This window comes from Methylobacterium sp. 285MFTsu5.1 (assembly GCF_000383455.1).
Lineage (GTDB): Bacteria > Pseudomonadota > Alphaproteobacteria > Rhizobiales > Beijerinckiaceae > Methylobacterium.
Window position 1 is genome coordinate 1 of the sequence record NZ_KB911275.1, and the last position, 111183, is coordinate 111183.

General features: G+C 68.7%; 110 protein-coding genes, 2 tRNA genes, 1 other RNA gene, 5 pseudogenes and 1 riboswitch (1 of these 119 only partly in view). Of the genes and pseudogenes, 55 read left to right on the forward strand and 63 right to left on the reverse strand.

What is annotated here, in order from left to right; all coding sequences use genetic code 11:
• The coding region (locus tag H288_RS0111595; protein ID WP_020092753.1) for an IS5/IS1182 family transposase at positions 1 to 355 on the forward strand (355 nt) is incomplete at its 5' end.
• Between the two features lie 456 nt (positions 356 to 811).
• Here H288_RS0111595 and H288_RS0111600 read toward each other — a convergent pair.
• The 7 genes and pseudogenes from H288_RS0111600 to H288_RS0111635 form a co-directional block, all read right to left on the reverse strand.
• Positions 812 to 1093 (reverse strand): transposase, encoded by a 282-nt coding sequence (locus H288_RS0111600; RefSeq protein WP_081636468.1) that lies wholly within the window; start codon positions 1091 to 1093, stop codon positions 812 to 814.
• 740 nt (positions 1094 to 1833) lie between these two features.
• Positions 1834 to 3069 carry a cytochrome P450 gene (locus H288_RS33905; RefSeq protein WP_106735909.1) on the reverse strand — a complete coding sequence of 412 codons (1236 nt, stop codon included), beginning with the start codon at positions 3067 to 3069 and terminating at the stop codon, positions 1834 to 1836.
• Between the two features lie 516 nt (positions 3070 to 3585).
• The gene (locus H288_RS33910; protein WP_081636469.1) at positions 3586 to 4200 is read right to left on the reverse strand and encodes an NAD(P)H-dependent oxidoreductase; all 615 of its coding nucleotides are present in this window, start codon (positions 4198 to 4200) and stop codon (positions 3586 to 3588) included.
• Between the two features lie 198 nt (positions 4201 to 4398).
• Positions 4399 to 4815 (reverse strand): cupin domain-containing protein, encoded by a 417-nt coding sequence (locus H288_RS33915; RefSeq protein WP_081636470.1) that lies wholly within the window; start codon positions 4813 to 4815, stop codon positions 4399 to 4401.
• 362 nt (positions 4816 to 5177) lie between these two features.
• Positions 5178 to 5975, reverse strand: a pseudogene (locus H288_RS35920) (transposase); the annotation flags it as partial.
• Between the two features lie 108 nt (positions 5976 to 6083).
• Complete coding sequence (locus tag H288_RS0111630) at positions 6084 to 6683, reverse strand: NADPH-dependent F420 reductase (RefSeq protein ID WP_020092759.1); 600 nt, start codon at positions 6681 to 6683, stop codon at positions 6084 to 6086.
• 40 nt (positions 6684 to 6723) lie between these two features.
• Entirely contained in the window at positions 6724 to 7458 is a 735-nt protein-coding gene (locus H288_RS0111635; RefSeq protein WP_020092760.1) for an SDR family oxidoreductase, read from the reverse strand.
• Between the two features lie 263 nt (positions 7459 to 7721).
• Between H288_RS0111635 and H288_RS0111640 the strand changes: the two genes are divergently transcribed.
• Complete coding sequence (locus H288_RS0111640; protein WP_026604864.1) at positions 7722 to 8618, forward strand: LysR family transcriptional regulator; 897 nt, start codon at positions 7722 to 7724, stop codon at positions 8616 to 8618.
• 343 nt (positions 8619 to 8961) lie between these two features.
• On the opposite strand, the gene H288_RS35095 is transcribed toward H288_RS0111640, so the two are convergent.
• Genes H288_RS35095 through H288_RS0111670 form a run of 6 tightly spaced genes read right to left on the reverse strand, consistent with a single transcriptional unit; the run spans position 8962 to position 14022 of the window.
• Positions 8962 to 9123: a hypothetical protein gene (locus H288_RS35095; protein WP_020092762.1), complete on the reverse strand. Its 162-nt coding sequence runs from the start codon at positions 9121 to 9123 to the stop codon at positions 8962 to 8964.
• 60 nt (positions 9124 to 9183) lie between these two features.
• The gene (locus tag H288_RS0111650; protein WP_043712513.1) at positions 9184 to 9906 is read right to left on the reverse strand and encodes an ABC transporter ATP-binding protein; all 723 of its coding nucleotides are present in this window, start codon (positions 9904 to 9906) and stop codon (positions 9184 to 9186) included.
• Between the two features lie 11 nt (positions 9907 to 9917).
• Entirely contained in the window at positions 9918 to 10694 is a 777-nt protein-coding gene (locus H288_RS0111655) for an ABC transporter ATP-binding protein (protein ID WP_020092764.1), read from the reverse strand.
• Positions 10695 to 10697: 3 nt separating this feature from the next.
• A complete protein-coding gene (locus tag H288_RS0111660) occupies positions 10698 to 11888 on the reverse strand; it encodes a branched-chain amino acid ABC transporter permease (protein WP_081636471.1) in 1191 nt (396 codons plus the stop codon).
• A 2-nt stretch (positions 11889 to 11890) separates the two neighbouring features.
• Positions 11891 to 12808, reverse strand: a complete 918-nt coding sequence (locus H288_RS0111665) for a branched-chain amino acid ABC transporter permease (RefSeq protein WP_020092766.1) — start codon at positions 12806 to 12808, stop codon at positions 11891 to 11893.
• 53 nt (positions 12809 to 12861) lie between these two features.
• Positions 12862 to 14022 carry a branched-chain amino acid ABC transporter substrate-binding protein gene (locus H288_RS0111670; protein ID WP_026604866.1) on the reverse strand — a complete coding sequence of 387 codons (1161 nt, stop codon included), beginning with the start codon at positions 14020 to 14022 and terminating at the stop codon, positions 12862 to 12864.
• 294 nt (positions 14023 to 14316) lie between these two features.
• Between H288_RS0111670 and H288_RS0111675 the strand changes: the two genes are divergently transcribed.
• Positions 14317 to 15213 carry a LysR family transcriptional regulator gene (locus tag H288_RS0111675; protein WP_020092768.1) on the forward strand — a complete coding sequence of 299 codons (897 nt, stop codon included), beginning with the start codon at positions 14317 to 14319 and terminating at the stop codon, positions 15211 to 15213.
• A 329-nt stretch (positions 15214 to 15542) separates the two neighbouring features.
• Positions 15543 to 15986 carry a hypothetical protein gene (locus H288_RS0111680; RefSeq protein ID WP_020092769.1) on the forward strand — a complete coding sequence of 148 codons (444 nt, stop codon included), beginning with the start codon at positions 15543 to 15545 and terminating at the stop codon, positions 15984 to 15986.
• A gap of 42 nt (positions 15987 to 16028) precedes the next feature.
• On the opposite strand, the pseudogene H288_RS32275 reads toward H288_RS0111680, so the two are convergent.
• From H288_RS32275 to H288_RS0111700, 4 genes and pseudogenes are all read right to left on the reverse strand, one after another.
• Positions 16029 to 16922: pseudogene (locus H288_RS32275) on the reverse strand (IS256 family transposase); the annotation flags it as partial.
• Positions 16923 to 17208: 286 nt separating this feature from the next.
• Entirely contained in the window at positions 17209 to 20286 is a 3078-nt protein-coding gene (locus H288_RS0111690; protein WP_020092771.1) for an AAA family ATPase, read from the reverse strand.
• The gene (locus H288_RS0111695) at positions 20283 to 20996 is read right to left on the reverse strand and encodes an ABC-three component system middle component 1 (protein ID WP_020092772.1); all 714 of its coding nucleotides are present in this window, start codon (positions 20994 to 20996) and stop codon (positions 20283 to 20285) included. The genes H288_RS0111690 and H288_RS0111695 overlap by 4 nt, the downstream gene beginning before the upstream one ends.
• The gene (locus H288_RS0111700) at positions 20993 to 23494 is read right to left on the reverse strand and encodes an ABC-three component system protein (protein WP_020092773.1); all 2502 of its coding nucleotides are present in this window, start codon (positions 23492 to 23494) and stop codon (positions 20993 to 20995) included. The genes H288_RS0111695 and H288_RS0111700 overlap by 4 nt, the downstream gene beginning before the upstream one ends.
• 450 nt (positions 23495 to 23944) lie before the next feature.
• Here H288_RS0111700 and H288_RS33925 point away from each other — a divergent pair.
• Positions 23945 to 24914 (forward strand): IS630 family transposase gene (locus H288_RS33925; protein ID WP_106735910.1). Its coding sequence is split into 2 segments (ribosomal slippage): positions 23945 to 24282 and positions 24281 to 24914, totalling 972 coding nucleotides; the frame shifts between segments, so codons are not numbered across the junction.
• A 3-nt stretch (positions 24915 to 24917) separates the two neighbouring features.
• Here the strand turns inward: H288_RS33925 and H288_RS0111715 are convergent.
• The 3 genes and pseudogenes from H288_RS0111715 to H288_RS33930 all read right to left on the reverse strand — a co-directional run.
• Positions 24918 to 25265: pseudogene (locus H288_RS0111715) on the reverse strand (ABC transporter ATP-binding protein); the annotation flags it as partial.
• A 79-nt stretch (positions 25266 to 25344) separates the two neighbouring features.
• Positions 25345 to 26696 (reverse strand): IS3 family transposase gene (locus H288_RS0111720; protein WP_106735911.1). Its coding sequence is split into 2 segments (ribosomal slippage): positions 25345 to 26358 and positions 26361 to 26696, totalling 1350 coding nucleotides; the frame shifts between segments, so codons are not numbered across the junction.
• 361 nt (positions 26697 to 27057) lie between these two features.
• Positions 27058 to 27300 carry a helix-turn-helix transcriptional regulator gene (locus H288_RS33930; RefSeq protein ID WP_043712519.1) on the reverse strand — a complete coding sequence of 81 codons (243 nt, stop codon included), beginning with the start codon at positions 27298 to 27300 and terminating at the stop codon, positions 27058 to 27060.
• Positions 27301 to 27420: 120 nt separating this feature from the next.
• Between H288_RS33930 and H288_RS33935 the strand changes: the two genes are divergently transcribed.
• A complete protein-coding gene (locus tag H288_RS33935; protein WP_043712537.1) occupies positions 27421 to 27933 on the forward strand; it encodes a metallophosphoesterase in 513 nt (170 codons plus the stop codon).
• Positions 27934 to 28118: 185 nt separating this feature from the next.
• Positions 28119 to 28454: a DUF6634 family protein gene (locus tag H288_RS36395; RefSeq protein ID WP_081636472.1), complete on the forward strand. Its 336-nt coding sequence runs from the start codon at positions 28119 to 28121 to the stop codon at positions 28452 to 28454.
• 166 nt (positions 28455 to 28620) lie between these two features.
• Here H288_RS36395 and H288_RS33945 read toward each other — a convergent pair whose 3' ends face one another.
• Positions 28621 to 28893 carry a helix-turn-helix transcriptional regulator gene (locus H288_RS33945; RefSeq protein ID WP_043712522.1) on the reverse strand — a complete coding sequence of 91 codons (273 nt, stop codon included), beginning with the start codon at positions 28891 to 28893 and terminating at the stop codon, positions 28621 to 28623.
• Between the two features lie 195 nt (positions 28894 to 29088).
• On the opposite strand from H288_RS33945, the gene H288_RS35100 reads away from it, so the two are divergent.
• From H288_RS35100 to H288_RS33950, 3 genes are read left to right on the forward strand one after another with little or no spacing between them, the layout of a single operon-like run.
• A complete protein-coding gene (locus H288_RS35100; protein WP_158684208.1) occupies positions 29089 to 29622 on the forward strand; it encodes a hypothetical protein in 534 nt (177 codons plus the stop codon).
• A gap of 39 nt (positions 29623 to 29661) precedes the next feature.
• The gene (locus H288_RS0111740; protein WP_146074020.1) at positions 29662 to 30474 is read left to right on the forward strand and encodes a hypothetical protein; all 813 of its coding nucleotides are present in this window, start codon (positions 29662 to 29664) and stop codon (positions 30472 to 30474) included.
• A 50-nt stretch (positions 30475 to 30524) separates the two neighbouring features.
• Complete coding sequence (locus tag H288_RS33950; protein WP_158684209.1) at positions 30525 to 32573, forward strand: AAA family ATPase; 2049 nt, start codon at positions 30525 to 30527, stop codon at positions 32571 to 32573.
• Here the strand turns inward: H288_RS33950 and H288_RS35105 are convergent.
• Entirely contained in the window at positions 32553 to 32801 is a 249-nt protein-coding gene (locus H288_RS35105; RefSeq protein WP_158684210.1) for a hypothetical protein, read from the reverse strand. The two genes, H288_RS33950 and H288_RS35105, sit on opposite strands and share 21 nt — an antisense overlap.
• 408 nt (positions 32802 to 33209) lie before the next feature.
• Between H288_RS35105 and H288_RS33510 the strand changes: the two genes are divergently transcribed.
• From H288_RS33510 to H288_RS32300, 3 genes are all read left to right on the forward strand, one after another.
• Positions 33210 to 33959, forward strand: coding sequence for a GSU2403 family nucleotidyltransferase fold protein (locus H288_RS33510; RefSeq protein WP_051123741.1), 750 nt, complete (start codon positions 33210 to 33212; stop codon positions 33957 to 33959).
• 122 nt (positions 33960 to 34081) lie between these two features.
• Complete coding sequence (locus H288_RS0111755; RefSeq protein WP_020092782.1) at positions 34082 to 35455, forward strand: HEPN domain-containing protein; 1374 nt, start codon at positions 34082 to 34084, stop codon at positions 35453 to 35455.
• 430 nt (positions 35456 to 35885) lie between these two features.
• A complete protein-coding gene (locus tag H288_RS32300; protein WP_020092785.1) occupies positions 35886 to 36293 on the forward strand; it encodes a hypothetical protein in 408 nt (135 codons plus the stop codon).
• 525 nt (positions 36294 to 36818) lie between these two features.
• Here the strand turns inward: H288_RS32300 and H288_RS32305 are convergent.
• A pseudogene (locus tag H288_RS32305) lies at positions 36819 to 37463 on the reverse strand (magnesium chelatase domain-containing protein); the annotation flags it as partial.
• 143 nt (positions 37464 to 37606) lie between these two features.
• On the opposite strand from H288_RS32305, the gene H288_RS0111780 reads away from it, so the two are divergent.
• The 4 genes from H288_RS0111780 (at position 37607) to H288_RS0111790 (ending at position 40390) form a co-directional block, all read left to right on the forward strand.
• On the forward strand, positions 37607 to 37867 hold the full coding sequence (locus H288_RS0111780) for a PepSY domain-containing protein (RefSeq protein ID WP_020092787.1): 261 nt from the start codon (positions 37607 to 37609) through the stop codon (positions 37865 to 37867).
• Between the two features lie 75 nt (positions 37868 to 37942).
• An RNA gene (ffs, locus tag H288_RS33955) (signal recognition particle sRNA small type) lies at positions 37943 to 38041 on the forward strand.
• A 37-nt stretch (positions 38042 to 38078) separates the two neighbouring features.
• Positions 38079 to 40004 (forward strand): DNA polymerase III subunit gamma/tau, encoded by a 1926-nt coding sequence (locus tag H288_RS0111785; RefSeq protein WP_020092788.1) that lies wholly within the window; start codon positions 38079 to 38081, stop codon positions 40002 to 40004.
• A gap of 62 nt (positions 40005 to 40066) precedes the next feature.
• Positions 40067 to 40390, forward strand: coding sequence for a YbaB/EbfC family nucleoid-associated protein (locus tag H288_RS0111790; RefSeq protein ID WP_020092789.1), 324 nt, complete (start codon positions 40067 to 40069; stop codon positions 40388 to 40390).
• A 135-nt stretch (positions 40391 to 40525) separates the two neighbouring features.
• Here H288_RS0111790 and H288_RS0111795 read toward each other — a convergent pair whose 3' ends face one another.
• On the reverse strand, positions 40526 to 42145 hold the full coding sequence (locus tag H288_RS0111795; RefSeq protein WP_020092790.1) for a phosphoenolpyruvate carboxykinase: 1620 nt from the start codon (positions 42143 to 42145) through the stop codon (positions 40526 to 40528).
• A 415-nt stretch (positions 42146 to 42560) separates the two neighbouring features.
• On the opposite strand from H288_RS0111795, the gene recR reads away from it, so the two are divergent.
• The 4 genes from recR (at position 42561) to truA (ending at position 45705) form a co-directional block, all read left to right on the forward strand.
• Positions 42561 to 43166 carry a recombination mediator RecR gene (gene recR, locus H288_RS0111800; protein WP_020092791.1) on the forward strand — a complete coding sequence of 202 codons (606 nt, stop codon included), beginning with the start codon at positions 42561 to 42563 and terminating at the stop codon, positions 43164 to 43166.
• A 104-nt stretch (positions 43167 to 43270) separates the two neighbouring features.
• Positions 43271 to 43786, forward strand: a complete 516-nt coding sequence (gene def, locus H288_RS0111805; RefSeq protein ID WP_020092792.1) for a peptide deformylase — start codon at positions 43271 to 43273, stop codon at positions 43784 to 43786.
• A gap of 7 nt (positions 43787 to 43793) precedes the next feature.
• Positions 43794 to 44723, forward strand: coding sequence for a methionyl-tRNA formyltransferase (gene fmt / locus H288_RS0111810; RefSeq protein WP_020092793.1), 930 nt, complete (start codon positions 43794 to 43796; stop codon positions 44721 to 44723).
• Between the two features lie 220 nt (positions 44724 to 44943).
• A complete protein-coding gene (truA, locus tag H288_RS0111815) occupies positions 44944 to 45705 on the forward strand; it encodes a tRNA pseudouridine(38-40) synthase TruA (RefSeq protein WP_020092794.1) in 762 nt (253 codons plus the stop codon).
• Here truA and dapE read toward each other — a convergent pair.
• The 3 genes from dapE to H288_RS0111830 form a co-directional block, all read right to left on the reverse strand.
• Positions 45687 to 46865, reverse strand: coding sequence for a succinyl-diaminopimelate desuccinylase (gene dapE, locus H288_RS0111820; RefSeq protein WP_020092795.1), 1179 nt, complete (start codon positions 46863 to 46865; stop codon positions 45687 to 45689). The two genes, truA and dapE, sit on opposite strands and share 19 nt — an antisense overlap.
• Before the next feature lie 80 nt (positions 46866 to 46945).
• Positions 46946 to 49291 (reverse strand): amylo-alpha-1,6-glucosidase, encoded by a 2346-nt coding sequence (locus H288_RS0111825; RefSeq protein ID WP_020092796.1) that lies wholly within the window; start codon positions 49289 to 49291, stop codon positions 46946 to 46948.
• 148 nt (positions 49292 to 49439) lie between these two features.
• Complete coding sequence (locus tag H288_RS0111830; RefSeq protein ID WP_026604868.1) at positions 49440 to 50570, reverse strand: glycosyltransferase family 4 protein; 1131 nt, start codon at positions 50568 to 50570, stop codon at positions 49440 to 49442.
• Positions 50571 to 51035: 465 nt separating this feature from the next.
• Between H288_RS0111830 and rpmI the strand changes: the two genes are divergently transcribed.
• The 5 genes from rpmI (at position 51036) to H288_RS0111855 (ending at position 56292) form a co-directional block, all read left to right on the forward strand.
• Positions 51036 to 51239 (forward strand): 50S ribosomal protein L35, encoded by a 204-nt coding sequence (gene rpmI, locus H288_RS0111835; protein ID WP_007561407.1) that lies wholly within the window; start codon positions 51036 to 51038, stop codon positions 51237 to 51239.
• A gap of 51 nt (positions 51240 to 51290) precedes the next feature.
• A complete protein-coding gene (gene rplT / locus H288_RS0111840) occupies positions 51291 to 51668 on the forward strand; it encodes a 50S ribosomal protein L20 (RefSeq protein ID WP_012320099.1) in 378 nt (125 codons plus the stop codon).
• A 156-nt stretch (positions 51669 to 51824) separates the two neighbouring features.
• Positions 51825 to 52907, forward strand: coding sequence for a phenylalanine--tRNA ligase subunit alpha (gene pheS / locus H288_RS0111845; protein WP_020092798.1), 1083 nt, complete (start codon positions 51825 to 51827; stop codon positions 52905 to 52907).
• A 67-nt stretch (positions 52908 to 52974) separates the two neighbouring features.
• Positions 52975 to 55401 carry a phenylalanine--tRNA ligase subunit beta gene (gene pheT, locus H288_RS0111850; protein ID WP_020092799.1) on the forward strand — a complete coding sequence of 809 codons (2427 nt, stop codon included), beginning with the start codon at positions 52975 to 52977 and terminating at the stop codon, positions 55399 to 55401.
• Positions 55402 to 55410: 9 nt separating this feature from the next.
• A complete protein-coding gene (locus tag H288_RS0111855; RefSeq protein WP_020092800.1) occupies positions 55411 to 56292 on the forward strand; it encodes a DUF1186 domain-containing protein in 882 nt (293 codons plus the stop codon).
• On the opposite strand, the gene moeB is transcribed toward H288_RS0111855, so the two are convergent.
• The 3 genes from moeB to H288_RS0111870 all read right to left on the reverse strand — a co-directional run bounded on the left by moeB (position 56281) and on the right by H288_RS0111870 (position 59379).
• Positions 56281 to 57066, reverse strand: a complete 786-nt coding sequence (moeB, locus tag H288_RS0111860; protein ID WP_020092801.1) for a molybdopterin-synthase adenylyltransferase MoeB — start codon at positions 57064 to 57066, stop codon at positions 56281 to 56283. The genes H288_RS0111855 and moeB overlap by 12 nt on opposite strands.
• A gap of 304 nt (positions 57067 to 57370) precedes the next feature.
• Positions 57371 to 57892, reverse strand: coding sequence for a translation initiation factor IF-3 (gene infC, locus H288_RS0111865; protein ID WP_020092802.1), 522 nt, complete (start codon positions 57890 to 57892; stop codon positions 57371 to 57373).
• A 200-nt stretch (positions 57893 to 58092) separates the two neighbouring features.
• Positions 58093 to 59379, reverse strand: coding sequence for a glycosyltransferase family 4 protein (locus tag H288_RS0111870; protein WP_020092803.1), 1287 nt, complete (start codon positions 59377 to 59379; stop codon positions 58093 to 58095).
• Between the two features lie 107 nt (positions 59380 to 59486).
• Between H288_RS0111870 and H288_RS0111875 the strand changes: the two genes are divergently transcribed.
• Positions 59487 to 60254, forward strand: coding sequence for an alpha/beta hydrolase (locus H288_RS0111875; RefSeq protein ID WP_020092804.1), 768 nt, complete (start codon positions 59487 to 59489; stop codon positions 60252 to 60254).
• 41 nt (positions 60255 to 60295) lie between these two features.
• On the opposite strand, the gene H288_RS0111880 is transcribed toward H288_RS0111875, so the two are convergent.
• Positions 60296 to 60580, reverse strand: coding sequence for a DUF1150 domain-containing protein (locus H288_RS0111880; RefSeq protein ID WP_020092805.1), 285 nt, complete (start codon positions 60578 to 60580; stop codon positions 60296 to 60298).
• Positions 60581 to 60681: 101 nt separating this feature from the next.
• Positions 60682 to 61110 carry an Hsp20 family protein gene (locus H288_RS0111885; RefSeq protein ID WP_012320108.1) on the reverse strand — a complete coding sequence of 143 codons (429 nt, stop codon included), beginning with the start codon at positions 61108 to 61110 and terminating at the stop codon, positions 60682 to 60684.
• A gap of 414 nt (positions 61111 to 61524) precedes the next feature.
• Between H288_RS0111885 and H288_RS0111890 the strand changes: the two genes are divergently transcribed.
• The 7 genes from H288_RS0111890 (at position 61525) to H288_RS0111920 (ending at position 65792) form a co-directional block, all read left to right on the forward strand.
• Complete coding sequence (locus H288_RS0111890; RefSeq protein WP_020092807.1) at positions 61525 to 62004, forward strand: hypothetical protein; 480 nt, start codon at positions 61525 to 61527, stop codon at positions 62002 to 62004.
• Between the two features lie 74 nt (positions 62005 to 62078).
• Positions 62079 to 62549 carry a hypothetical protein gene (locus tag H288_RS0111895; RefSeq protein ID WP_020092808.1) on the forward strand — a complete coding sequence of 157 codons (471 nt, stop codon included), beginning with the start codon at positions 62079 to 62081 and terminating at the stop codon, positions 62547 to 62549.
• 132 nt (positions 62550 to 62681) lie between these two features.
• Positions 62682 to 63371, forward strand: a complete 690-nt coding sequence (locus H288_RS0111900) for a MotA/TolQ/ExbB proton channel family protein (protein WP_020092809.1) — start codon at positions 62682 to 62684, stop codon at positions 63369 to 63371.
• Between the two features lie 54 nt (positions 63372 to 63425).
• Positions 63426 to 63911, forward strand: a complete 486-nt coding sequence (locus H288_RS0111905; protein WP_020092810.1) for an ExbD/TolR family protein — start codon at positions 63426 to 63428, stop codon at positions 63909 to 63911.
• Between the two features lie 4 nt (positions 63912 to 63915).
• The gene (locus H288_RS0111910) at positions 63916 to 64908 is read left to right on the forward strand and encodes an energy transducer TonB (protein WP_020092811.1); all 993 of its coding nucleotides are present in this window, start codon (positions 63916 to 63918) and stop codon (positions 64906 to 64908) included.
• A gap of 299 nt (positions 64909 to 65207) precedes the next feature.
• Positions 65208 to 65525 (forward strand): hypothetical protein, encoded by a 318-nt coding sequence (locus H288_RS0111915; RefSeq protein WP_020665400.1) that lies wholly within the window; start codon positions 65208 to 65210, stop codon positions 65523 to 65525.
• A 6-nt stretch (positions 65526 to 65531) separates the two neighbouring features.
• Positions 65532 to 65792: a BrnA antitoxin family protein gene (locus H288_RS0111920; protein WP_020665401.1), complete on the forward strand. Its 261-nt coding sequence runs from the start codon at positions 65532 to 65534 to the stop codon at positions 65790 to 65792.
• Between the two features lie 42 nt (positions 65793 to 65834).
• Here H288_RS0111920 and H288_RS0111925 read toward each other — a convergent pair whose 3' ends face one another.
• Genes H288_RS0111925 through H288_RS0111935 form a run of 3 tightly spaced genes read right to left on the reverse strand, consistent with a single transcriptional unit; the run spans position 65835 to position 67590 of the window.
• A complete protein-coding gene (locus H288_RS0111925) occupies positions 65835 to 66317 on the reverse strand; it encodes a YaiI/YqxD family protein (RefSeq protein WP_020092812.1) in 483 nt (160 codons plus the stop codon).
• Positions 66314 to 66517, reverse strand: a complete 204-nt coding sequence (locus tag H288_RS0111930) for a hypothetical protein (protein WP_020092813.1) — start codon at positions 66515 to 66517, stop codon at positions 66314 to 66316. The genes H288_RS0111925 and H288_RS0111930 overlap by 4 nt, the downstream gene beginning before the upstream one ends.
• The gene (locus H288_RS0111935) at positions 66517 to 67590 is read right to left on the reverse strand and encodes an adenylate/guanylate cyclase domain-containing protein (RefSeq protein WP_020092814.1); all 1074 of its coding nucleotides are present in this window, start codon (positions 67588 to 67590) and stop codon (positions 66517 to 66519) included. The genes H288_RS0111930 and H288_RS0111935 overlap by 1 nt, the downstream gene beginning before the upstream one ends.
• A 297-nt stretch (positions 67591 to 67887) precedes the next feature.
• Here H288_RS0111935 and H288_RS0111940 point away from each other — a divergent pair, with 297 nt between their 5' ends.
• Positions 67888 to 68727 (forward strand): aldo/keto reductase, encoded by an 840-nt coding sequence (locus H288_RS0111940; RefSeq protein ID WP_020092815.1) that lies wholly within the window; start codon positions 67888 to 67890, stop codon positions 68725 to 68727.
• A gap of 13 nt (positions 68728 to 68740) precedes the next feature.
• On the opposite strand, the gene H288_RS0111945 is transcribed toward H288_RS0111940, so the two are convergent.
• The 3 genes from H288_RS0111945 to H288_RS0111955 all read right to left on the reverse strand — a co-directional run bounded on the left by H288_RS0111945 (position 68741) and on the right by H288_RS0111955 (position 73890).
• A complete protein-coding gene (locus H288_RS0111945; RefSeq protein WP_020092816.1) occupies positions 68741 to 70291 on the reverse strand; it encodes a diguanylate cyclase in 1551 nt (516 codons plus the stop codon).
• A 292-nt stretch (positions 70292 to 70583) separates the two neighbouring features.
• A complete protein-coding gene (locus H288_RS0111950) occupies positions 70584 to 72770 on the reverse strand; it encodes a transglycosylase domain-containing protein (protein WP_020092817.1) in 2187 nt (728 codons plus the stop codon).
• A gap of 253 nt (positions 72771 to 73023) precedes the next feature.
• Entirely contained in the window at positions 73024 to 73890 is an 867-nt protein-coding gene (locus H288_RS0111955) for a LysR family transcriptional regulator (RefSeq protein ID WP_042672295.1), read from the reverse strand.
• Between the two features lie 99 nt (positions 73891 to 73989).
• On the opposite strand from H288_RS0111955, the gene H288_RS0111960 reads away from it, so the two are divergent.
• Positions 73990 to 74208, forward strand: coding sequence for a hypothetical protein (locus tag H288_RS0111960; RefSeq protein WP_020092819.1), 219 nt, complete (start codon positions 73990 to 73992; stop codon positions 74206 to 74208).
• A gap of 4 nt (positions 74209 to 74212) precedes the next feature.
• Complete coding sequence (locus tag H288_RS0111965) at positions 74213 to 74929, forward strand: DUF1275 family protein (protein WP_020092820.1); 717 nt, start codon at positions 74213 to 74215, stop codon at positions 74927 to 74929.
• 37 nt (positions 74930 to 74966) lie between these two features.
• Here the strand turns inward: H288_RS0111965 and H288_RS0111970 are convergent, their stop codons facing one another.
• Positions 74967 to 75350: a hypothetical protein gene (locus H288_RS0111970; RefSeq protein WP_026604872.1), complete on the reverse strand. Its 384-nt coding sequence runs from the start codon at positions 75348 to 75350 to the stop codon at positions 74967 to 74969.
• Between the two features lie 184 nt (positions 75351 to 75534).
• On the opposite strand from H288_RS0111970, the gene H288_RS0111975 reads away from it, so the two are divergent.
• Both H288_RS0111975 and H288_RS0111980 read left to right on the forward strand, forming a co-directional pair.
• Positions 75535 to 76035: a hypothetical protein gene (locus H288_RS0111975; protein ID WP_020092822.1), complete on the forward strand. Its 501-nt coding sequence runs from the start codon at positions 75535 to 75537 to the stop codon at positions 76033 to 76035.
• Between the two features lie 100 nt (positions 76036 to 76135).
• Entirely contained in the window at positions 76136 to 76381 is a 246-nt protein-coding gene (locus H288_RS0111980; protein WP_020092823.1) for a hypothetical protein, read from the forward strand.
• A gap of 6 nt (positions 76382 to 76387) precedes the next feature.
• Here H288_RS0111980 and H288_RS0111985 read toward each other — a convergent pair whose 3' ends face one another.
• The 3 genes from H288_RS0111985 to H288_RS0111995 form a co-directional block, all read right to left on the reverse strand.
• The gene (locus H288_RS0111985; protein WP_020092824.1) at positions 76388 to 77458 is read right to left on the reverse strand and encodes an acyltransferase family protein; all 1071 of its coding nucleotides are present in this window, start codon (positions 77456 to 77458) and stop codon (positions 76388 to 76390) included.
• A gap of 116 nt (positions 77459 to 77574) precedes the next feature.
• A complete protein-coding gene (locus H288_RS0111990; protein ID WP_020092825.1) occupies positions 77575 to 77949 on the reverse strand; it encodes a restriction endonuclease in 375 nt (124 codons plus the stop codon).
• A 15-nt stretch (positions 77950 to 77964) separates the two neighbouring features.
• Positions 77965 to 78795 carry an alpha/beta hydrolase gene (locus H288_RS0111995; RefSeq protein WP_020092826.1) on the reverse strand — a complete coding sequence of 277 codons (831 nt, stop codon included), beginning with the start codon at positions 78793 to 78795 and terminating at the stop codon, positions 77965 to 77967.
• A 114-nt stretch (positions 78796 to 78909) separates the two neighbouring features.
• Positions 78910 to 79015, forward strand: a riboswitch (TPP riboswitch).
• A gap of 71 nt (positions 79016 to 79086) precedes the next feature.
• On the opposite strand from H288_RS0111995, the gene thiC reads away from it, so the two are divergent.
• Positions 79087 to 80973, forward strand: a complete 1887-nt coding sequence (thiC, locus tag H288_RS0112000; RefSeq protein ID WP_020092827.1) for a phosphomethylpyrimidine synthase ThiC — start codon at positions 79087 to 79089, stop codon at positions 80971 to 80973.
• 22 nt (positions 80974 to 80995) lie between these two features.
• On the opposite strand, the gene H288_RS33515 is transcribed toward thiC, so the two are convergent.
• The gene (locus tag H288_RS33515) at positions 80996 to 81514 is read right to left on the reverse strand and encodes a hypothetical protein (protein ID WP_158684211.1); all 519 of its coding nucleotides are present in this window, start codon (positions 81512 to 81514) and stop codon (positions 80996 to 80998) included.
• A 254-nt stretch (positions 81515 to 81768) separates the two neighbouring features.
• On the opposite strand from H288_RS33515, the gene H288_RS0112010 reads away from it, so the two are divergent.
• Positions 81769 to 82107 (forward strand): flagellar protein FlaG, encoded by a 339-nt coding sequence (locus H288_RS0112010; RefSeq protein ID WP_020092829.1) that lies wholly within the window; start codon positions 81769 to 81771, stop codon positions 82105 to 82107.
• A 10-nt stretch (positions 82108 to 82117) separates the two neighbouring features.
• On the opposite strand, the gene H288_RS0112015 is transcribed toward H288_RS0112010, so the two are convergent.
• Both H288_RS0112015 and H288_RS0112020 read right to left on the reverse strand, forming a co-directional pair.
• Positions 82118 to 82942: a class II glutamine amidotransferase gene (locus H288_RS0112015; protein ID WP_020092830.1), complete on the reverse strand. Its 825-nt coding sequence runs from the start codon at positions 82940 to 82942 to the stop codon at positions 82118 to 82120.
• Positions 82943 to 83060: 118 nt separating this feature from the next.
• Positions 83061 to 84830 (reverse strand): N-acetylglutaminylglutamine amidotransferase, encoded by a 1770-nt coding sequence (locus H288_RS0112020; RefSeq protein WP_020092831.1) that lies wholly within the window; start codon positions 84828 to 84830, stop codon positions 83061 to 83063.
• Between the two features lie 254 nt (positions 84831 to 85084).
• On the opposite strand from H288_RS0112020, the gene H288_RS0112025 reads away from it, so the two are divergent.
• Positions 85085 to 85159: transfer RNA gene (locus H288_RS0112025), tRNA-Gly, on the forward strand.
• A 183-nt stretch (positions 85160 to 85342) separates the two neighbouring features.
• On the opposite strand, the pseudogene H288_RS32315 reads toward H288_RS0112025, so the two are convergent.
• The 3 genes and pseudogenes from H288_RS32315 to H288_RS0112045 form a co-directional block, all read right to left on the reverse strand.
• Positions 85343 to 86507, reverse strand: a pseudogene (locus tag H288_RS32315) (IS3 family transposase).
• A 58-nt stretch (positions 86508 to 86565) separates the two neighbouring features.
• Positions 86566 to 86958, reverse strand: coding sequence for a hypothetical protein (locus H288_RS35110; protein ID WP_128083336.1), 393 nt, complete (start codon positions 86956 to 86958; stop codon positions 86566 to 86568).
• A gap of 138 nt (positions 86959 to 87096) precedes the next feature.
• Entirely contained in the window at positions 87097 to 87702 is a 606-nt protein-coding gene (locus H288_RS0112045; protein WP_020092834.1) for a DUF2239 family protein, read from the reverse strand.
• 118 nt (positions 87703 to 87820) lie between these two features.
• On the opposite strand from H288_RS0112045, the gene H288_RS0112050 reads away from it, so the two are divergent.
• On the forward strand, positions 87821 to 88156 hold the full coding sequence (locus H288_RS0112050) for a GIY-YIG nuclease family protein (RefSeq protein WP_026604874.1): 336 nt from the start codon (positions 87821 to 87823) through the stop codon (positions 88154 to 88156).
• A 23-nt stretch (positions 88157 to 88179) separates the two neighbouring features.
• On the forward strand, positions 88180 to 89082 hold the full coding sequence (locus H288_RS0112055) for an alpha/beta hydrolase (RefSeq protein ID WP_020092836.1): 903 nt from the start codon (positions 88180 to 88182) through the stop codon (positions 89080 to 89082).
• Between the two features lie 215 nt (positions 89083 to 89297).
• Here the strand turns inward: H288_RS0112055 and H288_RS0112060 are convergent, their stop codons facing one another.
• Positions 89298 to 89936: a TetR/AcrR family transcriptional regulator gene (locus tag H288_RS0112060; protein WP_020092837.1), complete on the reverse strand. Its 639-nt coding sequence runs from the start codon at positions 89934 to 89936 to the stop codon at positions 89298 to 89300.
• A 73-nt stretch (positions 89937 to 90009) separates the two neighbouring features.
• Here H288_RS0112060 and H288_RS32320 point away from each other — a divergent pair, with 73 nt between their 5' ends.
• The 3 genes from H288_RS32320 (at position 90010) to H288_RS32325 (ending at position 91859) form a co-directional block, all read left to right on the forward strand.
• The gene (locus H288_RS32320) at positions 90010 to 91170 is read left to right on the forward strand and encodes an FAD-dependent monooxygenase (protein WP_020092838.1); all 1161 of its coding nucleotides are present in this window, start codon (positions 90010 to 90012) and stop codon (positions 91168 to 91170) included.
• Between the two features lie 228 nt (positions 91171 to 91398).
• Positions 91399 to 91602: a hypothetical protein gene (locus tag H288_RS0112070; protein ID WP_158684212.1), complete on the forward strand. Its 204-nt coding sequence runs from the start codon at positions 91399 to 91401 to the stop codon at positions 91600 to 91602.
• Positions 91599 to 91859 (forward strand): hypothetical protein, encoded by a 261-nt coding sequence (locus H288_RS32325; RefSeq protein ID WP_020092840.1) that lies wholly within the window; start codon positions 91599 to 91601, stop codon positions 91857 to 91859. Before H288_RS0112070 ends, H288_RS32325 begins: the two co-directional genes overlap by 4 nt.
• Before the next feature lie 229 nt (positions 91860 to 92088).
• Here the strand turns inward: H288_RS32325 and H288_RS35925 are convergent, their stop codons facing one another.
• A complete protein-coding gene (locus H288_RS35925) occupies positions 92089 to 92274 on the reverse strand; it encodes a hypothetical protein (RefSeq protein WP_234082252.1) in 186 nt (61 codons plus the stop codon).
• 28 nt (positions 92275 to 92302) lie between these two features.
• Between H288_RS35925 and H288_RS35930 the strand changes: the two genes are divergently transcribed.
• Entirely contained in the window at positions 92303 to 93022 is a 720-nt protein-coding gene (locus H288_RS35930; protein ID WP_234082963.1) for a tyrosine-type recombinase/integrase, read from the forward strand.
• On the opposite strand, the gene H288_RS0112090 is transcribed toward H288_RS35930, so the two are convergent.
• Positions 92982 to 93057 (reverse strand) — tRNA-Glu (locus tag H288_RS0112090). The two genes, H288_RS35930 and H288_RS0112090, sit on opposite strands and share 41 nt — an antisense overlap.
• A 103-nt stretch (positions 93058 to 93160) precedes the next feature.
• On the opposite strand from H288_RS0112090, the gene H288_RS0112095 reads away from it, so the two are divergent.
• Positions 93161 to 94165, forward strand: coding sequence for an RluA family pseudouridine synthase (locus H288_RS0112095; protein ID WP_020092841.1), 1005 nt, complete (start codon positions 93161 to 93163; stop codon positions 94163 to 94165).
• Positions 94166 to 94402: 237 nt separating this feature from the next.
• Positions 94403 to 95296: an RNA polymerase sigma factor RpoH gene (gene rpoH / locus H288_RS0112100; RefSeq protein ID WP_020092842.1), complete on the forward strand. Its 894-nt coding sequence runs from the start codon at positions 94403 to 94405 to the stop codon at positions 95294 to 95296.
• A gap of 75 nt (positions 95297 to 95371) precedes the next feature.
• Here rpoH and H288_RS0112105 read toward each other — a convergent pair whose 3' ends face one another.
• The 9 genes from H288_RS0112105 to hemB form a co-directional block, all read right to left on the reverse strand.
• Positions 95372 to 96886, reverse strand: coding sequence for a hypothetical protein (locus H288_RS0112105; RefSeq protein ID WP_020092843.1), 1515 nt, complete (start codon positions 96884 to 96886; stop codon positions 95372 to 95374).
• A 280-nt stretch (positions 96887 to 97166) separates the two neighbouring features.
• A complete protein-coding gene (locus H288_RS0112110) occupies positions 97167 to 98459 on the reverse strand; it encodes an adenylosuccinate synthase (RefSeq protein ID WP_020092844.1) in 1293 nt (430 codons plus the stop codon).
• Positions 98460 to 98616: 157 nt separating this feature from the next.
• The gene (locus H288_RS0112115) at positions 98617 to 98919 is read right to left on the reverse strand and encodes a hypothetical protein (RefSeq protein ID WP_020092845.1); all 303 of its coding nucleotides are present in this window, start codon (positions 98917 to 98919) and stop codon (positions 98617 to 98619) included.
• A gap of 112 nt (positions 98920 to 99031) precedes the next feature.
• The gene (locus H288_RS0112120; RefSeq protein WP_020092846.1) at positions 99032 to 99889 is read right to left on the reverse strand and encodes a D-amino-acid transaminase; all 858 of its coding nucleotides are present in this window, start codon (positions 99887 to 99889) and stop codon (positions 99032 to 99034) included.
• Positions 99890 to 99968: 79 nt separating this feature from the next.
• Complete coding sequence (gene purB, locus H288_RS0112125; RefSeq protein WP_026604876.1) at positions 99969 to 101276, reverse strand: adenylosuccinate lyase; 1308 nt, start codon at positions 101274 to 101276, stop codon at positions 99969 to 99971.
• A 119-nt stretch (positions 101277 to 101395) separates the two neighbouring features.
• On the reverse strand, positions 101396 to 102142 hold the full coding sequence (locus H288_RS0112130; protein ID WP_020092848.1) for an arginyltransferase: 747 nt from the start codon (positions 102140 to 102142) through the stop codon (positions 101396 to 101398).
• A gap of 124 nt (positions 102143 to 102266) precedes the next feature.
• Positions 102267 to 102755 carry an RDD family protein gene (locus H288_RS0112135; RefSeq protein ID WP_020092849.1) on the reverse strand — a complete coding sequence of 163 codons (489 nt, stop codon included), beginning with the start codon at positions 102753 to 102755 and terminating at the stop codon, positions 102267 to 102269.
• A gap of 98 nt (positions 102756 to 102853) precedes the next feature.
• Positions 102854 to 103222, reverse strand: coding sequence for a hypothetical protein (locus H288_RS0112140; protein ID WP_020092850.1), 369 nt, complete (start codon positions 103220 to 103222; stop codon positions 102854 to 102856).
• Positions 103219 to 104277 (reverse strand): porphobilinogen synthase, encoded by a 1059-nt coding sequence (hemB, locus tag H288_RS0112145; protein WP_026604877.1) that lies wholly within the window; start codon positions 104275 to 104277, stop codon positions 103219 to 103221. Before hemB ends, H288_RS0112140 begins: the two co-directional genes overlap by 4 nt.
• Positions 104278 to 104536: 259 nt before the next feature.
• Between hemB and H288_RS36400 the strand changes: the two genes are divergently transcribed.
• Together H288_RS36400 and H288_RS0112155 are read left to right on the forward strand one after the other, a co-directional pair.
• Complete coding sequence (locus H288_RS36400; RefSeq protein ID WP_042672025.1) at positions 104537 to 104947, forward strand: DUF6163 family protein; 411 nt, start codon at positions 104537 to 104539, stop codon at positions 104945 to 104947.
• A 160-nt stretch (positions 104948 to 105107) separates the two neighbouring features.
• On the forward strand, positions 105108 to 105620 hold the full coding sequence (locus H288_RS0112155) for a winged helix DNA-binding protein (protein WP_020092854.1): 513 nt from the start codon (positions 105108 to 105110) through the stop codon (positions 105618 to 105620).
• Between the two features lie 9 nt (positions 105621 to 105629).
• Here H288_RS0112155 and H288_RS0112160 read toward each other — a convergent pair whose 3' ends face one another.
• Positions 105630 to 106232 carry an exopolysaccharide biosynthesis protein gene (locus tag H288_RS0112160; protein WP_267965786.1) on the reverse strand — a complete coding sequence of 201 codons (603 nt, stop codon included), beginning with the start codon at positions 106230 to 106232 and terminating at the stop codon, positions 105630 to 105632.
• Between the two features lie 293 nt (positions 106233 to 106525).
• Between H288_RS0112160 and bcsS the strand changes: the two genes are divergently transcribed.
• Positions 106526 to 107251: a cellulose biosynthesis protein BcsS gene (gene bcsS / locus H288_RS0112165; RefSeq protein ID WP_020092856.1), complete on the forward strand. Its 726-nt coding sequence runs from the start codon at positions 106526 to 106528 to the stop codon at positions 107249 to 107251.
• Here the strand turns inward: bcsS and H288_RS0112170 are convergent.
• Positions 107218 to 108816, reverse strand: a complete 1599-nt coding sequence (locus H288_RS0112170) for a cryptochrome/photolyase family protein (protein ID WP_020092857.1) — start codon at positions 108814 to 108816, stop codon at positions 107218 to 107220. The two genes, bcsS and H288_RS0112170, sit on opposite strands and share 34 nt — an antisense overlap.
• 199 nt (positions 108817 to 109015) lie before the next feature.
• On the opposite strand from H288_RS0112170, the gene H288_RS0112175 reads away from it, so the two are divergent.
• The gene (locus H288_RS0112175) at positions 109016 to 109879 is read left to right on the forward strand and encodes a formyltransferase family protein (RefSeq protein ID WP_020092858.1); all 864 of its coding nucleotides are present in this window, start codon (positions 109016 to 109018) and stop codon (positions 109877 to 109879) included.
• Between the two features lie 82 nt (positions 109880 to 109961).
• On the forward strand, positions 109962 to 110303 hold the full coding sequence (locus tag H288_RS0112180; protein WP_020092859.1) for a hypothetical protein: 342 nt from the start codon (positions 109962 to 109964) through the stop codon (positions 110301 to 110303).
• 16 nt (positions 110304 to 110319) lie between these two features.
• On the opposite strand, the gene H288_RS0112185 is transcribed toward H288_RS0112180, so the two are convergent.
• A protein-coding gene (locus H288_RS0112185) for a hypothetical protein (protein ID WP_020092860.1) crosses the window boundary here: on the reverse strand, positions 110320 to 111183 show its 3' portion. Its footprint extends 180 nt past the window's final position; 864 of the gene's 1044 nt are visible here — the last part of the coding sequence; the start codon falls outside the window, past its right edge; it ends in the stop codon at positions 110320 to 110322.

Below are 111183 nucleotides of genomic sequence, written 5' to 3' on the forward strand. Positions count from 1 at the left end.
GCTCGTCCTCGATCCGCAGCCTGCCGACGTACAGGACCGGGACGGAGCCGTTCCGGTGCTGCGCCTGTCGCGCCGAAGCTTCCCGTTCATTACCAAGGCCTTCGCCGACGCCGGCTATGCCGGCGACAAGCCAGCGAGCGCGACGATCATCGCCGTCGAGATCGTGCGCAAGCCGCCCCATCAAGTCGGCTTTGCCGTGCATCCACGCCGGTGGGTCGTTGAACGGTTCTTCGCCTGGATCAGCCGCAACCGACGCCTCTGGAAGGATCCAGAAGCGACCCTCGCCTCCGCCAGAGCCTTCCTCTACGCCGCAGCCGTCATGATCCTCGTCAGACGCCTCGCCCGATCAACCTGACTTCTCGGACGGACTCTCAAGGCGTCGCACTCAATGGCAGCCCCGACGCGGCGGCTCGAACACACTGGCCCAGACCGGCTGACGCCAAGATGCTGTCGCGAGCTATCCAGTCTTTGCCGCAGCCGGACTTTGGCCGGCTGCATCCGATCTGCATCAATGACCGGGTGCGTCCAGAAGGCGAAACGTGTAACCGCCGCGGGGCGGCCTGGGACAACATCGACCTAGCCTGTTTTTTGAAATAGTGGCTCCTCCTCAGGTATGGCTTTGCGCCGGGTGCAGGACATTTTGGTTCTTTGTCACACAGGGTTAATCTGAGGTCAGAACGTCCGGCCTCGAGCTCGGCCGCCAGGGTTGATAGCGGCGCGCCGAAGTGCGCGTCGTTGTACATCGGGATGCGCCCCTCGCGGCCGATGTGGACGAACTCACCCCATTCGGCCTCGCCGAAGGTGCCGTATTTCAGAATCGCTTTCGCCGCAGCACGTCGAAGCTGTAGCCTACGCCGTTGACGTTCATGCGCCGGATGAGGCCGTTCAGCGGCTCGATGTAGCCGCTGGTGAGCCGGTGCTCAAAGTACCGCAGGATGTGCGGGCGCCAGTGCATGAAGGCGTCGATGCTGGGCTTGAACGGCCGCTCGAACTCGGATGGCACCGAGGCCAACCATCGGTCCGTGGCAGCCTCAGCCGCTGCCCGGTCGGGCCTCGCAGATGTCGTAGAACCGCTCCTAGATGTGGTAGGCAGTTACGAGCGCCGGGTACTGGCCGAACAGCTTGCCGAGGATCGCGCGCGTCTCAGGCTAGCAGGCCTCTCAGCAGGCCACATTCTGGCCGGAAGGTCCGTCGGGGCTCCAGGGCAACCCCAAACGCCGCTGCCTGAACTGCGGTGCCGAGTAAACGAAGACGTCGACCTACTGGTGAGGCCGGAAGCTCAACGCTCGTTAAGCACTCTGTGTAGGTCGACGCTGACCAGAGCGAGTAGCGCAATGAGCCTGATCGCCGATCCTGTAGCTGGCCCCGCCGTCGCATGCCTCCTCGGGGGCATCTTTATGGGCTTTGGAGTAGGCCTCTGTGTCGGGGTCGCGGTGTTCCGTTGAGTGAGCCTGAGCATATCGCGACCGCTCTTCTGGCCTTCGGTCTCCTCACCGGGGTCGGAGGTTTCTGCATCGGACAGCTCTGGCCCCGGCCAATCAACCCCAAACGACGAAGCGGGCATCAAGCCCGCTTCTCCGCCATTAAACCCGAATGACGAAAGACCGACATTTCAACGCGTCGGAAGAAGCACACAGCTGAGTAGATAGTCGACAAGCTGCGTCAGCTCAATGTATTGGTCGTAGGGATGGCGATCTAATTCCATCTTCTCCGACTTGACTGAGCGCGGATAGCCTTCCGAAGCCAGCTATCCGGTACGCATTTATTGCGCAGCCGACGCATATCATGGCACTATATATCGGCGTTATGAGTGCCGGTATATCGGGGTCTTCCTCAATCTACATTGAGCCAAATGGCCTCGTAGCCGTTGAACGGCGGTCTCGCCTTGCGGCGCAGTTCGTACCCCAACGCCAATCGCAATTTCGGGAAACGCGAGAATAACATGGTAAGACCGGTCCGCGCCTCTAAGCGCCCCAGAGATGCGCCGGGACAGAAGTGCGCGCCGCCACCGAAACTGTAATGCTTCTGGCCTCTCCGCTTAATGTCAAGGCGGTGTGGGTCAGCGTGCAGGGCCGGGTCGTGGTTGGCTGCAAGCAGCATCGCCGTGATTGTCTGGCCCGCCTCGATTGGGCAGCCGCCGATCTGCCGTGCCTGGAGTGCCTGACGGTTCCAATGGGCGACCGGCGGATCATAGCGCAGGACTTCCTCCACCGCATCCGGCCATAGGTCCGGCTCCGCACGCAAACGGGTGAGCTGGAGGGGATAGCGTAGCAACGCGACCACGGCGTTTCCAATCAGGTCGGTTGTGGTGAGATTGCCGGCCACCAATAGCAAGCGACAATTGTTGATGATCTCTGTTTCAGTCAGTTTGTCGCCTTCCTCCTCAACCGCAACGAGCGCGCTGATAAGATCGTCGCGCGGGCACTCTCGTCGATCCGCAATCGCCCGCGCCAAGCACCCGTTCAGCCCTAAATATGCGGCATCGAGTCGGCGCTGTTCGTCAGCTGACCTATCACGAATGTAGACGAGTTCGTTTTCACTCGACCAGAATTTGAACTGACCGACTTCGGCGTCGTCGATGCCGAGCATAGCTGCCACGACGAGAATCGGTAGGGGCGCGGCGTAGATCGACACGAGGTCAAAGGGTGTGGTTGGGTCGATAGTGTCTAGAAGATTTGCTGCAAACTGCTCAACGCGGCTCTGGAGGCTTTGGACGGCGCGAGCAGTGAAGGCCTTTGCTACAAGCCCGCGCAGACGCGCGTGGTCAGGGTCGTCCAGGGATGCCATATTTGCCTTGTCACGCCCAGTCTCGGGACGCCAGCCATACGCAGTAGGTCGGGCCTTGGAAGGATCTGCAGACAAGCTGCGGTCTGCAAGAGTGGCGGCAACATCAGCGGCACGCGTGAGCACGACCCGATCGAAAACACGGTCCTGGTGGACAGGATCGCGGAGACGCAACTCATCCAGAACTTGATGCGGGCGCTCGCGAAAGATCGGATCACGTGCATCGAGGCGTGGAGTTTGAGCAAGCACTCTCGTTTCATCTGGTGAGGCGTCGGACTGAGGCATCGCATCGAACCTGGTAAATCTCAATTGATGAGTCGAGCGAATGCAGGCAGCGTCCGCAGATCGACTTTGGCAGGAGCCATCGAAATCTATTTCAGCGGGCTAGATACCCGATCGCTTTGCTGAAGTGAGCTGACTTGAACGTATAGCGACTGCAACTATAGGTCGCAATTATTCTATGAATCTGAAGTATGAATCTGACATAGGCTTGGTCGAAATACTAGTTAGGTGAGCTAGGCTAAAGGTAAAAGCCTGAAGTGAACGCGATTTTGACTCCGTTTTAGCAGCGCTTGTCGTTCGGCTGCGACCCCAAGCCATCCGACTTGGTCTTGCTTGACCGAATCGAGCGATTTGCCGCGCCGGCACCCTGCTTCGGCGAAGAAGCTAGCGATCGGCGAGAACGCCGTCGCTTCCATCGATTGAACGAGTGCCTAGGCAAGTCTGCACGGCCCTACTCCGAGCTTTGCGCGTGACGCCTAAGCTCGAAGTAGGGCGCGGCCGCTCAACGCAAGTTGAAGCTTAGGCAGCGAGTTGCCCAATCGCATCACGGGCCGATCTAAGCGCTTGACTCTTGTTATGATCGCCAGCCGCCACTCCTTCGGCTAGGACAAATTCCGGGGTGATACCTATAAAGCCGAACACGGTACGCAGGTAGCTTTCGGCATGCTCTGCCGAGGCGGCCGCCGTCCCCCGACCGTAAAACCCGCCACGGGCAAGAGCTAAGACGACACGCTTGCCCTGCATGAGCCCTTCTGGCCCATTGGCCCCATACCGGAAGGTTTTTCCGGGCACCAATATGCGGTCGATCCATGCTTTCAGCTGTGATGGAATCGTGAAGTTATACATCGGCACTCCGATGACCACGATGTCGGCAGCCATAAACTCGTCGAGCATCCGATCACTGACCTCGCGGATGGCTTGACCATTTGCATCAAGAGCACCGGCCATGGCCGAGATCGGGTGCGCAGTCGGAATGTTCGCGACTGTCAGGTGCGGCAGATCCTCAGCAGCGAGGTCGTGGTAGGTTAACTCAGCATGTCCGAGTTCGCCGAGCCGCTGGACAACTAGTGACGACAATTCGCGAGAGACAGAGTTCGTGCCGCGGATGCTTGTATCAAGGTGGAGTAATTTCATGACCGAATCAAGCTCCTAACTTCGACCACTAGGTAAGTGAGAGTTCCGCCGGGAAGACGAAAGTACACGGTCTAAGACCCGACTTTTCCACATGACTGACTAAAACCAGATCACTTAGACGTGTCGTGCATTGAGAGAAGCGGTGCCTTGCTCTTCGATCGATATGTACTGTCGTTTTTTCCCAATCTATTACGAGTCTCACTTTTTAAATACTGTCGGCTCGGAGGCGCCTTTAGGTTGTAGGTCTACGACAAGCAACTTCAGTGGTCCGGGCCCCACATTAGCCCCAGTGTGCCAGGAATCGACCGACTCCAAGACGGCCTCACCTTGATGAAAGGTGTGCGCGTCGCCTGTATCGACGTTTGTCACCTGAATTGTGCCGCTGAGCACATAGCCTACGCGCGGCGTCGGATGCTTGTGCACCGGGAGCTTTGCGCCGACGGGAATTTCATATATCGAGACGGCGACTTGACCTTCCCCCTGCGGAAACACTATAGGCTGGCCAAACGAGTTGCTGTCCGTTTTTAGGACAGGCACAACCTTGGTCTCGGCTGCCCCTTTTGCAATGGCGGGCGCAGTAAGGACTGTAAGGGCTATAGCCAATAATAGCTTCATTTCCGGGTACACTTTGTTGTAGATGCGTTAATTATCAAGCGTCGCTGCGTTTTTCTTGCGCAGATTCGCGTTACACGATTGTGTCGTCGGGCACCTATCAGGTTACAGGTGTAATCATGCTCTGGAGCGATCCCGGTGCCGCGGAGCAGCGTCCTTCGTCGGGCGGTTGAGAACGAAGAAATGGCACCTGTTCAGCCCGGCGACGCAAAGCTGGGCTCGCGCGACAATCTGGGAAATTGGACGTTGCTGCCGCACCTGTTTCCGCCCCAGCCCGGTTATTCTGGTGTGGACCCTGGCCGTGTGGAAACGCTTTTGCGGGAGGCGGGCAGCAGCGGCGCTGAGGACAAGAGGCGAGCGGAGTCTCAGGCCCGCATCGCGGCGAGCATGGCTCGGGCACCCACGATGTTGAGCGCCCGCGTCAGGTTGTAGGCCAGAATATGCAGCGCAATCTCGCCCGAGACGCGCGGCAGGGTCTTCACCAGGAAGTGCGTCGCTCCCATCCGGGATGTGAGCGTACTGACGTGACGGGATGCTCCACCGTCTCACGCCGCACGCGCATCGCTCCGGGGTCCGCATCGAGCCGACGCTGCACCTGATCGAGCACGGCCTCGTGCTCCCAGCGCGTGACCCGGCGCTCCTTGGCTAGCGTGCAGCGGACCTTGATGTCGCAACGCCCGCACGCCGTCGTCCAGTAGCGCCGCAGCGTCAGCCCGCCCTCCACGTTCGTGTAGCGGTGGGGCAGCCGCTCGCCGGCCGGGCAGCGATAGGCATCCGTTTCGGCCTCGTAGACGAAGTCCTGTTTGCCGAAGCGCCCCTCCGCCTTGGCACCCGAGGTCAGCGGCTTCGGCAGCGTCACTGTGATGCCCCCCGCTCGCAGGCCCGGATCTCCTTGCCCGAGAAGTAGCCCCGGTCCGCGAGCGCATCGAGCGTCTCTGCCCCCAGCACCGCCTTCGCCTGCTTTGCCATCCCGGAGAGCTGTGCCCGGTCAGAGCCGGCGTTGGTCACCTCGTGTGCGACGATCAGATGATGCTCGGTCTCCACCGCGATCTGCACGTTGTAGCCGACGATACCCGAACCACGCCCGCCGGTGGCCATCGAGCGCGCGTCGGGATCGGTCAGGACACTTGCTGGTCGGGAGAGGCCAGCATCTCGGCTTCGATGCCGTCCACTCCAACCTCCCGCCGCGGAGTAGACGCTCCACCTCATGCGAGCCGATTTCCTGCGTCGCGTTCCTGTCGGTGGAACGCCACCCAAAAGGCGGTTCGAATTCAACTTTCGAAGCTGACGAGGTCCTTGAAGATCAGCCGCCCCCAAGTCGGGCCGCGCGCCTGCACGAGGAGCCCGCCCTCGGAGAGGGGGCCAAGCTTGATCGGCGCGAAGCCGAGCCTTTCCGCGAGTTCGCCGACCTCTGTCGCGGCGTCCTCGTCGTCGCTCGCCAGGAACACGACCCTCCTGCCGCCATGTGCGCCGGGGTCCTGTCCGAGCACCCCAGCGCCCAGATGGTTGAACCCCTTGACCAGTCGCGCTCCAGTGAAGGCCTGCGCGACAACGCTGGAGGAAGGCCGCCCGCCTAGCTCCTCAGGGGGGACGCGGGTGTTAGTCACGTCGACGATGGTCTTCCCCTGCCAACCGGAGAGCGCCTTCGCGACGTTCGGGTGTGCCTCGAACCGTACGGCCAAGAAGATGAGGTCCGCCTTGACGGCTGCCGCCAGCGTCACGGGGACGACCCCGGAACCGATGGCGGCGGCATCGGATGCAAAGCTTTCTGGTTCGCGTGTAGTCGCGACGGTGACCTCGATGCCGTTGCGGGCGAATGCCTTGGCCAGGGCTTGGCCAATCTTGCCAAAGCCGATGATCGCGTAGCTCATGTCGTTCTCTTTCGGTTTGTAGAGCCAGCGAGGGCGTGCGTCAGAGCTGCGCCAGGCCGCCGTCGACGGCGACCTCGCTGGCGGTCATGAAGCTACTGTCCGCCGAGGCGAGGAAGGCGGCGGCTGCCCCGATCTCCGCTGGGTCGGCCATGCGCTGGAGCGGGGTCATCGACGCGAAGACCTTCTGGCCTTCCTCGCCGAGCGCCGCCTTGGCAAGTTCGGTCGCCGTCGCCCCGGGCGACAGGACGTTGACCCGGATGCCGGTGCCCTTCAGGTCCTCCGCCCAGGTCCGCGCGAGGTTGCGCACCGCCGCCTTGCTCGCGCTGTAGGCGGTCATTCCCGGCGCGCCCGTGGTGCCGGCGCTCGATCCGGTCAAGATGATCGATCCGCCTTTGCTCATCAGCGGCAGCGCCTTCTGGATCGTGAAGATCGTGCCCTTCACGTTGGTGTCGAAAGTCTCGTCGATGTGCGCGGCGGTGATCTCGCCGAGTCGAAGCTGGCTTCCCGCCCCGGCATTGGCGAAGACGATATCGAGGGTCCCGTGCTCGGCCCTAACCACCTCGTAGAGCCGGTCGAGGTCGGCCTCGTCGGAGACCGAGCCCTTAACCGCGCGGGCATTGGGCCCGAGGTCGGACAGCGCTGCATCAAGCGCATCCTGTCGGCGGCCGAAGATGAAGACGAAGGCGCCCTCCTCGATGAAGCGCTTCGCCGCGGCGCGGCCGATGCCCGTCGCGCCACCCGTGATGACCGCGACCTTACCCTCAAGCTTTCCCACGTTCAGGCTCCGTCCTTGGCTGTCTCGGGAAGCTCCCGATGCCTCGAACATGCGTCCGCCCGCGTCAGGCGTTGAGTACGGAAGTGCGCACAGCGGTGGTGCGTAATCGATCCGGCACAACGCCGGCGCTGATCGTCAGGGTTGGTATCCGGTCCCAGAGAAGCCCGCGATCTTCAACTCTGAGGTCGGGGACCGCCGTACGTTTGACCAACGGGCCGAATGCGGGCCTTGCGAACGGGCAGCCCGTGGTGCTGGATTGCACCATGTTCGACTGGGATGATATTCGCTATTTTCTCGCCGTCGCGCGCGCAGGCTCGGTGCGAGGCGCTGCGGCACACCTCGGTGTGAACCACGCGACCGTGCTGCGACGCGTCGCCCAGCTTGAGGAACGGCTCGGGGTGCAGCTGTTCGAAAAGCTGCCTGCGGGCTACCGCATCACGGGTGCGGGCGAGGAGGTTCTCGAACTCGCGGAGCGGGTGGAAGTGACCACCCACCAGTTGGAGGCACGGGTCTTCGGGCGCGATCAGGGCGTGCGCGGGCTCCTGCGAGTGACGCTGGCGCCGCCGCTCGCCACCCATCTACTCATGTCGGACTTCGCTGAGTTCGCGCGCCTGCATCCGGACATCGAGATGGACGTCTCGTCGTCGGGGGAGTTGGCGAACCTGACCAATCGGGAAGCCGACGTGGCGATCCGCGTGGTCTACGACCGCAAGACCCTTCCGCTCAACCTTCACGGCCTGAAGGGACCGGAGGTGTTCGGTGGCGTCTACGTGTCCCGAAACCGCCTCGCCGCATGGCGTGCGGGCGCGCCCGATCCTGTCCGGTGGATCGTCATCAGCGCGCACGGGGTACCGGACTGGGCCGACGCGGGCGGGATCCGAACCGCCGAGGTCCCGTTCCGGGTCTCGGGTGCCGAGGCGCAGGTAGCGGCGGTCCGGCAGGGGCTCGGGATGACGACACTGCCGTGCTTCGTTGGCGATGCTGACCCCCTCTTGGCCAGAGTACCGGGCATCGAACTGCACCTGTACGGAACGCTCTGGCTGCTCACGCAGGGGGAGGCTCGCAAGACCAAGCGCGTGCGGCTCTTCACGGAATTCGTGTCCCGCAAGCTCACCACGTACGCGCCGCTTCTCGCGGGATTGTCCATACCACACGATTGACGTGCGTCAGGTCGCCGGCGGCACCGGCGATGGTCGAGCGCCTGCAAGCGGAAGGTCCGAGCGTCCGATGAACGGGCGCAGTGACAACGTCCGCTCTCATAAACTGCCGCTCGAAAGCGGTCCGACCGCTTTCCACCGAGGATGTGTGAAAACGCCAAAGCGGTAGAAGGATCTTCCCAAGAACAACCTGGGAAGCGCCGAAATTGAGGCCTAAACCGCGTCAGAGCCGCCCTGCAGCGGGACCGTTTGACTGCAGCGTAGAGGATTGTTCTGCAATTTCGACATGCGCTTTCGTTTTCACACAGGCTCCACCCGTTGCGGACCCCGCCGGGGGTACCAAGCGTCAAATTTCCACCACTAGGTCGATCGTTCCCGTCACACGCGCGATCTGGCTCTGCTCAGCCACGACGATCTCGAGGTCGTGCAAGAGGCGCCGCACCATCGCATCCAGGCCCGCGTGATCGCGCGCGCCCTCTATCCGGCTCGCGGGTCGAGTCGTGGGCATGCTCGTTTCCCAAACGGGGCAGGCGGCGGGATCGCGCCCGGTCCGCGATCCCGCCGCCCGTCAGTGGACTCCGAAATAGGCCTTGTGCAGCTCCGCATCCTCGCGGAGCGCGCGCGTGTCGCCCGAGGCGACGACACGCCCTTGGGAGAGCACGTAGCCACGGTCGGCAACGTCGAGCGTCTGGCGCACGTTCTGCTCGACGAGCAGGATCGTCAGGCCGAGCGCCTTCAGACGACGGACGACGGCGAAGACCTCGGAAACGAAGAGCGGCGACAGGCCGAGCGACGGCTCGTCGAACACGACGAGCTCGGGATCGGTTATCAACCCGCGCGCGACGGACAGCATGGAGCGCTCGCCGCCCGACAGCGTTCCCGCCAGCTGCTCGCGCCGCTCCCCAAGGCGCGGGAACACGGCGAACATCGCCTCCATTCGTTGGGCGACCTTGCGCGGCTGCGGTTCGAGCAGGCCGCCGACTTGGAGGTTCTCCGCGACCGTCATCCGGGGCAGCACCCGGTTGCCCTCCGGCACGACACCGATGCCAAGCGCCACGATCCTGTGCGGCGGCATGCCCCCGAGGCTCGTCTCACCAAAGCGGATCGTCCCGGACCGCACCCGGTTCAGGCCGAGGACGGTCCGGATGAGCGTGCTCTTGCCGGCACCGTTGGCGCCGAGGATGCACGTGACCTCGCCGGGCCGCGCGTCGATCGAGACCTGCTTGAGCACGTCTGCCCGGTCGTAGCCCGAGGTGACCTTAGAGACTGTGAGTTGCCGCGAGGCGGCCACGCGTGACGCGCTCACTGTCCGCTCCCGAGATAGGCGGTTTGAACGTCTCGGTCCTCGATCAGCGACTCGAAGGGCCCCTCGAAGATCTTTCGGCCGAAGTTCAGGACGATGCAGCGGTCCGAGACCCGGCGGATCACGTCCATCTCGTGCTCGACGAGGATGACTGCGAGGTCGGGCGACTCGCGCCGAAAGTCGAGGAGGTCGTCCATCAGCCTGCGCGTCTCCTCCGAGGTCATGCCCGCCGACGGTTCGTCGAGCAGGAGAAGGCGCGGGTTCGAGATCAGCGCGCGGCAGATCTCGATGCGCCGCCGGTCTATCATCGTGAAGCGGCCCGCCGGCTCGAACAGAGCCGCGGCGATGGCGGGGTTGAAGCGGTTGGCAAGGTACCGGACGCGCTCAACCAGCGCATCGACGCTCGCTCGCAGGCGGGGGCGGAACAGCTGCGCCGCAAGGCCGAGATCCTGGTGTCGCAGCGCCCCCAGGGCGACGTTGTCGAACACGCTCTGGTCAAGCATCAGCCTGCATCGCTGGAAGGTTCGCGCCACGCCGGCGCGGCCGATCGCCTGAGGCGACTTCGCGAAGATGTCCTCGTTCGCCAGCGAGGCCCTTCCAGCGGATGGGCGATAGAGGCCCGTGAGCACGTTGAAGAAGGTCGTCTTACCCGATCCGTTCGGGCCGACGAGGCCGATCGTCGTGCCACGCTCAACGGCCATGTCCAGGCCGTCCAGGGCGACGAGGCCGCCGAAGCGCATGGTCAAGCCGGAGCAGGCGAGCAGGGGGGCGGCCATGCCTCAACCCTCCGTCCGGCTGCCAAGGACGCGCAGAGGGCGCGGCAGGATCCCGCCCGGGCGGAACCGCAGAATAACGATCACGACGGCGGCGAAGATTAACAAGCGATATTCTTGGATCGGCTGCAGCTTCTCGGGGAGCGCGAGGAGCACGGCCGATGCCACCACGGTGCCCCAAAGATTGCCGAGGCCGCCGAGGACGACGATGGAGAGCAGCGTTAGCGACTCGCCGAAGCCGGCCCCGTTCGGGTTCACAAAGCCGTTCATCATCCCGTAGAGCGCGCCTGCAACGCCGATCATCGCGTTGCCGATCAAGAAGGCGGTCGCCTTCCAGCGCGAAGGCGACAGGCCGAAGGTTGAGGCGGCGATCGGGTCGGTGCGCACCGCGTCCATCGCGATCCCGACCCAGGACAGCTCCAGGGCGCGAGCGGCGGCGAGGGCGAGGGCGAAGAGCGCCCCCGCCGTGAGTGCGTAGGGCAGGTAGAAGGAGACCTCGTGACCGGCGACTGAGGCAACCGCACCGAAGTCGAGGCCGAACGGCGCGAAGCCCGGGATCTTCATCCCTTGGGGACCGCCGAAGGCATCGTTCACCTCTAGGAAGTTCCGCAACAGGAGGCCGAAGGCCATCGTGACTAGCGCCACGTAGTGGCCGCGCGTGCGCAGGACGGGCAGCAACATGACCAGCCCGAGGGCGGCCGTCACGAGCCCACCCCCGGCGAGCACCAGCACGTGCGGGAGCGCCGTCGACCCGGCGAGCACCGCGGCGGCGTAGGCACCGATGGTGAAGAACGCCGCCGCCGCGAAGTTCGCGATGCCGCCAAACGCCATCTGGACGTTGAGGCCGATGCAGGCCGTTGCGTGAAGCGCGACCGTGGCGAGCATCAACAGCGCGTAATGCTCCTCGCGGAACGTCCAGGCGAGGGTCAGGGCCGCGGCTGCGGCGCTGGCGTTTGCGAGGCCGCGCTCGCTCCGGCAAGCCGCGGCAATCGCCCGGCCGGGCCGGGTCCGGTCGAGGGCCGCGAGTGCGGCCAGGAAGCAGAGGAGAGCCGCCAGGACCTCCCACTCGCGCTCGGCTCCGAGGAGCCAAGCGAGGCCGGCGAAGGCCAGGGCGGGTGTCGCCACGGCGGCCACCCGCCTAGAAAGGGCACCGGCGGGCATCGGGCCCCCGACGATCTCGATGTCTGCAGGATTCATGGTCAGACCCGCTCGCTGGATCGCTCGGAGATGAGACCGGTCGGCAGGATGCCGATGATGGCGATCACCACCGCGAAGGCAGCGACGTCATTGTAGGCGCTGGCCGCCGGCACGGTGATAGTCACAAGTGTCTGCACGCCGGCGAAGAGGAAGCCGCCGAGGATCGGACCCAGAAGGCTGCCGAGGCCGCCGACGACGGCGGCGGCGAAGCCAATGACGCCGAGGACGAGGCCCATGCCGAAGTTGATCTCGCGGTAGTAGAGGCCGAGCATGCAGCCGGCGATGCCCGCGAGGGCGGATCCCAGCGCGAAGGTCCCGAGCACCGTGCGACGGAAGTCGATGCCTGACAGGCAGGCCACCTCGGGATCCTGCGCCACGGCGCGGATCGCGAGGCCTAGGCGCGTGCGCGTGACGAGGTGGCGGGTGGCGACGATCACGGCAACGCCGGCCAGCAGGATCGCTACGCTGTCGACACCGACGCTGAAGGAGCCTGCCGCGATCCGCCAGTCGGGCAGCAGGGCCGGGAACGGCTTGGGATTGCCGCCGTTTGGCACACCCAGGCGGATCGCCTCGCGCAGGATGGTCCCCGCCATCAGCGTAACGAGGAGGACGTTGACCGGCGGCGCATTTCGCAGCGGCAACACGAGCGTGCCGCCGATCAGGGCTCCGGCCGCCATGCTGGCCGCGATCGCCGCAAGCAGGCCCAGCGCGAGGGCGAGGCCGGGCACCGCCACCGCCGAGCCGACGACCGCGGCCGCGCCGAGGGCGGCGAACGCGCCGAGCGTGACGACGTCGCCGTGCGAGAATTTGATGACGTCGAGCACGCCGAAGAACAACGAGAACCCGACGGCGATCATCGCGTAGATCACGCCCAACATCAGCCCGTTGAACAGATGTTGTGCCAGGAATCCGAGGTCCATCTTGCGCTCCGAACGCTCGTTGGGGAGAAGCGCGCGGCGCACGCCGCGCCGCGTTAGCGGCCCGTCAGGGTCCGCCGGCCGGCCGCGTACTCGCTGTCCGGCCAGAACACCCACTTGCCGCCCTGCGCGACGTAGACGTTGGCGCTGACGACATTCTGGCGATGGTCGTCGAAGTTGATCTCGCCGACCAGGGACGGATGGGCCTTCGTGGTGTTCAGCTCGGCCGTGACCTTCGCCCGGTCCGGCCCGACCTTCTCGACAGCGTCCATGATCAGGTTCGCGGCGGAGTAGGCGAAGGGGCCGTAGGCATCCGGATCCTCGCGGAAGCCGGCCTTGGCGTAGGCATCGAGGAAGGCTTGGCCGTTCGCATATTTCGAGAGCGGCGCGCCATTGTGGAAGGAGATCGTCCCCTCCGCGGCGGGACCCGCGCCCTCTAGGAAGCCTGCGGTCATGATGCCAGAGACGCCGGACATGCGAGCCTCGACCCCGAGGCGCTCCATCTGCGAGCGGACCCGCACGCCGAGCGGCGTCAGCCCCCCGACGAAGACCATGTCCGGCCTCAGTTCCTTGATGCGCGTCAGCTCCGCCGTGAAGTCCTGCTGGTCGGGTCCGACCGGGAACGTCGCCACGATCTCTCCGCCCGCCGGCTTCAGGAACTCGGAAAAGTACTTGTTCTGGCCTTTCCCGTAATCCGTCGTGTCGTGGATCACCGCAAAGGTTTTGAACCCGCGCTCGGTCAGGAAGCTCGCCGCGAGCTTGCCCTCGTTGATCATCGTGCCGTTCACGCGGTGGATCTGCTTGTGGTCGTTGCCGTAGGTGATCTCCGGCAGGATGGCGCCCCAGACGACGACCGGGAGCTTGAAGCGGGCATAGGTGTCCACAGTCGCGATGCCGACGGCGGAGCAGTAATGCGTGACGCCGGCCATGATCGTGCGGTCCGTGGCGGCTTTGGTCGCGACCTGGACGCCGACGTTCGGCTTGCACTCGTCGTCGAACGTGGCGAGCTCGTAGGTGTACCTCGCCGCGGGATCCGCGTTTCGGAGCTGCACGGCGAGCAGTGCCGAGTTGCGTCCTCCCACGCCCGCGGCGGCGTTACCGCCCGTCAAGGGACCGATGAAGGCGATCCTCACCATATCCTTGGCTTCCGCCGCCAACTGTGCGGGACCGAGCGTCACCACTGCCGCGACGAGTACCTTCGCCAGTCCCCGAACCATGTCGATCTCCTCGGAAGCGTCGCGATGCTAGCCGGGTCCGGATTCGCGCGGGACTGGACAAACGCGCACGAGCCCTTGCAGAAGTTCTGCCTGCAGTCAGTACACCGCCTGCCATTTCTTGCGGCATTGAGCCGTGTTCGAAGGCAGAACTTCATTCCCTGGATCTGCTCCGGCAGCGACACTCATCCTCGCCGTCTTTGTTCAGCGTCCTGAATCTGGAAAGCTCGCGGACCTATGCGCCCGCGTCCCACTGCCGTAACCTTGGGCTGCCATGACACCGGAACCGAGCCGCCCGTGTTCGACTGGAACGACCTGACCTTCTTTCTTGAACTCGCCCGGCACGGCCGCCTGATGCCGGCCGCCAAGCGCCTCAAGGTCGATCACACCACGGTCAGCCGGCGCGTCTCCGAGTTGGAACGGGCGGTCGACGCGAAGCTCTTCGACCGCAGGCCCGATGGTTTCGTCCTGACGGAGCACGGACACAGGTTGCTCGCGATCGCGGAAGACATCGAATGCAAGGCGCTCTCCATCTCCGGTGTCCTCGGGTCGCCGGGCAGCACGCAGCCTGTCGGCCGCGTCCGGGTGGCCAGCATGGAGGGGATCGCCGCTTTCTACTTGAGCGGGCGTTTTCGCGAGCTTGCCCGGACGCACCCGGAGATCGTGATCGAGCTCGTCACCGAGCGGCACCTGATCAATCTCACCAAACGCGAGGCGGACATCTCGGTCAGCTTCGTCCCGCCGCAGGGCGCGCGCTTGAAGGTGCGTACGGTCGGGGCAATCCGCCTCGCCCTGTTCGCGGCCCCAGCCTACCTCGCGTCGCGGGGGATGCCCGCGAGCCGGGACGAGCTTCAGCAGCACGACTTCGTGGACTACGTGGAGGACTTGCTCGCCATCAGCTCGGTCCATTGGCTCCTGGACGTCCTCGAGCCGACGAGCGTCGTCTTCCGCTCGACCAGCCTGGCCGCGCAGCAGGGGGCGGTCGCCGCCGGCTTCGGCATCGGGCTGCTGCCGCTCTTCTGCTCGAAGCGCGACCCCACCCTGGTGCCGGTCCTGCCGGACGAGGTCGTGGTGATGCGCGACGTGTTCCTGACAGTCCACGAGGATATCGAGCACCTCGGCCGCGTCCGCGCCGTCACCCGCTTCCTCGCCGGGCTATTTGATCGAGAGGCCGCTTACCTCACATGGTTCTGATCCGTCTGTCATGACTCAACGCCCCAGGCCTCCATGAATCCGGCATAGGGCAGCGCGAAGAGCGCGATCCTATGCGCCCACCGCCACGCTGGCATGCCAGGCCGACATTTGTTAAAATTCACTGCCCGGCTATGCTCTGGGTCATCTCCCAAGATGACGACCTCAGCCCGGCCAGCCACGCGCTGCGCCGGGTCTTCTTGTTTGTGCCGTCGTCATTCGGTTCAACCGGCGTGCGCCTGGATCGTCCGCGCCCCGCATCCCCTCGGCGCGACGAGCGGAGTGCCGAGGGACGTAGCCCGGCGCCATAAGGATGACTTGGCGGAACGCCGATGCTACGCAGCATCCTGCCAGCCCAGTTCACCAGGAGCGTCTCCCGGCAGGGCGGCTTGCATGCGCCCGAGCTATTCTGGGCGGCTGAACGGTACTCAATCGCCCTCTCAGCGCACGACCGATTGGGATCTCTAGCTCTCAGCTTGTTTGTCTTCTCGGCGCTGCAGCCGACCAACGTCTGGCACTCCGGAATTCTGTTTCTCGTCTGGATTTTCGGGCTCTGGATCAGCTGGCCAACGCTGAACGCTTGCAGTCGCGGCCTGCGCGGGCTCGTCCTGGCGAGCGTCGCGGCCATTGTCCTGCTCCAGGACGCTCAGACCGCCGCGGCCTGGGTTAGAGAGGTTAGGGAACCCTATTCGTCAGGTCTGAAGGCAGCCGCGATCGTGCGTGCCGCGCGCGAGCGAGATCCAGCGGTGCGGACTGTGTCCCCTGGGGTGGTGTAGCTTCGGCGTGGCCACCACGATCACCGGCTTGGGCCGGATTGATCAGGCTGCCAGGGTCGGCAGGCTGACGAGGGGATCATCGCCGATCGGGGCGATGCTTTCCAGGGTGATGTAGCGGGCTCGCTGGACGGCCCACTCGTCGTTCTGTTCCAGCAGGATCGCGCCGACGAGGCGTGTGATGGCCGCCTCGTTGGGGAAGATGCCGACGACCTCGGTCCGGCGCTTGATCTCGCCGTTGAGGCGTTCCAGCGGGTTGGTGGAGTGCAGCTTGACCCGATGCTGGGTGGGGAAGCCCATGTAGGCCAGCACGTCCGGCTCAGCCTCGTCCATCAGGGCGGCGAGCTTGGGGACCTTCGGCCGGAGCTGATCAGCCACGCGCCGCCACTGCTGACGGGCCGCCTCGGCATCGTCCTGGGCGAACGCCGTGGCGATGAAGGCGGAGACGACACGCCGCCCGCTGCGTCCGGCATGGGCGAGCACGTTGCGCATGAAGTGGACGCGGCAACGCTGCCAGGTCGCGTTCATCACCTTGGCCACCGACGCCTTGATGCCCTCGTGGGCGTCCGAGAAGACCAGCTTGACCCCGCGCAGGCCGCGGCGCGCCAGCTTGCGGAGAAAGTCCGTCCAGAACGTCTCGGCCTCGGACGGGCCGACATCCATGCCGAGCACCTCGCGACGGCCGTCACCGTTGAGGCCCACCGCCACGATTACAGCGACAGAGACGATACGGCCGTCCTGGCGCACCTTCACGTAGGTCGCGTCGATCCAGAGATACGGCCACTCACCCTCGATCGGCCGGTCGAGGAACGCGCCCACGCGCTCGTCGATCTCCTGGCAGAGCCGGCTGACCTGACGAGCGAGATGCATCCGGCAATCGGGAACTGTTCCTTGCGGCACAGACCGAGGCGCTCGTCCGGTTCTGTGCGATGCTTGAATTGCTCATGCTGGCGCGCTCCCGTCTACGCTGGCCAAAGCGCATGCCGGGCAACTCGAAGATTGGGCGGCTGGAGCGGTTGCGTCCTACCACACCCGAAGAAGGCGCTGCCTTGCCGGCCAACCTTCCTCATAGGGTCCTAATATGAAGGTTGAGCGGCAGGAGCCTTGAGCCCAGGGAGCGGGCCATGACTTCGCCGAAGGCCTACTCCTACATCCGCCACCTCCCCAGGATGGCCTCGACCGTTGGTTCCAGGATTACGTCTTGCAGATGATGATATCACCCCGCTCACGATGCATTCGCCATTGCCTCTTGCATGGCGGCCTTGGCGGCCGGGTTATGGCGGGGCGCATCGAACCTGACGCCATCTCTCGACGGCGCGGTTAGGTTCACGACCGAGCAGGGCAACCCGGCGGCGTCGAACTTGCGGGAGACGAACTCGGCCTCCGCGCGGTCGTGACTGGACATGACGAGCTGATATCCTTTGAGCGCGACGAGGTTCCGCATCACGTCGGTGAAGGCAGCTGCGTGGATGATGTCGTTGTGCTGGAGCGGATCGTCGACCAGCAGGGCGCGCCACGACGACCACTGATAGGCCGTGCTCGCGGCGCACAGGATGCCGACCCCGTTCGCAGCCATCTGCCCCTCGCTCAGCACGAGCTGGGGCGGGAGCCCGCGCTGCGGACCCGCGTCCTCCAGGATGTTAGTCCGCCGAACCGCCATACTGAAACTCGTCCGGTTCACGGCGTGATTGGCGTTCATCTCGATTGACTCACCGGGGGTCGTGAGCAGCGCCCGGTTAAAGTCGTTTACCAAGCCATTCAACGGGCGCAGGAAGCGGGTCGAAAAGTCTGCCGCCTCCGCCTGGAGGTGATCCGCGTAACGGGCGACGGCGGCGCGCGCGGCGTTCGTCAGCTCCAACGCCTCGCCGGCCTGCGTCTGGCGTTCCAGTAGCGCGCGCTCATGTCGACCCGGGTCGACGAGAGCGTCAAATCCGCCGACTGAAAGCATGTCGTTCTCGATGCCATCGAGCTCGTTGGCCCGTCGCAACGATTCCTCATGGCCCGCGAGCTCGCCGACTTCGGCGGCCAACGACGCGAGCCTGCTCCCCTCCGCGTCCGCCAGGGCGAGGTGTTCCTCGATGGCGCGCTCCGTCGGTTCGCCCTCCATTCCCCCGGCGGCCCACAAGCGGGCAACCTCCGCTATGTCAGCCCTCGCCTCCGCCACGTCACGCGCGAGGCGCTCCGCCTCGGCGGCCGCGACGTCGAACCTCTGCCGTGCCGCCGCAGCTTGTGCGAGTGCGGCGTCGTGGGCCTGCCTGAGTTCCTCCGAAGTGGCGCGTCTCTCCGCGACCGCGGACCGCCAACGGTCGAGTTCAACCCCAAGCTCGGCTTCAGAGGGCTTCCCGAGCGCGTCAAGAGCCATCGCGGGCGCCTGCAGCGCGACCTCAATTGCTGCAAGCTCTCCCGCAAGTTCGCGCCGCCGCTCTCGCTCAGCCGACAGCTCCCGCTGCAGGTCCGCGAGGAACCCGCCCGCCTCCGACGCCCCGACCGGGTTCGCCTCGTCCAGCGCAGCGAGCTCGGTCTCAATCGCCATGCGGATGTCTATGATGGCCGCGACGGGGTCGATCCCATCGCCAAGGCCGATCCGGGCCGCGATCGTACCAACAAGCCATCCGACCGCCTCCTCAGCCGCGTCGGCCTGCGCTGCCGCCGCAGCCGCTTCCGCGACACGCCGATCGGCGTCGGCGAGAGCGTGTGTCATGCTCTCGACTTGCATCAGCGACGCTTCATGATCTGCGCGTCGCGCGGCGAGCGCCGCGTCTTCGCGCTTAGCAGCCTCATCCGCGAGCAGCTTCAACGCGCCTGGTGGAAAGCCGGTCGCGCAAACCGGGCACGCCGCGTCATGACCTGACACGTGCGCCGCGATGTCCGCCAGCGCCCGGGCCAAGCGCGAGGAGCGTTCAGCAAGCGCCGCGAGAACCGCCTCGTCCCGATCGAGATCGATTCGCGCTCGATCGAGCCGAGGGCGGATATTCTTCGCCTCACCCCTCGCCAGTTCGGCATCCCGGAGCGCAGCCCGTGCGGCTTCCCGGAGCACGACGGCGTCCTCGCGAAGCCGCGGGAGCTGTGCGGCCTCCTCCGATAAACTGTGAAGGGTGGCGAGGCGCGTTTGCAGCGCTGTGCGTCGGGCGTCGGCCTCGTTAGCAACACGAAGCGCCGACCGCGCCGCTTCGAGTTCCGACGCCAAGGCGGTCGAGCGCTCATCCACCGCCTCGGCCTCCCCGGTGAGCCCCTGGCGTTCGCCGAGAAGGCGCTCCATTTCGGACAGAGCCATTGCACCGCCCATGAATCGATCCACCGCGGCGACGGCTTCCGACAACGCGCTTTCGCCCTCCAGAAGCTCCCGCTCTGTCTGCCGCGCCAACGACGCACACGCTGAGACGAAGGCCCCGGCCTCGTCGAGGGCCACCGCGGCGGCGCTCGTCATGCGATCATCCCGATCCGCCCGGGCCTCGGACGCAGCATGCCGGCTCGCGAGCGAGCGCAATCCCTCAATCTCAACCCGCCGGTCCCTCAGGCGGGACCGCGCAGCCTCGATCCGCCGGCGGGCGGCGACCGCCGTAATGTCGCCAGCTGCCGACCCATCCCCATCAGATGCAGTCACGGACGCCCAGATCCGGGCAAGGCGTACGGCAATGGCTTCGCCCGAGACTCCGTCGATCGCTTCGAGGGATCGCTTGATGGCGTCTCTTCGACCTACATTCACACGCCAGGCCGCCAGGTCCGCCTCAGCGCGTTCGACCAGCAGGCGCTCGCGGGCCGCCCTGGCCTCAAAAGCCCTCGTCGTCGAGGTCCCTCGTAGCCTGGATCTTATGTGTTCGAGCCTGTCGATCCCGCTTGGGCCTTTCAGGGCCTCCCACTGGTCCGAACTCTCGCGGCTTGTGAATCTCTGCCGCGCGGCTTGCCCCAGGAAGTGCGTGAAAGCCAAGTAATCGCCGAGGTCCGCGATCTCCGCCCAAGCCGGATCCTTGAGCATGGCGACGACCCTGTCCTCCGAGGGGGCCTGAGATGCTGACCGGGTCACTGTATTGCCCGCGCCGAAGCTCAGGCTCACCGAATGGGACCCCGGACTGGCTCCACGCCGCGTAAGGTACGCTTCCTCCCCGAGCCGCCCCACGTACGGGTCGAGGCGCCGGACCTTCCCGGTCAGGCACCACTCGATACCGTCGAAGAACGTGCTCTTACCCAGACCGTTAGTCCCCACGAGGAGCGTCAGCCCCGGCGCCGCGGGGATTTCGAGGGTGAAGCGGCCGAATGTGCGGAAGTCCGTGAGCTCGACGCGGGATAGGTAGATGGACGTCATGCCCTGCCTCCTCTCGCCCAGGCCTCGACTAGACCGTCGACAAGGGTGCTGACGTCCGTGTCCGTCGAAGCGGCGAGCCGGTTCCAGTCCCCGATGGTGTCGCGCGGCACGCCCGAAAGGGAGACACCGCGACCGACGTTGTCGATCGGGGCCATGGAGAACGTCTCTGTCGTCAGCCAGGGACGAGCCAGGAAGGTACGCTTTGCGAACTCGACCAAGCTTTCGCGGTCGGCCCGATCGACCTCGGGGGACTCGGCTGGCCTCAGCCAGACGAGCTTGCGCGCGACCTTATCGTCCCGCTCGATCTTGAGGGCCAAGTCCCGCCAAGACTCGCTGCGCTCGCTTCCACGCGGGCCGGCCAGGAATAGATGCAGGTCGAGCCCCTGGTCGGGCGCGACGTGTGAGCGCGCCACGACGCATTGGTTGCGGTACTTACGGAGGCGTTCGGAAATCTCCTCTTCACGCGGGGCCTCGGGCAGGAGGCCGAGGAGGACCGTATATCCGTCGAACCTCAGGCCGAGGGCCGCCTCGGGCAGGTCGTCCAGCCGGAGCCGGGCCGCCGTGCTCTCGTCGCCCCCCCTGAAGGATGGCTCGACCAGCTCGGGGGCCTCGGCGTGCCCGACGCCGACCTCGCGCGCCCGCTCCCGGAGCCCCTCGGCAAACTGCGCCAGGATGGCGCCCGCCGGCGAACGTGGTTCCGCGGTGCTCATGCGCCGGCCCCCGCCCCGACCTCGATCGCCCGGCCGAGGCGCTCGAAATGTGATGCGTCCGCCTCACCGAGAAAGGTTGCCAGGGCAGCGCGGCCGGTCCGTGCCGCTGTCATGAACCCGTCGTCAAGCGTGAGGATGACCGCGGCCGCCTCCTCGGCGTCCCGCAACGACGGCACGCCGCGCTCGGTGACGTTGAACGGCCGGTCGGCGAGCATAGCCGCTCGGACTGAACCGTGCTCCATCGGCAGCAGCACGAAGTGTGTCCTCCACATGAACCGGGCGGCGGCGAGCGCGGTGGGTTCCCCTTCGATCATAGCGGCCGCGCACGCATGACCTTGGCGATTGCCCAAGCTCCGGCCGTGGGTCAGGTTTCCCGGTCGCCCGATGGAGGGAGCGATCGTTCCCCAACCGGTCGCGACGGCGAGCGCAGCGCCGGTGGCGCGGATCAGTGATTTGAGGGTCCGCGGGCCGACGATCGCGCGCGCTTCTCCGGCGAGGTCCTCGACGTCCTGCGCGCAGATCGCCATCTGGAGGAAGCGTGAGAGCAGGTCAGCATCGGCCGCGAACAGGTCCCGCCACGCCCCCCAGACCTCTCCCATGCCGCGCCGTAGATCCTCCGCGGCATTCATCCTGACGACGGAACCCGGGTCTGTCCCGCGAGCGACGAACGGCCGGAGGTGCTCGTCGATCCGATCAAGCACCCAACGGTCCATCGCCCGGTCGAGGAGTTGGGCCATCTCGCCGGCTTCGAGTTCGACCGCGTTGCGGATCGAAGCCTCGATGCGCGCGATCTCCACCCGCGGCGCGACGAATCCGTCAGCATGCCGCGACGAGACTGTCAGGGCGTCCAGCATGCGCCGCCAATGGGCGTGGTTAACCGACAGGACGCAACGCTCCGTGTGCATCGCAAGACGCGCAACGGCCTGCGACAGCGAGCCGAGGTCGGTCGGGACGAGGTCGGTCTGAACGTAGAGCGACCTCGCGTCGTCTGCCCATACCTGGACCGCCCCCTCGATCCCAACATCCCCGCTCCAGCGGATCGATGCGGCGCGCGCGGCGAGCCTGACGTGCAGGGGCGCAGCCGCCGCCAGCTCGGCCTGTCGGTACCGCGGTAGCGGAAGCCGAGCCGCTTGGGCCAGTCCCGCGAAGTGCGCATGGGTCCCGTCGGGGAGGGTCGGTGCGATCGCGTCGGTCGCGATGAGCTGGACCCAATCCCCATGCTGTGCATCGTACGAGGACAAAAGTGCCGCGAACGGCGCCCGGACCGCGGCCTTGTCGGGGCCGCGCCGCGCGATGAGCCTGTCGACTACGACGCGTTCGCCGTCGCAATCGAGCGCAAGGGCGGACGTCGGACCACCGACTGGAGAGGCGGACGCTGCCACATCCCGCGAGACGAGATGGCGGAAGGTCCGTCCGTTGTGTCGCCGGCAGGCCTTGATGACCAGGTAGGCGGCGAGGCGGTTCAGCGTTGCCGTGCGGACCATCATCGGCTGCGCGCCGCGCGTTTGAAGCGTGAGCTGCACGCCCGGGCGCAGCAGGCGCTCGACCTCGTCGACTAGGCCGATGGCCTCGACCCTCGCCCCGATGCGGTCATCGTACGCCTGCACGAAGTCGAAGCCGCGACCCTCCGCGTCGGCAGCGCGGGCCTCCTCGTCGATCACGAGGAGGTCGGCGCTCAGGCATTCGATGTCCGGGTAGCGCGTGATTGCCTCTACGAACGACCAATGGTCGAAGTGCGCGCTGGCCGCCGCGACGAAGTCGATCAGGCCGCCGTCGCCGTTGCCACTGACGAGGAAGCGCGGATTGGGATCGGTGCCGACTACGGGGCCCGGCACACTGGCGTCCGCCCAGTAGCTCTCCGTCGGGATGTTCGGGACGGGGTTCGGGGGCTCGACGCCAAAGCCGATCGCCAGAACGACGTAGTCCACGGTGATCGGCACGGGCTCCGTGTCCCCGGCATCGGACTGCCGCACAGCGCCGACATCGAAATATTGTCCGCGCGGCACAATCGTCTTGACGCGGTGCCGGAGGTGGATGCGCAGGCGCTCGCCGACCCACGCCCGTATCTCGTCGAACTCCAGGAGGATGTCCCGCCTGACGTCCGCCGCCGTGCCCGATCGCCAGTCGAGGATGGGCAGCTCCGCCCGGGGATGGTCGGCGGACAGCCTCGGCCACTCGTATATGTGGGGATCGATCCGCCGCCGGTGCGAACCGAGTTGCAACGGCACGAGTTCCCGCGACGTCTCGTAGAGGTTCACGATGACGCCGTCGTGAAGGGCGAGCGCTGCCGCGACCGTGACGCCGGCAGCTCCCCCGCCTACGACCGCGACGCGAACGCCGGCTCTGAGGAAGTGCTCGGCGTTCATGGCATGTGCGAGCTGAAGGGCTCGGACTTGTTGCGAATATAGGGTGATCCGTGTGTCGTAGCATCCCAGGACGAAGGCGCCCGGATGGGCGGCAATCTCGAAACCTTCAAGGATGTCGCGTGTGCTCAGCACCCGGCCGCATTCCTACCCGTTGTTGACAAGATCCCAATACCCCTTTGGTTTGACGGGCTCTCGGACCGCGGCGAGGAGGGCCCTATCCCAGAAGTGTATCCCGTCGAACGGTCGTGAGCACGCCCCGCTACCAGTGTGCGATCATCGGGGCAACGGGCGTAACGCGGCACTGCCGGAAGGGCGACGAGACAGAAGCGAACGCCTCCAGGCGCCTGCCTATCCGTTCGGCAGTACGCTTGGAACGGAACGTTCCGGACGAGCAAGCCTCGGCACAGACAGGTAGCCGCCTGCCGAAATCGATGAGTACGCCCTGCGGTGCCCTCGCTCTCGCGGAAGCGGCGGCGCTTGTCTGGGGCTAGAGCGTTTTCGGTTTGGGCTGAGTCGGCTTGGTGGGGTTCACGCGGCGCTGGGAGGCTGATTCACTCGGCCGGTCGACATCCGGAGTGATGCATGGGCCGCCCCTACAGCTTGGACCTGCGCGAGCGGGCGGTGACCGCGGCTGCGGCGACCTCGCGCCGTCAGGCGGCCGCCCGCTTCGGGGTCGGCCAAGCAACCGCGATCCGCTGGATGGCGGCGCTCGCCGCGACTGGGACGGTGGCCGCCCGGCCGCAGGGGCGTGCCCGCCGCTCCAAGCTCGACCCGTATGAGACGTTCCTGCGTACGTTGATCGACGAGAAGGTTGAAATCACCCTGGAGGAGATGCGCGCCCGGTTGCAGGACGAGCATGGCCTCACCGTCGGGCTCGGCACGCTGTGGGCCTTCCTCGACGCGCGCGACCTGACGTACAAAAAAGACGGCCCACGCCGCAGAGCAGGATCGGCCGGACGTGAAGGCCGCCCGGGAAGCGTGGTTCGAGAGCCAGCCCGATCTCGACCCGGACCGGCTGGTGTTCCTCGACGAGACGTGGACCGCCACCAACATGGCCCGCACCCGCGGGCGCTGTCCCCGCGGCCAGCGGCTGCGCTCCCCCGTCCCGCACGGTCATTGGAAGACCACGACCCTGGTGGCGGGCCTGCGCCTGTCTGGGATCGCCGCGCCGTTCGTGCTCGACGGGCCGATCAACCGCGACGCCTTCCAAGTCTACGTCGATCAGGTCCTGGTGCCCGAACTCGCACCCGGGGGCATCGTGATCATGGACAATCTCGGCAGCCACAAAGGCCCGGCCGTGCGCGCGGCGATCGAGGCGGCGGGCGCGCGGCTCCTGTTCCTCCCGCCCTACTCGCCGGACTTCAATCCGATCGAGATGGCGTTCTCGAAGTTGAAGGCGGGGCTGCGCAAGGCCGCCGAGCGCACGCGCGAAGGGCTCTGGACCACAATCGGGCGGCTCGTCGATGCCGTCACGCCCGACGAGGCCGCAAACTTCTTCGTCGCGGCAGGATACGACTCCGATGAAACCGAAACTGCTCTAGTGGGACGATGAGCCTCAGAGATGCCCGGCCATGTGCCGGCCGATCGTGCTGACCTCGGCCGCAGCGGCGGACGTCTCATAGACGATGCGTCCGTCTGACATCACCAAGATCCTGTCCGACAACTCGAGAATCTCGTCCAGATCCTCGCTTATGAGTAGCACCGCCGCGCCGCCGTTTCGCGCGGCCACGATGCGCGTCCGAATTTCCGCAACTGCCGCGAAGTCGAGGCCGAAGCAGGGATTGACGACGATCAGCAGATCGACAGGGTCCGTCAGCTCGCGCGCTAGCACGGCGCGCTGAACGTAGCCGCCCGACAGCGTGGCGATCGGCGCCTCCGAGGACGCTGTCTTGACCTTGAAGCGATCGATTGTCCGTCGTCAGATGATTTGAGACGACTTGAGGCGCTCAGGAACGGAGGCTCTGGTCCATCTGGGTGAGAGGTTAGGCAGCCTGCGCGTGGTGGCGCAAGCGGCGATCGATGAGGGTCTGGCGCTTGATCCGCGCCCGCTCCTGCAGGATGGCCTCGCCGCGGCCGAAGTAGACGTCGGCGGGAGTGAGGTTGCCCAGGCTCTTGTGAGCCCGAGCGTGGTTGTAATGCTCGACGAAGGCGGCAACCCGCGCCTCCAGTTCGCCGGGCAGGTAGGCGTGTTCGAGCAGGATGCGGTGCTTGAGCGTCTGGTGCCAGCGCTCGATCTTGCCCTGCGTTTGAGGATGGCGGGGCGCGCCGCGGATATGGGTCATGCCCCGGCTGCCGAGCCAGTCGGCCAGATCACCCGCGACGTAGCTTGATCCATTGTCGGAGAGCAGCCGCGGCCGATGCGCCACCTGCACATGATCGAGCCCGGCCGCCGCCAGCGCGAGGTCGAGCGTGGCGGTGACGTCGCCGACCTGCATCGTCGCGCACAGTTTCCACTCCACGATGAAGCGCGAGAAGTCATCCAGCACGGTCGAGAGGTAGTACCAACCCCAGCCGATCACCTTCAGATAGGTGAAGTCCGTCTGCCAGAGTTGGTTGGGTGCGGTGGTCTTGTCCCGGAACTCGTTGGCGGCTTTGATCACGATGTAGGCCGGGCTGGTGATCAGGTCCTGGGCCTTGAGCAGGCGGTAGACGGTCGCTTCCGAGACGAAGTAGCGCCGCTCGTCGGTGAAGCGCACCGCCAACTCGCGTGGGCTGAGCTCTGGCTCCTCCAGTGCGAGAGCGACGATCTGATTGCGAACCTCGGCGGGCAACCGGTTCCAGACCCGGCTGGGTCGGGACGGGCGATCCGCCAATGCCTCGAGGCCGCCACGCTGGAAAGCGTCGTACCACCGGTAGAACGTCGCCCGGGTGACGCCGAGCTTGTCCAGGGTGGCGCGCACCGGCAGATGGGATTGCTCGACCAGCCGGATGATCTCTAGCTTCTCAGAGGCCGGGTACCTCATGCCTCGTCGCCCCCAGCCCCGGTCATACTTTTTTTCAGCAGGCGGTTTTCCAAGACGAGATCGGCTACGACCTCCTTCAGCGCACCCGCCTCGCGACGCAGGTCCTGGACCTCGTCGGCGGTCGCGGCACGGGCCGTGTCGCCGGCCAGCCGCTTCTTGCCGGCCTCCAAGAACTCCTTGGACCAGCCATAGTACATCGAGCTGGCGATGCCTTCGCGCCGGCACAGCTCGGCGATGCTGTCCTCACCGCGCAGCCCTTCCAGCACGATGCGGATCTTCTCCTCGGCCGAGAACTGCCGGCGCGTGGCGCGGCGGATGTCCTTGATCACGGCTTCTGCCGGCTTCCGCGCCGGCCCGGACGTCTGTTTCATCTTCGCTCCTGGGGGCTACGATGAACCAGCCATCCTCCGTTCGTGAAGACCCTCAATTTGTCTCGGGAGTGCTGACGGCGGACAGTGAGGACGCGATCGCGCGGGACCATGGGCCGCTGCCCCCAGAGGTCGCAATAGGCGCCGCCCCTCCTGAGTGGCTAGCCACGTAACGGTGGAGGATCGGGGTACGGCACGTCACTGCATCGAGGCTGCTGGCGCGCGGTACGTTGCAGATTGCGACAGCGTCCGCCTTCTCGACGGCGATATCCACAGCAACGTCTTTCTCGTAATGGGGTCACGTCCAGCACGTTTGATGACCAGTCGGCGACAGGGCCCTACCCGACCTCGAACTTGCCGGCGATCAAGCTGGAACCGCCCTTACATCCTCGATGACCCGGGCGGGATCGATCTCTAACGCATCGGCGATAGCGAGGAATTCCACGATATCGATCCGTCTTCCACCACTCTCGATCGCAGCGATGACCGACTGATATCGGCCAAGCCGAGCTCCCAACTCGGTTTGGGTGAGGCCCGACCGCTCTCGTGCCTCGACGAGCAGTTCGATCAATCGTCGGTGTCGCGCGGTCCTAAGGGTGCTGGGCATCGGCCCGTCGGCGTGAACAAGGAAGCCGACGGTCCAGCTAAACCAACTAGTCCAATATCAGAAAATCTGATATTCGATCGGGCGGTCCCGATGCCGTCGCCGATCCTTCGGGAGGGTGCCTTGACGCTCTGGTTCACAGCTGGCCACCATTTCGGCCACACGAACATCATCGCCCTCTGTCACCGTCCATTTCGGGATAGCGACGAGATGGACGGCTTCATGGTCGAGCGATGGAACGCGACCGTGGGCTCGAACGACGAAGTGTGGCACCTCGGCAATTTCGCGTATCGTTGTGGACCGAATCGAAGAGCAGCCATCTTCGGCAGCCTGAACGGCAGAGCGATTCACCTGATCCGCGGCAACCACGATGGCAAAACGACGTTATCGTTGCCATGGGCGACAGTTCAGCACTATACCGAGATACGTCTTGGAGCAGAACATCTGATACTGTTCCATTACGCACTTCGCGTTTGGAACAAATGCCATCAAGGATCCGTGTCGCTTCACGGCCACAGCCATGGGAATCTGAAAGATTCCGTGACTTCATGCGACGTTGGAGTAGATGCCTGGAATTTTAAGCCCGCCTCGCTAGACCAAATACGGTCTAGAATTTGCTCGATACGGGGTTTGTGACAATTCTGACCGCCAGTCGCTTTTGATCGACTAGAACACGGCGGAATTGTACCGCGGTGCACTCGGCAGAAGAGCACACGAAGCGAAATACTTGTGCGGCTTCCTTTGCATCGCGGCTTGAGGTCTCGGCAGCCGCCCTGCGAAATTCGCGACTGCACAGCGGGCCGGAGCAGAGGACAAGATCGATGTCCATTCTACACCGAGGGGCAGGCCCCTTCCCTGAACTGGCACGCCTCGCATACAAGCTCGGCAAGCTGGCCGAAGATCTCGAACGGATCTCGAAAGGAGAACACCCGTCCGAAAGCGATCTCCAAAATTCGCCGATCCTATTCGAATGGAGTGTATATATAGCCCCCGTTCCGCATCTTGTTGGAATCGTACACGGGCATCCTTACCTACCGGACGGTGGCATATGCCACACGAGTGAACTCTATACCTTCGATCCAGTGTCTGGGTATGCCAGAACTCTGTCGCGATTCTATCGGCTTTCGGTCCGTCCAGAAATCGAGACCGTTCAGTGAATACCGCTCAGGCGCGGCGATCGTCCGCGGCTCGAGAAAAAACATATTGTCTTAACGGCTCATTTGTTTGAGGTGACGACTAACTCGACCGCGGGATCTATCAAAAAATTGAGCCAAACATAGAACTAGCGATATTTACTTGGATTTTTTTTGTTGTTTCCAAGAGTTAATCAGCATATATTGTAAGTCTAAGCTTAATCCCTACCCCATCGACATCGGAGTTATTGAACTCGATGCCGCCGCCGCTAAGCGTGGCCACAAGTCGTCGAAGGGTTTCAAGCTTCGGCCTGCTCGTCTCGAGTTCCAGCCCAGCAATGCTTCGCTTCGCGACGCCTGATCGAGCGGCTAGATCGTTCTGCGTCCAGCCGAGCATCGCCCGCGCGCCTCTGATCTGCGCAGGATGCACTTTTGACGCGTTTGATGCTTGACGCGGATGCATCAATATTGCAGCCTGCGAATCACTGGGCCACCGAGTCGGAACGCGACTTGCGAATGGCGGAGGTCCAGAAGACCTTATCTTCACGCGACCCGCAAGTCGGTTGGATCCGGTCAACGCCGTTCCTTCGGCGATACCTTCAACGATTGTTGAAGATGACGCGCTGCGCCTTCGGTCTCCTGATCCGGCCAAGCGACGATGTCCCTGAACCTGGCATCTTCAGTCGACCGCCATTCTGGCGGTTCGGGGGATTGCGCCATGTCGAAACAATCTGCCCGTGTGGGCAAAGCGATCGTCGCTACCCTTCACAACAGCATCTGCCGCCGAATCCGATTTGCGAACGAGCGGATCACGATGGCGCGTAGCCTCGAGATCGTCGCCACCTCACGTCCGGATGTAGTGTCGGTCGTACCGAGGGGTTTAGAGGATATCCCGTCCTACGTGCGCCTTGCTGACGACGGCTTGGCTCATGCCACGCTTCGGCGCGTCGGAGGGACAGTGATTGTTCTTGCAGCGACAAATCGGGTTTGGCGCAAGCCGAAGCTGAGGAAGCGGCTGCTTTCCGTAAAGCGCGATGCCCGCAGGATTGGGCGCCGTGTCCTGCTCGTCACCAAGCGGGGTTTGGCCCGGCAGATCGAAAAAGGTCTAAGCCGATCGGCTCGTCCGGCGGCAAGCTCATCAGAAGCGGCCAACCAGATCGATCAATGCGCCGAAACGCTCGAGGGGCCGTAAGCCCCCGAGCTTATCCGCCCCACACTGCGAGGTGCCGCCATGCGAAACGAGAACATCGTCGAATTCCCATCAGGGCGACTGTTAGTCCGGCCGCTGACGAGGTGTCAGACGGTCGCTGCGCTGGTCAAGCGGATCGCCTCTCGGGGCGGCCCCCGCCCAAACGCGAGGAAACGCCCTCCTCTGACCCTCGCCCTCGACGATCTGACCGGAGTCTCGGATGCGACCGTCGATCTGCTGACATCGCTCGCCGAAGAACGCGTTTTATCCCCGGCATCGGCGGCGAGACTCGCGATGCGCCATGCCCACGAGGTCGGCCAACCGCGCTACGGATCGGTCGGCACTCCGCAGGCGCTCACGTACAGCCATCATCTCAAGCTGGCCGGCGACTTGTTCGGGCGCTTCGCCTTTCGGATCGAGGAGCGGACGAGTGGTGCCTGGGTCGCGTGCGCGACGTTCGCCACCCTCGATCTCCTGTCCGAGGTGTGCCCGATGGGCGGTATGCCGTTCTGCATCCTTCCGGGCCTGGAAGGGCAATCGCCGCCTTCGATCATCGTCCGCCTCCCGCGCAACTGGCGGATCGAGCTTGCGAGTCGGACAGCGGGCACGGATCGCGCCGCCGAGCGACATGTGCTCGTCGTCGGCGGGCTGCCGGATTCGGGACGACGCCGCGCGACGATCGTCGCCGGCGTCCGGGACGGCCTCCGTCGGAGCGGCTTTCGTGTGCAACCTCGGCAGTCTTCGTCATGCGTTTCCGAGACGCCCAAAGAGCGGAATAGACTGGCGTACCGTCACCTCGTCCTGATCGAGATGGCGTTTCCGGGTTTGATCCGTGTCCTCGGAGAGAAGCGATGATCGGGGGCGACGACGTCCGCCGGGCGCAACACCCGATGCCTGGAGATTCGATGGAGCAGAAGCCCTCGAAGCGCGAGGGGTCCGAAGACGCGGCTCGCCATCGCATCGACCCCGAAGCTATGCTGGCGCGTTTCGGCCGACAAGATCGTTCCGAGCGATTGCAGTCCGACGAGGACGTGTCACGCGACGAGTATGCGCCGCGCATAAACGACGCCGTCCATTCGTCCGACGATCCAGCCCCAGTCGCGGCGGCCGTACTGATCGGTCGGACGCTTGCAAAAGACCCGGACGCATCAAGGCGCATTGTGGACGAAGCGCCGGTTCTGGTCGTGGAATGCTCAAGCGAAGCTTGGATCGAACCGACCGCCCACGCTCTCATGCGCTGTTTCGGATCACGGCCGAGCAAGAAGCTGCCTTCGCCCCCGACAGACACGCGAGATGAGCGGCGTGGCGCCATCGTCATCAAGGCTCGCGCCGGACGATCCTGCGCGCATCCAAACGAAAGTACACAGGCTGCGCGAGCCCTCCGTGGCTACCTGCCTCTGATTGGGATCGTCGCTCCCGGCGCGATCCGACTTCCGGAAGAGCTTGAGCGCGCCTGCGAAGGGCGAATCGTCCTGGGCACCCTCGAGCCCTTCGATTTGACGCTCGTCGTGCGGCAGATCGTCGGGTCGGTTCCGTCAACGACCCTTTGCCCCGAGCTCGCCGCGGAAGTCGGCCCGATGGACCTGCGCATAGCACTGCATCCGGCGCGCGGACCGGAAGGCGCACTCGAACGTTTGAGATTGGTACTGGAGCGGCGACGCACGCTCCCGCCGGCAAGCAAGATACCGCGACTATCCGAACTTCACGGCTACGGAGCCGCCGCCGAGTGGGGACTCGCTGCGGCAGCCGATCTAGTAGCTTACGGCTGCGGACAACATTGGTCGTCCTGCGAGCAGGGAGCGCTCCTCACTGGGGTACCTGGCGTAGGCAAGACTTTGCTCGCGGCAGCAATCGCGAGGGAGGCGAACGTCCCATTCCTGGTCGGATCGCTCGCCCAATGGCAGGCTGAAGGCGAGGCGCATCTCGGGACGACGCTCAAAGCAATGCGCACCTTCTTCGGAAACGCCAAGAAGGTCGCGCCATGTGTCGCGCTCGTCGACGAGCTCGACTCTTTCGGTGATAGGCGCAAGCTCGAAAGCCATAACCATCACTATGGCGTCCAGGTCATCAACGGCTTCCTCGAGTGCCTCGATGGCGACGGTGGCCGCGAGGGAGTGCTACTGGTCGGCGCAACCAACAACCCGGGATGGATTGATCCCGCGATCCTGCGATCAGGCCGGTTCGACCGGCAGATCGCGATCGAAGCTCCCTCGCTTTCCGATCTCGCCGCGATTCTTCGATACCATTTGGGGCAGGAGCTTCCTGGAATCGACTTGCTTGGAATCGCAAGAAGAGGCCTCGGCGGGACCGGTGCGGATTGCGCCGCCTGGGTCAGGCGGGCTCGTGGACGAGCACGCCGGGCCGGTCATGCACTGAAGGAAGCCGATCTGATGCGTGAAATCGCGGGAGCAACCGGCGAGCTTTCTATCGAAGAAGACCAGCGAGTTGCAATCCACGAGGCAGGTCATGCAGTGGTGGCGCGAGTTCTCGGCCTTCCAGTTGGGGATCTCGTTTTGCGCTCCCCTGGGCATGGAGGAGACGGCTACATGGGTTTCCGGATGCCGAAGGTCGTAACCCGGAAGACGATGGAAAACGTTCTCGCCGTGCTCATGGCCGGACGCGCCGCTGAAATCATAGCCTTCGATTCACCATCGGCAGGCGCGTCGACTGACCTGGCACTCGCCTCGAAGTTTGCACGCGACATGCACCTTCGCTGGGGACTCTGTGACGTTTTGGCCGTGCAAGATGCAGCTGACACGGCTCCCATGATCGATCTTCGGATCGAGCGGGCACTTCGCAGCGCATCCTCGGCCGCACTTCGACTGTTGGCGGCAAGGCGACGTGATCTAGAACGCTTGGCTGAGGCCCTGCTGGAACGAAGGTCTCTCACCAGCGAGGACATCGAATTGATCCTGATCCGGACAGGGCGACGATCACAAGCTCATCCCTGGTGATGACGAGCGCGATTCAGCGGCGAGGTCGCTTGCGTTCGATAGCGGCGGATTTTGCGGCACTTCGGGTTCTGATGTGGAATGCGCAAGCCGTTCACGCTGGCTGCGCACGTCCTCGATACACCCTTCGAGGGCGACCACCTCAGCCCCGCAAGTCCGCTTCTCCTTGGTCGGAGATGGCAGGTCGGCGCGGCGCATCTCCTGCAGCACGGCGGCCTCAAGCTCGGCCAAGCTCCAATTACGGCGGTTGTCGCAGTCCGCCCCCGAACGGCGTCGACGCAGACAAGGGCCCTCCCGCAGTTTTTGGCGCCGCGGGTTCGCACGACCATCGGGGCTCCGCAGCCGGCACACTTCGCCAACCCAAAAAAAGGTTTGTGACCATCTTATTGCGCGAGCCGGGCGCCAGGGCCTGGGACTTCCGTGCCTGGTTAGCAAGGTGGAATTCACCCTCGCCGACGATCCGGGGATAGTAGTCCCGGAACGGAACGCCGACGGAGCGGCGCACCCCTTCTCGTCACGGCCGAATGCCTGGTACTCGCCGAGCACGGCGTGGTTCGAGAGAATCTTCGCGATATCGGACGGCTGCCCATCGGTTCCGCCCAGGAAGGGCGGCACCGTCGCGCCATCCTTGTCGTTTAGGTGCTGACGATCGTCCGCCGTGTTCCTATCAGGGCGGTGGTGGTTGGCTCAGTCGCCTTCCAGACCTATCCCGACCTCCTCGAGATGTGGATGCCGGCCGCCTTGAGCCGTACCGACGACCTCGACGTCGGACAATCCCAGTCCATTGCCGTCGCCGTGGAGGACCGATTGGCGTCCGACCTGGAGACCGTGCTCAGGAAGGTGGACGACCGCTTCACGGCGATACCAAACGCGCTCGACGGGTGGCGGACGATGCGGTACTCGATCCGTTGGTGGCAGGACGAGATCTTCTCCGTCGACATCCTCAGTCCCATGCAAAGCCCCGAGTTACCCCGGATCGGTTCCCTCCCCGCGATCCGCTCGGACGCGCAATTCCTGGGCTACCTCGATTTCCTGCTATACTATGAGGTCAACAGCGTTGCCCTGCAGGGTGCTGGCATCCCCATCAACGTGCCGGATCCGACCCGATACGCCCTCCACAAGCTCATCGTCTCGCAGATGCGCGTGGCCAGCGACGCGCCGGACGACCTCCGCGACCTGTGGCTGGAGCTCTGCGAGCGGGCGCTCTCGTGGCGATGGAAGGCGATGCGGGCGCTCTCGCAGCTACCGCCCGAGATGGCAGCCACCTGCGGGGCCGACCCCGAGCCCGGCCGCGACGATCGCGACGCTGCGAGCGCCGACGTCGCGCAGGCCGGGGACGAGGTGGATGAGACGAGTGACGACACCCTCCAGCCGACCTGGGATGCGTAGCCGGGCGACGTCCCATCGACGTCGGACTTCGGCTACGAGGCGGCCCCGCGCGAGCGCCGCTGGGACGGACGATGCGCGGGAACACCATATGCCGCTTCTGGCGGTAGAGCAGGGAGAAGACTGTGCCCAAGCTGAAGGACCTTCTCGACGAGGCTCTTCGCGAGACATGGTCGATGCATCACGGACCGATCGAGGCGTGGCACAGGGAGACGCCGGGTGCCCCCTTCGGTCCCAGCATCGCCGCGGGAGACGAAAGAGGATCGTACCAGACCAGCACGAAGGCCATGAGCGCCCTTGCGGAGATCGCCGACCGGATCATGGCGAACGACGCATCCCTCCGACGCACGGTTGCAGTCGATACGGCTCGACGCGAAGCCGCGACAACACTCGGCGAGTTGCTCAATCAGCTCGCGGCGGCAAACGACCCCGACGCCAACTGGACCGCCTTTAAGGCCCGGTACCTCGAACGGCTCAACCGCGGGAGGTCCCGCATCACCCACTACTTCCCGGTCTGGCTGTTCATCAGGCAGCAGGTATCGGACTTCGACGTCGGGCCCGTGGCTTTCCGTTCGCCAACATCCTGGATCGACGAGGTCGAGCGCCGCCGGGGGCAAAGGTCGACCTGGATGGATGGCGTCCTCGCCATCTGGAACGGCGCGAAGGCCGATCGCGACACCCCTGTCGAGGTGCGATCGGTAGCGCGATCGGTACATCCGGACCAATGGGTCGCTTGCGTGACGATCGAGGGGTTCGAGGGCGCCGAGTCCTACCGGCGGTCACTCGTCGCGACCCGCGCCGCCCTCAACGTCCTGAGGCTCCTGGTCGCCTCTCCCGAAAATGCCCGCATCCACGCCGCCGCGGACCATGGGCCGCCCGGGATCGTCGACCGGTTGAACCAGCGGGACGGCTTCGACCTATCGCACGGCGGGTCCTTGCATCGGTCGGGCCTGTCCGGCGCACCCGGTATGGCGGCGAACATCATCGGTCCCCATGCCGCGTTCCTGGAGGCCGCGGGACGTCGCATCAGGCTCACGCTCAGCGTGGATCCCGCCGCCGTCGCGTGCCCGACGCTCTCCGACCGGCTTCTCAACGCGCTCCACTGGTATGGCCGCGGCTGCACCGAGGATGCCGACTTCGAGGCTCTCGTCGACTTGGCGATCGCGCTCGATGTCCTCTCGGGCGCGAAGGAGGAACCCGGAATTCTGGAGCTTTCGGCGAGGCTGATGCGGATCCCGCGATCACACCGGCTGATCAGTGATGGGACGACGCTCAAACAGTTCGTCGGCCACCTCTACGGATACCGGTCCAAAATCGCGCACGGATCGATCCTTGCCCTCGACGAGCACCTGAGAAGCGAGAGGGGACAAGCGGAAGCGTTCACGGCAGCCGTCCTGGTGCGCTACATCGAGGCCCTCGATGCACATGCATCCTCCGGCGGGTCGGATGATCGCGATGGCTTCAGGGACGCCCTGCCGCACATCCCTCCGGATCCGTGATCATCGTCCGCCGGCCGCCGTCTCCGAATGACGCCGCGAGGCGAATGCCCCGTGCCGTGGCACCCGATTGCGAAGCGGTCCGTCCGCGACCGCCAGCAATCCCGCGGAGCGAGGCGACACATCCGCCCAGGTGGCCCATCACGCGACGGACGCGCCCACGAACCGCGCCAGCCGCTCCCGCAGTTGGGCCGCCTCGGCCTCCGCCACCTCGAAGACCTCGTGCCGCGACGCCATCCCGACCTTCCCGATCCACAGGATCCTGCGCCACGCCGGTTAAGATCGGATGCCTTTTCGGGTGACGGTCGCGCGGTAGCGCTAACCCACGACCTGCTCCTCCGAGTTGCCACGGCCCTCCCAGGGACCCGCCATGAAACGCTCCGGAGCGCCCATCCGCGAGACTAGGAGCCACTGCAACGCGCGCGAGACCGGCATGCCGCCTCGAATCCTGTTCACTCCGGAAAGTCACCGGTCTCACCGAGCCACAGACGGCGGCCGCCTCGGGCTGAACCGCCCCTACCCCACCATCGAGGAGCACGACGAGGCGCTGATCGCCCGCCGGAACGCCGCAGTCGGACCGGGCGACATCCTCTGGCACCTCGGCGACGTCTGCCATCGCTGCCCGGTTGATTGGGCCCGCGCCATCTTCGCGCGCTTCAGCGGCCGACGCCGCTTCCTCGTGCGCGGCAAACACGAAAAGATCAACGTGCGCCTTGCCTGGGACGTGATGTTCGCCGTCGCCCGCGTCCCGGAGCCGCTCGCCGGAGGCGGCGTCCAGGGCGTCTGGTGCTCCCACTACATCCAGCGCGACTGGCTCCGCCTCCACCACGGCGACATCTGACCTGACCGGCACCTATGCCGAGGGCGAAGAGTCAATCTAATCTGCAAGGCGCCGCGCCAAGTCATTCCAATCGTTTCGAAATTGTTGGCTGTTATTGCTTGGGGATCATGCGTTTTGCTGCGGAGGCCCTCCACCCATCGGCCACTCCCTGCCGATCGCCCCAGGCAGCGGCACGATCTCCGGCGCAGCTGCGACAGAGCGACGTTATCGAGCTTGACGGCAGACCAAGGGCCCGAGGCGGTACGCTGCTAAGGCCGTAGGAAAGTCGATAACGCGGAAGGCCGACCCATGACGATCGAGCCTCCGCGTTCCGTACCTTCGGATGAACGCCTGTCGTTCCTTTGTCGTGCCTTCATCCGAGCCGGCGACATGAGGACGGGTCAGGTCGATAGATCGGCATCTTCGTTCTCGACTGGTCATGACCCGCAACTGCGGGGTCCCGCGTCTCATGGCTGCGACCGGGCGCTTCTCCGAAGTCCCGCTGCCGAACGGCCGTCGCCGTGGACTAGCTGAAACAGGGTACAACATGAACAGGTTGTGGCCCCCGGCGGCCGCGATCTCCAGGGCGCGCTTGGCGCCCTCCTGCCCCTTGATGTCGGCGAGGTCCGGCAGCGGCCCGGCCGGCGCGGCGACGGCGGGCTCCGGCCGCGCCATCACCTGGCTGCCCTTGAAGTGGTTGGCGAGCTGGATCAGCGAGCGCGGCGCGAGCACGTCGAGGTCGCCCCCCGCCCAGGCCGCCTCCGGCCCAGTGGACGCCGGGCAGATGAGCCCGAGCCCCCGATCGGCCGCCGCCATCGCGGCCGGCAGCACGCCGCTCACCGCCGTGATGCTGCCGTCGAGGGCGAGCTCGCCCAGGACGCAGTAGCCGGCGAGCGCGTCCGCCGGGATCGCGCCGATGGCCGCCATGACGCCCAGCGCGATCGGCAGGTCGAAATGCGAGCCTTCCTTGGGAAGATCCGCCGGGGCGAGGTTCACCGTGATGCGCTTGGCCGGCAGCGCCAGCCCCGAGGCGATCAGCGCTCCGCGGACCCGCTCGCGCGATTCCGCCACCGCCTTGTCGGGCAGACCGACGACGGTGAACACCACCGAGCCCGGCACGATCTGGACCTGCACGTCCACCGCCCGCGCCTCGATGCCCTCGAAGGCCACGGTGGCGACGCGGGTGACCATTCGTGCAGTGTCCTCGCCGCCGCGTTCCGGTACGGCCAAGATGTGCGGCAGATTCGGTGGCGGCTCAAGGGGATCGTCGCCATGGAACTCCGCCGCGGCACGCCTGTTCACAGCCGGAAACAATTGCCGGATCGGAGACAGCCATGCGCCTGACCACGTCCCTTCTCGCCCTGACCTTGATCGCGGGCACCGGCCTCGCCGCCCGCGCCGACGAGAAGCTTCCGCCCGATCAGCAGGCCAAGGTCGAGGCCATGCTCAAGCAGGAGGGCTTCACCAAGTGGAAGGAGATCGAGCTCGACGACGGCATGATCGAGGTCGACGACGCGATCGACGCGAGCGGCAAGCAGTTCGACCTGAAGCTCGATCCGAAGACCCTGGCCATCGTGAAGCGCAAGGCCGAGTGAGGCAGCGCTTCGGCTGCGCTTCGACTCGGCTTCAGCAGCGCTTGCGTTCGGGCCGAGGCCCGGCCATATAGCCGGCGGGGGGTTGGCGAGGGACGTTTCACTCGCCAACCGGGTCAGGTCCGGAAGGAAGCAGCCCTAACGAGACCGAGCGGGTCTTCGTCCAGCCTCCCACCTCATTCCACGGCGCGCGGCAGCCGGACCCAGACACGGCATGGACGCTACGACCGGCACGCCTGACGACGAGCCGGGCCTGCCCGGGTTTCCAGCGCCCCCCGCCGCGGCGACGCCCTACCGGGTGCTCGCGCGCAAGTACCGCCCCACCAATTTCGGCGACCTGATCGGCCAGGACGCGATGGTGCGGACCCTCGCCAACGGGTTCGCGGCCAACCGCATCCCGCAGGCCTGGATGCTCACCGGCGTCCGCGGAGTCGGCAAGACCACGACGGCCCGCATCCTGGCGCGCGGCCTCAACTACGCCCGCGCCGGACAGCCCGACACCGGCCCGACCGTGTCGATGCCGGAACTCGGCCTCCACTGCGCGGCGATCATGGAATCCCGGCACATGGACGTGCTGGAGATGGACGCCGCCTCGCATACCGGCATCGACGACGTCCGGGCGATCATCGACGGCATCCGCTACGGGCCGGTCTCGGCGCGCTACAAGGTCTACATCGTGGACGAGGTCCACATGCTCTCCGAGAAGGCGTTCAACGCCTTCCTGAAGACGCTGGAGGAGCCGCCGCCGCACGCGAAATTCGTGTTCGCCACCACGGAGATCCGCAAGGTCCCGGTGACGATCCTGTCCCGCTGCCAGCGATTCGACCTGCGCCGGGTCGAGGCGCCGACCCTGCACGCGCATCTCGCGAAGGTCTGCGCGGCCGAGGGCGTATCGGTCGAGGACGAGGCTCTGGGCGCCATCGTGCGCGCCGCGGAAGGGTCGGTGCGCGACGCGCTCTCGCTGCTCGACCAGGCGATCGCCCACGGCGCCGGCACGATCACGGCGCAGAGCGTGCGCGACATGCTGGGCCTCGCTGACCGCGCCCGGATCCTCGCCCTGTTCGAGGCGGTGATGCGCGGCGCGGTGCCGGCCGCCTTCGCGGAGCTGCGAGCGCAGTACGATTCCGGCGCGGACCCGTCGGTCGTACTCTCGGATCTCGCGGCCTTCACGCACCTCGTCACCCGGCTCAAGGTGGTGCCGGAAGCCGCCGCCGACCCGACGCTCAGCGAGACCGAGCGCGTCCGCGGCGCCGCGTTCGCCGAGAAGCTGTCGATCCGCGCCCTGTCGCGGGCGTGGCAGATCCTGCTGAAGGCGATTCCCGAGGTCCAGGCGGCGCCCCGGCCCCTCGCGGCCGCCGAGATGGCGATCGTGCGCCTCGCCTACGCGGCCGACCTGCCCACACCCGACGAGGCCCTGCGCCAGCTCCGGGCCGAGGCCGCCGCCGCGCCCGCGGACGAGGCCCCGGCCGCGTCAGCCCGGCCGCCCCTCCCGCCGATTCCCGACCTGCGCGGCGGCGGTTCCGCGGCGCTCGCCGCGGCACCCCGCACGGTCGCGCCGGAGCCCGTCCCGGTCGCGGCGCCCCTGGCCGCGCCCGTCGCGCTGAACGCGCCGGCGAGCGTCCCGATCAGCGCGCCCGCAAGTGCGCCCGTCGGTGCGCCGGCGCCGAGGCCGGCGCCCGCGGCACCGCCGACGCCGCGTCTCGGTCGGTTCGAGGACCTGATCGCGCTGGCCGACGCCAACCGGGACATCCTTCTGCGGACCGCGCTGGAGCGCGACGTCCACCTGGTGCGCTTCGAGGAGGGCCGGATCGAGTTCCGCCTCGCCTCCGGCGGCCGGTCGAGCCTCGCCAACGACATCGCCGCCGCCATCGAGCGCTGGACCGGGCGGCGCTGGGTGGTGGCCCTGTCGAAGGACGAGGGCGCCCCGACCCTCGACGCGGCCGCCCGTGCCGCGACCGAGACACGCCGGGAGAACGCCGCCGCCGACCCATTCGTGCGCGAGGTTCTGACGCGCTTCCCCGGGGCCGAGATCGTCGACGTGCGCGAGACAATCTCCGAGGCCCTCCCCTCCGCCGAGCAGGAGATCCTCGGGGAAGGTGACGCCGCGCGGGTCGGCGAGGTCGAGGACGACGACGCCTGACGCATGGTGGCGCCCGGGCCGCGCCATACCCAGATCAGACGAGGAAACGGAAAGAGAGCCGCATGCGCGACCTGATGGGCATCATGAAGCAGGCTCAGGCCATGCAGGAGAAGATGGCCAACCTGCAGTCCGAGATGGACGAGATCGAGGTGACCGGCGCCTCCGGCGGCGGCTCCGTCCGGGTCACCATGAGCGCCAAGGGTCAGATGAAGGGGGTCAGCATCGACCCCTCGCTGATGGTCGCGGACGAGCGCGAGATCCTTGAGGACCTGATCGTCGCGGCCTGCAACGACGCCCGCGGGAAGGCCGAGGCGACCATGCAGGAGCGCATGGCCGAGCTGACCAAGGGCCTGCCCCTGCCGCCGGGCATGAAGCTGCCGTTCTAGGACGCATCCCGGACAGGACGTCCGAACCGTCTTCGCGCGCGCAGCGAAGCAATCCAGCGTAGCGCGACCGGGCTGCTTCCCTGCGCTCGCTAAGACGAACGGGACGGGCGGCCCCGCGGGCCGCCCGCTCTCTGTTTACGCCGCGATCGCCTGCGCGGTCGGCCCGGCGGCGCGCACGTCGGCGTCGACATGGGCCTCGAATCGCTTGAAGTTGTCGTCGAACATCTTCACGAGCCGCGCCGCCGTCTCCACGAAGGCGCCCTTGTTGGCCCATGTCTTCACCGGCGTCAGGATGTGCGGCTCGACGCCCGGAACCGAGACCGGCACCGCGAAGCCGAAATACGGGTCGCGGCGGAACTCGGCCTGCGCCAGCGAGCCGTCGAGGGCGGCGCTCAGCAGGCGGCGCGTCACGCGGATCGGCATCCGCCGGCCGGTGCCGACGCCGCCGCCGGTCCAGCCCGTGTTGACCAGCCAGCAATCGACGCTGTGCTTGGCGATGAGGTCGCGCAGCAGGTTGCCGTAGGTGCTCGGATGCCGCGGCATGAACGGCGCGCCGAAGCAGGTCGAGAAGGTCGCCTCGGGCCCGGTCAGGCCGCGCTCGGTGCCGGCCACCTTGGCGGTGTAGCCCGAGAGGAAGTGGTACATCGCCTCGGCGCCGGTGAGCTTGGCGATCGGCGGCATCACCCCGAAGGCGTCGCAGGTCAGCATGACGATGTTCTTCGGATGCCCGGCCCGGCCGGAGGCGCTGGCGTTGGCGATGAAGTCCAGCGGGTAGGCACAGCGGGTGTTCTCGGTGAGCGACGCGTCGTCGAAATCCGGTGCGCGGGTGACCGGATCGATGATCACGTTCTCCATCACCGTGCCGAAGCGCTCGGTGGTGGCGTAGATCTCCGGCTCGGCGTTGCGCGAGAGGCGGATGGTCTTGGCGTAGCAGCCGCCCTCGAAGTTGAAGATGCCCTCGTTCGACCAGCCATGCTCGTCGTCGCCCAGCAGCTGGCGGGAGCTGTCGTTCGACAGCGTCGTCTTGCCGGTGCCCGAGAGGCCGAAGAAGATCGCCGAGCCGCCCTCGGCATCGAGCGCCGCGTTGGCGGAGCAGTGCATCGGCATCACGCCCTGGCCGGGCAGGATGTAGTTCAGGTAGGTGAAGACCGACTTCTTCATCTCGCCCGCGTAGGCGGAGCCGCCGATCAGCACGAGCTTCTTCGAGAAGTCGATGGCGATCACGGTCTTCGACCGGCAGCCGTGCCGGGCGGGATCGGCCTGGAAGCTCGGCAGGTCGATGATCGTCATGTCCGGCACGTAGGACGCGATCTCGGAGCGGTCCGGACGGATCAGCAGGTTGCGGATGAACAGCGAGTGCCACGCGAACTCGGTGAAGACCCGGGCCTTGACCCGGTAGGCCGGATCGGCGCCGCCGTAGAGGTCCTGGGCGAACAGCTCCTTGCCCTCGGCGTGCTTCAGGAAGTCCTGGCGCAGGGTCTCGAATTGCTCGGGCGTGATGGCGCCGTTGTTGTCCCACCAGACCTCGTTCTCGGTGCCGGCGTCGCGCACCACGAACTTGTCCTTGGGCGAGCGGCCGGTATGGCTGCCGGTGGTGGCGACGAGGGCGCCGCCGCGGGCGAGCTGCGCCTCCTTGCGGGACAGGGCCTCCTCGTAGAGGCGCGGGGCCTCGAAATTCCAGTGGACGGCCTTGAGGTCGCGGAAGCCCGCCGCCTCGGCGCCGTGGGCCGCGTTGTGATCACCGATGTTGGTCATGATCGTATCTCCCGGGCCCCTGTTCGACCGTCGACGCGACTGAGCCGGACGGCACCGCCGTCCGGGTTTGCCCGGGAGACGTCCGTGCGGTCGTACAGGACCGCCGCACGCAGGTTCTCCGTTCCCGGCCGCTCGCCATCCCACTCACGCGTAGGCGGCGAAGCTTCGCTGTCATAATGGGCTCCGCCGGGAGCCCGCAACGTGTACAAACAGGTTAGACCACAGTCGTGGACTCAGGAACCCAGGTCTGTAAGCAGTTCCGTTCGTCGTGCAGCATAATGCCACCGGCGAAGCGGCGTCGGAATACCCATATACCACATACGATGGACCGCATCGGCGCGCGGACCCTTGCGCGGCGCCCGGCGCCGTCTATGCCCGTCCCGATCCGCAGCCCCTTCCTCGCCCCAGAGGCACGATGCCCCAAGCCGTCGCCGGCCCCGAGATCGAGCGCCTGATCCAGCTCCTCGCCCGCATGCCGGGCCTCGGACCGCGCTCGGCGCGGCGGGCTGCCCTGCAGCTCATCAAGAAGCGCGACACGCTGCTCGGGCCCCTCGCCGACGCGATGCGGGTGGCGGCCGACCGCATCATCGTGTGCACGAGCTGCGGGAACGTCGACACCTCCGACCCGTGCACGATCTGCCGCGACGCCGAGCGGGATCCGACGACGCTCGTGGTGGTGGAGGACGTGTCCGACCTCTGGGCGCTGGAGCGGTCCGGGGCCGTGAAGGCGCGCTACCACGTGCTCGGCGGCGTCCTCTCGGCGCTCGACGGCGTCCGTCCGGAGCACCTGAACCTCGCGAGCCTCGTGGAGCGCGTGGCCCGGCCCGAGGTGACCGAGGTCATCCTGGCGCTCAACGCCACCGTCGACGGCCAGACCACCGCCCACTACGTCACGGAGTCGATCCGGCACTGCGACGTGAAGGTCACGCGCCTCGCCCACGGCGTGCCGGTCGGCGGCGAGCTCGACTACCTCGACGAGGGCACGCTCTCGGCGGCGATCCGCAGCCGGACGGTGTTCTGAGGGCCGGCGACAGGTCGCGAACCGGTATTTGACCGGTCCTCGGCCGCATCCTATTCGACGGTGAGCCCGGACCCGTGCCGGCGCCTTCCCTGCCGGTTCCCGCCATGACCATCCGCCCGCTCGTCATCCTTCCCGATCCCGTCCTGCGCCTGGGCTCCGAACCGGTCGGGCCGATTACCGCCGAGATCCGGACCCTCGTCGCCGACATGTTCGAGACGATGTACGACGCTCCTGGCGTCGGGCTGGCGGCGATCCAGATCGGCGTGGCGAAGCGCGTCGTGACGATCGACACGTCGAAGGAGGAAGGCGTCCGCGACGCGCGAGTCTTCATCAATCCCGAGATCGTCTGGTCGTCCGAGGAGAAGCGGGTCTACGACGAGGGCTGCCTGTCGATCCCGGACTACTACGCCGAGGTCGAGCGCCCGGACCGGGTGCGCGTGAAGTTCCGAGACCTCGACGGCAAGGAGCAGGAGATCGAGGCCGACGGCCTGCTCTCGACCTGCATCCAGCACGAGATCGACCACCTGAACGGCGTGCTGTTCATCGATCACCTGTCGAAGCTGAAGCGCGACCGGGTGATCAAGAAGTTCACCAAGGCGGCCAAGCGCGACGCGGCCTGAGCCGGCCATGCGCGTCGTCTTCATGGGCACGCCGGACTTCGCGGTGCCGACGCTCGCGCGGCTCGCGCAGGACGGGCACGACATCGCGGCGGTCTACACCCGCGCGCCCGCCAGGGCCGGCCGCGGCATGAGCCTGCGCCCCTCCCCGGTCCACGCGCTCGCCGACACGCTCGGCGCGCCGGTCCTGACGCCCGCGACGCTCCGCACGCCCGAAGCCGCCGAGACCTTCGCGGCGCACCGGGCGGACGTCGCGGTCGTCGTGGCCTACGGGATGCTGCTGCCGCAGGCGATCCTCGACGCGCCGCGGTACGGCTGTCTCAACCTGCACGGATCCCTGCTGCCGCGCTGGCGCGGCGCGGCGCCGATCCAGCGCGCCGTGATGGCGGGCGACGCCGAGAGCGGCGTCGGCGTCATGCGGATGGAGGCCGGTCTCGACACAGGCCCGGTCGCCCTCGAGGCGCGGTTGCCGATCACCCCGGGCATGACGGCGGGCGCCCTGCACGACGCGCTCATGCCCCTCGGCGCCGACCTGATGGCGCGGGCCCTCGCGGCGCTGGACGCGGGCACGCTGACCTTCGCGCCGCAGCCGGAGGACGGAATCGTCTACGCCCATAAGATCACCAACGACGAGGCGCGGATCGACTGGTTCCGCCCGGCGGCCGAGGTCGCCAACCGGATCAACGGGCTGTCGCCGTTCCCCGGTGCCTTCTTCGAGGTCGATCTCGGCAAGGGCTCCGAGCGCGTGAAGGTGCTCCGCGCCGCCCCGGCGGAGGGTTCGGGCGCGCCGGGCACGCTGCGCGATTCCGAAGGCACCGTCGCCTGCGGGGACGGCGCCGTCCGGCTCCTGGAGCTGCGCCGCGCCGGGAAGGGCGGCAGCGCCAGCGGGGCCGAGTTCGTCCGCGGCGCCCGCCTGACGCCCGGCGCCCGCCTCGGCTGATGCGCGTCGCCCGTTCACGGCATTCGGCGCGCGGCCCGACCCGTCATCGCGAGCGCAGCGAAGCGACCCAGGGCAGCGCACCCTGGCGAGGCTCGGCGCGACGCCGGATCGCTTCGGCACGCTCGCAGAAACGATCGCGCGCGCAGCTTTCCGAAGCTCTGTGCCGTATCGCGAGATCGAACATCGGAGCGCTATCGAGAGACCTTGAGGGGGCCGGCTGATGCCCCGCTACAAGCTCGTCATCGAGTACGACGGCGGTCCGTTCTGCGGCTGGCAGCGGCAGGCGGACGATCCCACGGTCCAGGGCGCGATCGAGGCGGCGGTCACGCGCTTCTCCGGCGAGGAGGCCCGGCTCACCTGCGCGGGCCGGACCGATGCCGGCGTGCACGCGATCCATCAGGTCGCCCATCTCGACCTCGCCAAGGACTGGCGGACCGACACGGTGCGGGACGCCCTGAACGCCCATCTGCGGCCGCAGCCGGTGGCGATCCTGTCCGCCGAGACCGTGCCGGAGAGCTTCGACGCCCGCCACTCGGCGATCCGCCGGCACTACCGCTACCGCATCCTCAATCGGCGCAGCCCCGCGGCGCTGACGCGCGCCCATGTCTGGCACGTGCCGTGGCCCCTCGACGCGGCACTCATGCACGAAGCCGCCCAGCGCCTCGTCGGCCGCCACGACTTCTCGGCCTTCCGGGCCGCCGAGTGCCAGGCGAACAGCCCGATCCGCACGCTGGAGCAGCTCGACGTGGGCCGCACGCCGATGGCGCTCCACGACGAGATCGTTGTCGCGACGTCGGCGCGCTCGTTCCTGCACCATCAGGTGCGGGCGATGGTCGGCACGCTGATGCTCGCCGGCTGCCGCCGCCTCTCGGCGGACGCGGTCGCCGCTATCCTGGCCTCGGGCGACAAGCGCCGGTGCGGGCCGCTGGCCCCGGCCGCCGGGCTGACCTTCGTGGGCGTCGACTACGAACCGGGGAAGTAGGCGTCGAGCACGCGCCCGTAGATCGCCGTCAGCCGCTCTAGGTCGGCGACCGCCACGCACTCGTCGGTCTGGTGCATGGTCTCGCCGACGAGGCCGAACTCGATCACCGGGCAGGCATCCTTGATGAAGCGGGCATCCGACGTGCCGCCCGTCGTGGAGAGCGTCGGGGTCAGGCCGGTCTCGGCCCGGATCGCCTCCGCGACCAGCGTCACGAAGGCGTCCGGCCGCGTCAGGAAGGCCGGCGCGTTCGAGGGCTGCAGATCCAGGCTGAAGCGCACCGCGTTCCCGGCCGCCTGCTCCAGGCGCCGACGGATCTCTTCGCCCAGGCTCTCGGCCGTCCAGTCGTCATTGAAGCGGACGTTGAAGGTCGCCCGGGCGGTCGCCGGGATCACGTTGGTGGCCGGGTTGCCGACGTCGATCGTGGTGAATTCGAGGTTCGAGGCGTCGAAATGCGCCGTCCCGCGATCCAGCGGCTCGGCGACCAGCGCCGAGGCGAGGCGCAGCAGGCCCGGGATCGGGTTCTCGGCCTTGTGCGGGTAGGCGACGTGGCCCTGCCGGCCGAGAACGGTGAGCTTGCCGGTCAGCGACCCGCGCCGGCCGATCTTGATCATCTCGCCGAGCCGGCCCGGATTGGTCGGCTCCCCGAGGACACAGTGGTCGAACCGCTCGCCCCGGCGCCGCGCCCAGTCGAGGAGCTTCACGGTGCCGTTGACCGCCGGTCCCTCCTCGTCGCCGGTGATCAGGAACGCGATGGAGCCGCCGAAATCGGCGCCGCGCCGGTCGAGGAAGGCGAGGGTCGCCGCGAGCATGCAGGCGACGCCGCCCTTCATATCGGCCGCTCCCCGCCCGTACAGCATCCCGTCGGCCACGGCGCCCGCGAAGGGATCGTGGCGCCACGCGCCCTCGCCCTCCGGCACGACGTCGGTGTGACCGGCGAAGACGAGGCACGGACCGTCCCGCCCGACGCGGGCGTAGAGGTTCGGTGTGTCGGGGTAGCCGGGCTCCGAGAAGACCGGCCGCTCGACCGCGAAGCCGGCCGGCCGGAGCGCGTCGGCGACGACGTCGAGGGCGCCCCGATCCTCCGGCGTCACGGACCGGCACCGGATCAGGTCCTGCGCGAGGCGCAGGGCCGCGTCGGGGGCGTGATGATCTGCCGGCATGAACCCGTCCTCGGCGGCGCGACGTGCCGCGCGGCCCGCTTAACCCGAAGCGGGCCGCCCCGGAACTCCCGTCCCGGGCCCTACTTGGTCACCACGACCTGCACGTCGCCGTGGCGGCGCTGCACCGACACGGTGACGTCGTCGTCATAGCGCTGGAACCGGATGTCCAGGCGCGAGCCGCCGAGCTTGACGTTGTAGAGCGTCACCCCGTCGAGGAAGCCCGGCAGGATCGGGTTCTTGAGCCGGACACGGTTGCGCTCGTGGTCCAGTTCGAGGCCTAGGCAGGCCGCCAGGAACGCGAACGGCGCCGCCGCCGCCCAGGCCTGCGGGCTGCAGGCGACCGGGTACGAGACGGGGCCGCGCTGCTTGCGGCGCATGAAGCCGCAGAACAGCTCTGGCAGCCGCTTCTGGTCCTGGTAGAGCGAGGTGTCGAACATCCCCTGGAAGATGCGCGCGGCCTCGTGCTTGCGGTCGTAGCGCGCCAGACCCATCGCGATCAGCGCGTTGTCGTGCGGCCAGATCGAGCCGTTGTGGTAGGACATCGGGTTGTAGCGCGCCTCGCCCTTGGCGATCGTGCGCACACCCCAGCCGTTGAAGCCGTCCTTGCACAGCAGCGTCTCGGCGACCCGCGCCGCCCGCTCCGGCTTGGCGATGCCGGTGAACAGGGCGTGGCCGGCATTGGAGGAGCGCACCGCGCACTGCTTCTTGGCGCCGTCGAGCGCCAGCGCGTAGGTGCCGATCTCCTCGTTCCAGAACGCCGCGTCGAACCGCTCGCGCAGGCTCGCCGCCTCCTGGGTGAGGCGCTCCGCCATCGGGTCGTGGCCGAGGAGCGCCGCGAGCTTCGCCATGCCGTTCTTGGCGGCGTAGACGTAGCCCTGCACCTCGCAGAGGGCGATCGGGCCCTTGGCCAGGTGACCGTCGGTGTGGAAGATCGAGTCGTGGCTGTCCTTCCAGCCCTGATTCTCGAGACCCTTGTCGGTGTCGCGGGCGTACTCGACGAAGCCGTCGCCGTCGCGGTCGCCGTAGCGGTCCATCCATTCGAGCGCGAGTTCGAGGGCCGGCCAGATCGCCCGCACGGTCTCGAGGTCGCCCGTGACGGCGTAGTACTCCCAGGCCAGCATCACGAAGAGCGGCGTGCCGTCGATGGTGCCGTAATAGTGCCGGAACGGCACCTCGCCGAGCATCGCCATCTCGCCGCGCCGGGTCTCGTGGAGGACCTTGCCGGGCTGCGCGTCGGCGGCCGGATCGACCGCCTTGGCCTGGGTCGAGGCGAGGTAGCGCAGCACGCCCCGGGCGAATTTCGGGTCGATCCAGAGCGCCATCATCGCGGTGATGATGCCGTCGCGCCCGAACACCGTGGAGTACCAGGGGATGCCGGCGAAGGGGTAGATGCCCTCCGGGGTTCGGCTCGCGAGCATGTAGAGGTCGGCGGTCGCCCGGCACAGCCCCTCGTTGAACTGGTCGTTCGACGAGATGATCGTGGTGATGCCCGCCGTCAGCGCCCGCAGGTCGCGCCGCGAATCGCGGTAGGCGCGGGCGAAGATCGTCCCCTCGCCGAGATCCTTCGGCTCGCGCCGGGCACCGCCGGCATTGGCGGCGAGCGTCAGCTTGGCGGCCGCGTCCTCGCCGACCATCGTGTCGGTCGGGGGCTTGGTGAAGGCCCGGTGCGCCTCGAAGGTGACGCGGATGAACAGGGAGGTCCGGCCCTCCGGCGGGAGCGACACGTCGAACACGACCTTGCCGGGCTCGATCGAATCGGGCTTCGGGCCGAAATGCAGGGAGGTCGTCCGGACGATCTCGTCCAGGCCGACGTAGCGGAACTGCACCTCGCGGTCGCTCGCCACGAGCACGCCGCGCTTGCCGCGCTCCTGTCGATCTGTCCCGCGAACCTCGAAGAGGTCGCGGAAATCCGCGTCGAAGGTGACGGCGATGCGCAGGCGCCGGTGCTTCGAATCGTAGGAGCGGAGGCCGATCCGGTCGTAGCAGGCGCCGCGGAACAGGAACTTGGTGCGCTCGATCGCGATCGTCTCGCGGGGGATCGAGGTCTCGTCGTGGGCGTCGATGCGGATGTCGGGCGTCGTCATGTCGACGCTGAGGGCGCCGTTATCGTCCTGCATCACCGAGGAGAGCATCAGCGGGCGCTGGCCCTCGACCGTCACCTCCAGGCGCGAGAGGTAGCGCGTGTCCTGGAAATAGAGGCCTTCCGGCCCGGGCTGGACGCCGATGTCGCCGTAGGAATCGAGGACGCCGAAGGCCTCGCCGAACTTCAGCGAGCGCAGCGGCCGCTCGACCAGGGAGGTCTGCGCCTCGATGTGATAGGTCGGGAGGACGTCGTCCGCGTCCTGGAATCCGTGCGCCACGCTTCCGGCGCTCGCCGCGGTCCGGGCCTTCGCATCGTGGGCCGCTGCCGTGTTGTCCGCCGCCATGCAGGGCATCTCCGGGTGCAAGTGAGGGGTGCGAATCGAGAGGGCTGCTGCATCCCTTCGATGCAGCAGCCCTTGTTCACCCTACGGATGAGTCGCCTTTAAGACGCTAGGCCGAGCCGGCCCCGCCTCGCAAGCCCGGTGCCGGCTTTCAGGCCGGCATGGCGGCGACCGGGATCGCCGGACGCGCGGAGCCGTTGACCTCGCCGTACTGCGGCATGAAGCCGGACTTCGGCAGCTTGATCACGTCGGCGCCGCGGGCGAGCAGGTCCTCGTAGGCGGCGACGTACTTCTTCACCATGCACTCGGCGGTGAAGGCGCTCTCGAAGTGGCGGCGCACGCCGGCGCGGCTCATGGTCTTGACCTTGGCGACCGCGGCCACGGCGTCGTCCATGTTCTCGCAGAGAACGCCGCCCACGCCGTCCTTGATGACCTCCGGCACGGAGCCGTTCCGGAACGCGATCACCGGGGTGCCGGCCGACATCGCCTCGATCATCACGAGGCCGAAGGGCTCGGGCCAATCGATCGGGAAGGCGAGCGCCAGGGCATTGCCGAGAAAGTCCTTCTTCTGCTCCTCGTTGATCTCGCCGATGTACTCGATCAGCGGGTGATGGATCATCGGCTCGATGACTTCGTCCCAGTAATCCTGGTCGGCCTTGTCGACCTTGGCGGCGATCTTAAGGGGCGTGCCGGAACGGATCGCCATCTCGATCGCGCGGTCGGGCCGCTTCTCGGGCGAGATCCGGCCGAGGAAGGCTAGGTAGCCGCCCTTGGCGTCCGGGTAGTACGGGCAGTTCTCGGCCGGCAGGCCGTGATGGATCGTCGCCAGCCAGTTCGAGGTCGGCGGCATGGGCAGGCGCTGGTTGTCCGAGATCGAGACCAGCGGCATGCCCGTGAAGGTGCGGTAGACCGGCATGAAGTCCGGCACGTCCAGGCGACCGTGCATCGTGGTGATGCACTTATGGTTCAGATCCTCGAACATCGGGTACTGAAGCAGGTCGATGTGGAAGTGCAGGATGTCGAACTCGTGCGCGCGGCGGTGCACCTGATGCAGCATCGCCAGGTGGCTGGCCGTGTGATCCCGGTAGCCGAGCAGGCGGAGGCCTTCGGGCGTGCAGGCCGCGAGCTTGGCAGTCGTCTCGGAGTCACCGCTCGCGAACAGCGTGACTTCGTGGCCCTGGCGAACCAGTTCCTCTGTAATCCAGCTGACGACGCGCTCGGTGCCGCCGTAGAACTTCGGAGGGACGGCCTCCGACAACGGAGCGATCTGGGCAATGCGCACGAAGTGTCTCCTGGTTGGCCAATTTGACGGGGGGTCTAACCCTGCCGGCCTGAGCGGGACATGAATGAAACCGACGGCTAAGGTTATGGTTCCTGGCGCACCCGCTGTCCCTCGCCGTTTTGTGCGGCGCGCAAGCCGTCCCCGAATTCCTCCGAATCAGCACGGGCGAAACGGCCGCTGCCCCGCCGTTGCCGGCTCGCCGGCGCGGGTGTGTGCAGAGGGGCCCGGTCCCAGGGCTCGATACGCCGGAGCCCGGCGACGCGTTCCCCCGGATCTCGATCTCGTGCTCCGATCCGCGGGCGTTGCCGCCGCGTCAGCTTTCTGTCATAAGCCGCCCCGCGTCGAACCGCCCGGCCGATAGGGCTGCCGTGGCGGCTCGTGCTGCTCCACCAGAAGCATCAGCGCGCGAACCCCATCCGATCCTCCCGGGTCGGTCCGGGATCATTTCGCGCAACGGAGAGCCAAATGCCCAAGTTGAAGACGAAATCGGGCGCGAAGAAGCGCTTCAAGATCACCGGCACCGGCAAGGTGATGTACGCCCAGGCCGGCAAGCGCCACGGGATGATCAAGCGGACGACCAAGCAGATCCGCAACCTGCGCGGCACCACGACCCTGTTCGAGGGCGATGCCGCCAACGTGAAGAAGTACTTCCTGCCGAACGCGCGGTAAGTCCTTCAACACCCGTTGCCACTGTCTTTCGTCGAATCCAGGAGATAACCGATGGCCCGCGTCAAGCGCGGCGTGACCAGTCACGCGAAGCACAAGAAGGTTCTGAAGGCCGCCAAGGGCTATTACGGCCGGCGCAAAAATACGATCCGCATCGCCAAGCAGGCGGTCGAGAAGGGCATGCAGTATGCCTACCGCGACCGCAAGAACAAGAAGCGCACGTTCCGCGCCCTCTGGATCCAGCGCCTCAACGCGGCGGTCCGCGAGCACGGCCTGACATACTCGCGCTTCATCGACGGCCTGGCGAAGTCGGGCATCGTCGTCGACCGCAAGGCCCTGTCGGAGCTGGCGATCCACGAGCCGGCGAGCTTCGCCGCCGTCGTCGAGAAGGCGAAGGCCGCGCTGCCGCAGAACACCGCCAAGGCCGCCTGATCCAGGCCTGAGGCGAGACGGACGGAAGGCGCGGTTCCCCAGGGAGCCGCGCCTTCGTCGTTTACGAGGTCCCGCGCCTCGCGCTTGCGCCGGCGCCCGCAACGCGCGAGAGCACGGCCCGACGGCCGACTCCGCCAACCCTGCTCGAAGACAGCGATGACCGATCTCGACACCCTGGAACGCGACCTCCTGGCCCAGGTGAGCGCGGCCTCCGACGAGGCCACCCTCGACGCGGTCCGCGTCGCCGCGCTCGGCAAGAAGGGCAGCGTCTCGGATCTGCTGAAGACGCTCGGGTCGATGACGCCGGACGAGCGCAAGGAGCGCGGGCCCCTGATCAACGGGCTGCGCGACCGGGTCCAGGGCGCCGTCACCGCCCGCAAGACCGAACTCGCCGAGGCCGCCCTGGAGGCCCGCCTCGCCTCCGAGCGGGTCGACGTGACCCTGCCGGTCCGCGAGGCCCCCGAGGTGCGCGGCCGGATCCACCCGATCTCCCAGGTGATCGACGAGATCACCGCGATCTTCGCCGACATGGGCTTCGCGGTCGCCGAGGGTCCGGACATCGAGACGGACGAGCTGAACTTCACGGCGCTCAACTTCCCGCCCGGCCACCCGGCCCGCGAGATGCACGACACCTTCTTCCTGGCGCCCGACCGCGACGGGCAGCGCAAGGTGCTGCGCACCCACACCTCGCCTGTACAGGTCCGGACCATGCGGGCGCAGACGCCACCGATCCGCGTGATCATCCCGGGGCGGACCTACCGGCACGATTCCGACCAGACCCACACGCCGATGTTTCACCAAGTCGAGGGGCTGGTGATCGACAAGGCGGCCAACATCGCCAACCTGAAATGGGTGCTGGAGGAGTTCTGCAAGGCGTTCTTCGAGGTCGACGGCGTGAAGATGCGCTTCCGCCCGTCCTTCTTCCCCTTCACCGAGCCCTCCGCCGAGGTCGACATCCAGTGCTCGCGCAAGGGCGGCGAGATCCGCTTCGGCGAGGGGGACGACTGGCTGGAGATCCTGGGCTGCGGGATGGTCCACCCGAACGTGCTGCGCAATTGCGGGCTCGACCCGGACGCCGTGCAGGGCTTCGCCTTCGGTGTCGGCATCGACCGCATCGCCATGCTGAAATACGGCATGCCGGACCTGCGCCCGTTCTTCGAGGCCGACGTCCGCTGGCTCGACCATTACGGCTTCCGCCCGCTCGACGTGCCGAGCCTCGTGGGCGGCCTCACGAGCTGAGCCGCCCCGGCCCCGCGATCCTGTTCCTCCGACGGTCGAGCCGATACCGGGCTCTCGAAGGTCCATCATGAAATTCACCCTCTCCTGGCTCAAGGACCACCTCGACACCGAGGCCTCCCTCGACACCGTCGCCGAGACGCTCACGCGGATCGGCCTTGAGGTGGAGGGCGTCGAGGACAAGGCCGCCGCGCTCAGGCCCTACGTGATCGCCCGGATCCTGACGGCCGAGCAGCACCCGAACGCCGACCGGCTCCGGGTCTGCACGGTCGACACCGGCACGGGCACCCCCGTGCAGGTGGTGTGCGGCGCCCCGAACGCCCGGGCCGACCTCGTCTCGGTCTTCGCGCCGCCCGGCACCTACGTCCCGGGCAAGAACATCACCCTGTCGGTGGGCACGATCCGCGGCGTCGAGAGCCACGGCATGCTGTGCTCGGGCGCCGAGCTCGGCCTCGGCGACGACCACGACGGCATCCTGGAACTCCCGACCGACGCGCCGGTCGGCCAGGCCTACGCGCTCTACGCCGGGCTCGACGATCCGGTCATCGAGATCAACCTGACGCCGAACCGTCCGGACTGCACCTCCGTCCACGGCATCGCCCGCGACCTCGCGGCGGCCGGCCTCGGCACGCTCAAGGGCGAGACGCTGCCGGGCCTGCGCGGCGAGGGTCCCTGCCCGGTCGCGGTCGCGGTCGAGCTCGCCCTCGATCCGGCCGACCGGCACCTCGCCCCGATGTTCGCCCTGCGGCTCGTGCGCGGCGTCCGGAACGGCCCGTCGCCGGCCTGGATGCAGGCCCGGCTGCGCGCCATCGGCCTGCGGCCGATCAACAGTCTCGTCGACATCACCAACTACGTCACCTTCGACCGCGGGCGGCCACTGCACGTCTTCGACGCTGCCAAAGTCGCCGGCACGCTGACCGTGCGGCGGGCGCGGGCGGGCGAGAGCCTGCGCGCCCTCGACGGCCGGACCCACACGCTGACCGACGACACCGTGGTGATCGCCGACGCGAACGACGTCGAATCCATCGCCGGCATCATGGGCGGCGAGGCGTCGGGCTGCGACGCCGGCACCGTGGACGTGCTGATCGAGTCGGCCCTGTGGGACCCGACCAACATCGCCCAGTCGGGCCGACGGCTCGGCATCATCACCGACGCGCGCTACCGCTTCGAGCGGGGCGTCGACCCGGCCTTCACGGTTCCCGGCCTCGACCTCGCGACGCGGCTGGTGGTCGATCTCTGCGGCGGAACGCCGACCGAGGCGCACGTCGCCGGCGCGCCGCCCGAATCCCGGCGCAGCATCGACTTCCCTTGGACCGAGGTCCGCCGCCTCGCCGGACTGGACGTGCCACGCACCGAGATGCAGCAGATCCTCGAGACGCTGGGCTTCCACGTCTCCGGCACCGGGGACCGGGTGACGGTGCTGCCCCCGTCCTGGCGGCCCGACGTCGAGGGCAAGGCCGACCTCGTCGAGGAGGTCGTCCGCATCGCCGGGCTCGACCGGATCGCGGCCGAGCCCCTGCCGCCGCTCGCCGGGATCGGCCGCCCGCTGCTCACCGTGATGCAGAAGCGGACCCGCCTCGCCAAGCGCGCCCTGGCGAGCCGCGGCCTCATGGAGGCGGTCACGTGGTCGTTCGTGCCGCACGACGACGCCGTCCTGTTCGGCGGCGGCGGGGCCGACCTGGTGCTGGCCAACCCGATCGCCTCGGAGCTGTCCGACATGCGGCCGAGCCTGGTGCCGGGCCTCCTGCGCGCGGCGCAACGCAATGCCGACCGCGGCTACCCGGACGCCGCCCTGTTCGAGGTCGGCCAGTGCTTCGCCTCGGACGTACCGGAAGGCCAGACCGTCCGCGCGGCGGCGGTCCGCCGCGGCGGCGCGACCCTGGCCGGCGCCGGGCGGCACTGGGACGGCACGGCGGCGACCGTCGACGCGTTCGACGCCAAGGCGGACGCCATCGCGTTGCTCGGCAGCCTGGTCGTGCCGACCGGCGGCCTCCAGATCACGCCCGGCGGCCCGTCCTGGCTGCATCCCGGCCGCTCCGGCACGCTGCGTTTCGGTCCGAAGACGGAGATCGGCTGGTTCGGGGAGGTGCATCCGCGAACGCTACAGGCCCTCGACCTGAAGGGAACGCTCGTGGCCTTCGAGATCGTCCTCGACGCCCTGCCCCTGCCCAAGCTCAAGCCGACCAAGGCCAAAGCCGCCCTGGCACTGTCGGAATTCCAGCCGCTGTCGCGGGACTTCGCCTTCGTGGTCGGCCGCGACGTGCCGGCGGGTGACATCGTCAAGGCCGCCCAGAACGCCGAGCGCAAGCTGGTGACGGGTGTCGATGTGTTCGACCTCTACGAGGGGCCGGGCGTGCCGGACGGCGCGAAGTCGGTGGCGATCGCGGTGCGTCTCCAGCCCGTCGAGCGGACCCTGACCGACGCGGAGATCGAGGCGGTGAGCGCCAGGATCGTCGCCGAGGTCACCCGCAAGACGGGCGCGACGCTCCGGGCCTGAGGCGCCGCCATGGACCGGATCGCCCTGCTCATCGACGACCTCGCGGCGGCCGAGTACCGGCCGAAGGCGGCGTTGCGGGAGGCCCTGAACCACCCCGCCGCCGTCGCGGAGGCGACGCTGCCGCTGCTGGAGGCGGCCGCCGACGGGCGCGAGCTGGCAGCGGAGGAGACGAACCTCCTGTTCTGGGGCCTGCACGTCATGGCCCATGCCCGGGACACGCGCGCCCTCGCGCCGCTCCTCAGGCTGCTCCGGCACGATGAGGAGACCCTCGACGCGGTGCTGGGGGACGCCGTCACGGCGACGCTGGCCAAGGTCGTGGCGAGCCTGTTCGACGGCGATCCGCAGCCGCTGTTCCGCCTGATCCTGGACAGCACGGTCGACGATCACGCGCGCATGGCGCTGATGTGCGCCTGCACCTTCCTGACCCTGGAGGGACGGATCGACCGGGCCGCGATGCACGACCTGCTGGTCCGTTTCGACGACGCGCAGGCCGCCGTGGAGGACGGGCCGGCCTGGGTCGGCTGGGAGGAGACGATCGCGCATCTCGGCTTCCGGGACCTCGCGCCCCGCGCGGCCGCGGCCCGCGCCGACGGACGGCTCACCGACGAGATCAGCGACGCCGACTGGTTCAAGGAGGCCCTGCGCAAGGCCGAGACCAAGCCGGACGACCGGGACCGGCTCGGGCCCTACCAGTACGGCTACCTCGACGATCCGGTCGAGGCTCTCGACTGGGCCGAGGAGGGCGCGGGCGAGCCGCAGCGCAACCCGTTCAAGGATGTCGGCCGCAACGATCCCTGCCCCTGCGGCTCGGGCAAGAAGTTCAAGAAGTGCTGCCTCGGCAAGGCGGAGGCGGAGGGGCCTTGGATGCCGCCGGAACCCCTAGGCCGCTGAGGCGCCGCTGCCGCTGAGCGGGTTCTCGGGATCCCAGCCGTAGCTCAGGGTCTCGAACCGCATGGCGCGGGCGTCGACCATGAGGAGGCGCCCGACGAGGGGCTCGCCGAAGCCCGCCACGGCCCGGATCACCTCCATGGCCATCAGCGAGCCCATGACGCCGGCGAGCGCGCCGAGCACGCCGGCCTCCGCGCAGGCGGGCACACTGCCGGGCGGCGGCGGGTTCGGGAAGAGGCAGCGATAGGTCGGGTTCGGCGTCCCGTCGGGCCCCGTCTCGTGGGCCCGGATCGTGGTCAGCGTGCCGTCGAAGCGGCCCAGAGCCGCGGTCACCAGCGGCCGACGCGCCCGGAAGCAGGCGTCCGACACCGCGTAGCGCGTGGCGAAATTGTCGGACCCATCCGCCACGAGGTCATAGCCGGCGATCAGGTCGACGGCGTTGTCCGCGTCGATCCGGAACGGGTGCGGGACCACCGACACGTGCGGGTTGAGGCGCGCCACCGCGTCGGCCGCGCTCTCGACCTTCAGCCGACCGAGATCCGACGTCCCGTGGATCACCTGCCGCTGCAGGTTCGACAGGGAGACCGTGTCGTCGTCGACGAGGCCGATCGTGCCGATCCCCGCGGCGGCGAGGTACTGGATCAGCGGCGCGCCGAGGCCGCCCGCCCCGACGACGAGGATCCGGGCGGCCTTGAGCCGGGCCTGACCGGGACCGCCGACCTCCGCGAGGACGAGGTGGCGGGCGTAGCGTTCGATCTCATCGGGAGCGAGAGCCATGGCCTGCCCATAGACTGCCGTGGCCGCGCATGGAAGGATCGGGCGCGTCTCGAAGGCTCGTCGGAATCTCGGCCGACGCTTCGACCTCGTCATCGCGAGCGTAGCGAAGCGACCCAGGTCAGCGGGACGTCTCTCAGCGCAGCGCAACACTGGGTGGCTTCGCTCCGCTCGCAGAGACGGTGGTGCGGTGATCAGCAGGAAGCGATTTAGCCCCCCTCAAGATCCGCTGTTCGAGGGCTCGGTACGCGAAACGCCGCCCCGGTGAGGAGGCGGCGCGGGTCTCGCGTCTCTGGATCCGGGCCGCTCAGCGCGGCGCGAGGATCATGATCATCTGCCGGCCTTCGAGCATCGGCTCGCTCTCGACCTTGGCGATCTCGGCGGTCTCGCTCTTCACGCGCTCCAGGAGGCGCAGACCGATGTCCTGGTGAGCCATCTCACGACCGCGGAAGCGCAGGGTCACCTTGACCTTGTCGCCCTCCTCGAAGAAGCGGTGCACCGACTTCATCTTGGTGTCGTAGTCGTGCTTGTCGATGCCGGGGCGGAGCTTGATCTCCTTCACCTCGACGGTCTTCTGCCGCTTGCGGGCCTCGTTCTGCTTCTTCTGCTCGTTGAAGCGGAAGCGCCCGTAATCGAGCAGCTTGCAGACGGGCGGCACGGAGTTCGGCGCGATCTCCACGAGATCGAGACCGGCCTCCTCGGCCAGATTGAGGGCGTCGAAGAAGGGAACGACGCCGCGGTTCTGCCCGGTGTCGTCGATCAGCTGCACTTCCCGCACACCGCGAATGTCGCGGTTGGCGCGCGGCCCGTCCTTCTGCGGGGCCGGCATGGCTCTCATCGGTCTACGAATGGCTTAGGTCTCCTGCTGCAACGGCGAAACGGCGGATCTTCAGGAAGATCTCCTGACCGCCAGCCGCTCCGGTCTCATCCGGACATACAACGTTGGTGGAACCGCGGCCAGAGTCAACCGGCTACCATCGCGACGCCGGAAATAATCGGCCGCCGCGTCGCGATTCGAGTCCGATGCCCTCAGGTCGAACGGCCGAGCAGCTCGGCGTAGACCGCCAGCGTGTCGCCGACCATCCGCTCCAGGGAGAAGTGCGCCTCGACATGCGCGCGGCTGCGCCGACCGAGGGCGTCGCGGGCGCTCGCGCCGAGAGAGAGGGCCTCGGTCAGAGCGGCGGCGAGCGCGGCCGGGTCGCCGGGCGGCACGCGCCATCCGGTGCGCTGGCCGGCGGGGGTCTCGGGCGGTGCCAGCACCGTCTCCGGCACCGCTCCGAGATCCGAGACGACCACGGGTGCGCCGAGCGCCTGCGCCTCGACGGCCGAGCGGCCGAAGGCCTCGGGCTCCACGGACGGCACCGCCACCACCGATGCGGCGCGGAAGGCCGCCGGCATGTCGGTGCAGTGCCCGACTCTGCGGACGATGCCCTCGAGCCCGCGCGCGGCGATCAGCGCGTCGAGCTCGCGCTCGTAGGCGGCGCGGCCCTGCGGGTCCCCCGCGAGGACCACGGCCAGGTCCGGGACGCCGCGATCGCGCATCCGCGCGGCGGCCTCGATCAGCACGCGGTGGCCCTTCCATGCCGTGAGGCGGGCGGCCAGCAGGATCACCCGCTCGTGCGGCGCCACGTTCCAGCTCCGGCGCAGCGCCTCGACCCGGGCGGCCCCGACCGCCACCGGGTTGAACACCGCGAGGTCGGTGCCGCGGTGGATGACCCGCACGCGGTCGCCGGCCTGCTCGGCGTGCAACCGGTGGATCAGGTCCGCGGTGTAGTGCGAGTTGGCGATCACCACGTCGCCGCGGGCCATGATCGAGTTGTAGAGGACCTTCACGCCGGTCCGGCCGGAATAGCTGCCGTGATAGGTGGTCACGAACGGGAGCCCGAGCCGGCGCGCCGCCCCGAGGGCGACCCAGGCGGGCGCGCGGGAGCGGGCGTGGATGATCTGCACCTTCTCGCGGCGGCAGAGCGCCATCAGCCGCAGGACGTTCACCGCCATCGAGGCCGGGTTCTTCGACGCGGCCGGGAATCGGAGCCAGTGCCCGCCCTTGGCCTGCAACTCGCCGACGAGCCGTCCGCCCTCGGTCGCCACCAGGGCGCGGGCGCCCACGGCCGCGAGGCCGCCCGCGACGTCGACGGTGGTACGCTCGGCGCCGCCCGCATCGAGTTCGGGGATGATCTGCAGGATGCGGGCGCCGGCCAGCGCCCCGACCTCCGCCGGGAAACCCGACAGGGCGTGGGGTCCGTCGCCCGTTCGCGGGCCCTCGGCGAGGACGCGCAGGCCCCCGGCCGGTATCTGCCAAATGCTCGCTGCCATTGATCCAGCATCGCCGCCGGGCTTTACGGTCCGGTAAACGAGAGTTGAAGCCGAACCGTTCAGGACCGGACTTCTTCCATGTCGAGACAGGGATACCGGAGAGAACGATGACGGATACGGCCCCCGAGTTCCTGACCGTCGGCATCGGCGACGAGGCCCGCCGCATCGCCGTGCGGGTGCGCGCGGGCGGCGGGCCGCCGGTGGTCTGGCTCGGCGGCTTTCGCTCCGACATGACCGCGACCAAGGCGACGGCGCTCGATGCCTGGGCCGAACGGACGGGCCGGGCGCTCGTGCGGTTCGACTACGCCGCGCACGGTGCCTCGGGCGGCACGTTCACGGACTGCACCATCTCGTCGTGGCTCGAGGACGCGCAGGCGGTCCTGGCGGCCTACGTGACGGAGGCGCCGGTGCTCGTCGGCTCGTCGATGGGCGGCTGGATCGCCTGCCTGGGGGCCCGCGACCGGGCCGCGCGCGGGAAGGCCACGGCGGGGCTGGTGCTCATCGCGCCGGCCCTCGACTTCACCGAGGAGCTGATCTGGAACCGCCTCAGCGAGGCGGCGCGCGCCATGCTAATCCGCGACGGCGTACTCCGGAAGCCCAGCGACTACGCGCCGGAGCCGGACCCGATCACGCGGGCCCTGATCGACGACGGCCGCCGACACTGCATGCTGGGCGGCCAAGTCGATCCGGGCTGCCCGGTGCACATCCTCCAGGGCATGCGGGACACCGACGTCCCCTACACGCACGCCCTGCGAATCCTCGACCGCCTGCCGGCCGAAGGGACGGTGCTGACACTGATCGCCGACGGCGACCACCGCCTGTCGCGGCCGCAGGACATCGCGCGGCTCGTGGCGGCGGTGGCCGAGATCGCCTGACCGGTCTCCCGGCCAGGCCTCTCAGCGGGTCGGGTGCAGGGTCAATGCAGGCTGACGGGCTGCAGGTCGTGCGCGGCGGCGTTGGCCAGCACGACGTCCCGCGAATCGGCGAGCATGATCGGCGCGCCGCTCGCCGAGAGCAGGGCGAACAGGTCGAGGCCGGGCGTCAGCTCGGGGGCCTGCGGGAAGAAGCGGCGGACCTCGTCGGACCGGATCGGCCGGACGTAGGCGATGTGCCCCTCGCCCAGCGCCGCGAGATCGGCCGGCTGGAAATCGGCCGGATCGAGATCGGCGGGGGTCAGAGGAGACGGATTCAGATCGGTCATAAAGCCCTCCTGGGGTGGCAGAGCGTCCACCGCCGATCCTGAAGGCATCGGCGGCTCCACCCTGATGTGGGGATCCGCGCCGGCCAATCAATCGGTCGGCGTCAGCCGCGGGCGCCGATATCGATCTTGCGCACGATGCGGTCCGGCTCCGGCCGGACCAGATCGATCGACAGGAGGCCGTTGGCGAGGTCGGCGCCGAGGACCTCCATGCCGTCCGCGAGGAGGAAGGCCCGCTGGAACTGCCGCGCCGCGATGCCGCGGTGCAGGAAGTGGCGCTCGCGCTCGTCGACCTGCCGGCCGCGCACGACGAGCTGGCTCTCCTCCAGCATCACGTCCAGCTGATCGCGGGTGAAGCCGGCCACCGCCAGGGTGATCCGCAGGCGTTCGGGCTCGCTCTCGGTCCGGGGCAGGCGCTCGATGTTGTAGGGCGGGTAGCCGTCGTTGGCGGCCTTGGAGACCCGGTCGAGGGCCTGCTCGATCTCGTCGAAGCCGAGCAGGAACGGGTGCCCGAAGGGCGAGGATCGAGTCATCGCGGCCATCATCCAGAAAGCGAAGCCTCCGACCCCGGGATCTGCCGCAATCCCGGGATGCCCGAGCACCTCGTCGACAGGAGCCCGCCCGGGGCAGCGCTCCGCCGGACGTGACGACGCCGGCAACTCGGAGATATGGCCAAGGCCTTCCGGGCCATCAAGGGAGGAGGCCGGAATCGACGGCGAGCCGTGGTCGCGCATTTCCGGGATGTTTCGGCAAATTCATGCGGGATCGATAGGCAAAGCCTGCAACGGCCACGCTTTCTTCTAACAGTTTGGAACTGCTCTGATTTTCTCGCCGGGCCTTGATCCGGGCGGCGGGCCTGGATACTGCCGCGGCAGGCGACGATCCGGCTCCCGAGATCGATCGCCGCGATCCTTTTCCCGCGAGGCGCCGGAGCCGTGAGCACGCCCATGACCCCGTCGGACCACGCGGCGATGCGGCGCGTCGCAGACGTGTGCGGCGACGAGGCCGACATCCTGGCCCTGTCGGTGGCCCGCTTCGTGGCGGCCGGCTACATGACCAGCGACGTCGCCTGCTGGAACGCGGCCTTCGACGGGGCCGAGCAGCTGCTCGGGCCGACGGAGGGGTGCCGCTTCGTCGCCTGCGTGGTCGCGATCATCCGGGCGCTCCGTGCGGAACGCGACGGCGACTGGTCGTTCATGCCGGCGAGCTGCTGCCGCGTGACCGGCCACGAATGCGCGCTGGTGAAGCTGATCAACCGGGGCCGCCAGCGCCTCTGGGCGGATCTCGAGGCCGCCGCGGCCGAGATCACCGGCCAGGACGCCGCGCCGCGCCTCGTGGCGGCGGTCCGCGCCGCGGTCGGGCCGCTCGACGCGGCGGCCGAGCGCCTCGCCCCGGCCTCCTGCCCCGCCGGAACGGTGCTGCACTGATCCGGCTCCCCGTCACCCCGGACCGCGCGGCGCGAGCCCACGGCCGGCGCGAACTCGAAGAGGACTTTGTCACGGTGCTTGCCCTGCGCGCTCCCCTGTACCGCCGTCGGATCGGGCGTGTCGCCCTCGACACGGCGGCCTGCTTCGCGCTCTCGGCGCTGCTCGTCGTCTCGGCCCTGGCGCAGGACGCGTCCGAGAAGGCGCCGATCAAGTTGCAGCTCAACAAGGTTGAGACCGCGGGCGAGGCCTGCCGGATCACCATGGTGATCGACAACAAGGGATCGGGCCTCAAGTCCTACAAGGTGGATCTCTTCGCCTTCGACCCCGAGGGCGTCGCGCAGAAGCGCGTGGCGGTCGAACTCGGGCCGCTGCCGCCGAAGAAGACCACCGTGAAGATCTTCGATTTCCCCGGCATCGCCTGCAACAAGGTCGGTCGCGTCCTCCTGAACGACGTCCTGACCTGCGACGGCGGCGATCCGGGCCGTGAGGCCTGCCTCGAGCGGACCGAGACCGACAGCAAGGCCGGCCTGTCGTTCGACCGCTGATGCGGGTGGTGTGACGGCTGACGAGACCAAACCGCCCGGCGGCGAGAGCCGCCGGGCGGCCTGCGGCTTTCGCCGCACCCCGAGACGATGGCGGCGCAAGGCCGCGTGAGACCAGGACGCCAGGAGCCCGCGATGGACCCGACACAAGCCCCGATCGAGGCGGCCCACGACTTCTCGTTCCTCGGCCTGTTCCTGCAGGCCGACCCGATCGTGAAGGGCGTGATGATCCTGCTGGTGATCGCCTCGATCGCCTGCTGGACGGTGGTGTTCGAGAAGGTCATCCGGCTCGCCGCCGCGCGGCGCCAGGCCAAGGCCTTCGCGAACCTGGTCCGCTCCGGGGGCAGCCTCGACGGCGAGCATCGCGGCATCGCCGGCCACGTGGTGAAGGCGGCGATCGACGCGTGGCGCGATCAGGATTCCTCCGAGACCCGGGCCGAGCGCCGCGACCGCATCGAGCGGGCGATGAAGGGCGCGCTCGCCATCGAGGTGAAGCGCCTGCGCACCGGCCTCTCGCTGCTGGCGACCTCCGGCTCCACGGCCCCGTTCGTCGGCCTGTTCGGCACCGTCTGGGGCATCATGAACTCGTTCTCGTCCATCGCCCGCAGCCAGGACACCTCCCTCGCCGTCGTGGCGCCGGGCATCGCGGAAGCGCTGTTCGCGACAGCGATCGGTCTCGTCGTCGCGATCCCGGCGGTGATGGCTTACAACAAGCTCTCGAGCGACGTGAGCGGCATCCAGAGCACCTTCTCGTCCTATATCTCGGTCCTGGGCAACCGCCTCGCGCGCGACCGCGCCGGCGCCCACCGCGCGGCCGCCGAGTAGCGCGGCCGGCGCCCGCCCCCAGAGAGCCGAACGTAAAGGTACCGGAGACGCCCCATGGCGATGGGATCCATTCGCGCGAACGACGACGACGACCTCGACGACGTGCCGATGTCCGACATCAACGTCACCCCGATGGTCGACGTGATGCTCGTGCTGCTGATCATCTTCATGGTCGCCGCGCCGCTGATGACCACCGGCGTGCCGGTCCAGCTGCCGAAGACCGCGGCGCCCAAGGTCGCGCAGTCGAAGAAGCCCGCCGAGGTGACGGTCGACAAGGACGGCAACCCCTCCATCGCCAAGGAGGTGTTCACGATGGAGAGCATCGTGCCGCGTCTGCGCGAGATGGCGGCGGCCGACAAGGATCAGGTGATCCTCGTGCGCGGCGACCGCGACGTGCCCTACGGCAAGGTGATGGAGGTCATGGGCCTCGTCGGACAGGCCGGCTTCACCAAGGTGTCGCTGATCGCGCAGTCGCCCGGCGGCGCCGCTCCGGCCGCGCCTGGCGCCGCCCCGGCCGCCCCCGCAGGGACCGCGCGCTGAGCCGATGAGCACCTACACGTCGACGGATATGCCGGCCGGTCTCGGCGAGCGCCGCCCGTCCGGGCTGCTCGCCGCTTTCCTGGTCGCCCTCGGGCTGCACGCCTGCGTGCTCGCCGCCGTGATGTTCCTGCGGCTCTCCCCGCCCGCACCGCCCGGCGAGCAGCAGATCACCGTCGACCTCGCGCCGCTCATGACCGACGCGGCCACCGAGGCCCCGGCGGAGCAGCAGATGAGCCAGGAGGCCCCGCCGGAGGCGAAGCCGGTGGACACGCCGCCCGACGAGGCCGTCCAGCCGCCGCCGACCGAGATGACCGAGGTGAAGCCGGAGGACACCCAGGCGGTCGAGATGCCGCAAGAGGCTCAGCCCGTGGAGGCGCAGAGCCAGGTGATCACCTCCGCGTCCGAGGCCGCCGAGCCGCTGGCGCCGCCCCCCACCGAGGTCGCCAAGTCCGAGGAGCCGCCCAAGCCGACGCCCGATCCGGCGAAGCTGAAGGCGGAGCGCGAAGCCAAGCTGCGCAAGATCCGGGAGGAGAAGCTCCGCGAGCAGAAGCGCGAGGAGGCGCGGCAGGAGCGCCTGGAGGAGATCCGCGAGGCGAAGGCCAAGGCCGCGCGCGAGGCCAAGGCCCGCGAGGCCAAGGCCCGGGCGGGCGCCGAGCGGAGTTCGGCGTCGGCCTCGCGCGAGAACGCGGCCGGTCGGGCCGCCGCGGGCAACGATCCGAGCGCCATGCGCCAGTGGCAGGGCGCCATCAGCGCGGCGATCCACAGCCGGATGAACGTGAACGCGGCCGTCGGCACCGGCGGCGGAACCGCGGTGGTGCGCTTCACCGTGATGCGCTCGGGTCAGGTGACGGGCGCCGGCGTGGCCCGGTCCAGCGGCGTCGGCCAGATCGACAGCGCCGCCCTCGCGGCGGTGCGCGGCTCGATGCCGGCGGCGCCCCCCGGCGTGACGCAGTCCAGCCTGTCGGTCTCCATTCCGCTCAACTTCCGCGTGCGCTGATCGGAGGACGATCCGGGCCGGATCCCGCTCAGCCGACCGCGAGCCCGATCCGGATCGTCCAGCGGACGCGTACGAATGGTGTGCGCCGTCAGTCCCGGTCGGCGATCCGGATTCGCCATCGGCCGCGCGGGCATGCTAAAGCCTTCGTGAACCTGCCTTCCCCGCGCGCCTGACGGCGATGCGGGAGGGCGCCGATCCGGCCTTGCCCCCCGCCCCTCGAACAGGCCGGACCCGCTCAGACCCCGTCCCGCGCAGGCTGCGCCGGGTCGGACCCGTCGAGCCGGGGTGAAAGGGACAGGATGAACGACGACACTGAGTACGACCTCGACGAGGTGAATGCCACCCGCGACGCGGAGGCGGAAGCCAAGACCCGGGCGGAGAACCGCGCCGAGCGCGCGGAACGGGCGGAGCGCATGGCTCGCGAGGGCGCCCAGGCGATGGCGGAGCACCACGCGGCCATCAAGGCGATGGACGAGCGGACGGTGCGGCTGCGCTCGCTCCGGCTCGCCAAGGAGGCCGCGGACGCGCAGGCCAAGGCGGCCGAGAAGGAAGCCAAGGCGGCCGCCAAGGGCAGCGCGAAGAAGGCCGCGCCGAAGAAGACGACCGCGAAGGGCTAGAGGTCGATGGCCGAAGACCGCAACCGCCGCCGCTTCAGCGACCCGCGCGCGGCAGCCGAGGCGGCCTTCCGGGCCGCGACGAGCCCGAAGACGGCCGCCCCGCCGCCGCAGGCCGCGCCGCGGCCGGCAACGGTCCCGGGTTCGCGGGAAGTGGTGAGCCTGCGCCTCGACAGCGCCGTGCTCGCCCATTTCCAGAAGGACGGCCCGGGCTGGCAGGACCGCATCAACGAGGCGCTCAAGGCCCTCGTCCCGGCGGCCGAGGCCTGAGACCTCCCGCGCGGGGAACGCCGTCGCGCCTGGGACCGGTGCTCAGACCGGCTTCGGCCGCTCGCGCAGGATCCGGTTCACCGCCCGGTCGAGGGCGGACAGAAAGGCCGACCGGTCGGCGCGCGAGAACGGTTTCGGCCCGCCCGTGATGGTCCCGGCCTCGCGCAACGATTGCATCAAGTCGCGCGTCGCCAGGGCGAGACCGATCCCGGCCTCGCTGAACGGCTTCCCAGTGAACGCCAGGACCGTGGCGCCGGCCTTCACGCAGCGCGCGGCCAGCGGAACGTCGGCGGTGAGCACGATGCTCCCGGCTCCGGCCCGCGCGGCGATCCAGTCGTCGGCGGCGTCGAGTTCCGGGCCGACGACCACGCGCTCGATCCAGGGCTCGCGCGGCAGGTTCAGCACGCTGTTGGCGACGACGTGGACGGTCAGGCCGTAGCGCTCGGCGACCCGGTAGGTCTCGTCCTTGACCGGGCAGGCATCGGCGTCGAGGTAGATCGGCGGGCGGGCCGGCGCGTCGCTCATGGTCGGGGCACCAGCTTCGAGGTGAAACCCGCCAGGATCAGGAGCACGCCCAGAGCGAATTGGCCGCGCTCGATATCGCCGCCCACCGACAGAACGACGGCGCGGCCGAAGACCGCGAGCCCGATCAGCGGCAGCCCGAAGCGCAGCGCCATCTTCACGGCGATCAGGGTGTTCGCCCGCGCGGTGCTCGCCCCGGCCATCAGCGGGCGACCGCGGCGCGGCGCGGCGCCAGATCCGCCACGGGTGCGGTCTCGGCGGGTCCGCGCTCGAGCGTCGCCACCGACAGCGGCGCGCCGCGGCCGCGGAGCGCGTGGGCGCCGAGGGACCGCGCCCGGACGCCGGCCGGCAGGCGCGGGAGGCGGTTGAGGAGATCCTGCGAGATCAGGATGCCGACGCCCAGCGGGCGGCACAGGGCCTCGATCCGCGACGTGACATTCACGGCGTCGCCGAAATACGCGATCTTGTGGCGGTCGACCCCGACTTCGGCCGTGACCACCGAGCCGCCGTGCAGCGCCGCCCGGAGCCGCGGGACCGTCCCGAACCGGGCTTGCCAGGCCGCGGCATCGGCCTCGATCCGGTCGAGCACCTCGAACACGCAGGTGACGCAGCGCGCGTCCTTCAGGCCGCGGGCCATCGGCCACGTCACCATGGCGAGATCGCCGATATAGTCGTCCACCGAGCCGCCGTTGCGCCGCACCGGCTCGGCGAGCGTCGCGAACACGGCGCTGAGATACTCCTGGGCGCGCAGGTCGCCGTGGGTCTCCGCGAAGGCCGTGGAGCCGACCACGTCGAGGAACAGGAAGACCCGCTCTTCCGCCACCGGCTTGTGATAGCGGCCGATCATGAAGTTCACGAACACCTCGCCGCCGATCAGGTCGCGCATCCGGATGACGAAGACCAGCAGGCCCGACACGGCCAGGGCGTAGGCCAGGACCCGCGCGGTCATGCGGGTCGCGGTCGTGAGGTCGTCCGGTGTCAGGGCGAACGCCCAGACGAGCAGGCCGCCCAGGGCGTTGCCCGCCATGATCATCAGGACATAGGCGAGTTCCGCGGCCAGCACGTAGAGCCAGGCCGGCAGCCGCCGGATCTTCGCCTGCAGGCCGGCCAGGATCAACCCGCGGTCGAACGCCAGCACCGTGGCGCCCATGCAGAGGCCGTACGTGAATCCGGCGAGGGGCGAGGCGCCGGCCGCGAAGATGATGTTGTAGAGCAACCCCGCGCCGGCCGCCGCCAGCAGGATCAGACCCCAGAATATCCGGTGGGCCGGCAGCATCGAGGCGTCTCCAGCATGGCCAGCCGACGGACCGTGCGCGGGTCCGGGCGTCGCGTGGCCCTGCGCGGCGGCGCTGCGCGGGGCGGCGCAGACTCGGCGAGCCCGCGCCGCCGGACTTCGGGCATGGGCCTAAAGTTTAGCGCCGCGGGAGGCCGCATGCCATTGCTCAACGCCCCAAGATGGCGCGAGTAAGGCGTGCCGGGTTGTTGCGCGGCCGAGCCGTGATACGCCGGCGGCCCGGGACTCGACCGGACCGCCGCCAGCAACCCCCTGTGACAGCGAAGAGGGAGCGCTGCCATGTACGCCAGGAGCTTCGGCGCGACGCGCGTCTCTGTGCCGGTGATCGGCCAGGGCACGTGGCACATCGACAGTTCGGACCGGACGGACGCGGTCCGGGCGCTGCGGGCCGGGATCGACGCCGGCATGACTCATATCGACACCGCGGAGATGTACGGGGACGCGGAGGCGATCGTCGCCGCCGCCGTCGCGGATTGCCGCGAGGAGGTGTTCCTCGTCTCGAAGGTGGTGCCGGGCAACGCGACGCGCCGGGGCGTCGCGCGGGCCTGTGAGGCGTCGCTCCGGCGTCTGCGGACGGACCGGCTGGACTGCTACCTGCTGCACTGGCCGGGCCAGCACCCGCTCGAAGAGACGATCGCGGGCTTCGAGGATCTGCGCCGTGCGGGCAAGATCCTGTCCTGGGGCGTCAGCAACTTCGACGTCGAGGATCTCGACCGCGTCCGGGCCATCGCGGGGCCGGACCGGATCGCCTGCAATCAGGTCCTCTACCACCTGAACGAGCGGGCCATCGAGCACGCCGTGCTGCCCTGGTGCGAGAAGCACGGCGTCGCCATGGTGGGCTACTCGCCCTTCGGCAGCGGCGACTTCCCCGATCCGGCCAGCGCGGGCGGCCGCGTCCTGGCGGGCATCGCGCAGAACCACGGCACGACGCCCTACGCGGTGGCTCTCGCCTACCTGACCCGGCTGCCGGGCACGTTCACGATCCCCAAGACCGGTCGCCCGGACCGGGCCGTCGAGAATGCCGGCGCGGCGGACCTGCACCTCGGCGCGGCCGAGATCGCCCTGATCGACGCGCATTTCCCCCGCGGACCGCGGCCCCGGATGCTGCCGATGCTGTGAGCCGCGGGCCCGCTCAGGCCCGCAGCGCCAGGGCCACGGGATCCGCCGGCGCGGCGGCGCGGACGCGGTTGCGCCCGGCCTTCTTGGCCGCGTAGAGGGCGGCGTCGGCCGCCGTGAACAGCCCTTCGGGCGGATCGCCGCCGGCCGGATCGGCACAGGCGACGCCGATGCTCACCGTCGCGATGCCACCGACCTCCGGGGCGTGGGGGATGCGGAGGTTCACCACGGCCCGGCGGACGCGCTCCGCCGCGACGCTGGCGGCCGTCGCGTCGACGCTCGGTAACAGGGCGACGAACTCCTCGCCGCCGATCCGGAAGCTCAGGCCGGCGGTATCGAGGGTGCGTTGCAGGCACTCCGCCACCGCTTTCAGCGCCTCGTCGCCGCGCTGGTGACCGAAGCGGTCGTTGAACTGCTTGAAGTGGTCAGCATCGACGATCAACAGCGCCAGGGGCGTCCGCAGCTGTGCGGCCCGCTTCCACTCCACGGCGAAGTGCTCGTCGTAGCTGCGCCGGTTCGGCAGGCCCGTCAGGCCGTCGGTCCGCGCGAGCACGGCGAGCGCGGCGTTGGCCTCGCGGCTGGAGGCTTCCGCGGCCACGTGGCGCCCGACCTCCCGGTGCAGCAGGATCGTCAGGCCGAAGGCGAGGAGGCAGAGGCACAGGATCAGGACGGCGACGATCGCCGCCTTGTAGATCCAGCCGCTGCGGATGCTGTCGACGTCCGTCGCCACGGTCACGATCAGCGGCAGGTCGTCGAGGTCGGCGAAGCTGTAGACCCGCTCGACGCCGTCGAGGAACGAGCGCCCCTGGAACTCGCCGCGCGCCTTGGCCCGGTACATCTTGTAGCCGGGGCTCGCGCTGATGTTCTGGCCGAGCGCCTCCGGCCGTGCCGGCGCCCGGATCAGCAGCGTCCCGTCCCGGTGGAAGACGTTCAGAGCGATGCCGTCGTCGAAATGCAGGCGCTCGAACAGCGCCTGAAAATGCGCGAGCCTGATCGATCCCGACACGATCCCGGCGAATGAGCCGTCGGGCGTCCAGATCCGCCGGGTCATGCGGATGATGGGCTCACCGGTCATGAGAGATACGGTCGGCCCGGACAGGATCAGGCCGCCTTCGGGATTCGACCGATGGAACTCGAATTCCGGCAGCGTGCGCATGTTGGGCCGGGTCCGCACGCCGGGATCGCTCGTCAGCCGGACGTCGCCGGCCGCGTCCGTGACAGCGATCGGACCGAGGCCGGAGCCCGCCACAGCCGTGTCGAACAGCGCCAGGCGCCGAATATCCGGGTCCAAGGCCGCGATGTCGGCGCGACTCGCGAGCCGTGCGGAGTTCCGCAGCGAGAGGTCGTAGACCCGCAGGCTATGGCCGACGCCCTCCTCGATCACCGCCAGGAGATTCCCGGCGTTGCGGCGGGCGTTGTGCCAAGCGACGTCCCGCAGATCCAGGCAGAGATAGACGCCGAGCAGCGCGAGGCAGAGCAGTAGGCATGTGCCGGCCGCCGCGATCAGGCGCGAGGCGCGATCGTCCAGGTGAGCTCTGATCGCTGTAGCGGTCGCGCGCAGAAGCATTGGCTCGATCGGGCTGCCACGAACCGCGCCATTGCGGTTGACGGGCTTACTGTTCACCCGATCTTACGTCCACGAAGATTGAAAAAGCGGTTATTGGCGGCACTAAGAAGCGCTGAATCACCGCTAATACAAATACAGGCCGCCGTGGCTGTCAGTCCCGCCTCGACGCGTTCACCGTGGGCCGGAGCCCGGGTGTGATCGCGCAGATGCACGAAGGCGCGCGCCGCGGGCCGCCTCTCGCCCGCAACGCGCGCCGCCGCCTGGTCCCGACGAACGCGGAAACCACGGAGCGTCAGTCACCGATGCCGAACAGCTTCTCGATGAAGTTGCGGTCGTCCTTCGGTGCGCGCCGCGACGGTGCGGCCTGGCGCGGCGCCGGGGCCTCCGGCTCGCCGAGGATCTGGCCCAGGAGCCCGCCCGGGCCCGCCGGGGCGGCACTCGCCACCGAGGCGGTCGTCTCCGGCTGGCGGCGCCAGCGGTTGAGGCCCGGGAGCGGGACCGGCGTCTGCCCCTTCAGGGCTTGGGTCATATAGGTCTTCCAGATCTCCGCCGGCAGGTTGCCGCCGGTGACCTTCTTGGTGAGCTCGCCGTCGTCGTTGCCGAGCCAGACGCCGGTCACGAGGCTGCCCGAGAAACCCATGAACCACGCGTCGCGGTAATCCTGGGTGGTGCCGCTCTTGCCCGCGAGGTCCCAGCCGGGAATGTCGGCCTTCTTGCCGGTGCCGCTGACGAAGGTCTCGTGCATCATGGCGTTCATCATGCCGTCGGCGTTGGCGTCGATGACCCGGCCCAGACCGTTGTCGGACCGCTTGTAGAGGACCTTCCCGTCCTGGCTCTTCACGGCGGTGACCACGTAGGGGATCACGCCGATGCCACCGTTGGCGAAGGCCCCGTAGGCGCCGACCATCTCCAAGAGCGTGACCTCGGACGTGCCGAGGGCGATGGAGCCGTTGGCCTGGAGCGGCGAGGTGATGCCGAGCCGCTGGGCGGTCTGGACCACGGTCTTCGGCCCGACCTCCTGGCCGAGGCGCACCGCGACGGTGTTGAGCGACTGGGCGAGCGCCGTCCGCAGGGTGACGGGACCCTCGTAGCGGTGGGAGTAGTTCTCCGGCGCCCAGTTGCCGATCCGGATCGGCGCGTCCTCCCGGACCGTGTCGGGCGTGGCGCCGTGCTCCACGGCCGCGAGGTACACGAAGGGCTTGAACGAGGAGCCGGGCTGACGCTTGGCGGTCGTGGCCCGGTTGAACTGGCTCTGCGCGTAGTCGCGGCCGCCGATCAGGGCGCGGATGGCGCCGTCCGGCCGCATCGAGACCAGCGCCCCCTGGCTGACGTTGTAGCGCGTGCCCTTGGCGTTGAGCTCGTCGGTGAGCGCCTTCTCGGCCGCCGCCTGGAGGCTCGGATCGACCGTGGTCTGGACCGTGATGTCGGTGTCGAACTTGCCGACGTAATCGTCGAGCACGTCCATCACGAGGTCGGCGACGTAGTTGGCCGACCCGCCGCCGCGGGCGTTGGCGGGCTTCGCCGGCTGGGCGAGCGCCACCTTGACGTCCTGCGCCGACGCGAAGCCCAGCTCCTGCATGGCGGCGAGCACCTGCGCGGCGCGGGCCTGGGCAGCCGGGAGGTTGCGGTTCGGGGCAAGGCGCGAGGGCGCCTGCACGAGGCCGCCGAGCATCGCGGCCTGCGCGAGGCTCACCTCCTTGGCAGGCTTGCCGAAATAGCGCTGCGCCGCCGCCTCGACGCCGTAGGCGCCGGCGCCGAAATAGACGCGGTTCAGGTAGAGTTCGAGGATCTCGTCCTTCGTGTACTTGTGCTCGAGCCAGAGCGCGAGGATCGCCTCCTGGATCTTGCGCGAGGCCGAGCGCTCCGGGGTCAGGAACAGGTTCTTGGCGAGCTGCTGGGTGAGGGTCGAGCCGCCCTGCGCCACGCCGCGCCGGGTCAGGTTCTGGCCGATGGCCCGCATGATACCGACCGGGTCGACGCCGAAATGCTGGTAGAAGCGCCGATCCTCGATCGCCACGAAGGCGCGCGGCAGGTAGGGCGGCAGCTCCTTGATCGACACGACGCGGCCGCCGGTCTCGCCGCGGTTGGCGAGCAGGGAGCCGTCGCTCGCCAGGATCGCGATGTTGGGCGGACGCTTCGGCACCGCGAGCTGGTCGATCGGTGGCAGCTGCGAGGCGTGGTAAGCGATGAGCCCCGCGAGCCCGATCACCCCCCAGAGGCCGAGGACGACGCAGCCGTAGACGATGCGGCCGAGCCAGGAACGCCGGCGTCGGCCGCGACCCGAGGCCTTCGCCCGCCCCGTTGTCCGCGCCGGCGCCTTGCTCGGCTGCCGCGCTCCGCCGCCCGATCGCTTCGCCACGCCGTCTCCTGCCCCGGGGCGGTCCTCACGGGTCAGGCGCAGGTCGAGTTCGCCGCGATCCCGCGCGCGCCCTTCGGGCACGTCGAAGTTCGGCTCAATCCTGCCCCGACCCTTGGCCATGCATCCCGTTCTCGAATGTTCCGCCGCGATGCGCGACCGTCAGGCACGCCGCAGGACGGTTTCCGCACGCCAAATGCGGCGGTTTCGCGCCCCGTCCGGCAACGACACCGGGGCCGGCACCGCCGGCGATCCTTGTCGAAACCGTTTGTGACCGCTTCGCGGTACGGTGCGGAAAAAGGCTGGCCAATCCGTTAAGGACCGCGCCGGACGGTCGGGATCGAGCCCGGCCACCGCGTGTTGGGACGACGCTGCCCTAGCGCGCGGCGCCCTGAAGCTCGCCCGTGCTCGCCAGGATCGTCTCCTGCAGCGCGGTCGCCGCCGCGTGGTGGCGACCCGGGCCGAGCACGACGAACTCGACCGCGCCGAGCGGCGGCAGGCCGGCCGCCTCGGAGATCGCGGCGAGGCCCGGCGGCAGGATCTTGGCCGAATGCGGCGCGATGCCCAGGCCCGCCTCGACGGCGGCCCGCAGCCCCATCAGGCTTCCGCTGGTGCAGGCCACCCGCCAGGACCGGCCCACTGCCTCGAGGGCGTCGAGCGCCAAGGTGCGGGTCATCGACGGTGGCGGGTAGAGCACGAGGGGCAAGGGCTTGGCCGGATCCGGCACGAGGCCGGGCCGGCCCGTCCAGATCAGATCCTCCGCCCAGGCCAAGGTCCCGCGCGGGTCGCCGCGCCGCCGCTTGCAGAAGATCACGTCGAGCTCGCCCGCATCGTAGCCCTGGTAGAGGGCGCGGCTCAGCCCGACCGTGATCTGCAGATCGACCGCGTCGTGCCGATCGGCGAAGCGGGCCAGGACCTGTGCCAGGGTCGACAGGGTGTAGTCCTCGGAGACGCCGAGCCGGATGCGGCCGCGCAGGCCTTCCGGCGAGAAGAAGGCGCGCAGCCGGTCCTGCGCGTCCACCACGTCGCGGGCGAAGCCGATCATGGCCTGACCGTCCGGCGTGGGCGCGACCCGGTGGGTGTCCCGCGTCAGGAGCGCGCGACCGAGCGCCTGCTCTAGCCGGGCGATGTGCCCGCTCACCGTGGATTGCCGCAGACCGAGAGCCTGCGCCGCGGCGGTGAAGCTGCGGCTCTCGACGACGGCCAGGAACGAGCGCAGCAGCTCGATGTTCGGGTTGCCTATCATGAGTCACGATAACCGATATCGGTAACCTGCGGGCGCCGCGCAGCGTTAGGGTTCGGGACAACCCCGTCCCAGAGCCGCGCCGCGAAGCCTTGCCCGATGTCCGCACCCGTTATCGTGACCACGCTGTTCGTCGGCGGCCTCATGGCGATCCCGACGCTCGGGAAATGGGCGACGCAGGTCACAGAGGTGCTCGCCTCCCTGCTGGCGATCGCCACCGTGCTGGTCGCGATCCTGTATCTCTGCGATCGCTGGCCCGACTACTTCGCCAATCCGCGGATGCCGGTCGGCCTGACGGCGACGCCCTTCGCCGACTGAGACGATGAGTCGTCCCGCGCGAGCTCGGAGACCGGGGAGCGATCCCTTCGCCGGCGCCGCCCTGGCGTTCGTCGCCGGCTTCGTCGACGCTGCGGCCTTCATCGCCCTGACCGGCCTCTTCACCGCTCATGTCACCGGCAACTTCGTCCTGATCGGCGCCGAGCTGGTCGCGAGCTCCAGCGGCGTGGTGGCCAAGCTCCTGGCGCTGCCCGTCTTCGTCGGAGCGGTGGCGGGGGCGCGGGTCCTGGCCCTGGCGCTGGAGCGGCGGGCTTTCGACCCCCTGCCCTGGCTCCTCGCCGTGGAGGTGACCCTGCTCGCGGGATTCGGGCTGTGTGGCACCGTGTGGTCGCCCCTCGGCGGAGCGGACAGTGCCGCTTCCATCGCCGTCGGCATGCTCGCGGTCGCGGCCATGGGGTTACAGAACGCCATCGGCCGCCTGTCTCTCGGCCATCTCGCCCCCACCACGGTCATGACGGTGAGCGTCAGCCAGGCCGTCATCGACGCGACCGACCTCGTCCTGGGACGCGGCCCACAGCGCGATCAGACCCGGGAGAGGTTCCTGCGCGTGCTTCCGGCGATCGCGGCCTTCGCCGCGGGCGCGCTGTTCGGCGCCTTCGGGATCGCCCATCTCGCCTTCGGCAGCATCGTCCTGCCGCTCGGCGTTCTGACGGCCCTGATCGTCCTGGCCGCGGCGCCAGGAGACGCCGGCGCCGGGCCGTGAGGAGCCGCGCCGCGCGGCGCTCGGGCGGCGACCGCCGTCACCGCTCGGCCGGCGGTTCGGGCGATGGCTTACCCAGCACCCGTCGCGCCTCGGCGAGCAGCACGGGATGGCGGGCCGCCTGCGGACCGGAATCCGGCGTCTCGCGGCCGAGCCGGGCGATGCGCGCCCCGAACAGGCGCCGGCGCAGACCGAACCGGCGGACGCTCATCAACAGCGCCTGAAGCACGAGGCGGACCGCCTCGGTCCGCTCGCGCTCCTCCACGATCGCCGCCGCGAGAGCGGCCTCGCGCCGGAGCGCGGCTTCGAGCTCCTCCCGGACGGCGGCGCGGGCCGCCTCGTCCTTGCGCGCCGCGTCGAGCTGGATCCGGCATTCCTGGAGTGCGCTGAGCAGCAGAAGCTCCTGCGCGGACGCATCCCTCATCAAGGCCTCCCGGGGCGCCGTCTCCCGTCCGACGACGGGGCGTTCCGCCCGATCACCGTCGCGCCGGCCGCGGACCGGCCCGCGCGCATCCTTGTGCGACGCCATAGCGAGCGCGGCCGCTGGCCGGAAGCCGCCGACCGGATTATTCGGCACCCGCACCGCGAACCACGGGGGAATCGGGGACGTGCAGATTCGGATCGCTCTGGCCTTCGGGGCCATCACGCTGGGAGGCGGCGCGCTGGCACCCGCCCCGGCCCAGGCCTACCAGCTCGACACGGTGAACCTGGTCGGCTGCGCGCAGGAGGGCGGCGTCTGCCGGATGCCCTATCCCACCAACGTCTATTACGGCGTGCCCGGCCGGACGAACGGCCGGCCGTTCCCGCAGGGCGGCGTCGTGCCCTGCAACACCCAGACCTTCGGCGATCCGGCGCCGGGCCAGGCGAAGAGCTGCTGGTACGCTCCGCGGATCAACGCGGGCGGCGGTGGGGGCTACGGCGGCGGCTACGGCGGTGGCGGCGGGGGTGCCTACGGCGGCGGGGGCGGCTACCGGAATGACGGCTACGACGACCGGCGCGACGCCTACCGCGACCGCCGCGACTACGACCGCCCGCCGCCGCGCCGCTCCTACGACGACGATTACGGGCCGGGGCCACGCCGCTACCGGGGTGATCCCGACGAGTACTGATCTCGGTCGAGCAGGGCAGGCACGGGAACGTATTTGCCCTGTTAACCGCGATCCGGCATCGTCCGGCTCCGCGGAGCCACGAGACGGGACGGAGGAGCTGATGACGGAGAATCGCCGCGGCACCTTCCGGAAGAACGCCTTCACGTTCGGCGCCGTGCTGCTCGACGGCGGCGAGGTGAGCTGCCTGGTCTGGGACGCCACCGACGTCGGCGCGCAGATCGAGGTCGAGGACGATCAGGCCGTGCCGGACCGCTTCGCGCTTCGTGTCAGCACGGGCACCGAACCGCGCCCGGCCACCGTGGCGTGGCGGCGCAGCCGGCGGATCGGTATCGCCTTCGACGGCTGAGGTCCCTCAGGTCGCCTGCAGGGCCGGGCTCGGCTTAGGCCCGGACCCGGCCAGCCGGAACCGGCGCGGCCGGACGAACAGCAGGTCGAGCGCCGTTCCGCGGACCAGCCGCTCCAGCATGAGCGGCAGGACAACCGCCATCGCCATGACGGTCAGGCTGGCGAGGCCGATATCGGCGATCGCGCCGGTGCGCACGAGGATCTCCCGGGTCGCCGCCATCGGCAGCGAGAAGGCGAGGTAGATCACGATCGAGCGCTGGCCGCAGGTCCGGACCGCCTCGGCGACCGGACCGCCGGCGCGGCCGATGAGAGCCGCCGCCACCAAGATCGCGAGGGCACCGGCCCCGCCGAGGGCGAGGCTCACCAGCGGCAGGCTGGCGAGGGTCGGATGATCCGGCAGGCCCGACGGGGTCAGCGCGAGCCAGCCTTCCAGGACCGCCCAGGCGCCGAGGCCGCAGAGGGCGAGCGGGACGCGGCGGCGCGCCGCGTCGGCGAGCGCGAAGATCCGCCCGGCGAACAGGTAGCCCGCGACGAAGTAGACGTAGCGGGCGCAGAACTCCTCGATCAGGGTCGACTCGCTGCGGATGTCGGCGATCTGCAGCAGGGCGGCGCCGGCGAGGAGCACGCCGCCGGGCACGCGGCGCAGGGCCTTGGTGACCACCGAGAACACCGCCAGCAGGTAGATGAACCAGAGGCTGGAATAGGGCTCGATCAGCGCGTGGGCGAGATGCGCCGCGAAGGCCGCGGGACCGGCATCGCCGACGATCTTGCCGTACTTGGCGACCGACTGGATCACCAGCCAGAGCAGGTAGAAATAGGCGAAGTGGACGACCCGGCGGTCGGAGAACAGGCGCCAGTCGCGGTCGATCACCCGCCCGACGAACAGTCCGGAGAGCAGGAAGAAGTCCGGGATGCGGAACGGCTTCGCGAAGGCGACGATCGGGTGGAGGAAGCCCTCGCCGCCCATGGCCTCGCCGGTGCCGATGACCGAATGCATCATGACGACCAGGAGGATGCAGATCCCCTTGGCGATATCGACCCAGGCGAGTCGATCCCCCGTATCCCCGACCCCGGCCATCGTCCGAACCCTCGCGATCGGGGCGATCCTGGACCGGTTCGGGTTGACGGCAAGGAACGGGGCGGCGGCCACCTGCGGATGTGACGAACGCCCGGTAAACGCCGGCCGGGCAGGTGTCAGATCTTGCGGCGCGCCGACTTCCGCTCGCGGGTCATGCGCGTGGCGGCGTGGAAATCGTCGGGCTTGCCGCGGACCCAGACGAGGAAGCGCGCGATCTCCGGATCGGCGCGCAGGGCCTCGACGTCGGCGAGGCGCTTGGCGATCTCCGCCTCGCTGTAGCGGGCGTGGATCGCCGAGTGGCAGATCTGGTGCAGCCGGACCGTGCCGCGATGGGTCCCGCCCTTCAGCTTCGGCGTGAGGTGATGGAGGCTGGAGCGGGCGCGGCGCGGGATCGGGCGCTCGCAGAGGGGGCAGACCGGGTCCGGCGGGCCCGGGACGCCCGGCGCGTCCGGATCCTCGGCGCTCCAGCGCTGCGAGCGCCGTCCGACCACGCGAGCCTCCCTCTCCTACCCCTGCTGGTCCACCGGCTGCGGGCAAGCCGGACCGACGCCCTGTCCGAACAGCGCTTCGGCCTCGCGATCCCGGCTCCCCAGGATGGAGACGTGGTCCCCCGGGATCACGTCGATCCGCGCCCGCGGGCCGGCCGCCTCGGCGAGGTTCCGCGCCAGCTTGGCCGGCACCACCGTGTCGTCGCGGCCCTGCACGATCAGCACGGGCGCCGACCCGTCGCGGATGCGCAGGTCCGAGCGGTACGTGTCGCGCAGGAGCCAGATCGGGGCTAGCGGGACATGCAGCCGCACGGTGTGGGTCATCGAGTCGAACGGCGCCTCCAGGTACAGGCCGATCGTCGGCACCCGTTCGGCGACGGCCACGGCCACGGCGGCCCCGAGGGAGTGTCCGTGGAGGAGGATCGGCGCGTCGGGCGCCCGCGCCCGCGCGGCCTCGACGGCCGCCAGCCCGTCGCGGATCAGCCCGTCCTCGCTGGGGCTGCCGGTGGAGCCGGGATAGCCGCGATAGGCCACAGTGAGCACGCCCCAGCCGCGCGCCCGCCAGGGCTCCGCGGCGAAGCGGGCCGCGTGCGGCTCGGGGCGGGACCCGTTGCCGTGGAAGCTCACGACGACGCCGCAGCCCGGCCGCGGAGGCCGCCACAGGCCGTGCAGGGTCTCGCCGTCGGGGGTCGCGACCGTGATCGTCGCGAGGCCCGGCGGGATCGTCCACGGGTTCTGCGGCCCGAAGGCGCCCGGATAGAGGAACCGGCGCTGCCCGAGCGCGAGCGCGGCGCAGGCCAGCCCGCAGAGGAGGAGCGCGGCGAGCAGGAGGCCGGCGATGAGGCGCATTGCGGTGCGATTGCGGCGGGGGAGAACGCGTGCGTTCGGACGAACGGTTTCGGGGATGTGTTTTCTAGGGCGGCCGGTCAGCATTGACAAAGCCGTCCGCGGGCCCGAGTCTGGAACCGTTCCGAGGGGGGCCCTGAAGAGGGCTGAGATTGGGCACGCTGCCCTGACCCTTGAACCTGATCCGGCTCATACCGGCGGAGGGACGGGAACCTGCGGTCGCATCTCGCGCGACCTCATCTCATCTCGGCCATCGCGTGGACCGGACCGCTCCAGCACGAGGAGAGGCCCACGATGAACGCACCCGTTCTCCCGAAGGACGTGAAAGGCAGCCCCGAGACCGTGACCACGGGTCCGGTCACCGGATCGCGCAAGGCGTACGCGAACCCGGCCGGGCGGCCGGACATCCGCGTCCCCTATCGCGAGATCGTCCTCTCCGATCCGAAGGAGGAAGCGGTGCGGGTCTACGACCCGTCGGGCCCCTACACCGAGACCGATGCCCGCATCGACCTCAATGCCGGCCTCCCCGGCGTGCGCGAGCCCTGGGTCGCCGCCCGCGGCTACGCGGCCGTCGCGCCGCGCGCGGTGAAGCCCGAGGATAACGGATTCGCGGGCGACAAGCTCGTGGCCCCCTGCCCCGCCGAGCGGACCATCCGCAAGGCGGCCCCGGGCCAGATGGTGACCCAGTACGAGTTCGCCCGCGCGGGGATCATCACCGAGGAGATGATCTACGTCGCCCACCGCGAGAACGTCTGCCGGGAGGCCATGCTCGCGGGCGCCGAGGCCGCGCTCGCGGACGGCCAGAGCTTCGGGGCCTCGGTCCCGCCCTTCATCACCCCGGAATTCGTCCGCGACGAGATCGCCCGCGGCCGGGCGATCATCCCGGCCAACATCAACCACACCGAGCTGGAGCCGATGGCGATCGGCCGGAACTTCCTGGTCAAGATCAACGCCAACATCGGCAACTCCGCCGTGACCTCCTCGGCCGCCGACGAGGTCGAGAAGCTCGTCTGGTCGATCCGCTGGGGCGCCGACACGGTCATGGACCTGTCCACCGGCCGCAACATCCACAACATCCGCTCGTGGATCATCCGCAACAGCCCGGTCCCGATCGGCACGGTGCCGATCTACCAGGCGCTGGAGAAGGTCGGCGGCGACCCGCTCAAGCTCGACTGGGAGGTCTTCAAGGACACGCTGATCGAGCAGGCCGAGCAGGGCATCGACTACTTCACGATCCATGCCGGCGTGCGGCTCGCCCACGTGCCGCTGACCGCCCGGCGCGTCACCGGCATCGTCTCCCGCGGAGGCTCGATCATGGCGCGCTGGTGCCTGGCCGGGCACCGGGAATCGTTCCTCTACGAGCGGTTCGACGAGATCTGCGACATCATGCGGGCCTACGACGTCTCGTTCTCGCTGGGCGACGGCCTGCGCCCGGGCTCGATCGCCGACGCCAACGACGCCGCGCAGTTCGGCGAGCTGGAGACGCTCGGCGAGCTGACCAAGGTCGCCTGGGACAAGGGCTGCCAGGTGATGATCGAAGGCCCCGGCCACGTGCCGATGCACAAGATCAAGGTCAACATGGAGAAGCAGCTGAAGGAGTGCGGCGAGGCGCCGTTCTACACCCTCGGCCCGCTGACCACCGACATCGCCCCGGGCTACGACCACATCACCTCGGGCATCGGCGCCGCCATGATCGGCTGGTTCGGCACCGCGATGCTCTGCTACGTCACCCCGAAGGAGCATCTCGGCCTGCCGGACCGGGACGACGTGAAGACCGGCGTCATCACCTACAAGATCGCCGCCCACGCCGCCGACCTCGCCAAGGGGCATCCCGCCGCGCAGCTCCGGGACGACGCGCTCAGCCGCGCCCGGTTCGACTTCCGCTGGGAGGACCAGTTCAACCTGGGCCTCGATCCGGATACCGCCCGGCGCTTCCACGACGAGACCCTGCCGAAGGACGCCCACAAGGTCGCGCATTTCTGCTCGATGTGCGGGCCGAAATTCTGCTCGATGAAGATCACGCAGGACCTGCGCGCCGAGGTGCTGGCGATGGAGGAGGCCGGCGAAGTCGTGGGCGCGGCGCCCGCGATGTCGAAGGCCGAGGCCGAGGCCGGCATGCGGGCGAAGTCGCAGGAGTTCCTGGCCGAGGGCGGCAAGCTCTACGTCGACGCCGCCGAGTGAGACGGGCGCGCGCCCGGTCCGCTCAGGATTCGGGCGCGCCGCAGCCCCGCCCCGGCGTTCCGCCGTGCGGGGCCTCGATATCGAGAATGTCGCCTGGGCGGGCGCCGTAGGCATCGTGCAGCGCCGCGAGCATCAGATCCGCGGCGATGCCCGTGTCGGGCGGCGATCCCAGCTCCACGAGGCGCGCGAAGTTCTCCGCCGGGTCCGCCTGGACGTATCCGAGCGCCGCCAGAGCCTGCCGTGCCGTCGCATCCAGCCGCAGGCGCCTTCGGCCGGGTGGCCCGTAGGCGCCCGACGCGGCCTCGCAGAACATCCGCGTATCCCGATCCTGGAAGATGCACTGGACGTAGCGCTGCGCCTGTCCGTGCGGCGCGACGACGATGAAGCGGTCGCGCGAGACGTCGACCGGCCCGCGCCTGTGGATGGCGTCGAGACGCTCCGCGACGGCGCAGCGGTGCTCGCGGATGAACGGCGCGCGCGTACCCGGATCGCCAGCCGCGGCCGGCGCGGCGAGCGCGGGACTGGTCGCCAAGACGAGCATCGCCGAGATCCTGTACATCGCGTGCTCCACGCTGCGCGGGGCGGGCCGCAGTCCCGTCGCGGGAAGACGAACCGGCTGGGCGCCGAGTCGACCCAGGAGAAAATTCAGCACGGATTTGTGTCGCGCAGGTAACGCGATGTTCATCGCATCTCCGATTCCGCCACATCATCCGGTGGACCGGCGGTCGCCATTAAGGAACGATTAGGCAGGACCGCGCCTCAATCCTTCGATCACAGGATCGCAGGAGACCGGCGATGGAGATCCGAACGCTGACATCCACGACGCCGGGGCCGCAGGGCCTCGACGCGCTCGGAGCGACGGCCGCCGCCGCCGTGACCCAGCAGGCGCCCGAGCCCGAGACGTCCGCCAAGCCGCTCGAGCCCGCGGTGAAGCTCGACATCGGCACGAACGGCGGCAAGGCGCGGTACATCCAGGATCCGGACACCAGCTCGATCGTGTTCCAGGTGGTCGATCCGTCGTCCGGCAACGTGATCGACCAGCTCCCGAGCGAGACCGCCCTGCGCAATCGCGCCTACGATTCCGCCCGCAGCACGCAGGGTTCGCAGAGCGGCAGCCTCTCCCGCGTCGCCTGAGCGGAGTCGCTCAGGCGCGCAGCCGGCGGACCGAGTCATCGACCGGCGGCGCGGCCAGGCCGAACTGCGCCAGCGGCAGGATCTCCACCGGCGCGTCCCGCCGCGCGACGAGCACGCTGTTCTCGGCGACCGTCGTCCAAGTGCCGTGATCCCGGTCGAGCGGCTCCGAGGCGACGACCACGCCGCCCTCCGAAGCGCGGTAGTAGAGCGAGTTCGCCTTGTCGTTCGCGGCGTAGCGGAACGCGTAGAGATCGCGCCCGTCGGCCAGCGCCGCGGTGAACCGGAACGGATGCGGCCCGGCGAGATCCGTGAGGCGCGCGAGCGCGCGCGCCGTCGCCTCGACAGGATCGCGGCGCGGCCCCGGTCCCATCAGGCCGCAGCCCAGAAGCCCGAGGAAGATCGCTTCGGAATCGGTGGTCCCCGCGCGCGACGGGTACAGCTCGTCCGGGATCAGCGCCTCGACCGGGCGCCGCAGGCGGCTCCAGTCGCCGATATAGCCGTTGTGCATGAACAGCCACGGGCCGCAGGCGAAGGGATGGCAGTTCGGCCGGGTGATCGGCGTGCCGGTCGCGGCGCGCACGTGCGCGAAGAACAGGTGCGAGTGCAAGTGCCGGCACAGGTAGCGCAGGTTGTCGTCCGACCAGGCGGGCTGGACCTCGCGGTACCGGCCGGGCTCCGGGTGATCGCCGTACCAGCCGAGCCCGAACCCGTCGCCGTTGGTCGCCGCGGTCGATTCGAGCGCCGCGATGCTCTGCGAGACGAGGCTGTGGGACGGCTCGGTGACGTAGTGCTCCAGCGGGATGGTGCGTCCCGCATAGGCGATCCAGCGGCACATCGACGGGCTTCTCCGGGTGTCTGTCGACCGGCTGATCCGGGACGATCGTGGACAAAGCGCGGCACCTTGAGCGCGCGGTCGATCACGATCCGTCGCGAAAGGCGTGCCGCGGCCCGTCTCAGACGCCGTGCGTCTGGAGCCAGCTCTCCAGGAGGGCCACCTGCCAGAGCTTCGAGTTGCCCTTGGGCGTCAGCGTGCCGTCGGGATCGGCGAGCAGATGATCGACGTAGGCGCGGTTGAAGATGCCACGCGCGCGCGCCTCGGGCCGGTCCAGCACGTCGCGGACGTAGTCGAGGAACGTGCCGCGGATGTGCTTCAGCGCCGGAACGGGGAAATACCCCTTCTCGCGGTCGATCACCTCGGCCGGGACGATCGTCCGCGCGGCCTCCTTGAGGATGTACTTGCCGCCGTCCCGGACCTTGAGCTCCGCCGGGATGCGGGCCGCCAGCTCGACGAGGTCATGGTCGAGGAACGGCACCCGCGCCTCGAGGCCGCAGGCCATCGTCATGTTGTCGACCCGCTTGACCGGATCGTCGACCATCATGACCTCTTGGTCGAGTTGCAGAGTCTTGTCGATGGCGCTGTCGCTCCGCGAGTTCGCGAAGAAGGTCGCGATGTAGTCGGTGCTGTGGTCGCCGCCGACCATGTCGGGCGTCAGGGCCTCCCGCATCTCGGCATGGTCGCGGTCGAAATACGCTTTCGCGTAGTCGGCGACCGGGTCCGTCGAGCCCATCAGCTTCGGATACCAGTGATAGCCGCCGAACACTTCGTCGGCGCCCTGCCCGCTCTGGATCACCGTCACGTGCTTGGCGACCTCCTGCGAGAGCAGGAGGAAGGCCACCGCGTCGTGGCTCATCTGCGGCTCCGACATCGCCGCGATGGCCGCGGGCAGTGCCTCCAGCGTCCGGGTGCCGTCGACCGCGAGCTTCGTGTGGTCGGTGGCGAAGGTCTCGGCGATGATGTCGGAGTACCTGAACTCGTCGCCCTCCACGCCGTTCACCGCGTCGAAGCCCACCGAGAAGGTCTTCAGTCCGCGCTGCCCGCCGCGCGCCAGCAGGGCAACGAGCAGCGAGCTGTCCAGGCCGCCCGAGAGAAGGACACCCGTCGGGACGTCGGCGACCTGACGGCGCTCGACGGCGGTGCCGAGGGCCTCGAGGACGGCCTCGCGCCAGTCCGCCTCGGTCCGGCCACGGTCGGCCGCGCGGGGGCCGATCGCCAGGGTCCAGTAGGTCGACGCGTGCCGCGTCCCGTCCCGCTCGATCGTCAGGATCGTCGCCGGTGGCAGCTTGCGCACGCCCTTGAGGATGGTGAGCGGGGCCGGGACGCCCGCGTGCCAGCTCATGTAGTGGTGGAGCGCGACCGGATCGACCGCGGTATCGACGTCTCCGGCGGCGAGCAGGGCCGGGAGCGACGAGGCGAAGCGGAAGCGGCCCTTCGACTCGCTGTAATAGAGCGGCTTCACGCCGAGCCGGTCGCGCGCCAGCACGACTCGCCCGGAATCCCGCTCCAGGATCGCGAAGGCGAACATGCCGGCGAAGCGCTCGACGCAGGCAGGTCCCCAGGCGTGGAAGGCCTTGAGCACCACTTCGGTGTCGCTCGTCGAGAAGAACGCGTAGCCCTTCGCCTCGAGTTCGGCGCGCAGCGCGCGGAAATTGTAGATGCAGCCGTTGAACACGATCGCGAGCCCGAGGGCAGGATCGATCATGGGCTGCTGCCCGGCCTCGGACAGGTCGATGATCTTGAGCCTGCGATGGCCGAAAACGACCCGGCCGGAACCGAAGAGCCCCGCTGCGTCGGGCCCGCGCGGCCGCAGAGATCCCATCATCGCGTCGACGGCGGCGGGGTCCGCCGGCCGGTCGAAGCAGATCTCGCCGCAGATTCCGCACATGGTGTCAGCAGGGTCTCGGTCCGGCGCCACGCGCGCTTCTTGGAGCGAAACGGCTCGCGCGCCGCGGCGTTCCGCCGACCCGGCCGGGACGCCGCGCCGGGCTCACGCGGGGCCGCCCAGGGATCACGACCATGAGATGCCGGACCCGTTTGACGCCATCGCCGTGGAACTGCTAGACCATGGCCGTACATGAGCGCACGGCGCCGTTCGGAGTTCGCGCTCCGCGACAGACCTTATCCGTGCCGACCATGTCGGCGGGCGTAGTTCAGTGGTAGAACGTCAGCTTCCCAAGCTGAATGTCGTCGGTTCGATCCCGATCGCCCGCTCCAATCCTCATAAGCACTTCGTAGGGGACCGTGGTACGCTGACAGGCGAGCGTACCACCAGCGTACCACCGTCAGCCGAATCAACGCTCGCTTCCGCGTTGTCCGAGCGCACGCGAACTGCCACGCTGCCGGGACGACGACCCTCACCTGACTTGGCCGGTATTTTGGCCCGGGCCGAGTGGGAGGCTACTGCATGGTAGCGGCCATGGGTAGCCGGAAGGCCAGATCTGGGAAGCTGACAGGCGCAGGTGGCCGATAGCCAAGCGACGAGCGCGGTCGGACGCGGTTGTAGGTGGATTGCCACAGACCAATCACGACCTGCGCCTCCTTCAGCGAGTCGAAGATCTCTTGGCGTAGGCACTCGTCGCGCAGCCTACCGTTGAAGCTCTCACAGTAGACGTTCTCCCACGGCGATCCCGGTGCGATGTACTGGATCTGCGAGCCAGCTTTGGCGACCCACTGGCGCAGCGCCTTCGAGATCATCTCGGGGCCGCTATCGCAGCGGATGTGCTCCGGGATGCCGTGCAGGCACATGGCGTCGGCCAGTGCCTCGATCACACCGAGGCTGTTGATCCGCCGCGCCACCTTCAGCGCGAGGCACGCCCGGCTGTGCTCGTCGATCAGCGTCAGGATGGGCAAGGTCCGGCCGTCGTGCGTCTGGGCCTGCACGAAGTCGAAGCTCCAGACGTGGTTGCGGCGGAGCGGGCGCAGCCGTTTGCCCGAGCCGTCGTTCAGCCAAAGCCGGCCGCGCGGCCGATGCTTCTGCGGGACCTTCAGCCCCTCGCGACGCCAGATGCCCTCATCCTGAGGTTCTCGAAGGATGAACCCGGTCCTTGCCCACCTGCCACCCTGCCGCCTGCAGCAGCGCGGTGACGCGGCGATAGCCATAGCGCCCGTACTCGGACGCCAGGGCGATGATGGCGCGGGTCAGCTCATCCTCGTCCGCCAACAAGGTCGGCACGTAGCGTTGCGTGCCGCGGTGCTGACCGACGATCCGGCAGGCGTGACGTTCGGAAGAGACCGTACTTCTCCCGGATCCCGTCCACCGCCTGCCGGCGTCGCTCGGGGGCTACAAGTTTCCCGAGGCGACGTCCGCCAGCACCTGATCCTCCAAGGATAGATCGGCTACCAGCCGCCGCAGCCGCGCGTTCTCGCGCTCCAGGCTCTTCATCTTCCTGGCCTGATCGACTTGGAGACCGCCGTACTCCTTGCGCCAGCGGTAATAGCTCTGCTCGGAGATCTCCGCCTCCTTGCACGCCAGCGCCAAGCTCTTGCCCTGGGTCGTCTGCACCTCGATCTGGCGCAGCTTCAGCACCACCTGCTCCGCACTCGTCTTCTGGCCTCGCCCCATGTTCAACTCCCTCGGTCCCAACTGATCCTCTCAATCAGGCCGGTCCAAAGCCAGCCGGTCAGGTCAGTCCAACCGGCAGGCTTCGCTTGGATTCATAGACGTTCGGCCGGGAGATCTGGCCGGCTACCGGGACGTCATGAGGCGCCATATCGGACCCGCCGCCGGCAGGCTCGTCGCGTCCGGCCGGTTCAGAACGTTCCGGGCCATGGAGACGGCTGTCGTGCTGTTTCAGGACCCCGCCCTCAGAACGGGGCGGAACCAGATCCACCTTTGCGAGGTCGATGCCGCCAGCTTCAGGGGGTTTGGCCGAGAATTGGACGCCCTCACCGACAGCGATGCCCCGGAAGGCGGCTTCGCGGGTGTCTTCGCGGATCTCGCTCCGATGCGCACGATCCCCCGGTAAACCTTCAATGACATAGTGGTGGAGGCCGACCTGAGTCTTGCGCGGCAAGCCGCCGGTTCAAGGAGTTGGTGAGAGCCGCAGAGTGGCCGAGGTGGGTGGTTTCCGGAATGTCAGCTTTCTGACGCGGATCTGGAAAAGCTGCCGCTGCACGGGGCGGACCTCAGCCATCGGCCGTCGTTCGCTGGCTCAGGTGAGGGCTGCGAGCTTCAGCGCATGGTCTCGGATGTCCGGTGGCCATGCCGTCATGCGCGCGGCAAAGCCGTTGGCATCCCCGGCGAAAAGCGCCCGGATCACCTCCTCAAACCCGGGCAGATCGCCAGCCAACGCCGAAAGGAAGCGGTAGGCGGCCTCTCTCGCGGCCTTCATCAGGGTCTGCCTACCATCTGCCCGCCGCGCTTCATCAACGAGGCGCCGCAACGCTTGCGATGCACCTCCTGGCTGGGATGCAAGCCACTCCCACTGACGGGGAAGCAGCGTCACCTCGCGGGCGATGACCCCGAGTTTCGGGCGACCTCGGCTTCTTGGCGCACCATCAGGATCCGTTCGGCCCTCAACGGTGCTCGTAGCGTCTCCCGCATTCGCGGGTTCGGCGAACTGTGCGGTGATGTCCGCCTCTGTTCCGCGCAGATCGAGGTCGATGACGGAGCCCGACCTGTCGTCGAAGGTCAGGATCGGATCGCCTTCTTCCGCCGCCCGCGCTTTCACGGCGAGAGCCACGTCGATCAAGCGACCGCTGGCGAGCCGCTGCACACCCGCGAACGCGGTGAACGTCCTGATTGGGTCTTCAGGCATGGCGCCTCCATCCTCTCCACCTTAGCCGGATCGACCACTTGATGTCAATTTTACCCGGGTGATATTGCGTCACCGGGGTGCCTTCGATAGCGTCGCCGCCAAGCTGTGAGGGCACATGATGAGAATGGAAGACCGAAAGGCGGCCGTGAGCGCCTACAAGAAGCGAGACGTCGACAGCGGCATCTACGCTGTCCACTGCATGGCCTCCGGTGAGGTTTGGGTCGGCGGCGCGCCCGACCTGTCCAAGATCCAGAACCGCCTCTGGTTCACGCTCCGGCAGGGCACGAACACGCACCGTTCGCTCCAGACCGCGTGGAATGCGCATGGAGCCGAGGCGTTCAGCTTCGAGATCGTCGAGCGGTTGGACGCTGAAGAGATCGCGTACGTCCGTGACCGGGTGATGAGGGAGCGCCTTATCCAGTGGGCGGAGCAACTCCGGGCCGTCCGGATATGAGCTCGGAACTTAGGTCAGCCAATGTGGCGGCCAACGGCATCACCCTGGCCTACGACAGCTTCGGCGACGGGGCGGCTGACACGATCCTCCTGATCGCTGGGCTCGGTACGCAGATGATCCGCTGGACGGACGCCTTCTGCCTTGAGTTGGTGACGCGCGGCTTCCGCGTCGTGCGGTTCGATAACCGGGACACGGGACGCTCAACCCACTTCGCTGAGCATGGCGCGATGGACTTTGCGACCTTGGCCTCGGCGCTCACTGAGGGACGGCGGCCGGAACTCGCCTACACGCTCGACGACATGGCCTCGGACGCGCTCGGTCTGCTCGATGCCCTGTCCATCCGCCGAGCCCACATTGTCGGCCGCTCGATGGGCGGCATGATCGCCCAGATCCTGGCGAGCGAGCACCCGTCTCGTGTGCTCTCGGTCGCCTCAATCATGTCGACCACGGGAAATCCGGACCTGCCGCCGGCAGGGCCTGACGTCATGACGATGTTGATGCGCCCCGCCCCCGATCCCGCCTTGGACGAGGCTGGTTTCCTCGATCACGGCGTTGCCTTCGCGCGGCGCATTGCGGGTACGGCACATCCATTCGACGAAGAGGCCCACCGTGCTCTCCTCTGGGAGGAAGTTCGGCGAGGCCGTGCGCCGGGTGGGTTCGGACGCCAGATCGCAGCGGTTGGATTAGCTGGCGACCGCCGGTCACGGCTCGCCGCGATCACGGCGCCCACCCTTGTTGTTCATGGGACAGAGGATCCTCTGTTTCCGCCTGCCTGCGGCGAGGACACCGCGGCCGCGATCCCGAATGCGGAGATGATGTTGATCCCCGGGATGGGGCACGATCTGCCGCCATTCCTGTACCGGACCATTGCCGATGCAATTGAGCGAACCGCTTGCCGTTCAAGCATCTCGATTTCGGGACTGTAGAAGGGCCTGCATCCACAGGTTCAAGCGACCGCTTTTAAGAAGGCTGTTGTGCCGTCCCTTTGGCGATAGTGGGTCGATAGCCGGCCGTCCACTTATTTGTCAGATGGGCTTCAGGGCAACGGATTCGTTGTAGCGAGTATAATCGCGGAAACCGCGCACAGCCTTGAGCAACCCCCCACAATATCTGCTGCCAGTCATTGCGCCTTCAAATATTCTCATCCCGCTTCGGCATAGGGAGTTCCCGCTGCCGCGCCCGCGGCGGCTTGGAAACCACGATCGATCAGACGAAGAAAGGCGCGACCGGCAGCCGCGGCGTCGCCGGGCGTTTCCGCCACCTTGTACCCTTCGAAGAAGGCGACGCTCCACGTCGCCACGAGCAAGCCCGCCACCAGATGCGCGTCGGGATCGTCCGCGGGTCGATCAACCGCCTCTGCCATCATCTCTGCCAAAACGCGCGTGAACTCGCTGCACATCTGGCGGGCGCGCGCCTTCAGCGCCTCGCTGGCCAGTGCCGTCGCCACGAACCTCAGCGACGCACCGAAAAGCGGGAGGAGAGGGTTCCGGTCCTCGATACAACGATGAGCGAGCAAGCGCAGTGCCGTGACCGGGCTTGCTCCCTCATCCCGCCCGTGGATGGCCGCGGCCACCATTCCGCGTACCTCATCCTCACGATCGAAGAACATGTCCTCCTTGCGAGGGAAGTGATTGAATACAGTCATGCGGCCGACATCGGCGGCCTCCGCGATCTCGTCGACCGTCACCCGGTCGAAGCCGTGCTCCATGAACAGACGCGTGGCTGCATCGGAGATGGCTTGGCGCGTCGCCAGCCGCTTCCGGGTGCGCCTGTCCAGCATGGGGCTTGCCTGATCCTGCACGTCTATATATACTCAGTATAGTTTCATATCAAGATCATTCTGAGGTGACGGCATGCCAGCGTCAACCGTGATATCCGGTGCGTCCTCCACCGAAACGCAAGCCGCACTCGTCAGCGGCGCGAGCTTCGCCGGCTTGACCACAGCATTCTGGCTGAACCAGCTTGGATACCGCGTCACGGTCGTTGAGGTCGCACCGGGTCTGCGGCGCGGCGGGACGCCCGTCGACATCGAGGGCGAGACAATCGCAATCCTGACACGCATGGGCTTGATGGACGCTGTTAGCGCTCGAACGCTTCCCCCTCGACGCTTCGCCTTCAAGGATGCGGAAAACGCAACGCTGGGCGATATGGCCCACCACCCAGACGATGAGGGGGGGCCGCGCTACGAGATCCACCGCGACGACCTGTTGGATGTTCTGTGCGGCGCGATCGAGGGCGATGTGGAACTGCGGTTCAACCGTTCGATCGTGGCGATTGAAGAGCGTCCGGAGACGGTGTCGGCGACGTTCAGCGACGGCAGTCAGCACGAATTCGCACTGATATGTGGTTGCGATGGAAATCGCTCCAATACGCGCAGACTGGCGTTTGGCGACGGTGAGCAGTTCACCCATTTCATGGGCGGATATTTCTACCTCAAAGTCGTGCCAGACACCGGACTGCTCGAACCGAACAGCTCGGAGCTTTTTGCCATTCCTGGGCGGATGGCGATGCTGAACGGCTATGACGATCGTACAGATATTGGCTTCGGGTTTCGCACAGCCGGTGAGATCGAATACGACTACCGGAACAAGGATCAGCAACGTCGCCTGATCAGGGAAAATTTTTCCGGTCTGAAATGGAAGGTACCGGATATGCTCGCTCGTATGGGCGAGGACAACGACTTCTATTTTGATCGTATCAGCCAGATCAGGATGCCGACGTGGTCTCACGGGCGCATCGTTCTTGTCGGCGACGCAGGCTATTGCGTGTCCCCGTTCGCAGGCCTCGGTGGCTCGATGGCCATCATCGGCGCGGGAAGGCTGGCCGACGCCCTGGCGCGGCATCCGGACAACCATGCCGCCGCATTTCACGCTTATGAGGAAGGGCTACGGCCGTTCGTTGAGCAAGTACAAGAACGGGCCGCGATCGATAGCATACAGATGCTATTTCCCGGCGACGATGGCGAAATGGCAGAGCGAGATCGTAAGCTGGCCATCGGTGACATCGGCGTTTGACGGCCGCTTTGGAGAAGCTCCGACGGCAGTCCCACTGGCCCAGTTGGGTCGCATGCGGGCCGTCCGCTCGGGGTCGAAACCGGCTGCCCCTAACCCGGCAAACTGGCCCGAAGGCCATACTTCAGGGCAGACCACTCCAGTGGGGGCGGATCACCCTGGCGCGGTCTGTCGGACGAGACCCAAGACCGGATCGGCGTCGTCGCCACCGATATGGTGTTTCAAGCCTTCGTGTCCGGCGACGCCTTCGGCCCGAAGGATCAGCCGGTGCCGGGCCGTAGCAAGCGGGCGCAGACGATCCGCGGCGAGGCGAGCGATGCTTCCTGCCGCCGGCTGACCGAGCTGCACACTGTCATTGAGGACGTGCTGCCGGTCCTGTTCGGCTCAGCCGGCCAGAACCCAGAATGGGCGGTGGCGATGGGTGCGAAGCGATGAGCCTACGCGGCCGCCAGGATGACGCGACACCTCTACCGGCGGCTCGGTTCGAGATCAGCCCCCGGCGCGGCCTGCGCCGCGAAGAATCGGCCCGCTACGTCGGCGTCAGCCCCTCGAAATTCGACGAGATGGTCCGGGACGGCCGAATGCCGAAGCCGAAACGGATCGACGGGTGCGTGGTCTGGGACCTCCGGCGTCTCGACTTGGCGTGGGACGCTCTCGGCGGCGATGATGCAGGCCACAACCCGTGGGACTGAACTCCGTGGTCAGCATCGATCTGCCGTTCGTCGTCGCCGACACCGATCGACACGGCAACGTCCGGTACTACTTCCGCAGACGGCCTGAGAAGAAGGTGCGCCTCCATGGCAAGCCCGGCTCCGCCGAGTTCCAGAAGGCCTACGAGGCAGCTCGCGACCGGGCGTCTGAGGTCACGCCGGCGAAGGGCGGCCGCCCGGCCGCTGGCTCGTTCATCGACGTGTCGCAGCGCTACATCGCAAGCCCGACCTTCAAGAAGCTCGATGCCTCGACACAGGGCTGGCAGAAGCGCGCACTGAACGAGATCGCCGCCAGCGACAAGGGCACGGCATCGGTCGCGCTGATGCAGCCGCGCCATGTGCGGCGCCTGCGCGACGAGAAGGCCGAGACACCGGCCGCCGCCAACACGATGCTCAAGGCGCTCCGGGCCATGTTCCAATGGGCCATGGAGGAGGACATCGTTGACGCAGATCCAACGCGGGATGTGAAGCGCGCTCAGTACGTCACCAAAGGGCACCACACCTGGACACTGGACGAGGTCGACCAGTTTGAGCGTCGGCACCCGCTCGGCTCGAAGCCACGGCTAGCCTTCGCGCTACTGCTCTACACGGCCTGCCGGCGCGAGGACGCGACGCGCCTTGGCCCTCAGCACATCCGCGATGGCCGCCTGCGCTACATCCAGGCCAAGAACGAGCACCGCAAGCCCATCTCGGTCGACGTGCCGGTGTTTCCCGATCTGGCCGAGGCGATCGCCGCCCTGCCCTCCTCGCACCTGACCTTCCTAGTCACGGACTACGGCAAGCCGTTCTCGGTGGCGGGATTCGGCAACCGCTTCCGCGAGTGGTGCGATCAGGCCGGGCTCCCGCACTGCTCGGCACACGGCCTGCGAAAAGCGACAGCGGCGCGACTCGCCGAGCGCGGGTGCACGCCGCACGAGATCATGGCGGTCACGGGCCATCAGACGCTGGAAGAGGTGGAGCGGTACACGCGCGAGGCCCAGCGTGCGGGGCTCGCCGACAGTGCCTGGAAGCGCTTCGCCGCGGGGCGTCGTGGTCCCACCGCGGAGGCGGGTGAAGGTCCCACTTCCGGTAAACCACTGGCAGAGATGAATAAAAATGCGCCGGTGGCGCTCCCAAGGGGAATCGAACCCCTGTTTTCGCCGTGAGAGGGCGACGTCCTAGACCGCTAGACGATGGGAGCTTTCCGGCGGCGCGGGGCTGCTATAGCCACCACTCGGCGGGGGAGCAAGTGCCTTCGTCAGGAAATCCGCCGCGGCGGGTCAGATCGGGGGCGAATAGCGGTCGTGGTGGACAACGTGCAGGACGAGCGGGCCGGGATCGTGGCCGAGGGAGGCGTGCGGCTCGACCGGGCGCTGGTCGCGCTGTTCCCGGATCTATCCCGGGCTCGGCTGCAGGATCTGATCCGCACCGGCAGGGTTCAGCGGGACGGTCTCCCGGCGCTCGACCCGGCCGCCAAGGTCGCCGCGGGCGCGCGCATCGTGCTCACGGTGCCCCCGGCAGCCCCGGCGGAGCCGGTGGCCGAGGCCGCGGATCTGCCGATCGTCCACGAGGACGACGACCTGATCGTCATCGACAAGCCCGCCGGCCTCGTGGTCCATCCCGCCCCGGGCCACGAGAGCGGCACGCTGGTCAACGCCCTGATCGCCCATTGCGGGGCCAGCCTGTCGGGCATCGGCGGCGTCCGCCGGCCCGGCATCGTCCACCGCCTCGACAAGGACACGAGCGGCCTGATCGTCGTCGCCAAGAACGACGTGGCCCACCAGGGCCTCACCGCCCAGTTCGCCGATCACGGCCGGTCCGGACCGCTGGAACGCGCCTACGCCGCCGTGGTCTGGGGCCTGCCCCAGCCGCGGGCCGGGACGATCCAGGCAAGCCTCGCGCGGTCGCGCTTCCACCGGGAGAAGATCGCCGTCGTCTCGGACGCGAGCGGGCGCCACGCCGTCACCCACTACGCCGTAGCCGAGGCGTATCGCGAGGCCGCCCTCGTAAGGTGCCGCCTGGAGACGGGCCGCACCCACCAGATTCGCGTGCATCTCGCCCATCGCGGACACCCCCTGCTCGGGGACACGGTCTACGGCGGCGCCTTCCGGACCAAGGCGGCCCGCCTGACGCCGGAGGCCCGCGCCGCCCTCGCGGCGCTCGGGCGCCAGGCACTCCACGCGGAACTGCTCGGCTTCAGCCACCCGCGGACCGGCGCGACGCTGCGGTTCGAGAGCCCGCTACCGCCCGATATGGCCGCGCTGGTGCAGGCGCTGAGGGCGGAAGAGGACGGGCCGCCGCGCCCGTAACCGCCGCGTCGCGGCGTGCGAAAGATCACGCCGTACCGCGTCACATCGTGACATGGTACGACCAAAATCGCCGGTGGCGCGTTGTTGACGACGTGGGTGTCATCGACCGCGACCGGCTCCCCGGCGTCCCGTACGAGATGGGGGGCCGGCAGGGTCGGCTCAAGAGCGGCCCGAGTGGACGGCACTGTTGTCCGTCGCGTCCGCCCGACAGGGGGACATAAGGTCCAGGAGAATGCCATGGCCGGTACGCTGCCCGTGCTCGCCAACGAAGGTGGCCTCTCGCGCTACCTCGACGAGATTCGCAAGTTCCCGATGCTGGAGCCGTCGGAAGAGTTCACGCTGGCGAAGGCCTGGCGCGACGCCGGCGACCGCGAGGCCGCGCACCGGCTCGTGACGTCGCACCTGCGCCTGGTCGCCAAGATCGCCATGGGCTACCGCGGCTACGGCCTGCCGATCGGCGAAGTCGTGTCGGAGGGCAATGTCGGCCTCATGCAGGCGGTCAAGCGCTTCGATCCCGACAAGGGCTTCCGTCTGGCCACCTACGCGATGTGGTGGATCAAGGCGGCGATCCAGGAATACATCCTGCGCTCGTGGTCGCTCGTGAAGATGGGCACGACCGCGAACCAGAAGAAGCTGTTCTTCAACCTGCGCAAGGCGAAGGGCAAGATCTCGGCCCTCGACGAGGGTGACCTCAAGCCCGATCAGGTGAAGCAGATCGCCACCCGTCTCGGCGTGCCCGAGCAGGACGTGATCGACATGAACCGGCGCCTGTCCGGCGACACGTCGCTCAACGCGCCCCTGCGCGAGGAGGGCGAGGGCGAGTGGCAGGACTGGCTCGTGGACAGCAGCCCGAGCCAGGAGACCGTGCTGGCGCGGGAGCAGGAGGGTCAGAACCGCCTCTCCGCGCTCAAGGACGCCCTCGGTGTGCTCAATCCGCGCGAGCGCCGCATCTTCGAGGCCCGGCGCCTCGCCGAGGACCCGATCACCCTGGAGGATCTCTCCGGCGAGTTCGGCGTGTCCCGCGAACGCGTCCGGCAGATCGAGGTCCGCGCCTTCGAGAAGGTGCAGGAAGCGGTCAAGCGCAACATCGCGAGCCGCGAGCTGCCCCGGACCGGCATCGAGGCCCGCTGAGCCGCGCGCCCGGCGAGCGACGCGCCGGGCCCGCCGGTTCGGGTCGGGGCTCGGACGGCGGGTGCCGTCGAGCGATCACTGCCAGGCGTCGAAGGCGTTCTGCATCACCTGGGCGCCGGCGGCGCCCTTCTCGAAGGTCAGGACCGCCCGGCGGCCGGACGTGTAGCGCAGGGCGATGTCGAACCAGTTCCGGTGGAGGAGCAGGTCGGTGTTGCGCTCGACGTCGTTCTGCAGCGACGACAGGCCGATCAGGAACAGGTTGTCGCGTACCCGAACCGGCAGGCCCGAGACCGGCGAGCCGCGGGCGCTCTGCTCGTCCTTGGCCTGGAGCAACCCGACATCTTGGACGGTTCTGGACGCGGCGTTGCTGCCGCTCTGGCTGAAGGCCAAGCTCACCGTGTGGGAGGCCGGCAGGGTCGCGTCGAGATTGCGCTGGATGGTCATCACCAGCGTCAGGCCGGCATCCGGGATGGTCACGGTGGCGACGACGGCGTTCTGGACCGGCTGCCCCTGATCCCCGTTGACGGTCTCGAGCCGCCACGTCACCCGCCCCGGCGTCACGGTCGGCTGACCGCCCTCGGCCCCCGTCGCCTCCTCGACGAGTTCCGCCCTCTGCGCGACCGCGACGCCCGCGTCGGCCGGCGCGGGCGTGGCCGCGGCCCGTGCCGGCGCACCGTTCTCGACGCGCGTCGGGGCCTTGGGGGCCGGGGCGGCGTCGCCGCCGACCCGGTCGCCGAACTTGGTCTCGCCTTCCGGCTGCTGCGTGTCCGCGGTCTCCGTGCCGCTCGACGGCAGGTTCTGCGGCCGGTCGCGCAGCAGGAAGGCCGCGACGGCGATCAGGCCGATCACCACAGCCAGGACACCGCCCACGAAGACGTTGCGCAGCACGCGCGACCGACCGGTGCGCGGGGGGACCACCTCGATCCGCGGACGCTGACGCCCGCCCGCGCCCTCGGCCGCCTCGGCGTCAGGGTCCTCGACGGCGGGCACCTCGGCGCCGGACGTCTCGGCGCCGGACGTCTCGGCGACCAGCGGGGCCGTGTCGGGCGCGGCCGTCTGCGGCGTGCCCGGACGGGGCGGCGCGATCGGGATCGGTGCCTCGCGCGGCCCGTCCGCGGCCTCCCGATCCCCGTCGCGGGCCGCCACCGCGAACGGCGGCTTCGCCGACGGGAGGATGGGCGCCAGCGCGGGACCGGATCCCGGCTCCGGCGGGGACGGCTCCGGGATCTCCGGCTCCGTCGCCGCGGGGACGATCGGCTCTGGGATGGCGGGCTCTGGCGCGGCGGGTGCGGGCACGGCCGGTGCTGATGGCGGCGCCGAAACCGTGGCCGGAGCGGGCGCCCCGGGCGCCTGCGCGGCATCGTTGGCGGGGGCCGGGAGGCCGCCGTGATCGACCTCGAGCCGCTCGATCGCGGCGTCGAGCGCCCGACGCTCGAGATCGATATCGGCCTCCGACAGCGGCGGATCGAGGGAGCGCAGCTGGCTGATCAGGGCGTTGCGCGCGCGGTCGTAGACCGCCTTGCGCAGGGCGGGCGTTCGGTCCGGCAGCGCGTCGAGCGCGCGCGCCAGAAGCGGGTAGTAATCGGCCATGATACTCTGGTCCGCCCCTTCGGCCGCCGTCCGGCAAAGCCGGTCGGAGGCCGGGGACCGAGGTCCGCGCCCGCCCGACAGGTCCGGTCGCGGCCGTCGGCCGGTTTGTCGTATCCCGCCGCGCGGGATCAGGGCCCGCGCGCCGGTTGCCTTCGAGACGGCGGGCGGATCGCGATACGGACCGCCCGGCCGCCAGCCCGTTCTAGATCAAGCCCGCGCGGACTGGATACAGGCAGGGCCGCCGAAAACACGCGTCGTCAACGGGATAGCGCGCGAAGGGTCAATCCTCGAACGGGTTGTGCATGAGGATCGTGTCGTCGCGCTCGGGCGAGGTCGACAGCAGCGCCACCGGCGCCCCGATCAGCTCCTCGATCCGGCGCACGTACTTGATCGCCTGCGCGGGCAGATCCGCCCAGGACCGGGCCCCCGCGGTCGTCTCCGACCAGCCCGGGATCACCTCGTAGACCGGCTCGATCCGGGCCTGCGCGGCCTGGCTCGCCGGCAGATGGTCGATCGGCTGGCCGTCCAGCAGGTAGCCGGTGCAGACGCGGATCTCTTCGAAGCCGTCGAGGATGTCGAGCTTGGTCAGCGCGATGCCGTGGATGCCGGAGGTCCGGACCGTCTGGCGCACCAGCACGGCGTCGAACCAGCCGCAGCGGCGCTTGCGCCCGGTATTGACGCCGAACTCGCGCCCGCGGCTGCCGATGGTCTCGCCGATCTCGTCGAACAGCTCGGTGGGGAACGGTCCCTCGCCGACGCGGGTCGTGTACGCCTTGGCGATGCCCAGGACGTAGCCGATCGCGCCCGGGCCGAGGCCCGAGCCCGTCGCCGCCTGCGCGGCAACGATATTGGAGGAGGTCACGAACGGGTAAGTGCCGTGGTCGACGTCGAGCAGCGCGCCCTGCGCGCCCTCGAACAGGATGCGCTTGCCGGCCCGGCGCTCCTCGTCGAGCAGCGACCACACGGTGTCGGCGAAGGGCAGGATCTTCGGCGCGATCGCCTTCAGCTCGGTCAGCAGCGCCTCGGCGTTGACCTCGTCGATCCCGAGGCCGCGCCGAAGGGCGTTGTGGTGGGTCAGCACGCGCTCGATCTTGGCCGGCAGCGCGTCGGGGTCGGCGAGGTCGACGACCCGGATCGCGCGGCGGCCGACCTTGTCCTCGTAGGCCGGCCCGATGCCGCGCTTGGTCGTGCCGATCTTCAGTCCGGCATTGGCCGTCTCGCGGAAATGATCCAGCTCGCGGTGGAGGGGAAGGATCAGCGTCGCGTTGTCGGCGATCCGCAGGGAGGACGGCGAGACGTCCACGCCCTGCGCCTTGATCCGCTCGATCTCGTCGATCAGGTGCCAGGGATCGACCACGACACCGTTGCCGATGACCGAGAGCTTGCCGCCGCGGACGACGCCCGACGGCAGCAGCGCCAGCTTGTAGGTCACGCCGTCGATGACGAGCGTGTGGCCGGCGTTATGGCCGCCCTGGAAACGGACCACGATGTCGGCCTGCTCGGAGAGCCAGTCGACGATCTTGCCCTTGCCCTCGTCGCCCCACTGGGCGCCCACAACGACGACGTTGGCCATGCCTGCCTGCTTACCCGCGACGGAAACCGGGACGGCGCCGCCCACGGGTGCAGGCAACGTACGTCGTGAGCCGTTTCCGCGATCCGGGCAACGAAATCAAGCAAGGGGCCGCATGTTCGGACCGCATGGCGGTCGGCCGGAGCCGGTCACGACCGGCTTACTTGGCCTCGGTACCGGGGTCGCGACCGGGCAGTTCGTGCGGCTTGATCACCGGCATGGAGCCGGACTGATCGGGCTTCACCACAGTGCCGGTCGTGCCGGAATCCGGCGGCTTGATCACGCCGTCGTTCTTCTGGAGCTTGTCGCTGAGCGACTGGTCCTGCGGCGGCGCGTCCGCGTTCGGGCGAACGCGCTCGGGCGGCGCCGGGGCCGGACTGGTCGTCTGGGCGCCGGCGGGTACTGCCGCGACGGTCGCCGCCAAGGTCGTCGCGAGGGCGGCGAGCAGGGTCTTGTTCGGCACGAGGGCCTCCCCGGTTCGAGACACGAATTCGGGGAGGAACAGTCGGAGACGGGATCCGTTCCTGTCCGCGATCGGGTCCGACGTCCCGTCCTGTGGACCGGATCCGGCGGCCTCAACCCTGGCGGGCGGCCTCGATGTAGAGCTCGCGCAGGCGCCGGGTCAGCGCGCCCGGCCGCCCCTCGCCGATTGACCGCCCGTCGATCTCGACGACCGGCATCACGAAGGCGGAGGCGCTGGTGTAGAAGGCCTCCTGGGCCGCGTAGACCTCGTCCACCGGGATCAGCCGCTCCTCGATGCGCAGGTCGGCCTCCTGCGCGAGGCGCAACACCGAGGCCCGGGTGATGCCCGGCAGGAGCGCCGTGGAGAGCGGCCGGGTCACGAGCACGCGGTCGCGGCCGATGATGAACGCGGTCGAGGAGGAGCCCTCGGTGACCGCGCCGTCCTCGACCATCCAGGCCTCAGCGACGCCGGCCTCGGCCGCCTGCTGCTTGGCGAGCACCTGCGCCAGCAGGGCCACCGACTTGATGTCCCGCCGCTTCCAGCGCAGGTCCTCGACGGTGATCACCCGGGCGCCGCTCTCGGCGAGCGGGTTGGCGAGCACGGTCTTGGCCTGCGTGAACATCACCACGGTGGGCTCGGTGCCGGCCTTAGGGAAGGCGAAGTCGCGCTCGGCCACCCCGCGGGTCACCTGCATGTAGACGAGCCCCTCGCTGACGCCGTTGCGGGCGACGAGCTCGGTCTGCAGGCGCTCCCAGCCCGCCGCGTCGTGCGGGTTGCGGATGCCGATCTCGCCGAGCGAGCGGTCGAGGCGCACGAGGTGCGCGGCGTTGTCGACGAGCTTGCCGTCGATGATCGCCGAGACCTCGTAGATGCCGTCGGCGAACAGGAAGCCGCGGTCCATGATCGGCACGCGCGCCTCCTCGTAGGGAAGGAACTGGCCGTTGAGGTAGACGATGCGGGGAGCGGTCACGGGGAGCTGTCCTGTGTTCGGCGCGGGCCCGGAAACGCGGGCCCGCGAGCGCGGGTCGAAGCAGGAATCGTGCGGAGTCTCAGCGGTCGCCGAAGACCCGCCCGAAGATCGTGTCCACGTGCTTGAAGTGGTAGCCGAGATCGAAGCACGCCTCGATCTGCTCGGCCGGGAGCGCCGCGGCGACCTCCGGGTCCGCCTTGAGCAGCGCCAGGAAATCGCCCTCGCCGCGCCAGACCGGCATCGCGTTGCGCTGGACCAGCCGGTAGGAATCCTCGCGGGAGACCCCGGCCTGGGTCAGCGCCAGCAGCACGCGCTGCGAGTGGATCAGGCCGCCGAGCCGGTCGAGGTTCTTCTGCATGTTGGCCGGGTAGACCAGCAGCTTCTCCATCACCCCGGTCATCCGCGCCAGGGCGAAGTCGAGGGTGACGGTGGCGTCGGGGCCGATCATCCGCTCCACCGACGAGTGGGAGATGTCGCGCTCGTGCCAGAGGGCGACGTTCTCCAGGGCCGGGGTGACGTAGCCGCGCACCATCCGGGCGAGGCCCGTGATGTTCTCGGTGAGGACCGGGTTGCGCTTGTGCGGCATCGCCGAGGAGCCCTTCTGGCCCTCGGAGAAGAACTCCTCCGCCTCGAGGACCTCGGTGCGCTGGAGGTGCCGGATCTCGATCGCCAGCCGCTCCAGCGACGAGGCGACGACGCCGAGGGTCGCGAAGAACATCGCGTGCCGGTCGCGTGGGATCACCTGGGTCGAGACCGGCTCGGCGGTCAGGCCCATCTTCTCGGCGACGTACTGCTCCACCCGCGGGTCGATGTTGGCGAACGTGCCGACCGCGCCCGAGATCGCGCAGGTGGCGACCTCCTCGCGGGCCGCGACGAGGCGGCGGCGGTTGCGCTCGAACTCGGCGTAGGCCTGGGCGAGCTTCAGACCGAAGGTGACCGGCTCGGCGTGGATGCCGTGCGACCGGCCGATGGTCGGGGTGAGCTTGTGCTCCAGGGCCCGGGTCTTCAGGGCGGAGAGCAGCGAGTCGACGTCGGCGATCAGGATATCGGCGGCCCGCACCAATTGCACGTTGAGGCAGGTGTCGAGCACGTCCGAAGAGGTCATGCCCTGGTGGACGAAGCGCGCCTCGGGACCGACGATCTCGGCGAGGTGGGTCAGGAAGGCGATGACGTCGTGCTTCGTCACCGCCTCGATCGCGTCGATGCGGGCGACGTCGAAGACCGCGTCCTTGCCCTTGGTCCAGATCGTCTCGGCCGCCGCCTTCGGCACGACACCGATCTCGGCGAGCGCCGTGGTGGCGTGGGCCTCGATCTCGAACCAGATCCGGAAGCGGCTCTCGGGCGACCAGATCGCCGTCATCGCGGGGCGGCTATAGCGGGGGATCATGGGGGCCTCGGCACGGTCCGGATTGCGTGCGTGGCCGGTAGCATGCGCCGGGCCGGCCGCTCAATGCGCATCGGGCATGCCGGGACGGCAACCGACGTGAAACGCGCGCCGCACCGGGCTCAGTCGATCCGCACCCAGCCCTGGCCCATCAGCCGTTCCTGCGGCCGGAAGCGGGACTTGTAGTCCATCTTGCGCGAGCCCTCGACCCAGTAGCCGAGATAGAGGTAGGGCAGCCCGAGCGCGCGAGCCCGGCGGATGTGGTCGAGAATCATGAAGGTCCCGGGCGAGCGCGCGGCCTCCGCGGGATCGTAGAACGAGTAGACCATCGACAGGCCGTCCGAGAGGACGTCCGTCAGGCAGAACGCGAGCGGCGGTCCGGAGCCGCGGCCGGTGATCGCCGTGTCCGGCCCGTGCCGGCGATACGACACGAGGTGCGTGTCGACGTGGCTGTCCTCGACCATCATGGCGTAGTCGAGCACGGTCATGTCGACCATGCCGCCGTCGCCGTGCCGGGCGTCGAGGTAGCGGCGGAACAGGGCGTACTGCTCGGAGGCGGGCCGGTTCGGCTCCGGCGTACCGACCCAGTCGGCGCTGCGCGCCAGGATGCGCCGCTGGCTGGCGCTCGGCTCGAACTCGTCGACCACCACGCGGACCGAGACGCAGGCCCGGCACGTCTCGCAGGCCGGCCGGTACGCGATGGTCTGCGAGCGGCGGAAACCGCCCTGGGTCAGGATCTCGTTCAGGTCGCGGGCGCGCCGTCCGACCAAGTGGGTGAAGACCTTCCGCTCCTCCTGCCCCGGCAGGTAGGGGCACGGCGAGGGGGCGGTGAGGTAGAATTGCGGTGTGTCGCGCGGGTGGCTGGTCACGCTTCTCACAGACCCTGCGCCGGGTTCATCCTCGCGGCGCCGGCGTGACAGTGTACAGGCGACCGGCCGGGGCTCAATGGCCCGGCCGGTCGCACCGTCAGATTTTCATCAGCGGAATCGCGGCTCAGCGCGCGTGGACGACGGCGAGGCCGAGGAGCAGGTCGTGCCCGAGGCGGCGGTCGGAGCGCACGAGCCCGAACGCGATGTCGACGCACCAGAGCAGGAAGGTCGAGATCGCCACGTAGAACAGCAGCGCGTGGACCGCGGCCGTGATGACGTCGACCCGCGCGCCGCTCTCGGGCGCGACGGTCCGCAGGCCCATCATCCGCTGGCCGATCGTGCTCTGTTTCGGCCCGCCCACCGTGATCGCGCTGTAGATAATGCCGCTCGCCGGAAGGACCGCGAACAGCGTCCAGCCGAGGCCGAAGGTGACCACCCCGATCACGGTGATCGCGAGGGTCAGCAGGGCCGTGAAGCCGAAGATGAACAGGATGTCGAGGAGATAGGCGACCGTCCGGCCACCCAGACTCGCCCGCACGAACGGGATCGGCAACGCGGTGGCGTAGCCGGGCGCTTCGAAGCGCTGCGCGTATCCGGGTTGTGGGTTCTGCATGGTGTCGCGTCCTGCAAGCGAGGCTGCGGACGTGAAGGTGGGTGCGCACGCCTGATGCCGCAAGGGGATCCGCGAGGAGACGCGGGCGTGGGCGCGCCTCAGCGCCCGGCCGGGTCTCCGGCCGCGGCGTCGGGCGTGTCGAGGTAGAAGCGCTTGAGCATGTAGAGGGACGGGCCCGACAGGGTGCTCGCCTCGGTGGCGAGGGCGACCAGGGTCGTGCCGGCATCGAAGCGGCAGGTCAGCCAGTGCTGCCGGTTCCCGTCGGCGTAGTCGACGCGCACCGAATTCGCCGACGGCCCCGGCGCCGCCCGAAGGAGCCGGATCCCGTCCTGCGGCGCGACCGCCGGGAGCGCCCGGCGGCAGGTGGCGACGCGATCCCGGCGCAGGGTGTCCTGGCAGGCGACGAGCCCCCCGAGGAAGCCGACCACGACCGCGGCCCCGAGGAGCCAGCGGTGCCCGCGCTTCACGGATGGTTGCGCAGGCGCTCCGCGACCCGCGGCGCGTGATAGGTGAGGACGCCGTCGGCGCCGGCCCGCTTGAAGGCGAGGAGCGCCTCGACCATCGCGCGGTCGCCGTCGAGCCAGCCGTTGCGGGCGGCCGCCTCGATCATCGCGTACTCGCCCGACACTTGGTAGGCGAAGGTCGGCACCTGGAACTCGTCCCGCACCCGGCGGATGATGTCGAGATAGGGCAGGCCCGGCTTCACCATCACCGAATCCGCGCCCTCGTCGAGGTCGAGTCGGACCTCGCGCAGGGCCTCGGCCGAGTTGCCGGGATCCATCTGGTAGGTGCGCTTGTCGCCGACCAGCGCCGCCTTGGTGCCGATCGCGTCCCGGAACGGCCCGTAGAAGGCGCTGGCGTATTTCGCCGCGTAGGCCATGATCTGCACGTCGAGGAAGCCGGCCTTGTCGAGGCCCGCGCGGATCGCGCCGACGCGCCCGTCCATCATGTCGGAGGGCGCGATGATGTCGGTCCCGGCCTCGGCCTGGATCAGGCTCTGCTCGACGAGGACCGCGACCGTCTCGTCGTTGAGGATCGCGCCGTCCCGCATCAGGCCGTCGTGGCCGTGGCTCGTGTAGGGATCGAGCGCCACGTCGGTCATGATCCCGATCTCGGGCACGGCCCGCTTCACGGCGCGGACCGCCCGGCAGACGAGGTTGTTGGCGTTCAGCGCCTCCGAGCCGGTCGGGTCGCGCAGCGACACCTCCGTGTAGGGGAAGAACGACACCGCCGGGATGCCGAGCTTCGCGGCGCGCTCCGCGTCGCGGACGATCTCGTCCACCGAGAGGCGCTCGACGCCCGGCATCGAGGCGACCGGCTCGCGGCGGCCCTCGCCGTCGATCACGAACATCGGCCAGATCAGGTCGTCGACCGTCAGGGTGTGCTCGCGGACGAGGCGGCGCGACCAGTCGGCTTTCCGGTTCCGGCGCGGGCGCTGGGTGATCTTCAGACCCTCCACGCGGGCGCCCTCGCGAGCGGCCTCCACGGCGAGAGGGCGCGGCTCTGGCAGGGTGTCTGACATGCGGCTTCGCTACCGTTCGCGCGGACCACGCCGCGGATCGTGCGGCGCCCGTGCGCCGGAGGCGATCGACTACCACACCGGGCCGGCGCAACGAAACCCGACCGTTGACGCCGGACGGCGGAACCGCTTCAACCCGGCGACCCCCGCCCGATCGATCAGGATCCCGGCCCTTCGCCATGAACCGGCCCCCACCATCCGCGAGCGCTCGATAGTGCCCAGCTACTTTCCGATCCGGCGCAGGACGCCGCGGCCGGGCGGCATCCCGAGCGACCGCATCGAGCGGGCCCAGGGCCCCGCGTCCGGCACGTGGGACACAGTGCTGATCTGGTTCATGCGGCTCACGGCCCTCGTCTGGCTGCTGAAGAGCGTCTTCGCCTGGGCGACCATCCTCGACGTCCTGCCGGGCGTGCGCCCCTTCGAGGCCGAGCCGTTCGGCCGCCAATCCGCGATCGTCTACTTCGCGGTGATCGACGCCGCGGCGGCGATCGGATTGTGGCTGACGAGCGCCTGGGGCGGCGTGATCTGGTTGCTCGCCGTCACGTCGGCGATGACGCTCGCTGTCCTGACACCGCAACTCTTGCCGTTATCGGTGCCGCTGCTCGTATTCGGAGGCTGTGTTGTGACGTTGTACTTCCTGCTGTCCTGGCTGGCCGCGCAGGAAGCACGGTGAACGAACCGTTCTTGTCTTCATTCAGTTTGTCTTTACCGCGAAGAGTAAATCGCGAATTCATCCTGTCGCTTAAATCGCCTTTCATTCCCGAGCCCTAGCTTAGCCATCATCAACGGCGCCGCATCCAACGGGTGCCGGATCATCGGATGGCGAGGCAGAGATGAAGACCCAGAACGCCCGAGTCGCGCAGGTCGAGGCCCCCGAGGAAGCCGCCTCCACCAAGGGCTCCTACCTCGAGGCGCTGCACCTCGTGGAGCGGCTGCATCGCCGGCTGCTCGACGTGATCAAGGACGAGTTCGAGCGCCGCGGCCGCGAGGACGTCAACAGCGTCCAGGCGCTGCTCCTGTACAACATCGGCGACAAGGAGCTGACCGCGAGCGAGCTGCGGACCAAGGGCTACTACCTGGGCTCCAACGTCTCGTACAACGTGAAGAAGCTTGTCGAGGCCGGCTATCTCCACCACGCCCGCTCGAAGACCGACCGGCGCTCCGTCCGGATCAGCCTGACCGACAAGGGCCGCCAGGTTCACGAGATCATCCAGGGGCTCTACGACAAGCATGCCCGGACGATCACGCCGATTGGCGGGATCTCGGAGGAGGACTTCATTCGCCTGAACCAGGCCCTCACCCGCCTGGAGCGCTTCTGGACCGATCAGATCCGCTACCGCCTCTGAGGCGCGCCCTCAGAGGTTCAGCAGGCCGATGATCCCGGCGATCACCGCGTAGGCGAAGCCGGCGTTGATGGCGACGCCGAACATCCCGATCACGAGACCGCCCAGCACGACCAGACCGTCGCGCTCGACGAGACCGAGCCCGACCAGGCAGACGGCGAGACCCAGCGGGATCTGCCCGACGATGGGCGCGGCCACGATCAGCGCCAGCGCCAGGGCGAGCAGGACGATCCCCATGCCGCGCATGCCGAGCGCGGTCTCGAACACGCTGACGCGGGGGCGCGACCAGCGCTCCAGGCGGCGCAGGATCGGCACCGCGCGGGTGACGGCGCGCCGGACATCCGTTAGGGCGATCGAGCGGCCGAGGAGCATCCGCGGCAGCCACGGCGCCGACATCCCGGCGGCGATCTGGATCGCCACGAGGAGCAGGAGCAGGCCGCAGATCAGCGGGATCGGCGGCGGCATGGGCAGGCAGTTCGGCAGCCCGAGCAGGACCACGAGCAGCGCGAAGGCACGGTCCCGCAGGACCGCGACGATGTCGCCCACGGTGAGGCGCTCGCCCTCCTGGCTCGCCAGCACGGTGAGGACGTCCGACGTTCGTGCACCGGAGGTCAAGGATCTGCCAACCTTCGCTTTCCCGCGGGGGCTCTAGCCGAGAACATCTGGCACGCCAAGCACGGCAGATTCGCGACAGCGCGATGGCGTCCCGCGGGCGGACGCGCGGCGGACGGCCCGCGAAGTCCCGGCCAGCACAGCGCGCGCGCCGACGCACCTTTCCGAAGCAACCTCGTCCCTGCGACCCGAAGATCGGCGCGCGAATCCGACAATTCCGGGGGATCGCGAGCGGATCGCGATGAAACGCGGTTAATTTTCTCTTACCTTCGTCCGTAAACGTCGGAGGCTCGACTGTGCCGAACCAGCGCCCTCGCCCGAAGATCGCTGGACGCGCGCCCGTTCTCGCGGTTCTGCTCGCGGGACAGGCGGCCGTCTCGCACCCCGCCGGCGGCAGCGAGATCGACACGCTGCTGTTCGGCAGCCTCGACGCCGGCGGCGACACCTTCCTGACCGTCGGGGCGAAGGCCGGCCTCACCTCCCTCGCGCAGGACGGGTTCACCGCGCTGGCGAGCGTCGGTGGCGGGCGGCGCGCGGAGTCCGGTCCGGACGGCCCCCGCACGCGCTACACGGTCGCCGCCGCCGCCCTGGCCGGGTACCAGTGGGTCTTCGACTGGGGCGCGGTCGCGGCCTTTGCCGGGCCCGAGATCGCGCGGGAGATGCTGATCGCGGGGCCGCTCTTCGACGCCCTGCCGACGCGCTTCGGGCTCCGGCTCCACGGCGAGGTCTGGGCACGCCCGAGCGAGGCGACGCTGCTCCAGGCGAGCGCCGTCGCGGGGTCGTCCCGCGACAGCCTGTGGGCGCGCCTCGCCTGGGGCTACCGGCTCTGGGAGACCTATCTGGGGCCCGAGGCCGCCCTCTACACGGACGGGACCGGCTACGCGAAGTGGAGCCTCGGCCTGCACGGGACCGACTTCGCCCTCGGCCGGTACAGCTTCCGCGCGTCGGCGGGCCTCCAGTCCGAGAGCGGCCGGGGCCGCGCCTGCCCCTACCTGAGCCTGTCCGTCTGGTCGCCCCTCTGATCGGCGCTCGGCCGGGCTTCGAGGGCGTCGAGGAACGCGGCCGCGTCGCGGCGGATCTCGGCGCGGCGCCTGTCGCCCAGCCCGCGGAGTGTCCGGTACGGCATGGCCATCCGCTGATTGCCCGCCAGCCGGTCCTCGTTCTCGATGAGGAAGTTCCAGTAGAGATAGTTGAACGGGCACGCCTCCGGCCCGGCCTTGACCTTCACGTCGTACGGGCAGGACGCGCAGTAATCGGACATCCGGTCGATATAGGCGCCCGAGGCCGCGTAGGGCTTGGAGCCCATGACGCCGCCGTCGGCCCACAGCACCATGCCGTGGACGTTGGGCAGCTCGACCCACTCGTAGGCGTCCGCGAACACGATCAGGTACCATTCCTCAACCTGAGCCGGGTCGAGGCCGGCGATGAGGGCGAAGTTGCCGGTCACCATCAGGCGCTGGATGTGGTGGGCGTAGGCGTGGGCGCGCGTCTCGGCGACGACCTGCGCGACGCAGTTCAGCGCCGTCTCGCCGGACCAGTAGAACCACGGCAGGTCGCGGCCCGCGCCGAGGGCGTTGCTGTCGCGGTAGGCGGGCATCCGGGCCCAGTAGAGGCCGCGCACGTATTCCCGCCAGCCGAGGATCTGCCGGATGAAGCCCTCGACGCAGTGGAGCGGCGCCGCGCCGTCGCGGTAGGCGCGCTCGGCGGCCCAGCACACCTCCTCGGCGGTGAGCAGCCCGGCGTTGAGGGCGGGCGACAGGAGCGCGTGGTACAGGAACGGCGCGCCGGTCTTCATCGCGTCCTGATAGTCGCCGAAGGTCGGCAGGGCGTCGGCCAGGAAGTGCCGGAGCGCCGCGAGGGCGTCGGCCCGGGTCACCGGCCAGGAGAAGCCGGTGAGATCACCGAAATGGTCGCCGAACTCGGCCTCCACGAGGGCGATGACCGCGCGCGTGACGGAATCGGGCTGGAAGCCGATCCGGTCCGGCGGACGATGCCCCCTGGGCAGGCGCTTGCGGTTCTCGGGGTCGTAGTTCCAGCGGCCGCCCGCGGGCTCGCCGTCGTCCATCAGGAGGCCGGTCCGGCGCCGCATGCCCCGGTAGAAGGTCTCCATCCGCAGGTGATGCCGGCCCTCCGCCCAGCGGGCGAAATCCTCCCGCGGGCACAGGAAGCGGTTGTCGGCACGGATCTCGACCGGGATCGCCAGGGTCTCGCGCCAGTCCTGCATCATCTCCCAGACGCGCCACTCGCCCGGCTCGGTCACCACGACCCGCTCCGGCCGGTGGCGCGCCACGGCGCGCTCCAGCTCGCCGGTGAAGCTGCCGGTGTTGCCCGCGTCGGTGAGGCGCACGTACGCGACCGTGATCCCCTCCGCCTCCAGCTCGGCCGCGAAGTGGCGCATGGCGGCGAACAGGAAGGCGATCTTCTGCTTGTGGTGGCGGACATACGTCGCCTCGTCGCGGACCTCGACGATCAGGACGACGTCGCGCTCGGCGTCGAGGTCGACGAGGCTCGACACCCGGCGGGTCAGCTGATCGCCGAGGACGAAGCGCAGGGTTCCGGACGGCGCGGCGCGGCGTTTCCCAGCCATGCCTAGACCTTCCAGTCCGGAGCGGAGCGTTCGCCATCCGCGGCGCGGCCGAACCCTCCGGTCCCGCCGTCGAAGATCACCCGAACCACGCCGTTCCCCCTTGCCACCGCCGCCGGCCCAATCAAGGTAGGCCCGGGGACGCGGCCGGGCAGGCGGCGGACCCGCGCCCTCCACGTGCACAAGGTCGCAGGCGGCAAGCATGAAGTTCGCGTTCGCCGGCATCGACTTCCTCGGCGGGGTCTTCGAGGGTCTGCTGGACGCCGGCTGGACGCCGGTGAAACTGTTCACGCGCCCCTGCGACGGGGTCTACGACCACAACGAGGTCGTCGTGGCCCGCGCCCGGTCCCTCCGGCTGCCGATCCAGCTCTCGCGGATCCGCGAGCGGGACATCGAGGCGCTCCAGGCCGAGCACGGCCGCGACTGGGCACTCGTGGTCGCGGGCTATCCCTGGCTCATCAAGGGCTGGAAGGGCCGCGCCGCCTACGGCCTCAACTTCCACCCCTCCCCGCTCCCGACGGGCCGCGGCCCCTACCCGCTGTTCCGGGCCGTCCTCGACCGCTACGAGACCTGGGGCGTCACCGCGCACGTGCTCGCCGACGGGTTCGACACCGGCGATATCCTGGCGCAGGAGATCTTCGGCCTGAGCCCCCGCGAGAGCCACGAGACGCTGCTCGCCAAGTGCCAGATGGCGGCGCGCCGCCTCGCCGCGGGCCCCCTCGGCCGCGACCTGCCCAACCGCTGGCGGCGCTCCGAGCCGCAGGGGGACGGCTCCTACTGGCCGCGCGCGACCGACGCCGACCGGACACTCGACTTCCGGCAGGACGTCGAGACGGTCCTGCGCCGGGTGCGGGCCTTCGGCACGGTCGAGACGATCGCGCGGCTCGGCGATGCCCGGGTCTACGTGGCGGAGGCGCAGGGGTGGCAGGAGCGCCACGCGCACACGCCCGGAGCGGTGGTGCACCGCCACCGCCGCCACGTCGTGGTGGCGGCCCTCGACGGGTACGTCCAGCTGACCCGCTGGTCGCCGGTTCCCCTCGCGGAGGCCGGGCAGATCGGCCGCTGACCGGCCCGTCCGGGAACTCGAACGCCGACCCCGATGTTTCCGGCGGCCCGGGCACTCCGCCGGGGCCCCACGGGAGTCCGCCATGTCGACCCGCGCCAGCCTCGCCGCAGCCCTCGGATTCGCCGCGCTCTTCACCGGCTCCGCCCTCGCGCAGGCGGTAATCGTCACGCCCGACGAGTTCGGCCCCGACGACGACGTGGTGGTGCGCGATTACATCGTGCGCCGGCCGGTGGGTCCGGGCCCGATCGTCGGATCGATCCCGCTGCGGCCCGGCAGCATCGTGCCGCCCGACGTGCGGCTCGCGCCCTTCACGGAGGCCCCGAACCCGCGTCTGCGCCGCTTCGGCTACTTCGTGGCGCCGGGCGACAAGATCGTGGTCGTCGATCCCGACACCCGCGCGGTGGTGCGCATCCTGGACCGCTGACGGCCGGCGGCGGCGCTCACCAGTCGCTGAGCACCGCGCGCTTCCAGCGGTCGGGCGCGACGCAGCGGTACTCGTAGGCCTCGTCCCAAGCGTGGTCGCCGGGGGTGCAGGGCGCGCGGCTGCTCGAGGGCGGCCGCGGCAGGCTCTCGCGGAGGGAAGCGGCCTCGATCTGCCCGTTGTCGCTCACGCGCATGACCGGCCCGGCCGCCGTGCCGTAGACCAGATCGCGCCCGTCGAAGCCGAGGCTGCGGGAGAAGCCGCCCTCGCGGTTGCCGTCGAGCCCGATCGCCTGCCCGGCCGCGAGCAGCATCGGGACGCCGGTGAAGCGCGCGGCGGCGGCGTCGATGCCGATGCCGTAGGTCCCCTCCCCCTGGAACGAGATCGCCCGGTCGGTGATGGAGGCGGTGAGGTTGCCCATCAGGATCCCGTAGCCGGTATGGGCGCCCGGAACGCCGCCGGTGGAGATCTGCAGTCCGACCCGCTGGCGGTTGCGGTCGGTGGTCGGCGACTGCGCCGAGACGTCGATCTCGGCGCCGATGCAGGAGGCGACCGGATCGGCCTCGTCGGTCATGTCGACACAGTTGAAATTGCCGGCCCAGGAGGGCCCGACCGGCCCCAGCCCGTTGGGCTCCTTGAAGATCGTGCCGTTGACCGCGACGTTCTGCGCGCCGGTGCTCGCGAGGGCGCGGTTGTGCAACTCGCCCGTGATCGTCCACTCGTAGCCGGCATTGTGCGGGCCGGTGGATCCGAGCGCCCAGAGCGCCTTGTAGGTGTGGGTGGCCTCACCCGACCCCTCCGGCACGTGCCGGTCGACCCGCAGGGTCGAGACCGGATCGAAGCCTTGGGGCCGGTTCCAGAGGAAGACGTGGCCGCCATCGAG

Excerpts from the sequence above, each read along its gene's own strand:
- purB (WP_026604876.1), bottom strand. The coding sequence starts at position 101,276 with ATGATCCCCCGCTATAGCCGCCCCGCGATGACGGCGATCTGGTCGCCC.
- H288_RS32325 (WP_020092840.1), top strand. The coding sequence starts at position 91,599 with ATGAGCCTACGCGGCCGCCAGGATGACGCGACACCTCTACCGGCGGCT.
- H288_RS0111655 (WP_020092764.1), bottom strand. The coding sequence starts at position 10,694 with ATGGCCGCCCCCCTGCTCGCCTGCTCCGGCTTGACCATGCGCTTCGGC.
- H288_RS0111870 (WP_020092803.1), bottom strand. The coding sequence starts at position 59,379 with ATGGCAGCGAGCATTTGGCAGATACCGGCCGGGGGCCTGCGCGTCCTC.
- H288_RS0111885 (WP_012320108.1), bottom strand. The coding sequence starts at position 61,110 with ATGACTCGATCCTCGCCCTTCGGGCACCCGTTCCTGCTCGGCTTCGAC.
- H288_RS0111875 (WP_020092804.1), top strand. The coding sequence starts at position 59,487 with ATGACGGATACGGCCCCCGAGTTCCTGACCGTCGGCATCGGCGACGAG.
- H288_RS33930 (WP_043712519.1), bottom strand. The coding sequence starts at position 27,300 with ATGCCCAGCACCCTTAGGACCGCGCGACACCGACGATTGATCGAACTG.
- H288_RS0112175 (WP_020092858.1), top strand. The coding sequence starts at position 109,016 with ATGAAGTTCGCGTTCGCCGGCATCGACTTCCTCGGCGGGGTCTTCGAG.
- H288_RS0111960 (WP_020092819.1), top strand. The coding sequence starts at position 73,990 with ATGTCCGCACCCGTTATCGTGACCACGCTGTTCGTCGGCGGCCTCATG.
- recR (WP_020092791.1), top strand. The coding sequence starts at position 42,561 with ATGCCCCAAGCCGTCGCCGGCCCCGAGATCGAGCGCCTGATCCAGCTC.
- H288_RS0111790 (WP_020092789.1), top strand. The coding sequence starts at position 40,067 with ATGCGCGACCTGATGGGCATCATGAAGCAGGCTCAGGCCATGCAGGAG.
- rpmI (WP_007561407.1), top strand. The coding sequence starts at position 51,036 with ATGCCCAAGTTGAAGACGAAATCGGGCGCGAAGAAGCGCTTCAAGATC.
- H288_RS0111680 (WP_020092769.1), top strand. The coding sequence starts at position 15,543 with ATGCTACGCAGCATCCTGCCAGCCCAGTTCACCAGGAGCGTCTCCCGG.
- H288_RS33950 (WP_158684209.1), top strand. The coding sequence starts at position 30,525 with ATGGAGCAGAAGCCCTCGAAGCGCGAGGGGTCCGAAGACGCGGCTCGC.
- pheS (WP_020092798.1), top strand. The coding sequence starts at position 51,825 with ATGACCGATCTCGACACCCTGGAACGCGACCTCCTGGCCCAGGTGAGC.
- H288_RS0111925 (WP_020092812.1), bottom strand. The coding sequence starts at position 66,317 with ATGAGCGACGCGCCGGCCCGCCCGCCGATCTACCTCGACGCCGATGCC.
- H288_RS0111880 (WP_020092805.1), bottom strand. The coding sequence starts at position 60,580 with ATGACCGATCTGAATCCGTCTCCTCTGACCCCCGCCGATCTCGATCCG.
- H288_RS0112020 (WP_020092831.1), bottom strand. The coding sequence starts at position 84,830 with ATGTGCGGAATCTGCGGCGAGATCTGCTTCGACCGGCCGGCGGACCCC.
- H288_RS0111980 (WP_020092823.1), top strand. The coding sequence starts at position 76,136 with ATGACGGAGAATCGCCGCGGCACCTTCCGGAAGAACGCCTTCACGTTC.
- H288_RS0111785 (WP_020092788.1), top strand. The coding sequence starts at position 38,079 with ATGGACGCTACGACCGGCACGCCTGACGACGAGCCGGGCCTGCCCGGG.
- H288_RS33915 (WP_081636470.1), bottom strand. The coding sequence starts at position 4,815 with ATGAAGCTATTATTGGCTATAGCCCTTACAGTCCTTACTGCGCCCGCC.
- H288_RS0112045 (WP_020092834.1), bottom strand. The coding sequence starts at position 87,702 with ATGCCTGAAGACCCAATCAGGACGTTCACCGCGTTCGCGGGTGTGCAG.
- H288_RS0112010 (WP_020092829.1), top strand. The coding sequence starts at position 81,769 with ATGGAGATCCGAACGCTGACATCCACGACGCCGGGGCCGCAGGGCCTC.
- H288_RS0111690 (WP_020092771.1), bottom strand. The coding sequence starts at position 20,286 with ATGACGTCCATCTACCTATCCCGCGTCGAGCTCACGGACTTCCGCACA.
- H288_RS35100 (WP_158684208.1), top strand. The coding sequence starts at position 29,089 with ATGTCCCTGAACCTGGCATCTTCAGTCGACCGCCATTCTGGCGGTTCG.
- H288_RS33910 (WP_081636469.1), bottom strand. The coding sequence starts at position 4,200 with ATGAAATTACTCCACCTTGATACAAGCATCCGCGGCACGAACTCTGTC.
- H288_RS0111930 (WP_020092813.1), bottom strand. The coding sequence starts at position 66,517 with ATGGCCGGGGCGAGCACCGCGCGGGCGAACACCCTGATCGCCGTGAAG.
- H288_RS32320 (WP_020092838.1), top strand. The coding sequence starts at position 90,010 with ATGCCAGCGTCAACCGTGATATCCGGTGCGTCCTCCACCGAAACGCAA.
- hemB (WP_026604877.1), bottom strand. The coding sequence starts at position 104,277 with ATGTCAGACACCCTGCCAGAGCCGCGCCCTCTCGCCGTGGAGGCCGCT.
- H288_RS0111670 (WP_026604866.1), bottom strand. The coding sequence starts at position 14,022 with ATGGTTCGGGGACTGGCGAAGGTACTCGTCGCGGCAGTGGTGACGCTC.
- H288_RS0111970 (WP_026604872.1), bottom strand. The coding sequence starts at position 75,350 with ATGAGGGATGCGTCCGCGCAGGAGCTTCTGCTGCTCAGCGCACTCCAG.
- pheT (WP_020092799.1), top strand. The coding sequence starts at position 52,975 with ATGAAATTCACCCTCTCCTGGCTCAAGGACCACCTCGACACCGAGGCC.
- H288_RS33515 (WP_158684211.1), bottom strand. The coding sequence starts at position 81,514 with ATGCTCGTCTTGGCGACCAGTCCCGCGCTCGCCGCGCCGGCCGCGGCT.
- H288_RS0111965 (WP_020092820.1), top strand. The coding sequence starts at position 74,213 with ATGAGTCGTCCCGCGCGAGCTCGGAGACCGGGGAGCGATCCCTTCGCC.
- infC (WP_020092802.1), bottom strand. The coding sequence starts at position 57,892 with ATGCCGGCCCCGCAGAAGGACGGGCCGCGCGCCAACCGCGACATTCGC.
- H288_RS0111795 (WP_020092790.1), bottom strand. The coding sequence starts at position 42,145 with ATGACCAACATCGGTGATCACAACGCGGCCCACGGCGCCGAGGCGGCG.
- H288_RS0111910 (WP_020092811.1), top strand. The coding sequence starts at position 63,916 with ATGAGCACCTACACGTCGACGGATATGCCGGCCGGTCTCGGCGAGCGC.
- H288_RS0111915 (WP_020665400.1), top strand. The coding sequence starts at position 65,208 with ATGAACGACGACACTGAGTACGACCTCGACGAGGTGAATGCCACCCGC.
- H288_RS0112015 (WP_020092830.1), bottom strand. The coding sequence starts at position 82,942 with ATGTGCCGCTGGATCGCCTATGCGGGACGCACCATCCCGCTGGAGCAC.
- H288_RS0112155 (WP_020092854.1), top strand. The coding sequence starts at position 105,108 with ATGAAGACCCAGAACGCCCGAGTCGCGCAGGTCGAGGCCCCCGAGGAA.
- H288_RS0112135 (WP_020092849.1), bottom strand. The coding sequence starts at position 102,755 with ATGCAGAACCCACAACCCGGATACGCGCAGCGCTTCGAAGCGCCCGGC.
- H288_RS0112050 (WP_026604874.1), top strand. The coding sequence starts at position 87,821 with ATGAGAATGGAAGACCGAAAGGCGGCCGTGAGCGCCTACAAGAAGCGA.
- H288_RS32300 (WP_020092785.1), top strand. The coding sequence starts at position 35,886 with ATGCCGCCTCGAATCCTGTTCACTCCGGAAAGTCACCGGTCTCACCGA.
- H288_RS0111900 (WP_020092809.1), top strand. The coding sequence starts at position 62,682 with ATGGACCCGACACAAGCCCCGATCGAGGCGGCCCACGACTTCTCGTTC.
- H288_RS33905 (WP_106735909.1), bottom strand. The coding sequence starts at position 3,069 with ATGCCTCAGTCCGACGCCTCACCAGATGAAACGAGAGTGCTTGCTCAA.
- H288_RS0111825 (WP_020092796.1), bottom strand. The coding sequence starts at position 49,291 with ATGGCGGCGGACAACACGGCAGCGGCCCACGATGCGAAGGCCCGGACC.
- H288_RS0112105 (WP_020092843.1), bottom strand. The coding sequence starts at position 96,886 with ATGGCCGATTACTACCCGCTTCTGGCGCGCGCGCTCGACGCGCTGCCG.
- H288_RS0111995 (WP_020092826.1), bottom strand. The coding sequence starts at position 78,795 with ATGCGCCTCATCGCCGGCCTCCTGCTCGCCGCGCTCCTCCTCTGCGGG.
- H288_RS0111640 (WP_026604864.1), top strand. The coding sequence starts at position 7,722 with ATGTTCGACTGGGATGATATTCGCTATTTTCTCGCCGTCGCGCGCGCA.
- H288_RS0111665 (WP_020092766.1), bottom strand. The coding sequence starts at position 12,808 with ATGGACCTCGGATTCCTGGCACAACATCTGTTCAACGGGCTGATGTTG.
- truA (WP_020092794.1), top strand. The coding sequence starts at position 44,944 with ATGCCCCGCTACAAGCTCGTCATCGAGTACGACGGCGGTCCGTTCTGC.
- H288_RS0112180 (WP_020092859.1), top strand. The coding sequence starts at position 109,962 with ATGTCGACCCGCGCCAGCCTCGCCGCAGCCCTCGGATTCGCCGCGCTC.
- H288_RS35095 (WP_020092762.1), bottom strand. The coding sequence starts at position 9,123 with ATGCCCACGACTCGACCCGCGAGCCGGATAGAGGGCGCGCGCGATCAC.
- H288_RS0111630 (WP_020092759.1), bottom strand. The coding sequence starts at position 6,683 with ATGAGCTACGCGATCATCGGCTTTGGCAAGATTGGCCAAGCCCTGGCC.
- H288_RS0112060 (WP_020092837.1), bottom strand. The coding sequence starts at position 89,936 with ATGCTGGACAGGCGCACCCGGAAGCGGCTGGCGACGCGCCAAGCCATC.
- def (WP_020092792.1), top strand. The coding sequence starts at position 43,271 with ATGACCATCCGCCCGCTCGTCATCCTTCCCGATCCCGTCCTGCGCCTG.
- rplT (WP_012320099.1), top strand. The coding sequence starts at position 51,291 with ATGGCCCGCGTCAAGCGCGGCGTGACCAGTCACGCGAAGCACAAGAAG.
- H288_RS0111935 (WP_020092814.1), bottom strand. The coding sequence starts at position 67,590 with ATGCTGCCGGCCCACCGGATATTCTGGGGTCTGATCCTGCTGGCGGCG.
- rpoH (WP_020092842.1), top strand. The coding sequence starts at position 94,403 with ATGGCCGGTACGCTGCCCGTGCTCGCCAACGAAGGTGGCCTCTCGCGC.
- H288_RS0111905 (WP_020092810.1), top strand. The coding sequence starts at position 63,426 with ATGGCGATGGGATCCATTCGCGCGAACGACGACGACGACCTCGACGAC.
- fmt (WP_020092793.1), top strand. The coding sequence starts at position 43,794 with ATGCGCGTCGTCTTCATGGGCACGCCGGACTTCGCGGTGCCGACGCTC.
- H288_RS0111660 (WP_081636471.1), bottom strand. The coding sequence starts at position 11,888 with ATGAATCCTGCAGACATCGAGATCGTCGGGGGCCCGATGCCCGCCGGT.
- H288_RS0112170 (WP_020092857.1), bottom strand. The coding sequence starts at position 108,816 with ATGGCTGGGAAACGCCGCGCCGCGCCGTCCGGAACCCTGCGCTTCGTC.
- H288_RS0111740 (WP_146074020.1), top strand. The coding sequence starts at position 29,662 with ATGCGAAACGAGAACATCGTCGAATTCCCATCAGGGCGACTGTTAGTC.
- H288_RS0111920 (WP_020665401.1), top strand. The coding sequence starts at position 65,532 with ATGGCCGAAGACCGCAACCGCCGCCGCTTCAGCGACCCGCGCGCGGCA.
- moeB (WP_020092801.1), bottom strand. The coding sequence starts at position 57,066 with ATGGCTCTCGCTCCCGATGAGATCGAACGCTACGCCCGCCACCTCGTC.
- H288_RS0112110 (WP_020092844.1), bottom strand. The coding sequence starts at position 98,459 with ATGGCCAACGTCGTCGTTGTGGGCGCCCAGTGGGGCGACGAGGGCAAG.
- H288_RS0111940 (WP_020092815.1), top strand. The coding sequence starts at position 67,888 with ATGTACGCCAGGAGCTTCGGCGCGACGCGCGTCTCTGTGCCGGTGATC.
- H288_RS36395 (WP_081636472.1), top strand. The coding sequence starts at position 28,119 with ATGTCCATTCTACACCGAGGGGCAGGCCCCTTCCCTGAACTGGCACGC.
- H288_RS0111890 (WP_020092807.1), top strand. The coding sequence starts at position 61,525 with ATGACCCCGTCGGACCACGCGGCGATGCGGCGCGTCGCAGACGTGTGC.
- H288_RS33945 (WP_043712522.1), bottom strand. The coding sequence starts at position 28,893 with ATGCATCCGCGTCAAGCATCAAACGCGTCAAAAGTGCATCCTGCGCAG.
- H288_RS0111950 (WP_020092817.1), bottom strand. The coding sequence starts at position 72,770 with ATGGCCAAGGGTCGGGGCAGGATTGAGCCGAACTTCGACGTGCCCGAA.
- H288_RS0111945 (WP_020092816.1), bottom strand. The coding sequence starts at position 70,291 with ATGCTTCTGCGCGCGACCGCTACAGCGATCAGAGCTCACCTGGACGAT.
- H288_RS0111855 (WP_020092800.1), top strand. The coding sequence starts at position 55,411 with ATGGACCGGATCGCCCTGCTCATCGACGACCTCGCGGCGGCCGAGTAC.
- H288_RS0111780 (WP_020092787.1), top strand. The coding sequence starts at position 37,607 with ATGCGCCTGACCACGTCCCTTCTCGCCCTGACCTTGATCGCGGGCACC.
- thiC (WP_020092827.1), top strand. The coding sequence starts at position 79,087 with ATGAACGCACCCGTTCTCCCGAAGGACGTGAAAGGCAGCCCCGAGACC.
- H288_RS35930 (WP_234082963.1), top strand. The coding sequence starts at position 92,303 with ATGGAGGAGGACATCGTTGACGCAGATCCAACGCGGGATGTGAAGCGC.
- H288_RS0111985 (WP_020092824.1), bottom strand. The coding sequence starts at position 77,458 with ATGGCCGGGGTCGGGGATACGGGGGATCGACTCGCCTGGGTCGATATC.
- H288_RS0111695 (WP_020092772.1), bottom strand. The coding sequence starts at position 20,996 with ATGAGCACCGCGGAACCACGTTCGCCGGCGGGCGCCATCCTGGCGCAG.
- dapE (WP_020092795.1), bottom strand. The coding sequence starts at position 46,865 with ATGCCGGCAGATCATCACGCCCCCGACGCGGCCCTGCGCCTCGCGCAG.